Annotated in this window: 96 protein-coding genes, 1 CRISPR repeat array and 1 riboswitch (1 of these 98 running past the window's edge); of the genes, 22 read left to right on the forward strand and 74 right to left on the reverse strand. The window is 48.4% G+C overall.

Annotation, left to right across the window (positions count from 1 at the left end):
* Positions 1-176: 176 nt before the first annotated feature.
* The 40 genes from P364_RS0124580 to P364_RS0124780 all read right to left on the reverse strand — a co-directional run bounded on the left by P364_RS0124580 (position 177) and on the right by P364_RS0124780 (position 42,958).
* Positions 177-935, reverse strand: coding sequence for a WecB/TagA/CpsF family glycosyltransferase (locus P364_RS0124580; RefSeq protein ID WP_024632701.1), 759 nt, complete (start codon positions 933-935; stop codon positions 177-179).
* Between the two features lie 6 nt (positions 936-941).
* A complete protein-coding gene (gene csaB / locus P364_RS0124585; RefSeq protein ID WP_024632702.1) occupies positions 942-2,189 on the reverse strand; it encodes a polysaccharide pyruvyl transferase CsaB in 1,248 nt (415 codons plus the stop codon).
* Positions 2,165-4,186 carry a DUF5693 family protein gene (locus P364_RS0124590; RefSeq protein WP_024632703.1) on the reverse strand — a complete coding sequence of 674 codons (2,022 nt, stop codon included), beginning with the start codon at positions 4,184-4,186 and terminating at the stop codon, positions 2,165-2,167. Before P364_RS0124590 ends, csaB begins: the two co-directional genes overlap by 25 nt.
* A 238-nt stretch (positions 4,187-4,424) precedes the next feature.
* Positions 4,425-6,146, reverse strand: coding sequence for a phospho-sugar mutase (locus tag P364_RS0124595; RefSeq protein WP_024632704.1), 1,722 nt, complete (start codon positions 6,144-6,146; stop codon positions 4,425-4,427).
* A gap of 56 nt (positions 6,147-6,202) precedes the next feature.
* On the reverse strand, positions 6,203-6,634 hold the full coding sequence (gene fabZ, locus P364_RS0124600; protein ID WP_024632705.1) for a 3-hydroxyacyl-ACP dehydratase FabZ: 432 nt from the start codon (positions 6,632-6,634) through the stop codon (positions 6,203-6,205).
* A gap of 484 nt (positions 6,635-7,118) precedes the next feature.
* Positions 7,119-7,343, reverse strand: coding sequence for a DNA-directed RNA polymerase subunit beta (locus P364_RS0124605; protein WP_024632706.1), 225 nt, complete (start codon positions 7,341-7,343; stop codon positions 7,119-7,121).
* Positions 7,344-7,355: 12 nt separating this feature from the next.
* Positions 7,356-8,195, reverse strand: coding sequence for a flagellar hook-basal body protein (locus tag P364_RS0124610; protein WP_024632707.1), 840 nt, complete (start codon positions 8,193-8,195; stop codon positions 7,356-7,358).
* A 593-nt stretch (positions 8,196-8,788) separates the two neighbouring features.
* Complete coding sequence (locus P364_RS0124615) at positions 8,789-9,673, reverse strand: flagellar hook-basal body protein (protein WP_024632708.1); 885 nt, start codon at positions 9,671-9,673, stop codon at positions 8,789-8,791.
* Between the two features lie 102 nt (positions 9,674-9,775).
* Positions 9,776-10,774, reverse strand: coding sequence for a rod shape-determining protein (locus tag P364_RS0124620; protein ID WP_024632709.1), 999 nt, complete (start codon positions 10,772-10,774; stop codon positions 9,776-9,778).
* 219 nt (positions 10,775-10,993) lie between these two features.
* Entirely contained in the window at positions 10,994-11,281 is a 288-nt protein-coding gene (spoIIID, locus tag P364_RS0124625; RefSeq protein WP_024632710.1) for a sporulation transcriptional regulator SpoIIID, read from the reverse strand.
* Positions 11,282-11,452: 171 nt separating this feature from the next.
* Positions 11,453-12,190, reverse strand: coding sequence for a M23 family metallopeptidase (locus tag P364_RS0124630; RefSeq protein WP_024632711.1), 738 nt, complete (start codon positions 12,188-12,190; stop codon positions 11,453-11,455).
* Positions 12,191-13,098: 908 nt separating this feature from the next.
* On the reverse strand, positions 13,099-14,445 hold the full coding sequence (gene spoIID / locus P364_RS0124635; RefSeq protein WP_024632712.1) for a stage II sporulation protein D: 1,347 nt from the start codon (positions 14,443-14,445) through the stop codon (positions 13,099-13,101).
* Between the two features lie 463 nt (positions 14,446-14,908).
* On the reverse strand, positions 14,909-16,255 hold the full coding sequence (gene murA, locus P364_RS0124640; RefSeq protein WP_024632713.1) for a UDP-N-acetylglucosamine 1-carboxyvinyltransferase: 1,347 nt from the start codon (positions 16,253-16,255) through the stop codon (positions 14,909-14,911).
* 519 nt (positions 16,256-16,774) lie between these two features.
* Entirely contained in the window at positions 16,775-17,032 is a 258-nt protein-coding gene (locus P364_RS0124645; RefSeq protein ID WP_024632714.1) for a DUF1146 family protein, read from the reverse strand.
* A gap of 603 nt (positions 17,033-17,635) precedes the next feature.
* Positions 17,636-18,040, reverse strand: a complete 405-nt coding sequence (locus P364_RS0124650) for a F0F1 ATP synthase subunit epsilon (protein WP_024632715.1) — start codon at positions 18,038-18,040, stop codon at positions 17,636-17,638.
* 59 nt (positions 18,041-18,099) lie between these two features.
* On the reverse strand, positions 18,100-19,503 hold the full coding sequence (gene atpD, locus P364_RS0124655; RefSeq protein WP_024632716.1) for a F0F1 ATP synthase subunit beta: 1,404 nt from the start codon (positions 19,501-19,503) through the stop codon (positions 18,100-18,102).
* Between the two features lie 96 nt (positions 19,504-19,599).
* Positions 19,600-20,472 carry an ATP synthase F1 subunit gamma gene (gene atpG / locus P364_RS0124660; RefSeq protein WP_024632717.1) on the reverse strand — a complete coding sequence of 291 codons (873 nt, stop codon included), beginning with the start codon at positions 20,470-20,472 and terminating at the stop codon, positions 19,600-19,602.
* 209 nt (positions 20,473-20,681) lie between these two features.
* Complete coding sequence (atpA, locus tag P364_RS0124665; protein WP_024632718.1) at positions 20,682-22,196, reverse strand: F0F1 ATP synthase subunit alpha; 1,515 nt, start codon at positions 22,194-22,196, stop codon at positions 20,682-20,684.
* A 16-nt stretch (positions 22,197-22,212) separates the two neighbouring features.
* Positions 22,213-22,761: a F0F1 ATP synthase subunit delta gene (locus P364_RS0124670; protein WP_024632719.1), complete on the reverse strand. Its 549-nt coding sequence runs from the start codon at positions 22,759-22,761 to the stop codon at positions 22,213-22,215.
* Positions 22,758-23,246 carry a F0F1 ATP synthase subunit B gene (gene atpF, locus P364_RS0124675; protein WP_024632720.1) on the reverse strand — a complete coding sequence of 163 codons (489 nt, stop codon included), beginning with the start codon at positions 23,244-23,246 and terminating at the stop codon, positions 22,758-22,760. The genes P364_RS0124670 and atpF overlap by 4 nt, the downstream gene beginning before the upstream one ends.
* A 114-nt stretch (positions 23,247-23,360) precedes the next feature.
* On the reverse strand, positions 23,361-23,585 hold the full coding sequence (gene atpE / locus P364_RS0124680; protein ID WP_017691934.1) for a F0F1 ATP synthase subunit C: 225 nt from the start codon (positions 23,583-23,585) through the stop codon (positions 23,361-23,363).
* Between the two features lie 78 nt (positions 23,586-23,663).
* On the reverse strand, positions 23,664-24,482 hold the full coding sequence (gene atpB / locus P364_RS0124685) for a F0F1 ATP synthase subunit A (RefSeq protein ID WP_024632721.1): 819 nt from the start codon (positions 24,480-24,482) through the stop codon (positions 23,664-23,666).
* Between the two features lie 45 nt (positions 24,483-24,527).
* Complete coding sequence (locus P364_RS0124690) at positions 24,528-24,905, reverse strand: ATP synthase subunit I (RefSeq protein ID WP_024632722.1); 378 nt, start codon at positions 24,903-24,905, stop codon at positions 24,528-24,530.
* Entirely contained in the window at positions 24,898-25,152 is a 255-nt protein-coding gene (locus P364_RS0124695) for an AtpZ/AtpI family protein (RefSeq protein ID WP_024632723.1), read from the reverse strand. The genes P364_RS0124690 and P364_RS0124695 overlap by 8 nt, the downstream gene beginning before the upstream one ends.
* Before the next feature lie 186 nt (positions 25,153-25,338).
* Positions 25,339-26,496 (reverse strand): non-hydrolyzing UDP-N-acetylglucosamine 2-epimerase, encoded by a 1,158-nt coding sequence (gene wecB / locus P364_RS0124700; RefSeq protein WP_024632724.1) that lies wholly within the window; start codon positions 26,494-26,496, stop codon positions 25,339-25,341.
* 38 nt (positions 26,497-26,534) lie between these two features.
* The gene (upp, locus tag P364_RS0124705) at positions 26,535-27,164 is read right to left on the reverse strand and encodes a uracil phosphoribosyltransferase (RefSeq protein WP_024632725.1); all 630 of its coding nucleotides are present in this window, start codon (positions 27,162-27,164) and stop codon (positions 26,535-26,537) included.
* Positions 27,165-27,593: 429 nt separating this feature from the next.
* A complete protein-coding gene (gene glyA, locus P364_RS0124710; protein ID WP_024632726.1) occupies positions 27,594-28,841 on the reverse strand; it encodes a serine hydroxymethyltransferase in 1,248 nt (415 codons plus the stop codon).
* A gap of 44 nt (positions 28,842-28,885) precedes the next feature.
* A complete protein-coding gene (locus P364_RS0124715; RefSeq protein WP_024632727.1) occupies positions 28,886-29,479 on the reverse strand; it encodes a TIGR01440 family protein in 594 nt (197 codons plus the stop codon).
* 139 nt (positions 29,480-29,618) lie between these two features.
* Positions 29,619-29,700: riboswitch (ZMP/ZTP riboswitch) on the reverse strand.
* A gap of 84 nt (positions 29,701-29,784) precedes the next feature.
* Positions 29,785-30,357, reverse strand: coding sequence for a low molecular weight protein arginine phosphatase (locus P364_RS0124720; RefSeq protein ID WP_024632728.1), 573 nt, complete (start codon positions 30,355-30,357; stop codon positions 29,785-29,787).
* Positions 30,358-30,480: 123 nt separating this feature from the next.
* The gene (locus P364_RS0124725) at positions 30,481-31,041 is read right to left on the reverse strand and encodes a manganese efflux pump MntP (RefSeq protein WP_024632729.1); all 561 of its coding nucleotides are present in this window, start codon (positions 31,039-31,041) and stop codon (positions 30,481-30,483) included.
* A 170-nt stretch (positions 31,042-31,211) separates the two neighbouring features.
* Entirely contained in the window at positions 31,212-32,405 is a 1,194-nt protein-coding gene (locus P364_RS0124730) for an L-threonylcarbamoyladenylate synthase (protein WP_024632730.1), read from the reverse strand.
* A 239-nt stretch (positions 32,406-32,644) separates the two neighbouring features.
* Positions 32,645-33,304, reverse strand: coding sequence for a stage II sporulation protein R (gene spoIIR / locus P364_RS0124735; RefSeq protein WP_024632731.1), 660 nt, complete (start codon positions 33,302-33,304; stop codon positions 32,645-32,647).
* A 275-nt stretch (positions 33,305-33,579) separates the two neighbouring features.
* Entirely contained in the window at positions 33,580-35,139 is a 1,560-nt protein-coding gene (locus P364_RS36650) for a glycosyl hydrolase family 18 protein (RefSeq protein ID WP_024632732.1), read from the reverse strand.
* Complete coding sequence (locus P364_RS37630; protein WP_161634229.1) at positions 35,129-35,290, reverse strand: hypothetical protein; 162 nt, start codon at positions 35,288-35,290, stop codon at positions 35,129-35,131. The genes P364_RS36650 and P364_RS37630 overlap by 11 nt, the downstream gene beginning before the upstream one ends.
* Before the next feature lie 625 nt (positions 35,291-35,915).
* On the reverse strand, positions 35,916-37,136 hold the full coding sequence (locus P364_RS0124755) for an FtsW/RodA/SpoVE family cell cycle protein (protein ID WP_024632733.1): 1,221 nt from the start codon (positions 37,134-37,136) through the stop codon (positions 35,916-35,918).
* A 217-nt stretch (positions 37,137-37,353) separates the two neighbouring features.
* Positions 37,354-38,574, reverse strand: coding sequence for an FtsW/RodA/SpoVE family cell cycle protein (locus P364_RS0124760; protein WP_024632734.1), 1,221 nt, complete (start codon positions 38,572-38,574; stop codon positions 37,354-37,356).
* A gap of 85 nt (positions 38,575-38,659) precedes the next feature.
* Complete coding sequence (gene prmC / locus P364_RS0124765) at positions 38,660-39,544, reverse strand: peptide chain release factor N(5)-glutamine methyltransferase (RefSeq protein ID WP_029881269.1); 885 nt, start codon at positions 39,542-39,544, stop codon at positions 38,660-38,662.
* 24 nt (positions 39,545-39,568) lie between these two features.
* A complete protein-coding gene (prfA, locus tag P364_RS0124770) occupies positions 39,569-40,636 on the reverse strand; it encodes a peptide chain release factor 1 (RefSeq protein ID WP_024632736.1) in 1,068 nt (355 codons plus the stop codon).
* 558 nt (positions 40,637-41,194) lie between these two features.
* Positions 41,195-42,295: a redox-regulated ATPase YchF gene (ychF, locus tag P364_RS0124775; RefSeq protein WP_024632737.1), complete on the reverse strand. Its 1,101-nt coding sequence runs from the start codon at positions 42,293-42,295 to the stop codon at positions 41,195-41,197.
* A 192-nt stretch (positions 42,296-42,487) separates the two neighbouring features.
* Positions 42,488-42,958, reverse strand: coding sequence for a GNAT family N-acetyltransferase (locus P364_RS0124780; RefSeq protein WP_036663898.1), 471 nt, complete (start codon positions 42,956-42,958; stop codon positions 42,488-42,490).
* A 180-nt stretch (positions 42,959-43,138) separates the two neighbouring features.
* Between P364_RS0124780 and P364_RS38795 the strand changes: the two genes are divergently transcribed.
* Together P364_RS38795 and P364_RS0124785 are read left to right on the forward strand one after the other, a co-directional pair.
* On the forward strand, positions 43,139-43,219 hold the full coding sequence (locus tag P364_RS38795) for a putative holin-like toxin (protein WP_350338859.1): 81 nt from the start codon (positions 43,139-43,141) through the stop codon (positions 43,217-43,219).
* 276 nt (positions 43,220-43,495) lie between these two features.
* On the forward strand, positions 43,496-43,927 hold the full coding sequence (locus P364_RS0124785; protein ID WP_024632739.1) for a hypothetical protein: 432 nt from the start codon (positions 43,496-43,498) through the stop codon (positions 43,925-43,927).
* A gap of 80 nt (positions 43,928-44,007) precedes the next feature.
* Here the strand turns inward: P364_RS0124785 and P364_RS36655 are convergent, their stop codons facing one another.
* The 12 genes from P364_RS36655 to P364_RS0124850 all read right to left on the reverse strand — a co-directional run bounded on the left by P364_RS36655 (position 44,008) and on the right by P364_RS0124850 (position 57,801).
* Entirely contained in the window at positions 44,008-44,181 is a 174-nt protein-coding gene (locus P364_RS36655) for an aspartyl-phosphate phosphatase Spo0E family protein (RefSeq protein WP_094938876.1), read from the reverse strand.
* A gap of 157 nt (positions 44,182-44,338) precedes the next feature.
* Positions 44,339-44,476 carry a hypothetical protein gene (locus P364_RS37635; protein ID WP_161634228.1) on the reverse strand — a complete coding sequence of 46 codons (138 nt, stop codon included), beginning with the start codon at positions 44,474-44,476 and terminating at the stop codon, positions 44,339-44,341.
* 6 nt (positions 44,477-44,482) lie between these two features.
* The gene (locus P364_RS0124800) at positions 44,483-45,826 is read right to left on the reverse strand and encodes a hypothetical protein (RefSeq protein WP_029881271.1); all 1,344 of its coding nucleotides are present in this window, start codon (positions 45,824-45,826) and stop codon (positions 44,483-44,485) included.
* Between the two features lie 752 nt (positions 45,827-46,578).
* A CRISPR array of direct repeats spans positions 46,579-46,954; the repeat unit is 33 nt; unit sequence ATTTCAATCCACGCACTCCATACAGAGTGCGAC.
* Positions 46,955-47,175: 221 nt separating this feature from the next.
* On the reverse strand, positions 47,176-48,243 hold the full coding sequence (gene fni / locus P364_RS0124810) for a type 2 isopentenyl-diphosphate Delta-isomerase (protein ID WP_029881272.1): 1,068 nt from the start codon (positions 48,241-48,243) through the stop codon (positions 47,176-47,178).
* Positions 48,244-48,580: 337 nt separating this feature from the next.
* Positions 48,581-50,062, reverse strand: coding sequence for a phytoene desaturase family protein (locus tag P364_RS0124815; RefSeq protein WP_024632740.1), 1,482 nt, complete (start codon positions 50,060-50,062; stop codon positions 48,581-48,583).
* Positions 50,059-51,207 (reverse strand): glycosyltransferase, encoded by a 1,149-nt coding sequence (locus P364_RS0124820; RefSeq protein WP_029881273.1) that lies wholly within the window; start codon positions 51,205-51,207, stop codon positions 50,059-50,061. Before P364_RS0124820 ends, P364_RS0124815 begins: the two co-directional genes overlap by 4 nt.
* 2 nt (positions 51,208-51,209) lie before the next feature.
* A complete protein-coding gene (locus P364_RS0124825; protein WP_024632742.1) occupies positions 51,210-51,968 on the reverse strand; it encodes a lysophospholipid acyltransferase family protein in 759 nt (252 codons plus the stop codon).
* Positions 51,937-52,704 carry a carotenoid biosynthesis protein gene (locus P364_RS0124830; RefSeq protein ID WP_024632743.1) on the reverse strand — a complete coding sequence of 256 codons (768 nt, stop codon included), beginning with the start codon at positions 52,702-52,704 and terminating at the stop codon, positions 51,937-51,939. Before P364_RS0124830 ends, P364_RS0124825 begins: the two co-directional genes overlap by 32 nt.
* Complete coding sequence (locus tag P364_RS0124835; protein WP_024632744.1) at positions 52,704-53,576, reverse strand: phytoene/squalene synthase family protein; 873 nt, start codon at positions 53,574-53,576, stop codon at positions 52,704-52,706. The genes P364_RS0124830 and P364_RS0124835 overlap by 1 nt, the downstream gene beginning before the upstream one ends.
* On the reverse strand, positions 53,573-55,036 hold the full coding sequence (locus P364_RS0124840) for a phytoene desaturase family protein (RefSeq protein WP_024632745.1): 1,464 nt from the start codon (positions 55,034-55,036) through the stop codon (positions 53,573-53,575). Before P364_RS0124840 ends, P364_RS0124835 begins: the two co-directional genes overlap by 4 nt.
* Complete coding sequence (locus tag P364_RS0124845) at positions 55,033-56,583, reverse strand: phytoene desaturase family protein (RefSeq protein ID WP_024632746.1); 1,551 nt, start codon at positions 56,581-56,583, stop codon at positions 55,033-55,035. Before P364_RS0124845 ends, P364_RS0124840 begins: the two co-directional genes overlap by 4 nt.
* Before the next feature lie 282 nt (positions 56,584-56,865).
* Positions 56,866-57,801: a MerR family transcriptional regulator gene (locus P364_RS0124850; RefSeq protein ID WP_024632747.1), complete on the reverse strand. Its 936-nt coding sequence runs from the start codon at positions 57,799-57,801 to the stop codon at positions 56,866-56,868.
* Between the two features lie 269 nt (positions 57,802-58,070).
* Here P364_RS0124850 and P364_RS0124855 point away from each other — a divergent pair, with 269 nt between their 5' ends.
* From P364_RS0124855 to P364_RS38635, 10 genes are all read left to right on the forward strand, one after another.
* Positions 58,071-59,546, forward strand: coding sequence for a phospholipase D family protein (locus tag P364_RS0124855; protein ID WP_024632748.1), 1,476 nt, complete (start codon positions 58,071-58,073; stop codon positions 59,544-59,546).
* 125 nt (positions 59,547-59,671) lie between these two features.
* Complete coding sequence (locus P364_RS0124860) at positions 59,672-60,295, forward strand: TetR/AcrR family transcriptional regulator (RefSeq protein ID WP_024632749.1); 624 nt, start codon at positions 59,672-59,674, stop codon at positions 60,293-60,295.
* On the forward strand, positions 60,292-60,633 hold the full coding sequence (locus P364_RS0124865; protein WP_024632750.1) for a DMT family transporter: 342 nt from the start codon (positions 60,292-60,294) through the stop codon (positions 60,631-60,633). Before P364_RS0124860 ends, P364_RS0124865 begins: the two co-directional genes overlap by 4 nt.
* Positions 60,633-60,947, forward strand: a complete 315-nt coding sequence (locus tag P364_RS0124870; protein ID WP_024632751.1) for a DMT family transporter — start codon at positions 60,633-60,635, stop codon at positions 60,945-60,947. Before P364_RS0124865 ends, P364_RS0124870 begins: the two co-directional genes overlap by 1 nt.
* Positions 60,948-61,116: 169 nt before the next feature.
* A complete protein-coding gene (locus P364_RS38525; RefSeq protein ID WP_268870906.1) occupies positions 61,117-61,251 on the forward strand; it encodes a hypothetical protein in 135 nt (44 codons plus the stop codon).
* A gap of 277 nt (positions 61,252-61,528) precedes the next feature.
* Positions 61,529-62,476 (forward strand): TetR/AcrR family transcriptional regulator, encoded by a 948-nt coding sequence (locus tag P364_RS36345; RefSeq protein WP_024632752.1) that lies wholly within the window; start codon positions 61,529-61,531, stop codon positions 62,474-62,476.
* Between the two features lie 39 nt (positions 62,477-62,515).
* Positions 62,516-65,731 (forward strand): efflux RND transporter permease subunit, encoded by a 3,216-nt coding sequence (locus P364_RS0124885; RefSeq protein ID WP_024632753.1) that lies wholly within the window; start codon positions 62,516-62,518, stop codon positions 65,729-65,731.
* A gap of 474 nt (positions 65,732-66,205) precedes the next feature.
* Positions 66,206-68,425, forward strand: coding sequence for a methyl-accepting chemotaxis protein (locus P364_RS0124890; RefSeq protein WP_024632754.1), 2,220 nt, complete (start codon positions 66,206-66,208; stop codon positions 68,423-68,425).
* A gap of 119 nt (positions 68,426-68,544) precedes the next feature.
* Positions 68,545-69,546: a GTP 3',8-cyclase MoaA gene (moaA, locus tag P364_RS0124900; protein WP_024632755.1), complete on the forward strand. Its 1,002-nt coding sequence runs from the start codon at positions 68,545-68,547 to the stop codon at positions 69,544-69,546.
* A 431-nt stretch (positions 69,547-69,977) separates the two neighbouring features.
* On the forward strand, positions 69,978-70,814 hold the full coding sequence (locus tag P364_RS38635; RefSeq protein ID WP_024632756.1) for a methyl-accepting chemotaxis protein: 837 nt from the start codon (positions 69,978-69,980) through the stop codon (positions 70,812-70,814).
* 89 nt (positions 70,815-70,903) lie between these two features.
* Here the strand turns inward: P364_RS38635 and P364_RS0124910 are convergent, their stop codons facing one another.
* Positions 70,904-71,512, reverse strand: a complete 609-nt coding sequence (locus P364_RS0124910; RefSeq protein WP_024632757.1) for a LysE/ArgO family amino acid transporter — start codon at positions 71,510-71,512, stop codon at positions 70,904-70,906.
* A 156-nt stretch (positions 71,513-71,668) separates the two neighbouring features.
* Here P364_RS0124910 and P364_RS0124915 point away from each other — a divergent pair, with 156 nt between their 5' ends.
* Entirely contained in the window at positions 71,669-73,153 is a 1,485-nt protein-coding gene (locus P364_RS0124915; protein WP_024632758.1) for an aminotransferase-like domain-containing protein, read from the forward strand.
* Positions 73,154-73,271: 118 nt separating this feature from the next.
* Here P364_RS0124915 and P364_RS0124920 read toward each other — a convergent pair whose 3' ends face one another.
* The 6 genes from P364_RS0124920 to P364_RS0124945 form a co-directional block, all read right to left on the reverse strand.
* Positions 73,272-74,099: a carbohydrate ABC transporter permease gene (locus P364_RS0124920; protein ID WP_024632759.1), complete on the reverse strand. Its 828-nt coding sequence runs from the start codon at positions 74,097-74,099 to the stop codon at positions 73,272-73,274.
* Complete coding sequence (locus P364_RS0124925; RefSeq protein ID WP_024632760.1) at positions 74,096-74,980, reverse strand: carbohydrate ABC transporter permease; 885 nt, start codon at positions 74,978-74,980, stop codon at positions 74,096-74,098. Before P364_RS0124925 ends, P364_RS0124920 begins: the two co-directional genes overlap by 4 nt.
* A gap of 79 nt (positions 74,981-75,059) precedes the next feature.
* Positions 75,060-76,340: an ABC transporter substrate-binding protein gene (locus P364_RS0124930; protein WP_024632761.1), complete on the reverse strand. Its 1,281-nt coding sequence runs from the start codon at positions 76,338-76,340 to the stop codon at positions 75,060-75,062.
* Between the two features lie 144 nt (positions 76,341-76,484).
* The gene (locus P364_RS0124935) at positions 76,485-77,585 is read right to left on the reverse strand and encodes a response regulator (protein WP_024632762.1); all 1,101 of its coding nucleotides are present in this window, start codon (positions 77,583-77,585) and stop codon (positions 76,485-76,487) included.
* On the reverse strand, positions 77,582-79,372 hold the full coding sequence (locus P364_RS0124940) for a sensor histidine kinase (protein WP_024632763.1): 1,791 nt from the start codon (positions 79,370-79,372) through the stop codon (positions 77,582-77,584). The genes P364_RS0124935 and P364_RS0124940 overlap by 4 nt, the downstream gene beginning before the upstream one ends.
* A 130-nt stretch (positions 79,373-79,502) precedes the next feature.
* Positions 79,503-81,506, reverse strand: coding sequence for a beta-galactosidase (locus P364_RS0124945; protein WP_024632764.1), 2,004 nt, complete (start codon positions 81,504-81,506; stop codon positions 79,503-79,505).
* Between the two features lie 247 nt (positions 81,507-81,753).
* Between P364_RS0124945 and P364_RS0124950 the strand changes: the two genes are divergently transcribed.
* Positions 81,754-82,728 carry a helix-turn-helix domain-containing protein gene (locus tag P364_RS0124950; protein ID WP_024632765.1) on the forward strand — a complete coding sequence of 325 codons (975 nt, stop codon included), beginning with the start codon at positions 81,754-81,756 and terminating at the stop codon, positions 82,726-82,728.
* Positions 82,729-82,792: 64 nt separating this feature from the next.
* Here P364_RS0124950 and mobA read toward each other — a convergent pair whose 3' ends face one another.
* Complete coding sequence (mobA, locus tag P364_RS0124955) at positions 82,793-83,398, reverse strand: molybdenum cofactor guanylyltransferase (protein ID WP_024632766.1); 606 nt, start codon at positions 83,396-83,398, stop codon at positions 82,793-82,795.
* 87 nt (positions 83,399-83,485) lie between these two features.
* On the opposite strand from mobA, the gene P364_RS0124960 reads away from it, so the two are divergent.
* Positions 83,486-84,712: an MFS transporter gene (locus tag P364_RS0124960; RefSeq protein ID WP_024632767.1), complete on the forward strand. Its 1,227-nt coding sequence runs from the start codon at positions 83,486-83,488 to the stop codon at positions 84,710-84,712.
* Positions 84,713-85,327: 615 nt separating this feature from the next.
* On the opposite strand, the gene P364_RS0124965 is transcribed toward P364_RS0124960, so the two are convergent.
* Positions 85,328-87,061: a glutamine--tRNA ligase/YqeY domain fusion protein gene (locus P364_RS0124965; RefSeq protein WP_029881276.1), complete on the reverse strand. Its 1,734-nt coding sequence runs from the start codon at positions 87,059-87,061 to the stop codon at positions 85,328-85,330.
* Positions 87,062-87,250: 189 nt separating this feature from the next.
* On the opposite strand from P364_RS0124965, the gene P364_RS0124970 reads away from it, so the two are divergent.
* The 3 genes from P364_RS0124970 (at position 87,251) to P364_RS0124980 (ending at position 89,209) form a co-directional block, all read left to right on the forward strand.
* Positions 87,251-87,508 (forward strand): DUF2164 domain-containing protein, encoded by a 258-nt coding sequence (locus P364_RS0124970; RefSeq protein WP_024632769.1) that lies wholly within the window; start codon positions 87,251-87,253, stop codon positions 87,506-87,508.
* 31 nt (positions 87,509-87,539) lie between these two features.
* On the forward strand, positions 87,540-88,088 hold the full coding sequence (locus P364_RS0124975) for a GNAT family N-acetyltransferase (RefSeq protein WP_024632770.1): 549 nt from the start codon (positions 87,540-87,542) through the stop codon (positions 88,086-88,088).
* A 215-nt stretch (positions 88,089-88,303) separates the two neighbouring features.
* Entirely contained in the window at positions 88,304-89,209 is a 906-nt protein-coding gene (locus tag P364_RS0124980) for a hypothetical protein (RefSeq protein ID WP_024632771.1), read from the forward strand.
* 215 nt (positions 89,210-89,424) lie between these two features.
* On the opposite strand, the gene P364_RS0124985 is transcribed toward P364_RS0124980, so the two are convergent.
* Together P364_RS0124985 and P364_RS0124990 are read right to left on the reverse strand one after the other, a co-directional pair.
* Complete coding sequence (locus P364_RS0124985; RefSeq protein WP_024632772.1) at positions 89,425-90,213, reverse strand: SDR family oxidoreductase; 789 nt, start codon at positions 90,211-90,213, stop codon at positions 89,425-89,427.
* Positions 90,214-90,237: 24 nt separating this feature from the next.
* Positions 90,238-90,741: a GNAT family N-acetyltransferase gene (locus P364_RS0124990; RefSeq protein WP_024632773.1), complete on the reverse strand. Its 504-nt coding sequence runs from the start codon at positions 90,739-90,741 to the stop codon at positions 90,238-90,240.
* Between the two features lie 244 nt (positions 90,742-90,985).
* Here P364_RS0124990 and P364_RS0124995 point away from each other — a divergent pair, with 244 nt between their 5' ends.
* Positions 90,986-92,173, forward strand: coding sequence for a methyltransferase domain-containing protein (locus P364_RS0124995; protein ID WP_024632774.1), 1,188 nt, complete (start codon positions 90,986-90,988; stop codon positions 92,171-92,173).
* 127 nt (positions 92,174-92,300) lie between these two features.
* Here the strand turns inward: P364_RS0124995 and P364_RS0125000 are convergent, their stop codons facing one another.
* Positions 92,301-95,702 (reverse strand): GH36-type glycosyl hydrolase domain-containing protein, encoded by a 3,402-nt coding sequence (locus P364_RS0125000; protein ID WP_024632775.1) that lies wholly within the window; start codon positions 95,700-95,702, stop codon positions 92,301-92,303.
* 191 nt (positions 95,703-95,893) lie between these two features.
* Positions 95,894-96,910 (reverse strand): LacI family DNA-binding transcriptional regulator, encoded by a 1,017-nt coding sequence (locus P364_RS0125005; protein WP_024632776.1) that lies wholly within the window; start codon positions 96,908-96,910, stop codon positions 95,894-95,896.
* A 457-nt stretch (positions 96,911-97,367) separates the two neighbouring features.
* Between P364_RS0125005 and P364_RS0125015 the strand changes: the two genes are divergently transcribed.
* From P364_RS0125015 to P364_RS0125025, 3 genes are all read left to right on the forward strand, one after another.
* Positions 97,368-99,017 (forward strand): ABC transporter substrate-binding protein, encoded by a 1,650-nt coding sequence (locus P364_RS0125015; RefSeq protein WP_024632778.1) that lies wholly within the window; start codon positions 97,368-97,370, stop codon positions 99,015-99,017.
* Positions 99,018-99,112: 95 nt separating this feature from the next.
* Positions 99,113-100,120, forward strand: a complete 1,008-nt coding sequence (locus tag P364_RS0125020; protein WP_024632779.1) for an ABC transporter substrate-binding protein — start codon at positions 99,113-99,115, stop codon at positions 100,118-100,120.
* Between the two features lie 77 nt (positions 100,121-100,197).
* Entirely contained in the window at positions 100,198-101,910 is a 1,713-nt protein-coding gene (locus P364_RS0125025; RefSeq protein ID WP_024632780.1) for an ABC transporter ATP-binding protein, read from the forward strand.
* A gap of 149 nt (positions 101,911-102,059) precedes the next feature.
* Here P364_RS0125025 and P364_RS0125030 read toward each other — a convergent pair whose 3' ends face one another.
* From P364_RS0125030 to P364_RS0125075, 9 genes are all read right to left on the reverse strand, one after another.
* Positions 102,060-103,019 carry a class I SAM-dependent methyltransferase gene (locus P364_RS0125030; protein WP_024632781.1) on the reverse strand — a complete coding sequence of 320 codons (960 nt, stop codon included), beginning with the start codon at positions 103,017-103,019 and terminating at the stop codon, positions 102,060-102,062.
* 212 nt (positions 103,020-103,231) lie between these two features.
* Positions 103,232-104,455 carry an MFS transporter gene (locus tag P364_RS0125035; protein ID WP_024632782.1) on the reverse strand — a complete coding sequence of 408 codons (1,224 nt, stop codon included), beginning with the start codon at positions 104,453-104,455 and terminating at the stop codon, positions 103,232-103,234.
* A 221-nt stretch (positions 104,456-104,676) separates the two neighbouring features.
* Positions 104,677-106,740 carry a molybdopterin-containing oxidoreductase family protein gene (locus tag P364_RS0125040; RefSeq protein ID WP_024632783.1) on the reverse strand — a complete coding sequence of 688 codons (2,064 nt, stop codon included), beginning with the start codon at positions 106,738-106,740 and terminating at the stop codon, positions 104,677-104,679.
* Positions 106,741-107,193: 453 nt separating this feature from the next.
* Positions 107,194-108,048, reverse strand: a complete 855-nt coding sequence (locus tag P364_RS0125045; protein ID WP_024632784.1) for a formate/nitrite transporter family protein — start codon at positions 108,046-108,048, stop codon at positions 107,194-107,196.
* 225 nt (positions 108,049-108,273) lie between these two features.
* A complete protein-coding gene (locus P364_RS0125050) occupies positions 108,274-109,635 on the reverse strand; it encodes an FAD-dependent oxidoreductase (RefSeq protein WP_024632785.1) in 1,362 nt (453 codons plus the stop codon).
* A 305-nt stretch (positions 109,636-109,940) separates the two neighbouring features.
* Positions 109,941-110,423, reverse strand: coding sequence for a glutathione peroxidase (locus P364_RS0125055; protein WP_024632786.1), 483 nt, complete (start codon positions 110,421-110,423; stop codon positions 109,941-109,943).
* Between the two features lie 327 nt (positions 110,424-110,750).
* On the reverse strand, positions 110,751-111,638 hold the full coding sequence (locus P364_RS0125065) for an ABC transporter ATP-binding protein (protein WP_024632787.1): 888 nt from the start codon (positions 111,636-111,638) through the stop codon (positions 110,751-110,753).
* Positions 111,639-112,073: 435 nt separating this feature from the next.
* Complete coding sequence (locus P364_RS0125070) at positions 112,074-115,313, reverse strand: GAP1-N2 domain-containing protein (RefSeq protein WP_024632788.1); 3,240 nt, start codon at positions 115,311-115,313, stop codon at positions 112,074-112,076.
* Positions 115,310-115,343, reverse strand: the 3' portion of a protein-coding gene (locus P364_RS0125075) for a TRAFAC clade GTPase domain-containing protein (protein ID WP_024632789.1). 1,226 nt of this gene lie beyond the right edge of the window; 34 of the gene's 1,260 nt are visible here — the last part of the coding sequence; its start codon lies beyond the right edge, outside the window; the stop codon is at positions 115,310-115,312. Before P364_RS0125075 ends, P364_RS0125070 begins: the two co-directional genes overlap by 4 nt.

The raw sequence follows: 115,343 nt of genomic DNA on the forward strand, positions 1-115,343 counted from the left end.
AAATCTGGGGATAACAGCGATCGAAAGGTTGCCTTGCTATCGTAGTTGCTCAGTGTAACGTTTTAATTCAAGCAGTACGACACATGTAATCCGGAATGAATTATACGCTGATCACAGCTGAAATGCCAACCTCAATTTTTAGCAAAAACGTGCATTTTACGCGTAATAGCCTAATTTTAACGGACTTTAGTCACGTTTTCTTTGTCCCGCATCACTTTGATGGCGAATTTCGGAAGCGCAAGCATTCGACCAGCCCGGCTAGGTTCGCGAAGCAGACGGTAAAACCATTCCAGTCTTAACTTTTGGAACACTTTAGGTGCACGTTTGGTTCTCCCCGATATCACATCAAAGCTGCCTCCAACCCCCATAGTTACGGGAACTTGAAGCACGTCTTTGTACTTATGAATCCACGGTTCCTGCGTATCTGCCCCACGTGCAACAAACAGAAGATCAGGTGCAGCTTCACGGATGGAAGCGACAACCTGCTCGTCCTCAGCCGGACCAAAATAACCGTCACGATAACCTACAATTCGAATCGCCGGATATTGCTCTTGTAACCGAACTGCCGTTTCTTGAATCACCTCGGGTGTAGAACCGAGCAGATACACGCCCCACCGATAGTTTTCTCCAACCCGCAGCAATTCATGTAAAAGCTCAAATCCAGGCACCCGTTCTGCCACAGGCTCCCCACAATAATTGGCAGCCCATACAACGCCTGTTCCATCGGGCACAATCATTTCAGCAGACTGCATAACCTTCATCATTGCCGGATTCTCCAGCGCGGCCATGACCATGATCGGATTGGCTGTGATGACTTGGTGTGGCTGCTTCGTGAGCACTGCTTGGCGTAGAACCTCCACCGTTTCTTTCATCGTTAGTTTGGAAAAAGGAATACCATAGATCGAAACGGTAGGTATTGGTCCGGTCTGATTCATCTTATTTCACCCTTTGCGGCCTAAATATTTAATAATTTGCTGTGCAGGCACTCTGGCCTCCTGCTTCAATTCGGTAATGCTTTCTTCATGTTCCTTCAACCACTGTGAACGCTGATCCAACAGGTGAGCCACCGTTTTCGCCAGTTTATCCGCATCCAGCGCTTCTGTACTGCCCACGGATTCACTATCCAAACGCAGCATGAACTGATCGATCTTCGGATCATACGAGATACCAACGGGTGGGACATACTGTGAAGCTGCATAGATCAGACTGTGCAGACGCATGCCGATAACGACATCACAATTACTGACTTCCTGCAGCATTAGCTGTGGATCAGTGAGATCCTTGGTAATGCTAACTTCGCTGCCCTTGTTACCCAGATCACCGAGCATTTCCATGACAAAACGTGAAGCCTGCTCATCATTAGGCAAGTGAAATGGCATAAAGCGCAAGTGAACGGCCTTTTTGGAGCATAGCTTCTTCAAACCAGCAGCAATGGCTGTAAGCTCTTTACGATCCGATTCCCAGAAACGCACGGAAATGCCGATCACCGGGAGTTTAGTATGAACGCTTGCTCCCTTAGCATTAACCACGATCTTCTCGGTAGAAGTTGTTTGCTCAGTAGATTTTTCAGATGATTCTTCAAAAGGAGTTTCAGCTGAGTTTGAACGTTCGATATTCGGTTTCACAGAACTTGCTTCTTCCGTTTTAGCCTCAGGCAGTGGCAGACCCATCACCGGGTCAGGGACCACATGAATCTGATTCCACTGCAATCCGAGCCCACGCAAATATTCAGCGGATTGTTCATCACGCACAGATACATAATTGCAGGCCTTGAAGACCGAACGAATCATTGGATTAAAAATTTTGCGATTTACAGGTCCAATACCCTGCGCATAGATAAATGTTGGCTTTTTCAACCATTGGGCCAGTTTGATGACACCCAAGTAGTAAGGGATGGATTTCAGTCCGGTTGCATCCTGCAGCAGACTTCCTCCTCCGCTAATTAAACCATCACTTTCCTTGATCGCTTCACGAACCTCCTTCAACTTCATCCGATGTACTGAACGCACACCGTACATTGAAGTGGTCGACTCCGGGTCACCGGAAAGCACAATCGGCTCAATCGTGACGTTCGATCTGTGGCTCTCCTCTTCCAGCGCAGTCAAGATTGACTTAAGTACCGCTTCGTCTCCGCTGTTGTTGAATCCGTAATATCCCGAGATGACTAACTTTTGAGAAGTGGTGACCATTTTTTCCAACATCCTTCCGCTACTTGCCACACACCCACAGCAACGATACCGAAGATTAAGCCAAGTCCCAATCCCATCACTCCACGAATGAGTGACAACACAGCTGGCGTATGGATATGCGCGAACGTATCCACCATGGACAATTGTCCAATTGCTGCAATAATGAGCACAAAGATGACTTTACGATATTTTAAAGCGGCGAACACGCCAACGATAAACAGCGGGTGTCCCAGCATAAATTCTTTGAATCTTGGCCGCACGCCGAATGTATCTTCCAGCGTTGTACGCAGGAACATCTCGAATGGTGTAACCGAACCCGAGTTGCCTGTACGGCTCAAATAATAGTATCCAACCACAGCAGCAACCAGTGCCAATACAACCATTAATACGTTAATCGGTGTACGCAGAATCTCCTTAATTTGTTTAATGGAGAACGTACCCGAACCACGGTAAAACAAAATATAAATCGCAACAAGCCCCATCGGTGCAAAGTGTAACAGACTCACGCCTCGGAACTGGTTGATCACCAGACTGTACGTGATGCTGTTCAGCAATGCGATAACAAAAGGCACCGCCAGGAACGAAAGAATCGACGTTCTTACATATAAGACTATCGTTTGTGCCAATCGACGACCCGCTGAAGCGTCAGGCTGACGCTGTTGCTGATAGTTCACTGTACGAACTGCGAGTACCATCGCAATGGTCGGCGCGCTAATTGCGACCAGCAAGGCAATTCCTTGCTCCAGCAACGTCGGTTTGAGCAAGAACAATCCGGCACTGCCCACCAGAGCCAGAACAAATACCAGCAATGTAAGCAGTGGTACAAAATATGAGACCATAAGCGTAATCATTGCGATTGCACCAATCAGGGCAACCAGCTTGGCATAACGCTGAATGGAAGAATCTTTAACGGTGAACGCTTCAGCTTGTCCCAGTTCAAAGCCGTGTTTCCCCATACGCTCAATCGCATGACCAGGCTCACCCAAACTGTTGATCAGATTATCAATTGGATTGGTGATCATGGCTTTGGCCGTATTCCGACTTGGCGAAGCATTCATATAGAGCATACGAATGTTGCGGTCTTTGGTAGCCAAAACAAAACGGTCAGCAATGGTGTCTACATCCAGATTGGCATCCCCGTCACTTAAGGAATACAGACGAGTTACATTGTAGTCAATTTTATAGGAGAGAGTCTCAAAACCGGATTGTGGTTTCTTCAAATTCTCAATAGCCGCCAGACCAATATGGTGCTTATTCAGCAACTGAGCGAACATATCGAGACTCTTCATCTCTGCATTATCATTGTACCCTTTCACAGCATCGCCATCAAACAAGATGCGCTTTACCCCATTCTCTTCGAAGAAGGTAAGCAGGCGTTCCATGGATTCCTGATTGTAAGGAACGCTGTCTGAAATCCGTGGCAAAATGTAAAACCCTTTATCACGCAGCATCTTCACGGCAACCGGATCTGGCTGCAAGGGCTGCATGTTCGCATTCTCCGGTGGAGTCTGCAATATTAAGCCGCTACGACCTTCATATTCCCATGGAACCACAGGAATCTCCCGATCGGCGAACGTTTGTTCAATGATAGGGGTATACGTTTGTGCATTTTCTTCGTTGGTGAACAGCACATACGTGTAATTATCGTTAGAAGGAATGACATTTTTAGTCATGTTCGCAATATCCTGCCCGTTATACACCATCAGACGGCGGGACTTCTTCAACTCATCCAGTGTACTTTCGAACACCGCCATAGTTGTCACTCCGGCATCTTTCAAACGAGTCAGCTGTTCATTCATGAAGTCTTGCGGATGGGCCTGATAAGCCGAAATATCCAATAGACCCCGATAATTGAAGACAAGCTCCACCTTTTTGGCGGAAGATTCCGTCTGCACCCGATCACTGATAACAGGGATGGAAGCAATCAAACCGATAATGACAACAATCCACAGCCACTTCCGGGAAGCGGTATTCCAATAAAGCCATTTTTGACGCACTACATGTACCTCCTCAAGTGTTGGAACCAAATACACGTTCAGCTCATGATTTTCATTGCAATATAGTGAATAAATACGGATACACACAGCTTGTGTTAACCAACGTGCATCTATCCGCAATTCATCCAAAATAGACGTAGATATTTACCCTTTTTACCTAAAAGAAAAGCCCCTCCGCCAACCAACCTTACGGTGCGGAGAGGCTTTCTCATGTTCTTGCTCAGTACTGCATTCGTATTTATTGTGCATCTACTCGCGTCATCACCGTAGTAGCCAAACGTTCGATACGGCTTTCAGCGTCTTCCAGACTCTCTCCGCGCACGGCGAAATACACTTTAATCTTCGGCTCTGTTCCCGAAGGACGCAGGCAGAACCATGATCCGTCTGCCAAAATATATTTCAGAACGTTCTCTTTAGGCAAGCCATCCAAGCCAAGGGAGTAATCCAGCACATCTTGTACAGCGATACCGGCTACTTCTTGTGGCGGATTGGAACGCCAGTCGGTCATTTTCGCCTGAATTTGAGCTACGCCATCCTTGCCTTTAAGCGTACGAGACTCCAGCTTCTCCAGGAAATATCCGAATTGGCTGTACAGCTCTTGCAGGACATCATAGAGAGTTTTGCCTTGGTTTTTATAATAAGCAGCTGCTTCAGCAATCAGCATCGCCGCCAGGACAGCATCCTTGTCACGTGCGTAGCTGCCTGCCAGGTAGCCATAGCTTTCTTCATAACCGAACAAAAACGTATGACTGCCGGTTGCTTCGAACTGGTTCATTTTTTCACCGATATATTTGAAGCCTGTCAGGGTGTTCATGACTTCTGCACCGTAATGCTCAGCAATGACCGCTCCCATCTCGCTGGTTACAATCGTTTTGACAACCGCGCTGTTTTTCGGCAGTTTACCTGTCTCTTGCAAGCGGCTCAACACGTAATGCACCATGATGGCTCCGGATTGGTTACCTGAGAGTACGAAATACTTGCCATCATTATTTTTAACTACCGCACCCATGCGGTCTGCATCCGGATCTGTACCGATCAGAATGTCCGCACCCACGGATTCACCCAGCTTCATTGCGAGTGTGAACGCTTCGCGTTCTTCCGGGTTAGGGGATTTCACTGTGGAAAATTCAGCGTCAGGCTGTTCTTGTTCTGCCACGATATGAACCTGCTCAAAACCGATCTGTTCCAACACACGACGTACAGGTACATTTCCTGTTCCGTGCAGAGGAGTGAAGACGATTTTGAAATCACGGCCGACGCCGGATTGAATCAGGTCACGACTGAGACTCAGGCTGGCAACTGTATCAACAAATGCCTGATCTTCCTCTTCTCCAAGCCATACGAGCAATCCTTGGGCTTCGGCTTCTTCTTGCGTCAGCTTTTTCACATCCGCGAGGGATGGAACTTCCTGAATGTATTGAATGACTTTCTCCGCTTCGTGCGGTACCAGTTGGCCACCCTCGTGATTGTACACTTTGTAGCCATTGTATTCAGGAGGATTATGACTCGCCGTCACCACAATACCGCCGGTTGCTTGCAGATGACGTACACTGAAGGAAAGCTGAGGCGTAGGACGCAGGGAAGTAAACAGCTTAGCTACAATGCCATTCCCAGCCAGAACCAGGGCAGCATCCAGTGTAAATTCAGGTGAGAAATGACGGGAGTCATGTGCGATCACTACAGAAGGCTTACCTTCTTTGTCGCCATGCTGCTCCAGCAAATAACGCGCAAACCCTTGCGTTGCACGACCCACGGTATAACGGTTCATCCGGTTGCTTCCCGCTCCAATTACACCACGCAATCCACCTGTACCAAACTCCAGATTTCTGTAGAAACGATCTTCCAGCTCTTTCGGCTGATCCTGCAAATCACGAAGCTCCTGTTTCGTCGCTTCATCAATCGAAGCATCCTCCAACCACTGCTGCAATGTTTGTGCTGCTGTTCCGCTTAACTGTTCCATTCCTGCAAACCCCTTCCTTCTATATAATTTCAATCAAGTTCTGAACTATACAATCATTAGCTTGGGTCAGACAGTGCGAACATGATCTCGCCTTCAGCTACCACTTTGTCGCCCACTCTGGCTGTAGCTTTACCTTTACCAATGGAACCTTTAAGACGCGTAATTTCCACTTCCAGCATCAACGTATCTCCAGGCACAACTTGTCCACGGAAACGGAAATTATCCAGTCCCGCCAAAAAGCCGATTTTGCCTTTGTTGCCTTCCAGATTAAGAATGGCTACTGCACCAACTTGTGCCAGTGCTTCTGTAATCAACACACCCGGCATAACCGGATACTCTGGAAAATGACCAATGAAGAAAGGTTCGTTAATGGTTACATTTTTTAATCCAACGGCACGTTTGCCATCCTCTAACTCTACAATTTTGTCCACCAGCAAAAATGGGGGACGGTGCGGAATAATTTCTTGAATCTGTTTGATGTCGAGCACAGTGTAATCTCCTCTCAGGGTCATTTATATGAAGTTCTCCATCATGGATTGACGTTAAGCGCAATAGCGGTCGTTACGGTTACGGATCGTTCTTTCGATCGCTGTTGTCCCCGAATTTTCTGATACATTTTAGAGTGGTCTAAAATTCGGTGACAAAGGCGAGCGCTTCGCTTCTTCTGAACGATTCCGTCCCCTCCACTTACTTTTGTGCGGAAGCCGTCAACCCCAACATGATCAAGTCGAGCCTCATATAAATGTGATTTTCATTTAATTGTGTATGAAAAGCATATTTTCAGTTAACACTAGTTTATATCCTTCATGACTGCAGTAGTGAAGGTTGAGATAAGGGGTCTCTCTTCGCAATGACGAAAGTCTTTCGCAGGGGAGGCCTCTTTTGCTGTGAAACGTCATCCATCATTATACTGTTTTCAACACCAAAAAGAAAACTCCTGCCTGCGCAGGAGTTTTCGCATATATCGTTCATCTACGGAGCGAACACCAAATCATATACATGTTCCCATGTACTCCACTGCAATACGGAACCGATATCCTGTTTGCCCAGTACCACGTAGCCAGCCACCAATCCGCCAGCGAGGGCAAGAACAAGCAGGACCGGAACCAGAAACCATCTTGCGATGCGCCATCCACTCTTCTTCTTCTTGACTTTCGTCTTATCCGGCTTGCTGTTCTGCTGCTGTGTATCTGTCATCACATTCACCTTTTATGCTCTCATATTGTTGGCAAGACCCGCCATGGAATCACTGGATGTCAACGCACGTGCCGCCAGTTGGTAAGTTCGCTGTCCTTGCATCAGCAAAGCCATCTCCTGGGTCAAGTCCACGTTGGATTGTTCAATGTAGCCTGCACGAATCATAGCTGTCGCTTCACGTGTAGCAGCATTGGCTCCAAATACATCATTTTCGGTTAGACCAGCATCCAGACCAAACAAGTTATCTGCATACTGCACAAGCCCTTCCGGGCGCTCGATATCCACGAGTTGCAGTTGGGCACCAATCGTTGCATTGGCTTCATTGCCACGACGGATCAACAGATTGCCTTTTTCATCAAAAGCAACCTTGCTGTTATTCGGTGCCGTAATGCGATTACCTTGTCGATCCAATGCAAAATGGCCTTCCCCATTGACCAATACCATCATATCTGGTGCATTGGGATTCGTTTTGGGTCTTGTATCAGGGACAAAATGGAATGCGCCTTGACGCGTCCACATTTTCTCACCATTTGCTTCAACGGCAAACATCGCATTGCCTTCAATCGCCAGATCGGTAGGGTTGCCTGTCTCATTGAGCGTACCTTGAGTCATATCCTTTGTCACATCCGCTAAACGTACGCCAAACCCGAGATTATATCCCATTGGGGTTGAGCGTCCATCCAGCTTATACTTATCCGGCTGCTGCTGCACTCGGGTCAGTACATCCTCGAAGGCTGCTTGCTTACTCTTATAGCCTGCCGTATTCACGTTGGCAATATTATCGGAAATGACATCCAGACGCTGCTGTATTCCGGTCATCGAGACCATTGCACTAATCATGGAATTATTCATTCGGTGGTTACCCTCCCTGTTTTCACCCTCCCAAACCCTCCCTGGTAGGGAGGGCCCCAGATGGCGCTGCCCTCTGGACTCCCGAAACAGGCGGAGTGGGTGCGTGGGGTACGATCTTGCTAAGTGACGGTGGTATGTGTGCGCCGCGACTGCCCAGGAACGATTCATGCCATGGTTTCACATGACTGAATCGTTCCTGGGCACGCTCTTTGTGCGACGGGTAGCTCCGCGTGGTCTCTCCCTGCTTTGCTTCGCAAAGGACTGTCGAGACCGTCGCTGCGCTAGGGGTACTGCTGCGCAATCCTCGCATAGGCTCGGCTGCGTTTAGGCTTTGCGCTCCGCGTGGTCTCTCCCTGCTTTGCTTCGCAAAGGACTGTCGAGACCGTCGCTGCGCTAAGGGTACTGCTGCGCAATCCTCGCATAGGCTCGGCTGCGTTTAGGCTTTGCGCTCCGCGTGGTCTCTCCCTGCTTTGCTTGGCAAAGGGCTGTCGAGACCTTCGCTGCGCTTGGATTACCGCTTCGCGTGAGCCTCTCTGCTTTGCTACGCAAAGGGCGTTTGGCTCTCCGCTACGCGGTTATATTATATGTTGGCGTTATACACGCCCAACTTCATTAACGGCTTTATCCAGACTGCGGTCGTAGAATTGTACGACCTTCTGGTTCGCTTCATATGCACGGAATGCGGCGTTCATATCTACAGTTGCCTGTGATGCATCCACATTTGAGCCTTCCAGGTAGCCCTGACGGATCTGCACATTATCACCTGCAGCCAGCATACGAGCCGTTGCTCCATTCTGATCATTCAGGCTGAAATTGCCATCACCTTGACGTACGAGTTGGTTGGGTTGATCGATGACGCTGATTCCCAATGTAACTCCTGTCGGTACACCCGTCTCTGCATTGACAAGACGACCTTGCTCATCCACTTTAAATTGGTCTACTGCACCTGTCAACACAACGGGTTGTCCATTATTATCCAACACCTGTGATCCCGTTGAGCTGAGCAGCTGTCCTGTTCCTGTAACCTCGAAGTGACCATCACGTGTATATCTTGTGTTGCCTTCTGCATCCTGCACTGTAAAATACGCTTGAGGCTGGTAGGTTACCGTACCATCAGCCCGTACAAATTTGCCTGAACCGTCAAACGAGATAGGTTGTCCTGTCTGTGGATCATTCACGGCCAGATTGGACGAAATGGCAAAATCGCTTTTTTGCCCAGTTTCCATAATGGCTCCCTGCAAATTCATGGACAAACTTTCTTCCGCGAACACACCCGTGTTCAGCTTGCCCAGCCGCTTCGTCGGAAGATTGGCATCTCCGCCTACCAACGTAATGAGCATTTCCGGAAAAGAACGGCTTACGCTGTTCACTTGTTTATATCCCGTTGTGTTCATATTTACGATATTCTGCGTTGCGGTGTCATGGCGGCGTTGCTGCGTAATCATTCCCGCGGTAGCGGTGTACAGACCTCTTAACATGTATTAACCCCTCTCCTCAAGCGCTTGTCCTGCATAACAGGATAACTGCTTGTCCGTTCTTCTCCCGAGCATGGGTGAACCTTTGCTTTTTATATCGGCAGATTAGAACTTTTTCTTAACCACTTGATCCAAATTATTCAACATAATGCCTGTACCTTTGACGACACAATGCATCGGATCCTCTGCAACCCATACCGGTACATGCAATTCATTGGACAACAGTTCATCCAATCCGTTCAGCAAAGCACCCCCGCCTGTCAACACGACACCTCGATCGATAATATCTGCTGACAATTCTGGTGGCGTCCGCTCCAATACCGACTTGGCTGCAACGATGATGGATTGCACGGAATCCCATAGCGCTTCCTGCACTTCATTTCCCGACACCGTTACGGTAACAGGCAACCCGGATACCATATCCCGTCCGCGAATGTCCATCTCCGTCTGACGTCCACCCGGATGTACGGAACCAATCGCAATCTTGAGATCTTCGGCTGTACGTTCACCGATCATGAGCTTGTATTTGGCTTTGATAAACTTGGTAATCGCTTCGTCGAACTTGTCCCCTGCGACTTTAATAGAAGAGGCGGTGACTACGTCGCCCATAGACAGGACTGCAACGTCAGTCGTTCCGCCGCCGATATCCACGACCATATTGCCGCTCGGCTGAAAAATATCCATTCCCGCACCGATCGCTGCCGCTTTCGGCTCTTCTTCCAGAAATACTTCTTTGGCACCGCTGCGCTCAGCAGCCTCACGGATAGCCTTCTGCTCCACGGAAGTAATGTTGGTTGGTGCACAAATCAAAATACGCGGGCGGCTGTGCCAGCTTCTTGCTCCCACACGATTAATGAAATGTCTAAGCATTGCTTCCGTAATTTCGAAGTCCGCAATAACACCGTCACGCAGCGGTCTAATGGCAACAATGTTACCTGGAGTACGCCCCACCATACGACGCGCTTCTTCCCCAACAGCAAGGACCCGCTTCGTATCGCTTTCAATGGTCACGACGGAAGGTTCATCGAGGACAACCCCACTTCCTTTCACGTGAATAAGCACGTTCGCCGTGCCAAGATCAATACCGATATCCTTGCTAAACATAAAAGAGCCCCCAAAGTGATATTATTTGGTCAGCGTATCCTGTGAAAAAGAGTCCCTTATCACGTCACCGCTCGTTCGACAAAGTGCAACATATATATGTAAAAATCGGGCTGATAAGATGTCATAATTCGATCCTGTACCAGCTTTTAACATATCATACTTCAGGGGAGGGATTCAATGCATGTGTGAGCTTTTTAGCCTACGTCTTTCCGCAGGTCCTTACGATTTAGCCGAAGCCAGCACCTCGCGTTTTTTACCGCTTGTTTTTTTGTATTTAATTTTGGTCGCTTCACCGCCCCGCAAATGACGGATGGACTTGTGATACTCCAGAATGTGTTTCACCTGGTCAGCAAGATCAGGGTTAATTTCCGGCAGACGCTCCGTCAGATCCTTATGCACAGTACTCTTTGACACGCCGAATTCCTTGGCAATGGTACGGACCGTATTCCTCGTCTCAACAATGCAGCGACCAATTTTTATGGTCCGTTCCTTGATGTAATCGTGCACGCTCCCGCCTCCCTACTGTGTGGATAGTTTGGTACATTATATGAGGAGCATGCCTATATATTCGCGGTTTAAAGGTGTGACAAGCTTCGAAGGTCCCATTATTTTCTGAAAAGCACAAAAAGAGCAGAGGAGAATTCCCTCTGCCCGTCATGTTGCTGCGATAAAAATCATTTATTTTTCCGGGAGATATCCTTGCGGGTTAACCGGTTGTCCGTCTTCGTAAACTTCAAAGTGAAGGTGGTTGCCCAGCGTTTTTTCCAGTTCATTAACGCCAGCCGATGCAATTGCATCTCCTTGCTTCACTTCATCATCCTGTTTTACTTTGACGTCAGCCAAGCTTTGGTACACGGTCTTGAGGTTATCACTATGTGTGATTTCCACAACTTGACCTGTCAGCGGATTTTGTTCGACCCGGGTCACTTTTCCGCCGAGTGCTGCTTTGACTTCAAACGTTTTGTTATCCCCGCGTGCCAGATCTACACCCGTGTTCGGAATAAATGTGTCATTGTACTGCACCATCGCTGCTTCATGTTCCTCAGTAGACGCTTCGTTGTCATAGAAAGGTTTAACTACCGAAACTTCTGAAGGAACCGCTACCGGCCATACAAAATTCTCCGACTTTGCAACAACTTCCACACTTTCCTGCTCTCCGTTTACCGCTGTTCCTTCTGTACCCGATGCGCCTGTTTCTACTACCCCACTCGTAGGATCCGAGTTCAGCGTTTTTTCGCCTGTGCCCTGATAGACCCACACTAAGGTTAGTATAATGCCTGCTGCTGCGATGTAGGCTGCCGGGAAGACCCAACGTTTGGACATTGCTCTTCTCCATGAAGAGGGCTGGCTAGCCGGTACTCCTTGAGTTGTTTTAGGAGTTTCTTCTTGGACTGTTTTTTTGTTTTGTTCATTCATCTTGATCACCTCAGTAACAAGTGTTACCGGGTGCAACTCTTTTATACACGCGCGACTCTAATTATTTTCACGAAGCTTTCAAAGAGTGCTATATATGGGGGAATGTGCTCAGTGCGTGCGCCGCTTCGGGGCCAGAAAACCTTTCGACCGGCTGTTACTCCCTGATTTCTTCTATCACCTTCTTCAAAGGTGAAATCTGGTTGTAAAGGCGGACACTTCGTTTCTACAGGTCTTTTCTGTCCCCTCCGCTCCCCGTACGCTCGGCACACTCCTCATATATAGCCAAGTCTTGAAGGCTCCGGAAAGGGGGGCGGTAGAGAAACCTGGATTGGCTGTAATGGCCGATCCTTCTATGAAATGAGTTGGTGAAATCAATTTAACGTGATTATAGGTAGGATGAGATCAGCTATATAGGTGATCTAAGACGTCTGAGATTCGTTAAAGTGTTCCGGTAGAGTAGCAAGAAGCAAAAGAGCAGGGAGGCAGTGGCCGCTCTAATGGTTATTTCTACCGCACAACAATTCGGGAGCAATCTACTACCGAAAAACTTCCTAACAACACTGTGCATTTTATTGACAAAAGAACACTATTCCGGCAAATAAACTTTTGATCATGCCCTTTTACTGAAAGCATCTAACGAACCTGATCAGCGCTATTGCGGCATTTCACGTCTGTTTGGTCATATAACGAATCTCAGAAACGCTATTCTCTGGATTACTTGGATGTTTCGATAAAATTGCGGCTTTTCTGCGGAATTAGCTTCACTGAGATTCGTTAGAATTTCTATCGTTCAACATAAGGCCTAATAAGATGACTAAGATTCGTTAGCCTTCCAAGGGGATGAAGGAGAGCCTATATAGATCACTGTTCACCTGTTGCTTATCTCCTTATCCATTCGTTTCAGTTTCCTACTTCGATGCCAGCATCTTGGATGCCTGTCCGAAGGAGATACCGGTGTAGTAGTGTTTGAGAATCTGGGTCGCGGTGTGACCCTCCTGTGCCATGCCGTTGGCCCCCCACTGGCTCATACCAACCCCGTGACCGTATCCATAGGTTGTAAGCTGAACCTCATCCCCGTCCGTCTTCCAACTGAACTGGCTGGATCTCAGCCCAAGCAGCTTTCGAACCTCTGGCCCGCTAAACGTTTTTCCTGCAATCTGTATCTCCTTAATCCGATGGCCCTTTGTAGTAGATAATACTTCCATCCATGAGCCACTCTGCTGAGCTGTAACCGGGATGGAGCTCGCACCGAGATTCAACTTCTGGAGAATCTCACTGCGCTTCATTGTGATCGTTTCTTCAAAGCCTGGAGCCAGGTTTTTATCCCACGGACTACTTACACTTTGCAGGTAAGGTACAGGGTTGCCCCATACATCCTCTGCATTTTCCGTATATCCATTACTTGTAGAGAAAAAGGAGGCGGTAATCGCCTTGCCCTGATATGTCATGACGGCATCCTTGCTTTCACGAACAGCCTGCTGCAGCTTCTCCCATTCCTTCGCTTTCCCCAGGCGCGTCCAGTCCGCTTTCACTTGTTCTGGTGGTATAAACACCTGATGACTCACCGTATCCGTTACATCGGCTTCTCCTGAAGGTACACCGCTTGTATCGTTTGCCGCCAGCCTTCTTACGATAAATGTCCTGGCTGCAATGGCCTGCGCCTTTAGAGCTTCCAATCTGAACTCAGCTGGCATCTCGGCAGCGACCACTCCTGTAACATAATCTTCAAGTGGCAGGTTCATCGTCGTACCGGTTGCAGACAGGTACACCCTCACCTTAGGTTCTGGGTAGGTTACGGGCACCGCTGGCGAAGGTGCTGGAGTCGTTATACTGCCTGTACCAGGTGGGACAGGGATTGGTTTAACAGGATCATTCGCCCGCGGCCAGACCAAAATGGCGGGGATCAGCAACGCGAGAGCCAGTACTGCAGAAACAGCCGCTGCCGGCTGCCAGCGAGTGTTGTTCTTGCCCCATCTGCGGCCTCGGCCAAACGTACGCATTCGGCGGCGCTTCACACGACGAAACTGGTCCAATTCAATGACGGGCATGTGTACCCGCATTGCAGCTTGCCCGGCTGACTCCTGTTTCGGCCCAGGCCGTCTAGGAGATGTTCGTATCGTTTCTTCTGGGACAGTTCTGATGTTCGTTGAAGCAAGCTTGTCTTTTTCCACACCGAAACCAGCATTCTCTTCAGGTTCCTTCACTTGTGGACGAGGCACAAGAGGTACCTTAACCTGCACACGGGCTTCTTTCATTTTAATATAACCCTCCGTTGTCCATGGCCGGTCAAAGCGCCGGTCCTTTTGTTCAAATCCATAGTTTAGGGTATGAGCCTGCCCGATCTGATAGAACCTGATTTAAGAGAAACGAAGGCATTCCATATGTGGTTACTTCTAACTTACTTCTGTTATGTATTATTCAAAAACGTTGATCTGTCGCGGTATTCCGTTACTTAGGGCACGCCCACTCACTCTAAAAGCATGCTCTTTCATTCTGTTCAGAATTGGTACAGAATATGATGTTATGCTATATAAGTTAGGACCAGCTATTAATAGAATCAGGTACTGATTCAGTGGATCGTAGAACATAAAAAAAAGCCAAGCCAGATGGCTTAGCTTTTGAGTTTAAATTCGTTGACGGGATATGCTCTCGTAACCACAATTCACACTGATGTGTGATTGATCCTACGCAGAGCAACGACCATCGTCCTAGTGGACGTTAAGCCCAGGTCGGTTGTACTTTGAACATCGGTACTTCTTCCCCGACTTTTTCGTTCGATGCTTTAACTGCATCCAGCTTAGGCTCTTCCACCGAAATACGATAAATGTCGGCTCCGAGTCCGTTAAGCTTCTCAGCGAGATGGACGTAGCCACGGTCGATGTGATGAACACCGCCTACTTCTGTTGTACCTTCGGCAACAAGACCCGCAATAATGAGTGCGGCACCCGCACGCAAATCGGTAGCTGTTACTTTGGCACCCTTCAGCTTGGCATTACCCGTGATGATGGACGAACGTCCTTCAACTTTGATCTCCGCATTCATCAACTGGAATTCATCCACATGCATGAAGCGATTTTCAAAAACAGTCTCTGTCACAACACTGGTTCCCTCAGAGGCAAGCAAGAGTGCCATCATCTGGGATTGCATATCGGTAGGGAAGCCTGGGTATGGTAATGTTTTCACATCCACAGCCTTGAGCGGACGATCCGCAATAACGCGAACGCCATTCTCGTCAGGATGAATCGTTACCCCCATCTCTTCCATCTTCGCAATAACAGAACCCAAATGGTCTGAAATCGCACCTTCGATATACACATCGCCACCGGAGATTGCAGCAGCAGCCATGTAGGTACCTGCTTCAACCCGATCCGGAATTACCGTGTGCTTCACACCAGACAGTTTCTCCACACCTTCGATGCGGATGACTCCTGTTCCGGCACCACGCACTTTGGCACCCATTCCATTCAGGAAATTGGCAAGATCCACAATCTCTGGCTCTTTTGCCGCGTTCTCCAGAACAGTTACACCTTCAGCCAATGTTGCAGCCATCATAATATTTTGAGTGGCACCAACGGAAGCCACATCCAGATAAATTTTCGCGCCACGCAACCGTCCTTGGCTGCGAGCTTCTATATAGCCTTGGCCCAAGCTGATCTCAGCGCCCATGGCTTCAAAACCTTTCAAATGCTGATCAATTGGCCGTGTACCGATGGCACATCCACCAGGAAGTGAAATTCTTGTATGACCCATACGCGTCAACAATGGCCCCATGACCAGAAAAGACGCCCGCATTTTACTTACCCATTCATACGGTGCCTCACAGGAAGTAAGTTTCTCCGCATTTACGGTAATCACTTCGTCCCGGTATGTAACACCCGCTCCCAGCGATTCCAACACCTTGTTAATCGTCATCACATCGTCTAGAGGAGGAGCGTCAATAATAACGCTTTGTCCTTCTTCCCCTAAGAGAGAGGCAGCGATGATCGGAAGAACAGAATTTTTAGCGCCGCTAACTTTGACACTTCCGGTCAACCTTTTGCCACCGCGGACGATAAATTTGCTCATCATGGTTCCCTCCGCGCTTTTATTCCCTTTTCTTCATTCCGGAATACGTGAGCCCTTCTGTAATAGAAAAGACTGTTGCTGTGTGTGGAATTTCGACATAACCTGGCAAATAATGCCCTTGATGTCTATTCAGAAAAGAATTGGTTTATAATCCATATCGATGATACCACGTGCATTGCATGATGCCTTCCGACTTGTAAATGTAATGCCTACAGGCCAGCAAGCATCTGAACAGACAGATTGGGATGATTATTAGCCGGATTCAACCGGATATCCCGTTTATAACCACAAAATAAGTGAACAATTGTGAATTCCCTAACTTCCATCATAACATTGTTGAATTGTACGATACAAGCATTTTTAAATAAAACATCTCAAATTCATCCAATTACACGTCACACTTTTTACTTAATTTCTTTGCCGACAGCTCATACTCTAATTGTTAACACAATTAATCGATGTTATTCGACATTGAACTGCTTGAAGAACCTAACAGATGATTAACCAACCATCTCGACATTAAAACAAATTGCGCAACATTTGTGTCCATGACAAATAGTCAATGACAAAACCTGAAACCGCATGCCCAAGTATAATGGCCAACAATAAGTGTAACAGTCTTCCCTGTGCTCCTCGTGGCTGCCTGATAATTAAATCCAGCTTGAGATTCTGCAAAGCCCACCACGCCAACGCTATACATAAAAGAGAGACGATAATTGAGACTAAGCCATTCGTACTTAATGTCTGGTTCAACTGATTCGTCAGGTCAGTATCCATATATTCATTACCTCCACATTTGTTGCAGCGATCAGCATAATTATGCCTGACATTCATAACTTGTTAGAACAATGGAATGACTTGAACACAACATACTGAGCTTACTGTCGGACTTACTCCTGCTATGCAGGAAATCTGGATGCCCAATCATGGAGCAGCAACAATCTGGCTGTGAATGACTATGGAATTCATCAACGCAGCTTCCTGCATCTGCTGACTCTATGGAATATAGGCTCTTTCATCATACATTGTCAATTACATTGATTTCCACTTAGATCATATTTTAAATTCAAAATGCCGGGATTTTGTGACTAAAACGACATAAAAGAGCGTTATTTCGATATCGATCCTGTCATTTCCTCGGAAATAATTTGGAATTTCGTCGTTAAAAATGGTTCCAACAGTGATCATTATCGCCACGACTTTAGTCCTACATTCTATTCAACTGCCCATAGACGGTGAATACAATTAACTTTATTTACCGTTAAATTTCGTGCTTCAGCTGAAGATTTCGTCCATATATTTTACTGTAACTGGAAAAGATGACGCTCTGAAAACTCAAAAAAGCCCGGCAGACTAAGCCGCCAGGCTCCAATGAACAGTTTATTTGCCGTATACGTTGATCCGGTTAACCGCTTTTTGCAGAGCAATCTCTGCCCGGCGGTGATCAAAATGGTCCTGATTGCTTTGGCTGCCAAGACGGCGTTCTGCCCGCTCTTTCGCCGCACGCGCACGGTCCACATCGATATGTTCCGGGAACTCGGCACTTTCTGCGAGGACAACAACCTTATCTTTACGGACTTCGATAAACCCGCCACCAATAGCGACGCGTTTATTCTCTTTTCCGTTTTTGATATAGATTGGTGCGATTTGCAAAGGTGTAACCATAAGGATATGGCCTGGCAGAATGCCCAGCTCCCCTTCAATGCCACGAGCTGTGATACTATCCACTTGTTCTGAATATACCAGACGCTCAGGCGTTACAATTTCCAACAAAAAGGTGCTCAATTCCATCCCTCCTGAAACTATCCGATAGCTCGCTTCATAAGGACAATCCTGGATTCAGATTATACCAGTGTTTTGGCTTTCTCCACTGCCTCTTCAATCGTACCCACGAAGAGGAAAGCTGCTTCCGGAAGATCGTCGTGCTTGCCTTCGAGAATTTCTTTAAAGCTGCGCACCGTTTCTTTAACCGGAACGTATTTACCCGGAATACCGTTAAATGCTTCAGCAACGTGGAATGGCTGGGACAAGAAACGTTGAATCTTACGAGCACGGTAAACGAGCGCTCTGTCTTCTTCACTCAGCTCGTCCATACCCAGAATCGCAATAATGTCCTGCAACTCATTATAACGAGCCAAGATGCGTTTAACGCCTTGAGCTACGTTGTAATGTTCTTCGCCTACAACTTCAGGGGACAAGATCCGGGAGCTGGATGCCAGCGGATCTACCGCAGGGTAGATACCCATCTCGGAAATTTTACGTTCCAGGTTCGTCGTTGCATCCAAGTGGGCAAACGTCGTTGCTGGAGCAGGGTCAGTATAGTCATCCGCAGGCACGTAGATGGCCTGGATGGACGTTACAGAACCTTTTTTAGTCGAAGTGATCCGTTCTTGCAGTTGACCCATTTCCGTTGCCAGCGTTGGTTGGTAACCTACTGCGGAAGGCATACGTCCGAGCAAGGCAGATACTTCTGAACCTGCTTGGGTGAAACGGAAGATGTTATCGATAAAGAGCAACACGTCACGGCCTTCTTCATCACGGAAGTATTCCGCCATGGTCAGACCTGTGAGGGCTACACGAAGACGTGCGCCTGGAGGCTCGTTCATTTGTCCGAAGACCATTGCTGTTTTGTTGATAACGCCGGAATCACTCATCTCGTGATACAAGTCATTACCTTCACGTGTACGCTCACCAACACCTGCGAATACGGAGATACCACCGTGCTCTTGTGCGATGTTGTTGATCAACTCCTGGATCGTTACGGTTTTACCTACACCGGCACCACCGAAGAGACCGATTTTACCACCTTTGGCGTAAGGAGCCAGCAAGTCGATAACTTTAATTCCTGTCTCCAGCATTTCAGCCTGGGTAGTCAGTTCATCAAATGCAGGAGCCGAGCGGTGAATCGGATTTTTATGTGCAGCAGCTACAGTGCCGCCAGTATCAATAGCTTCGCCGAGTACGTTAAATACACGACCCAGTGTCGCTTCCCCGACTGGTACAGAGATTGGAGCTCCTGTGTCTACGGCTTCCATACCACGAACGAGTCCATCCGTGGAGGACATCGCGATACAACGTACCCGGTTGTCACCCAGATGCTTTGAAGCTTCGAGTGTAAGATTCACACTTACGCCGCTTTCGCTTACTGTAGTGATCGTAATGGCATTGAGGATTTCCGGCAGACCGCCGCGATCAAACTCGACGTCAACAACCGGACCCATGATGCTCACAACGCGTCCTTTGTTCATCTTAACGTTCCCCTCCTACAAGCCTGCTAGTTTTGCAGAAATAATGTTCCGTTCTCTCTTATCTCTGCACTGCAAGCCTTCATTAATAAAAAACGGTTAGCCTTGTGCTGCGTTGGCACCTGCCACAATTTCCGTAATCTCCTGCGTAATCGCCGCTTGACGGGCACGGTTATACGTCAATGACAAGTCGTTAATGAGTTTGGATGCATTTTTGGTTGCATTACCCATCGCCGTCATTTTCGCTCCCAGCTCACTCGCCTTACCGTTCAGAAGTGCACCATAGATCAGCGTTTCCGCATAACGAGGTAGCAAAACTTCCAGTACAGCTTCTGCTGAAGGCTCATATTCGTAGCTTGCCGTCGGTCCTTCCGCAGCAGTTACCTCAGGTGTCTCCATCGGAAGAAGGCGCTCTACCGTAGGAATCTGGGTCAACGCATTCACAAAGCGGTTATAACAAATGTACAACTCATCAAATTTAGCCAGCTCAAACCCTTGAACAGCCTCGTGTGCAATGGATTTGATATCTGCAAATGCTGGTGAATCGGATAGATCCGTTGTAACGGATGCCATCGCAATTTCGCGCCGTCTGAAATAATCGCGTCCTTTACGCCCAATGACGAATAATTCGTAGTCATCCTGAGAATTGTGGCGCTCTTTGAGCGTCAGATTGACCTGACGCAAAACGTTGGCATTGTATCCGCCCGCAAGGCCGCGGTCCGATGTAATGATCAGATACGCTGTCTTTTTAACCGGACGGCTCTCCAGCATCGGATGCTGAATACCTTGCGTGCTTGAAGCAATACTAGCCACAACTTCTTTCAGTTTCTCCGAATAAGGACGGGCTGCCTCAGCTTTCTCCTGCGCTTTACGCAGTTTAGCGGCAGCTACCATCTCCATTGCTTTGGTGATCTGCTTGGTGCTTTGTACGCTTTTAATTTGCCGCTTTATTTCGCGCATGCCTTTTGCCATGATTTCACCACCTCAAAACTTTGACAACGTCAAAGTTACTTCGTAAGCATTCACTAGTTTTGACGAAGTCAAAACTACATCGTAAGCACAACCCTACTTTGACAACGTCAAAGTTACTTCGTAAGCCTATCAAAACTTGGACAGCGTCAAAGTTTTGCATGCAGACATGCGGAATCGGTTAGACAACTCCGCAGCTGCATATCATCTATTTAGACGGAGACAGCAAAGCTCTTTCTGAACTTCTCGATAGCACCCTTCAGCGCATTCTCATTGTCTGCAGTCAATTCTTTGGTATCACGGATGGATTGAAGAATCTCAGGATGGCTGCTCTCCATGAACGCGAGGAATTCGTGCTCAAAACGAGTCACATCACCTGTAGGAATTTCATCCAGGAATCCTTTAACCGCTGTGTACAAGCTGACTACCTGTTGTTCTACAGGCAGAGGCTGGTTTACACCCTGCTTCAGGATTTCCATCATACGAGCACCACGATTCAGGCGGGCCTGAGTCGCTTTGTCCAGATCGGAACCGAACTGGGAGAACGCTTGAAGCTCACGATATTGAGCGAGGTCGAGACGCAGGGAACCTGCAACCTTTTTCATCGCTTTGATCTGAGCAGAACCACCAACCCGGGATACGGAAATACCTACGTTGATCGCAGGACGTTGTCCAGCATTGAACAGGTCAGCTTCAAGGAAGATTTGTCCGTCCGTGATGGAGATTACGTTCGTCGGGATGTATGCAGATACGTCGGAAGCTTGTGTTTCAATAAACGGCAGTGCGGTTAAAGAACCACCACCAAGTTCATCATTCAGCTTCGCAGCACGCTCCAGCAAACGGGAGTGCAGATAGAAAACGTCACCTGGGTATGCTTCACGGCCCGGAGGACGACGAAGCAGCAAGGAGAGCTCACGGTATGCGGAAGCTTGTTTGGTCAAGTCATCATAAATGACCAGAACGTGCTCACCTTTGTACATAAAGTACTCACCCATCGAACAACCAGAATACGGTGCGATGTACAAGAGCGGTGATGGGTCGGATGCTGCCGCAGTTACAACAATCGTGTACTCCATAGCGCCTTTACGACGAAGAGTTTCCACAACTTGTGCAACTGTAGATTGTTTTTGTCCGATAGCAACATAGATACATTTCATGCCGCTGCCTTTTTGGTTCAGGATGGCATCAATCGCGATCGATGTTTTACCTGTTTGACGGTCACCGATAATCAACTCACGTTGTCCACGACCGATTGGAACCATGGCATCAATCGCTTTGATTCCTGTTTGCATCGGCTCATGAACCGATTTACGATCCATTACGCCTGGTGCTTTACCTTCAACCGGACGGAATTCCGTTGTTGCGATTGGCCCTTTGCCATCCACTGGAATACCGAGCGGATTAACAACGCGTCCAATCAATGCTTCGCCAACCGGCACTTGCATGATTTGACCGGTACGTTTTACTTGGTCGCCTTCACGAATATCATAGTAAGGTCCCAGGATAACGACACCGACATTGCTCTCTTCCACGTTCATGGCGAGTCCCATAACACCGCTTGGGAATTCAACCAACTCATTGGACATAACGTTCTCAAGTCCGTATACACGAGCGATACCGTCACCGACTTCAATAACCGTCCCGACTTCGACTACATCGATATCGGTCTTGTATTGTTCGATTTGGCTCTTAATTAATGTACTGATTTCTTCTGGTTTGATACTCAAGTGTCCTCACCCCAATCTACTGTACTCGTCTGTTAAAAGACTGCTCAAGACGTTCGAGCTTGCCAGCCAAGCTGCCGTCATAGATCGTATCGCCAATGGCGACCTTCAATCCGCCCAGCAGAGTCGGATCAACAATATTCTCGATACGAATCTTTTTATTCACACGGCCACCGAATTCACGGGCTACCGCTTCTTTTTCTTCATCATTCAATGCATAAGTCGAGTAGACGCGCGCATCAGCTATGCCGAGCGACTCGCCTTGGATCTTCAGATAATCATTCAGCAAAGCTTCCAGCAATTCAACGCGTCCGCGCTCAATCAACAGCAGAACGGTGCGAAGGACAGACTCGGATACCTTGCCATCAAGGCTTGAATGAAGCACATTCTGCTTGGCTTCGTCTGAGATGTTGGGTGATACGATGAACTTCTCGATCTCGACATCCCCAGTCAATGCACTAACAACCGCACGCAGTTCCTGTTCAACTTCAAGTACCTGCTGTTGCTGAAGAGCAACTTCGAACAATGCTTTCGCATAACGCTTGGCAACAATCGTATCGCGGCTCATTGTCGGCCTCCTACCTCATTGAGGTATTGGTTCACAAGTTCCTCTTGTGCTGGACCGTTCTCAACTTCTTTTTTGATCAATTTGGAAGCGATTTGAACGGAAGCTGTACCCAGTTCGCTGCGAAGCGCTGCGACCGCTTTGTTCTTCTCACTCTCGATCTCACGTACAGCATCGTCTTTGAGACGATTAGCTTCTGCTTTCGCATCAGCCAGGATCGATTCGGCTTGTTTGCCGCCCGTTTGTTTGGACTGTTCAATAATGTCGTAAGCATCTTTGCGCGCTTGCTCCAGAGCTTGTTTTTGTTCCTCCACATAGGCAATGGCCTGTTCCCGAGTCTGAGCAGCCTCATTCATCTGCGTCATCACGAGTTCACGACGTTTTTCCATAATGGAGAACAATGGCCCGAAAGCATAACGGCTAAGCAGCCAATATAAAATTGCAAATGCAATAATCGCAAGAAGCGTATTTTCCCATACGAAACTCAATCTGTTCACTCCTTCCTGGAGGTATCCTTGAAACGTCATCCGTTAGAACGGACATTACCTAAAAAGAAGGCGCGGATGGCTATGGCCTTCCCCGCCAAACCTGTATCGATTTAATTAAGCCATACCGTAGAACATGAACGCCAATACCACACCGATGATCGGCAATACCTCGATCAGACCTACACCGATAAACATTGTTGTTTGAAGAGTGGATTTTGCTTCCGGTTGACGGGCAATCCCTTCCACCGTTTTGCTGATTACCATACCGTTACCAATACCTGCGCCAAACGCGCCCAGTCCTGCAACAATTGCTGCTGCGATTAATGCCATTGCTCCCATTTGTATATCCTCCTTAAAATGTTAAATCGAATTTTTTATTGTTCAGCCTGGTGAAGAAATCTTCGTAGGGCTTGAAACTTAATGTTCGTCATGCGTCTCGATGCTTTGTGAAATGTACACCATCATCAAGATTACAAAAACAAATGCCTGGATTGCGCCGATAAAGATACTAAAGCCCTGCCACACCATAAGCAACGGAATCGCTGCAATGGCACCAAACACTTTGAATGTGGTCAGCTTCAGGATCGTTGTAATCAGTACCTCGCCCGCGAAAATATTCGCGAACAAACGCATTCCGTGTGTTAGCAGCTTGGATGCCGTCTCAATCAGGTTGATCGGCAAGAACAAGGCGAACGGTTTAAGATAATGTTGCAGATATCCTCTTGTGTTACGGAACAATCCCAGTCCATGAGACACCAGGAATGCTACAAGTGCCAATCCCATCGTTACAGACAAGTCAGCTGTCGGTGATTTCCACCAGGCCAGCTCAACGTGCGGGTGTGCTTCAGGGTCCTTGGCATGCGCTTCTTCAAACGCGTCCACTGCCGTAACAATCGGTTGACCAAACACCTGCGCATGTTCTGCGCTATCCACCGCGGTTACCGCCTGAAACGGAAGGCCGAGCATGTTGCCTACAAAAATGAACATAATCATGGAAAGAGCGAGAGAGATAAAATGTTTCCCTTTCTTCATGTCCATCGTGCTGGAAATCAGATTGCGGACGAATTCTACTGCCCACTCCATAAAATTTTGCAGCTTGCCGGGATTTTCAACGGATAATCTCCGTGTTGCCAGTACAGCAAAAATAAAAACAAGTGCACCTGTTACAACCAGCATCAACAGAACCGATAGATCCAGTCGAAATCCGCCAAGCATAATAATTGGAGCTTCATGCATATTTTTCTCACCCCTTTCTCGACTTGAAAGCTGCAGCACCTAACATCATTCTGCTTTGCGGGAATAGACGATCCCTATAATCAGTAAGGAAAATTGTGCAAGGACCAGACCGCCTGCAACCGCATATGTATTGAAGTACTGCGGAAAGCGCATCGATATGAAGATACCGAGCACTGCGAGTGCCGCTCTTGTCAAAAATCCCAGGTTCACACGCTTCAAGTTACCTTCTGCCGCATCATCCGACATTTTCCTTACTTTGTAGCCCAGGTAAAATGCATTGATCCAACTAATTCCTGTACCCAGGGCCAGTCCCAAAGCAATTGTCTCCACACGTGGCATAAAGGCCGCAGCGAGAAAACAAATCATAAGAAAGTACATGATGAAAACAGTCATCATTCTGCGGTATCTGGTTAGTTCACTCATCACTTTCCCCCATGAATTTTTTCGCGATAAAGTAGATGCTTACACCGCCCGCCGCCAAGAAAAAGAGAACGCTTACGGCGATCCATATTCCGTTACCTCCGATGGTCTTGTCCAACCAGGAGCCAGCGTAATATCCGGCAACAGCGAGAATGGCAATCTCGATTCCAAAAGCTGTCACGAGCCCCATTGCCTTCCACACATTATCATCATGGTTACGGGATGAATTTGGTTTGTTCGAATCGGCCATTTTCCACGCCACCCTTGCAATCCCAGTTAATTTTACTGAATGATGAGAGCCTTTGTCAATTGAATGATTTTAGTGTTTTAAAGGGGAAAACGACGGGATTACAGGCCCCCAGAGCCCATAAACCCGCGTAAACCGTACAGTTTAACTGTATGCTGTACCCTTTATAAATCCGTCAGAAAAAATGAATTATTTTTTGAATTTTCTGTGAAATGATTCCGGACGTTCACTATTCACACCAAAATGATGCAAAATCGCATTGACAATTCTTTCCGAAGCATGTCCATCACCATAAGGATTGGCAGCTTGACTCATGCTTGCATACAGTGTTTCGTCTGTAAGCAGAGCTCTGGTCCGCTCATATACACGTTCCTCTTCGGTACCCACCAGCTCCAGTGTTCCAGCCTCGATTCCCTCCGGACGCTCCGTTGTATCCCGCAGGACGAGAACAGGCACACCAAACGAAGGTGCTTCTTCCTGCAAACCGCCTGAATCTGTCAGAATCAAGTGCGTATGCGGGTAAAAGTTATGCAAATCCACCACGTCTAGTGGATCAATAAGTTGAATACGGGGGTGATTCCCCAAAATCGCGTGAGCCGGCTCCTTCACAGCAGGACTTGGATGCACCGGGTACACGATGGCAATATCCTCAAACTCGTCGGCAATCCGTTTGACAGCCTGGAAAATGTTACGGTGAGGCTCGCCTTGGGATTCACGGCGGTGAGCTGTCATCAACACAAGACGCTTGCCCTGTGCCCAATCGAGTACCGGATGTGTGTAATCCTGCCGTACTGTATATTGAAACACATCTGTTACCGTATTGCCTGTGACATACGTACTAGACTCCGGTTTATTTTCTTTGGCAAGGTTGGAAGACGACCAGTCCGTAGGCGCAAAATGCAAATCAGCAAGCACCCCGGTTAACTGACGGTTCATTTCTTCCGGGTATGGAGAGAGCTTGTTCCACGTCCGGAGGCCCGCTTCCACATGCCCCACCTGGATCTGTTGCAGGAACGCAGCATAGCTGGCTACAAACGTTGTCAGCGTATCCCCGTGAACCAATACGATATCCGGCTTTGCTTCACGCAAAACCGGCTCCAGACCTCCCAGCACACGAATCGTAATTTCATTCAGCGTCTGGCGGTCTTTCATCACATCGAGATCGTAGTCCGGATGAATATCGAATACCTCAAGAACCTGATCCAGCATCTGACGATGCTGTGCAGTAACGCAAACGATCGATTCAATAGATTCGGGATGTTTCTGCAGTTCCAAAATAAGCGGAGCCATCTTGATGGCTTCCGGGCGTACCCCGAATATCGTCATGACTTTAATTTTCTTGGACATTGAAGCAAAGCCCCTTTTCTATTCAGCATGCAATATGCTTATTTAGTGCCGTACAGACGGTCTCCTGCATCTCCCAGTCCGGGAACGATATAGCCGTGATCATCCAGACGATCATCCAGCGCAGCGACGTAGATGTCTACATCCGGATGAGCTTCCTGAACGGCTTTTACTCCTTCAGGAGCTGCAACCAGATTCATCATTTTGATTTGTGTGCAGCCGCGTTTTTTGAGCACGTCAATAGCAGCAATGGCAGAACCACCCGTTGCCAGCATCGGATCGATGACAATCAGTTGACGCTCAGTTACGTCTGTAGGCAGCTTAGTGTAATATTCTACCGGTTGCAGTGTTTCCGGGTCACGGAACAGACCAACATGTCCAACTTTTGCAGCTGGCAACAATTTTACAACACCATCCAGCATGCCGAGTCCTGCGCGCAGAATTGGTACCAGTCCGAGCATACGTCCAGAAATAACTTTACCTTGTGTTGCAGCTACAGGAGTCTGTACATCGATCGTCTCCAGCTCAACGTCTCTTGTAATCTCGTAAGCCATCAACGTTGCTACTTCATCCACCAATTCACGAAAATCTTTCGTATTCGTACGCATATCGCGTATAAACGTCAGTTTGTGTTGAATCAAAGGGTGATCACATATTACTAATTTTCCCATCTAATTTGTCCCTCCGGTATGTTCTTCATGTTCAGCATTACCAAATATGCCTAATCATCATTCATAGGCCCCGATAAATCCTGTATATTATATCATCACCCACACCGAATTACACCATCAAAGGGCACCTAATCATTACAGAAAACCGAATCCTACAAAAATAGGACCGGAAAAATGAGTCTTCCGGTCCTGTTTGCTCGTGATGTTATGTCGTTGAGATGATCAAATGCATGTAAACACAGCGATGCTCCGCAAACAGAATGACCCTTCGATCGCTGTTATCCCCGGATTTTTTTGGACCCCCTTATTAAGGGGAAAATCCGGGGATAAAGGCGAACGCTACGCTTCTCCGTCTTCATTCTGTCTGCTCCGTCTGAGTGGTGTTTACATTAAGAACACCTCAAATACAAGCAGCACGTGCAAGTTTTTTTAGTATTTAAGGTCAGTGTAGAGTGGGAATTGGTCTGTCAGTGCAGTCACTTCCGCACGGGCTTCGTCCAATTTCGCTGCATCTTTAGGGTTTTTCAATGTTTTGGCAATAATCTTACCAATTGCCACCATCGCTTCTTCGTTCATACCACGGGAAGTCGCCGCAGGTGTACCGATCCGGATACCACTTGTTACAAACGGGCTGGTCGGATCAAACGGAATGGCATTTTTGTTCACGGTAATACCGATGGAATCAAGTACATGCTCAGCTTCCTTACCTGTGATATTCACGCTGCGTGTGTCGATCAGCATCAAGTGGTTGTCTGTACCACCGGATACGATGTTCAATCCTTCAGCAATCAACGTTTCAGCCAGCACCTGTGCATTTTTCACCACATTTTGTGCATATGTTTTGAACGAAGGTTGCAGTGCTTCACCGAAGGCTACCGCTTTGGAAGCAATCACGTGCATCAGAGGTCCGCCTTGGGAACCCGGGAATACCGCTTTATCAATCGCTGCTGCCCATGCTTTGCGGCACAGAATCATACCACCACGAGGTCCACGCAGCGTTTTGTGTGTTGTTGTTGTTACGAAATGCGCATGTGGAACCGGGCTTGGATGCAATCCGGCAGCTACCAGTCCTGCAATATGAGCCATATCCACCATAAACAAAGCCCCTACATCATTGGCGATGGAAGCAAGCTTTTCAAAATCAATGATACGCGGATATGCACTTGCACCTGCAACGATCATGCGAGGACGATGTTTGAATGCGGCTTTGCGCACTTCATCGTAATCAATCAGGAACGTATCTTCTTGTACACCATAAGCCACGAAATTGTACAGCAAGCCGGAAGCATTAACCGGGCTACCATGTGTGAGGTGTCCGCCATGCGCAAGGTTCATGCCCAGTACAGTGTCACCTGGTTTCAAAGCCGCGAGATATACTGCCATGTTCGCTTGTGCACCGGAGTGAGGTTGAACATTGACATGTTCTGCTCCAAACAGTTCTTTGGCACGGTCACGTGCAATGTCCTCAACGATATCGACATGTTCACAACCACCGTAGTAACGTTTGCCTGGATAGCCTTCAGCGTATTTGTTCGTAAGTACAGATCCAAGTGCCTCGATAACTGCTTCGCTTACGATGTTCTCGGATGCGATCAGCTCGATGTTGTTCTGTTGACGTTTCAGTTCAAGATTCATCGCTTCCAGTACTGCCGGGTCATTCTTGCGCAATTGTTCCATGATTAAATTCCTCCCAGTTTATAAGTGAATTGGTTGAATAAAAATTAGTCACAAAATGTCGAATCCGGTTGCTCTTCCATGCGATACACTGCGCGCTCGCCACCAATCAACTTGGGACGGGTCAACGCTGTAGTTACACGGGCATCACCAATGTAGCGGAGGGCTGTACGGAAAGGTACTGCCACATGCCGCAAGTGCATGCCAATCATCGTCTCGCCAATATCCAGTCCCGCATGGGCCTGCACATGTTCAGCCAAGCATGGATCGGTCAGCGAGCGATATGCTGCGGATGCCATGGAACCACCTGCTTTGGGCACAGGTACTGCACCCACTTCAGTCAATCCAAGTCGTGTAAGCAGAGAACGCTCCATAACCAGTGCGCGGTTCAGATGCTCACAGCATTGGAATACAACTTCAAAACCGAACTCCTGCTGCACCTCGCGTATACCCGCAAGAAGCTGCTGCGCCACTTCAACTGCACCGCTTGTACCAATCCGTTTGCCTGCGACTTCACTTGTACTTGTACCGATCACAACAATCTGTCCAGGTCCAAGCTGGCCGGCAAGCGCCAGTTCACGCAGTATGGATGCAGTCTGTTCATGCAATCCGGGTTGTTCCGAATCTAATTCAATAGTCATCCTATCGCCTCCCGATAAAATCATGCCCGGCTTCCTCTTGGCTGCCTTTCGTATTCTTGCATGGCATTTCAGGTACTATTATAGCGAATAATCAGATGAAAGACGAAAAAAAGAGCAGTCTGCGGGTAACGCAGAATTGCTCTTTTGCCCAGGCGACCGGCCGTTTGTTCCGGTGCTCCATTGTGGTTGTGCCCACTTCGTCGCCAGTTACACCGGATCCCTGTTTTCCCATTCATCATAAAACAACCTGCGTTTAAAATCAACGACTAATTTACATCCCATGTCCGTTTTAATAAGGCTTCCAATTACTCCAACTTGTCCAAAAGTCTGTCGAGCGCGGTCCGAATCTCTGCCGCGGCAATGTTGTAATCGTCGCGACTGCCGCCAAACGGGTCCGAAATGTCAAAGCTCGGAATGCGCTGCCTAATCTCGATCGCCCGCTCACGTTCAGATGCCAAAATCTCCTGACCGAGCGCACGTTTCATCTCCAATGTCGCGAACAGGCCGTCCAATTCCTGAAGATCATTCAGGACTTGCTCGTCATTTTCCACGTATTCTTTCAAAGTATATGTCTTGTGAACCGAGTCAGGAAAAACCTGTATGACATGCTGTTTATGACTGCGTGTCAATGTGAGAATCAGATCGGCCCAGCCAACCAGGTTCGCGCTAAGAAGCGTCGAATGAGGTGGTCCCTCCACGTTGTGATCCCTTAATACGGCCTCCGCATGACGGGAAATCGGCATGCCCGTTGTTGCGGCTACACCTGCGGAACGAACGTCCACTTGAATGCCCCGCTCAGACGCCAGTTTACGTAAAAGTCCCTCCGCCATGGGGCTGCGGCAAGTATTCCCTGTACATACAAACAAAATATGTTTCATTGTGGTTAGCCTCCCCATTTTGCAAATGTTGTCGAATCATGTTGAAACTCCATCTGATCCAATGAACCTCATACCTATATATTGAAGACTGCACTAGGCTGTAATTATAGTTAACGTTATATTTTAAAATATAAACAAAAGTCCGAAAGCGAGCAAGATTGCTCCGCCGACCGCTTCTCCATAATCCCCCATGTTCTGGCTCACACGCCGTCCCAACAGCAGACCCATAACGGACATTAATCCACCGCATACGCCAAAAGCCAGCACTGTTAACACCAAATCACTGCTGAACATGCCGAGCGAGACTCCAACGGAGAACGAATCTACACTGACACTCAGAGAGAATAGAATCACACCGAGCAGAGAGCGATGATCCACCAGTTTGGTGTCTCCCTCCCGGAAAGCGTTCAAAATCATATGGGCACCGAGCAGGACCAGCAAACCGCCAGCTGCATACGTCGTAATGTCACCAAGCAGGGAACTGACGTATTTGCCCGTATACATGCCGATGAGCGGCATGATGATGTGAAACAGGGCCGTTACGGTACTGATTCGCAATACGTCTCTCAGACGAATGCCCTTCATGCCAATCCCGATGCCGAGTGAGAACGCGTCGAGTCCGAGTGCGACTGCCATGATCAAAATGGTTACCAACTGCCCTACATGGGCAGACACATCCCACATCCCCATACCCCCAAGTCACGTAAAGGTTCTTGTACACCATATGCGGACAAGGACCTAAACATGACCTGAGGAGATTTTTTGCATTCCTGGCATTCAAAAAAAGAGATTGCTGGTCGTGGTGTGTAGAGGGAGAAGAAAATAAATGCCTGACGAAGCCGTGGAAAAGGGGGCTATCGGTTACCGACCTGTATGAGTCGGTGACCTGCCGCCTTGAGCAGCCGGTTCATGACGGCTGCTCCCAGCCCTTCGCGTGAGCAGGCTTCAGCCACAATATATGTGGCTCCCTGCTCATCGCAGCTGCGCAGCGCGGCGTACAGCCGGCGCGCTGCTTCCTCCAGCTCGCTGGCTTCGCCCAGCGAGAGCACGGCATCGGCGCGGTACTGCTCCGCGTGCTCGGCGAACGCCAGCACTGCGGTGCGCTCCCCGCGCTGCGCCGCCTCTGCGAGAGCGGCGCTGATCCAGGCCGCCACCGCTGCGGGCGGTCCCTCCACCACGCACAGCGCACCTGTGGGCGCGTAGTGCGTGTACTTCATGCCCGGCGAGCGCGGCGCCGGGCTGTCATCGCCACCGGGCCCCTCGGCGAGCAGCGCCGGGTCCGTGGCGACACGGGCGGCAACGGCGGACAGCTGTTCCGCCGTAATGCCGCCAGGGCGCAGGATGGTGACGGTACCGTCGTCACCGACCTGCACCACCGTGGACTCGACGCCCACCCCGGTGGGGCCGCCGTCCACGATGCCGCCGATGCGGCCTGCCAGATCCTCGCTCACATGCGCGGCGAGTGTCGGGCTTGGCCGCCCGGAGCGGTTGGCGCTCGGCGCGGCGACTGGGCATTCCGCCGCCGCGATCAACTGCAAGGCCACCGGATGATCCGGCATACGCACGGCCACCGTATCCAAACCGGCGGTAACCCGCGGGGATACCGCCCCTGGCCTAACCGGCAGCACAAGCGTAAGCGGCCCCGGCCAGAAGGCCGCCATGAGGGCCTCCGCTGTGCCATTCACTTCCGTGACCAGTGAATCCAGCTGGTCACGCTGTGCAATATGCACAATCAGCGGATTGTCTGAAGGCCGCCCCTTGGCCGCAAATACAGCCTCCACCGCTGCTGTGCTGCGAGCGTCTGCGCCCAGACCGTATACCGTCTCGGTCGGGAAGGCTACGGTCTGCCCTTGACGAAGACAGGCTGCGGCATCCTGCAAGTCAGCGAGGGCCTGTTTATATGCACTTCCTTTGGCCGCATCTTCCGTGTTCTCCTTGGTTACCAGTACATTGACGTCCCACATGGTCGTAACCATACTCTCTATACTTCCATCTTTCTCCATGTCATTCATGAAAGACTGATGCAATTGTTCGTTCTCTCTAGTCATATATCCATCATTCCTAAACTTCAGTAGGGTAGTTAATGCAAGAAAACGCGCTTGCGCGCTGCCTTCTTCGCTTAAATTGCTGATTCCTGTAATTATAACATATCTGCTCTGTCCGAGGATGGAGTCAGAATTCTATCTTGCGATTAACATCAAGTGGTTTTTGACTCGAACCATAATAAAGCAAAAGGGCACTTCCCTGAATCGAAGCCCCCCTGATAAAGCCTATGTCTAGCAGCATGTTATGCAAACAATCCCGTTACCCAGTCCCACAATTTGACCGCCATATCCCACAGGAAGAAACGCGCTTCCGGTGTAGCTGCCTGTACAGATGCTTGTGCATCCCCAGGCTCTGCGGCAGCTGCAGATGCTGTTGCAGGCTTTGCAAGTGCATCACCTGTGCCTGCATCTATGAAGCATAACGGTGGAAACAGCACACACCACCAGTTTTGTCCTCCACCTTTACCCAGTGTTATCCGTACCGCTTCGTAATCTCCAGCAGGATATACGGTACCCCCATATAATTTGGTTGGAAACGGAACAACCCCGAGTTCCACCTGATACGAATAGGTTAAGCCACGATTGGCAAGCTCTTCTCCCACACGATCCTCGATTTCAGATAAATGCTGACGAATGACCCCACGTGCTTCATCCAGGCTTTGCGGATTCTCCAGTTCAGTTACCCACTCACCCATCTGAGCAACGACCGCGTCACGAATCTCGCGTTTGACCAGCTGATCCCCCGCTGCATCCGAGTTTGCGAGAATACGCAAGCGAATGGATTGTTCCGGAATTGCTGTGGCCGCCACAGCTGCATCGGTTTTCTGACCTTCCCACATCATTATGATCATCATAAGACATACAATAATAAGTCCAATTTGTTTCACGATTCTTCTGCTCATTCCGTTCTCCCCCTCGGCCCCTGTAACTCTCTCATGTCTATCAGTATGCCCGGAAGAGACAGAAGTAAACCTGCTAGATTACAAATCTACTAAAATTTAAATAGGATGGACAGACTTAAAACGAAAGGACCGTTAGCACACCTTATGTCTGACGAAAATCAAAGAAGCGCCTGCCCATGGAACACTTGTCGGCTGGCACTTCCTTGATCCATCTCAATTCTAGCCTACCCTCTTGTTATCAACTTGGCTTGCTGCATGGAGCTCTTGCTTCTCAGTTACTTATTCACCCGAAAAGCTTCCCATGCCCCGCCAACCGAATTGCGGCTCGCTACAAGCTTACCTTCATTATTCAGATCACAGGTCACATACAAGTTATTGGCGAGGGCTTGCAATGCGATTGTTCCATCACCCAAATCCACACGATTGAACTTCTCCCATTGCTGAATGGTTGTGGCTTTGGCGATCAGAGCACCACCCACGTTAACATCTGCTGTGACATATTTATTATTGATTTTGGACTTGAGGGACACCGTTCCATCGGAGTTCGTGATCCATTCAAAAAGCTCCCAGTCTCCTGCCGTTGTCCGATTGGCGACAAGCTGGTCATTGCCCTGATTCTCGGCAGAGACAATTTGCTGATTCGCTTGTGCAACCAAATACGCGTACCCGCTTGGATTTGGCGGCTGCACCGAACCACCACCTGTAACCTCTGAATATACGGCCTGAAGCAGCGCACCAGATCGGTCATTGCTGTACTCCCAGAACATGATACCACCCAGATTGCTGTTTTTCACATATTGTACCTTCAGGCTAAGCGATTGCGGGTCGTCATAGGAGATAAAGGTATTCCCATTAAACAGATATGGGGCTTGGGCACTGCTGTCCCAATACCGTGTATATCCGTTTTTATTCAAATATTGGCTGACAATGGTGTTGTAATCAGGTTCAAATCCACCGGAACCAGGCCTGTCCAGACCATTATTCGAATTCTGCACACCGGTCCAGGCCCGGCCGTAAAAGGCTCCGCCAATGACCAGCTTGTTCGCGGGAACACCGCTGTTTCTGAACAGATTGACCGCAGACGTTACACTAATATCTCTACCGGACAAGTTCGTATGATGACCTGTCGTTGCGTCCCAGGTTCCATGAAAATCGTAAGTCATCAGATTAATCCAGTCCAGCAATGGCGTGATATTATTGATTTCCACACCGTTCAGATAACTGCTGCTCGCTCCGGCGGCAATGGTCAGCAGATATTGCTTTCCATTAATTTGTCCTTGAGCATTCAGCTTCTCACGAACCTTCGAGAGCAGTTGTGTGAAATTTTGTTTATCTTGTGGTCTTGCAGTTGTACCGGCAGCAGGGTTAGTAGGATATTCCCAATCCAGATCGACGCCATCCAGATTATTGGAGGTTACCAGTTGCACAATACTGTCGGCAAACGTTGTACGTGAGGCATCTGTTAGCGCGGCGTCAGAGAAACCGTTAGCTCCCCAGCCACCGACAGACAATAACACCTTCAGATCAGGGTTTCTGGATTTTAATCCAACCATGAGCTGCAGTTTGGTACGATCTGTATTGGTAATCGTCGCTTTGCCGTTGGAGATTAGCGCGAAGGAGTAATTGATATGAGAGAGCTGCTCTGCCTTGATATCATTCGCGGTCCAATTGGCCCACCCCGCCACATAAGCAATGATTTTCTTCGGGAGTGGAGCAGCCCCTGCCTTCTTGGCAGGACCAATGACAATCGTTGAAGCTATTAATGCAAAAGATAAAAACAAGAGCATGAACACTTTTATGATCGATGGGGCCTTACCAACTCGATTAATATTCATTTTCGAACGCTCCTTCGGGGTTTAAATTTTTATATTCAGCAGCGTGGCCTATGACTGTATCCCACTTCACAGGAGGGCCGCGCCCTGCAATTCTCACCTCTTCCTTCATCAACGCCGCTGTGCTTCCATACCTGTACGTGTTAACGCACATAGCTTCTCATCCTTTCTGCTTCAAATCAGAGAGAACCAAAACGTAAGTAAGCGTTTACATTTAGATTGAAATCGATTTCAATTTTGAAGAATAAAAGAGCCATCGGATGTTCTACACAGAACCAATAGATTTTGTAGAATAGCAAACAAGCTATGATAAGACTGAATTATTGATTGTTGAACATTGACCTGGGAGGTGTAAGGAATATAGGAATCTCCAGTTAAGCTGACTTATTCTGATGATTTAGGGAAGAGTACACCACGAATGACGAATACATTCGACTTAGCATGACTGAGTGCTGGGTGGGGGAGTTGTTTGATACCCATAGTTAACGTATTTATTACTGTCTGTCGTACAGGGTTAAGGGTCTGTTAAAATACGTTTTAAATCTAGTTAAAATTAGGATAATATAGAATTGAAATATTTGTCAATAAAAATTAAATTTGGTATTCATATAAAATTCAAAGATTACCATGCTTTTAAAACAAAAAAAGACCTTCACCTAGCTGCGCAGGCAAAGATCGGATAGCAAACAAATCATATACGGCTCCATAACATACTCCAACAACCTCTGAATGAGATGATGGATATTCATAGCAGAGTTGAACCATACCAAAGTTCAAAGTTACGCTGTTGTCTTTTCCTTTTTGACCAACCTCCATAAGCGTTCCAGTAAGGTAGGTTTCTGTTCTCCCATAAAAAGCTCGTCCTCGTCTTCCTGACCATACAATTTAATGCTCATCACAAGCCCGATACATGCCATATTAATGAGCAATGAGGTTCCTCCGTAGCTTATAAACGGCAGTGTAATGCCCGTAAGCGGCATCAGTCCGAGGAAAGCACCAATATTTTCAAACACCTGATATAACAGCATGCCGATAATACCTACAATCACCACAGGTCCTGCCCGATCTCTACAGTGGAAGGCGATTAACACCATACGATGGATGAGGATAAAATACAGTAAGAGCAGAACAGAGCCGCCTACAAAACCAAACTCCTCAGCAATAACCACAAAAATGGAATCCGAATATGTATACGGTACACGCCCCGATTGGACGGATGTGCCCTGCATGTAACCTTTGCCTGTTATGCCTCCCGATCCTATGGCAAGACCGGCGTTTTTCGTATGCCAGGAGGCCTTCGACGTTGCTTTATCCGGTACAAGCCAGGGATCAATTCGCTCGGCCCAATGCTCCCGGTTCGCCTTTTTCAGAAAGGTGAAAATCTCATCGTGATACGACGTATATGCTTTGACAAATCCAAAAAAGGTTATTCCCACTATGGCAAGAGCAATTAGTGCGTGCGACAGCTTGATATTCCCAATCCATAACACAGCAACCAGAATCACGATGTATCCGAGGGCGTTGCCCAGGTCATTCTGAATCATTACGAGTGCAAAGGGAACGAACGTCCATAAACCAATAGGCACGATGTCTTTCCAGAAACGAAGCGTAGAATTTTTTCTTTTGACCAATACATGCGCCAGAAACAGAATCAGGATCATTTTGAACAACTCTGCCGGTTGAAAAGAAAGATATTCATTAATCTTTATCCAGCCATTCGCATTATTGATAGGTCCGCCAACAAAATTGACAAGAATCAGCAGGATGATCCCCACACCGTAAATATAAAATGCATATTGGATATACAGTTTATAATTGACCAATCCAATACCAATGATGGCTACGAATCCAATCCCGTAAAACAGCAAGGTTTTGATATGATGATTCCCAAGTTTCGGATCGGACTGGATGGCACTGTACACCGTAAATACACTCATAACCATAAGCAGCAGCAACACAAACAAAATAACCCCGTCCATCTTCTTCAGCATTCTCAGCATGTTCGCACCACATATCCCCCTGAGGCTCAACAACCCATTAATTTTTTCCAGTAGTCTTCAATATTACCATTGTATAGAATTGGAAGACAAATTGGAAACCTGCCAAACAAAATAACGAAAAACCCTGAAACCCACAGATCTATCTTGCTCCGATCTGTTGATTCCAGGGTTAACTTATATCGTATTCTCTTGGAAAAGGTTCTTCCTTGGATAAAAATTACTGCTCCTGCTGTGTTGATTTGCGTCTAAATAGCTTCATGACCATTTCTGTAATGCCGGGTTGTTCAGCGGAACCCAGAATATCCTCGTTCTCTTCCGTGTGCACCTTGATACTCATCACAATCCCCATACTAATCATGTTGATCATAATTGAGGTACCACCTGAACTGATAAACGGCAACGTAATCCCTGTCAATGGCATCAGACCAATGAACGGACCGATGTTGACAAAGATCTGGTAGAGCAGCATCGCTATAATGCCGACAATCAGATACGGCCCTGCCCTGTCCTTACATTCCAGCGCAATCAGCACCAGCCTGTGAATAAGAATAAAGTACAGTAGCAGCAACACGGAGGCACCTATAAACCCAAATTCCTCCCCGATCTGTACAAAGATCGAATCGGCATACGCCAATGGCACCCGATTCGACTGAATCGTTGTTCCTTCCAAATACCCTTTGCCTGTAATGCCACCAGAACCGATCGCAAGCTTCGCGTTATACGTCTGCCAGAGCACATCTCTTGAGGTCAGTTCCGGCACGAGCCATGGGTCGAAACGATCCGCCCAGTGCGAACGCCCAACATCCTTCAGAAATTTCACAATCTCATCATGATAATGAATATAAGCCTGTATACCACCGATAAATGCAGCCACAGCAATAATAAAACCGATAAGGGCATGAGTAAATTTAATATTACCAATCCATAATAGTCCCACGAGAATGACCACATAACTTAACGCATTCCCCAAGTCATTTTGGAGTAATACGAGTAGTAATGGCGGCAGTACACAGAGTGAGATTGGAATGACATCACGTCCGAAATAAAGCGGACGATTCTTCTTGCGGGCCAAAAAGGCCGATAAAAACACAATCAGGCATAGCTTGAACAATTCAGCAGGCTGCAAACTGACTCCGAATATGGATAGCCAACCTTTCGCTCCGTAATATTCTTTACCAAAGAACATAACGAAAATGAGAAGCAGCATACCCACGCCATAGATATACAAATAATTTTTGATAATGAATTTGTAATTGATCATCGTCATCCCAAAAAAGACCACGAAGCCTAAAATATAATACAACACTGCACTTTTCGTGAGTCCCTCCAGCTTCGGTCTGCCAAAGGTGGTACTATAGATCGACAAAATACTGATGACCATCAGAATGAGCAATATAAAAACAATTGAATAGTCTATTTTTTTGAATTTATGCAGCATGTAGTTATGTTCCTCCAAGCATTCAGCAATCTTCGGTATATCTCATTGTAGAGGATTTCACGGCAAAAAGAAAACCTGTGGAACCTTACATTTTCGTCACCTGTTCCGAAGTGCGAACACCCAATACATGCCGTTCAATGCCTGCAAGGTCTGGCACGACGATAATTTCCGGCCAATATCCAGCTGATTCAAGCAGAGCTGCGATGTCCCCGGCCTGTCCCTGACCCAGCTCAAAACCAATGATCTGCGGCGGCGCAGGCAGCAGCGCAAGCTGCTCCAGCATGATGCGGTACGGCCCCAGTCCATCCGGGCCGCCGTCCAGTGCCTTGCGCGGCTCATGATCGCGCACCTCGGGCTGCAACCCGGCGATATCTGCCGCCGGGATGTAAGGCGGGTTGGACACCAGGATGTCCACCCGTGCCCCGGCGAACGGGGCCAGCAGATCGCCTTCGCGGAAGTCGATCTGTACCCCGTTCGCGGCCGCGTTCCGCGCGGCCACTTGCAGGGCTGCCGCCGAGATATCTCCGGCGCCTACCTGCCAGCGCGGGCGCTGCGAAGCCATCGTCACTGCGATGGCGCCGCTGCCCGTGCCAATGTCGACGGCGAGCGGAGCGCCGCCAGGAAACACGCGGTCGGCTTCGCGCAGCACAGCCTCGACCAGCAGCTCGGTCTCCGGCCGCGGGATCAGCACGGCCGGCGTGACCTCGAACGGCAGCCCGTAGAATTCCTGGCTGCCGATAATGTACTGCGCCGGCTCACCCGCAGCCTTGCGTGTGACGGCGTCTTCCCAGCGGCTGCGAAGCTCGCTGGGAAAGGGCTCCGGCTGCATCATGTAATACTCGGCCCCTTCGCGGCCGAGTACATGTTCCAGCAGCAGCCGGGCATTGTTGTGCGGCTCGTACACGCCGCACTTCTCCAAAAAAGAGGAAGCCTCCACGAAGGCTTCCCGACAGCTCTGTTCCGGCGTCATGACAAACTGCGCGCGGGTCACAGATTATTCTCCTCTATCCATCATATCCGTCTGCTCGGCAATCGTCAGTGCAGACACGATATCCGCAATCTCACCATTCATAATTTGATCCAGCTTGTGCATCGTCAATCCGATCCGGTGATCCGTAACACGGCTCTGTGGGAAGTTATAGGTACGAATCCGCTCACTGCGGTCACCTGTACCTACTTTGCTCTTCCGCTCACTCGAAATTTTTGCTTCTTCTTCCTGACGCATCATATCGAAGATACGCGTACGCAGAACCTGCAATGCTTTTTCCTTATTCGAGTTCTGGGATTTACCATCCTGACACGTCGCCACAATACCTGTTGGAACGTGAGTTACCCGTACAGCCGATTTCGTCGTATTAACCGATTGTCCACCAGCTCCACTGGAACAGAACGTATCTACACGGATATCTTTATCGTGAATTTCAATATCAAAATCTTCGGCTTCAGGCATAACCGCTACTGTCGAAGTAGACGTATGAATCCGTCCGCCCGATTCGGTTGTAGGAATACGTTGCACACGGTGTGCACCACTTTCGTATTTCAGTTTGCTGTATGCACCGCGTCCATTGATGAGGAAAACAACCTCTTTAAAGCCACCCAAGTCGTTCGTATTCACGTCCATCAGCTCTACACGCCAGCCTTGCGTATCAGCAAAACGTGTGTACATCCGGTATAAATCCGCTGCAAACAGCGCCGCTTCATCTCCACCAGCCGCTCCGCGAATTTCAACGATGACGTTTTTATCATCATTTGGGTCTTTTGGCAGCATGAGAACACGAATCAGATCGTCCAGTTCTTTCTGGCGAGTGCTCAGTTCATCAATTTCCATTTTGACCATTTCACGCATCTCGTCGTCCAGCTTCTCGCCCTGCATTTCTTTTGCAGCTTCGAGATCCTGGCTTACCTGTTTGTACTCATTGTACGCTTCATAGGTAGGCTGGAGATCCGATTGTTCTTTGGAATATTCCCGCAGCTTCTTGTTGTCACTTGCTACATCCGGGTCACACAGCAATTCGCTGAGTTTCTCGTAACGGTCGGCTAACGCCTGTAATTTATCAAACATATATAGTCACCTCACGCATTATTTTCGTTCAAGCATTCATCATTCATTCGATCCTGATAGGCATTCATTTCATGCATCATCAGACCATTTATATTTCACAAGGCACGGAATTCACAGAAATCCCTGACTGAAAGATTCATTTTATGATCGACGTATAACATCGCTACAACGTCATCAAATCCTTTACTTTTAAGTTATATAAAAGAAATCGCGTACCCGGTTGAAAACCCGCTTCAACTCATTAAGCCGAGCGTGAAATTTAACATAGGTATACGACTCTTAATTATAGCATATTCTTATGCTTCTGGATAGCAATAGTTCACCGGGCAGACAACCATATTACTTTTATCACCAAGGCGAAACATGATGAATTCCCACTATAATGTCTCATTTCCGCCTCCCTGGCTTCCCACATTTTTATTATATCCACCAATGGCAAACAATCCAGCATAAGTAACGATCTGCAGCAGGATTAGAATATAAAAAAGCCCTGCGATCTTCACGGGAAGACAACAGGGCTTTTGTTAACGTTATATCTAGTTGTAGATTGAATATGAACTAAACGTTGAAGCGGAAGTGCATAACATCGCCGTCGTTGACAACATACTCTTTACCTTCAAGACGAAGTTGTCCACGCTCTTTGGCACCGTTCATGGAACCAGCTGCAACCAGATCGTCGTAGGAAACGACTTCTGCCCGGATGAATCCGCGCTCAAAGTCTGTGTGAATAACACCCGCTGCGCCTGGTGCTTTCGTACCCTTGCGAATCGTCCATGCACGAACTTCCTGTACGCCTGCTGTGAAGTACGTGTACAGACCAAGCAATTTGTAAGCGGCTTTGATCAACAGGTTCAGACCGGAATCCTCGATACCGAGTTCTTCCAGGAACATTTGTTTATCTTCGCCTTCCAGCTCGGAGATCTCTTCTTCCACTTTTGCACTGATCGGCACAACTTCTGCATTTTCAGCAGCTGCAAATTCTCTTACTTTTTGCACATAGGCATTGTTCGCCACATCGCCGATTTCGTCCTCAGCTACATTGGCTGCGTACAGAACAGGCTTCAGGGTAAGCAGGTGCAGATCGCGCACGATCAGACGCTCGTCATCCGTAAGCTCCATGCTGCGTGCTGGCTTGTCTTCGTACAGAACAGCCTTCACTTTCTCCAGTACTTCCACTTCCTGAGCAGCTGATTTGTTGCCGCCCTTCATGTTTTTCTTGGAGCGATCGATTTTTTTCTCGACACTCTCGATATCGGCCAGGATCAGCTCCAGATTGATCGTCTGGATGTCGCTTACCGGATCAATTTTTCCATCGACGTGTGTGATGTTCTCGTCTACAAAGCAGCGTACCACGTGTACAATCGCGTCTACTTCACGAATGTGGGCAAGGAACTTGTTACCAAGACCTTCGCCTTTGCTCGCACCACGAACAAGACCTGCAATATCTACAAATTCAAACGCCGTCGGTACCGTTTTTTTCGGTACAACGAGTTCTGTCAATTTGTCCAAACGCTCATCCGGTACTTCAACGATCCCCACGTTAGGGTCAATCGTACAGAACGGATAGTTTGCCGATTCGGCACCAGCTTGTGTAATTGCGTTAAACAGTGTGGATTTACCAACGTTAGGCAGGCCCACGATTCCAGCTTTCAAAGCCATGTATATGACAACTCCTCATTGATTACTTGTTCGGTATGGATAATCCTATACATTATATATGACAAACCCCAAGGCATCAAGGAACTTCGCCAATTCGACCAGAGCACCATCCGCTTCCCAAAATCCCCGGTTACTGCGGGTGATTCGTTTTGCGTAGATCATACGTCTGGCTTAGATTATCCGTTTTTAGGTTTACCCTTTGATTTCCTTATACATCGTCAGATCGGTTACCTCATACCCCATCTTGCGATACAGGCTGCTTGCCCGCACATTATGTCCAAACACATGCAGACCAATGCGATCCACGCCCAGACTCAAGGCTTCCCTCTCAAGTGCCTCCATCGTCTCTGTACCATATCCCTTGCCCCGATAAGCTTCTTCGACCACAATGTCCAGCAAAAACGCGTCCTTGCCACGGCGGTTATCCGTAACGTTAAACCAGATATAACCCACATTCCCGTCCACTTCATGCACCAAATTATAGAGATAAGCACCCGGTGTATTCAGCCCTTCAGGCAAATATTTGTCGTAGGATGCCTCCGCAAGTCCCTGCGCCTCTTCTGCAGCCCAAGTACCCGCTTCCACTTTCTCTTCTGCAAAATCTTTAATCGAACGAATACGGAAATTAGCATATTCTTCTTGATTCATTGGGTTTAGCTTCATCAGGATATCCCTCCAAATTAATAGATATGTATACAATTATGGTGATGTATTCACTGACCAACCCTATCTAACATTTGTTATCCTATTCAACAAAAAGAAGATTATGGTATAATCACTGAAGCAACAGAAAGGCTAATATGGGCGGTCTCGGCTAACCTCTCGGAAGGGAGGTGATGCCCCGTGGAAGTATACCAAGCGATGACGCTAATGATTTCATTTGCGACTCTTGTTGTCTTGATACTTACAAACAAACGGAAATAGACCGCCCTCGGCAAAAGGAAGCGGTCTATTTTTAGGCTTTCATTCTAAATCCGGAGCCGAACCGCCCTTAAAAGCGGCTGTTGCAGCGGGGAGTCGTGTTGGTATCACGGCTCTCTTTGCATTTTATACATCTTCTGCCCTTATTATAACACGCATTTTAATGTGCAGTCCATAATTGAGGCCCCCTCTTCCCACGTTCACAGCTAAATTTCTATACAACTGGCTTACCTCAGTCTGTTTATACCTATATATATATAAGAGAGGAGCAGATTACTTATGAATACACGTCGTCCCTTTTCAAAATGGAAAATAATCATCTTATCTGCAGCGATTCTCTTTATTGGTTTAGTTATTTCTATGGGTTATCAGGCGCTGGACCCGTTTAGACATCTAAGGATCACGATTCACAATCAGTCAGACTATGATCTTTCAAATATTACAGCACGCGTGAACAGCGGCATGGACTCGTTCAATACAAACAATGAGGGTACTATACACACCTTAAAGAAAGGTGTAGCCAGCGGTGAAAAAATGAAGTTCGCTCCGCAGCTGCGACTTTCCGGTGAAGCATCCATCTATCTGGAGTTCACGGACAGCCGTGGTAAAATCTATACCGAAACGGTATGCAGTTATACCGAATACTTGTCTGGCAACTCCTATGTGACTATAACCAACCAAAAGATTACTGTAAAAGAAGAATGCATGTAATAACGTACTTCGCTCCATGAACTTATGTTAAAATATAGGGGCGAGCACCCGCCAAAGTTTCTCGCCCAAAGTCGATTGAATTAACCCATCGGCTTTTTTATTTTAACTTGATTGTATTGATTAATGAGATCATCCAGGACCATAGATTGCTTTATAACATGAGGATGAAGCAGATATCCATTATAGTCCATCTTTAGTTGATAAAGCTTTTGTCTCGCAGCTTCGATCTGCAACTTGAGTTTACCACAATCCATATTCACCCCTCCCTGTTGTAACATTTTAGTCCGTTCTGCTAATTAGTAGGAAATCAGGCGAACTCCAACACGAAAAAGCTCCCTTCAAAGTAGGCAATTCACCATTCTACTTGAGGGAGCAGCTCATATTAAAAAAGCGTATTTTCAGAAATGTTGGTTAGCTTCCCATGCCGTGACCATTAGTTGTCATGATTGCTGGATGGTCTATTTCAGCAAGGATAGGTTGAGTAGTAGGAATAATTACTCCTACCGCGATACTACATGTAAATATCAATAGCGCCAATTTCATCTTCATTTTTATTCAAACCTCCCGAATCAATTTTTTGTATCGCAATTTATCTTCTTCAACTGCCCAATACCGAAATTCTTCAAATAATTTTATACACTCCAGAATGCTGTCTTTATTCTTAATTTTAATGGCAAAATCCAAACCTCTAAGGGTCAACTCAAACCCTCTGTTATAATCTTGATGTTTTAGATAATATGTACCCAGGCCCACAAGCAAAGTACCATATTGATCATTCGTGTATTGCTCGCTGATTTTTCCAATACGGCTACTCTGTTCTTGGTACATGAAAAAAGAGTCATACGCTTCAAGAATCGAATCAATATTGATATCAAATCGATTCGCTGCATTGACAATTGCACATAAAGCAGGGAAGATCTCATTCTCTCTCTCAGAGATGTATTTCATATAATTTTGGATAACCTCTGTTTTACCTGACATTAACTCATATAGATAACGGTTGCCTTCTGCCCATTCCTCGAACTGACGAATAACAGCGGTTTCCTCGTCGCTCGGATCATTTACCCAGCTATAATCGGTGTACAAAGAGACATATTGAAGTGCTTTTTCATATTCTTCATAATAGAAACAAGCCTCTCCAAGCGCCAAATATGCGTACAAAACGTAAAAAACATACTGCTTTTTAGGTTTATCCTCCGCTGCTCTCACTGATTCATACAACTCATAATGGATCATTGCTTTTAGCTTTAACTTGTCAGCAAGGTTCTTCACCTTGTCCCATCGGCGCAATGAAGCATACACATTAATCAGATCGTTCAATCCATCAAGCTGGTAAGGCTCGTCAAGGCGCTCTACAAAAAACTCAAACTGCGTAGCAAGTGTAAGATTGCTCATCTGATCCTTGGAAAGTCCGATCGTGAACAAACGATACTGACTTAGAGCCAACCGTTCAGAATGTTGCATTTTCTCACCCTCAGCTACACAAAGATACAGGGGCTTGGCCGCTTCCCACTTCCCTTCACGGTATAACTGCTCAGCCAACTCAAACAAAAGAGGTGCATAGGAAAGATTATCCATAATTAGATTAACTGCTTCTTCCATATAATCGACCATACCGAGTTCGGCACAACGGTATAGAAAAGGCCCAAGTCTTCGCCAATCCGGACTTGTATGTACAAAACATTCATTTATGTATAATTCATAGAAGTAACCCTCAGTTAAACCCATCCCTGCAGTAAGTCGATCCAGCTGTTGCATGCCTATGGGACGCAGGCCGTTCAGCGTACCACTCAACGTTCCTGAGTTAATTCCCGATATCTCAGAGAATTGATTGAGTGTCATATGGTTAGTTTTTAAATAGTCTGCTAAATGATCACGTATTGTGGCTACTGATTTCAAAGGTACACCACCTTTCCAAGCAAAATTAAGCATTGGTCAATAAAATAATACTATATTTTTGAATTTAATATCAATATTTTACTTGTAAATAATTTACTTTTAATATAAAAATACTTATTTTCATTGCCTAACTGCTGTAAAGTATGGTCCCAAAGGGGATAGCGAGACTTTATCATTGAAATCGATCAAGCTTCAAGTTCATATCGACACGGTCTGGAGTCCACAATAAGATATTCGTAAGAAATGTCAAAACATCCATTCCACTCAATGTATCCACAATTAACTCCAACATCTCTTTTGCATTTCCTGTAATATGCTCAGTCAGGATTAACCCTAGGCTATGATTAAAGTGAAAGGTGGAATTAGCTATGTCTATAAAAATATGATTAGGCTACATATGATTTGTGCGAAGGAAAAACAAAAAGGCTTGATTTAGATACCTTAAATAATATCGTGAACACTCTTCGGGGCAATGACAGGGAATGACTATACTCTTTCAGATGTGTTAACGTACATACCGGATGACGATAAGGGGAAAAAAACAGACTGGGCTATATAGTTCACCTTCTACTTTCAAAGAGAAACCAAAAAACCGTCCATTATTACTTTGGACGGTTTTTTGGTGTTACTACTGACTTTTGATTACGTAAAAAAAAGCATGAGAAATGTATAGCGCTTTAAGAGTTTAATTATATTGGTGCACCATACGGATTGCGACTGCGATAATATTCGATGATATCGTCGATTGTTTCATTTCAATCCAAGCACTCCATACGGAGTGCGACCCTCGATCTTCGTAAACGGATCGTTTCGGCTTAGCCATTTCAATCCACGCACTCCATACGGAGTGCGACTGGTGTCTCCAGACCGTTGAGAATTAATCTTCCGGAAATTTCAATCCACGCACTCCATACAGAGTGCGACATGATCCGGCTATTTTTGCTGCCTACACCAAAGCGATTTCAATCCACGCACTCCATACAGAGTGCGACTCAGGCACCACTTGAGGTGTCTCAGCAGGCGATGAATTTCAATCCACGCACTCCATACAGAGTGCGACGGATTGAGAGAGTGGTCAAGCGACTGCCGAAGAAGATTTCAATCCACGCACTCCATACAGAGTGCGACAGCGAAAACACACGTAATAAAGTCGCAAAATTTAGACATTATTACGTGTATCCAATAATTACAACAAATCTTATTTACATTTATGATAAAAAACAGCCTAAATTGAACATTGGTGTTGCCAAAAGGGCACAAAAAAAGTCATTTACGACAAACTTCGAGGTGCGAATCCCCCAGGGAAATCGTGTGAGCTTAGGGTTCGCACCTCTATTTCAACCCTCAATCTAAGGCCGTTGCACCAGACGTGGCGTACCCTGCAAATCCTCGATCCGCCCTGCGCCAATCCCGAACATGACCGTACGTAGCTCGAACTCAACCTGTTCCAGCCGCTGATCCAGCGCTTCTTCCGAAGCTACTGCGGATTCGAGCAAAGAGCGCCCAAACCCGGCCAGATCCGCACCAAGCGCAAGTGCTTTGGCTGCATCCACACCGTTATATAGTCCACCGCTGCCAATCAGAACACCATCCGGGTTCAGCGCTCTCACTTCCTGAATGCATTCTGCTGTCGGAATTCCCCAGTCTGCAAAAGCTTCTGCTGCCGCACGACGTACCGGATTGGAATTCCGAAACTTCTCGACCTGCACCCAACTGGTGCCACCTGCTCCAGCTACATCGATAAAGGCTACACCTGCTTCGTATAATCGCTGCGCCGTCACTCCATCAATGCCAAAGCCCACTTCTTTCACGCCAACAGGCACATCCAATTGACGGCATAACTCCTCGATTCGATGAAGTAATCCGCTAAAATCCGTATTGCCTTCAGGCTGGAAGATCTCCTGCAAACTGTTCAGATGAAGCACGAGCATGTCCGCACCAGCAATATCCACTGCCCGCTGGAAATCTGCAGTGCTGAAGCCGTAATTCAGCTGCACCGCACCGAGGTTCGCAATGACCGGAATGTCCGGTGCCCAGCGCCGCACATCAAAGGTAGTGGCAAGTTCGGGCTGTTCCACTGCAGCCCGGATCGAACCTACGCCAAGCGCCCAGCCTCTGGCGTTCGCTACACGCGCCAGCCGTTCGTTGATGGCGCCCGTGGTTTTGCTTCCGCCCGTCATCGAGCTGATGAGCAGGGGCGTACGCACATTTTTGCCCATAAAAAAAGTGTCCAGACTTACTTCGTCAAAATTCAGTTCAGGTAACGGGTTATGACGAAAAGCATACCGCTCCATTCCACTGGTTACTCCTTCTCCTGCAACATTCTCCTCAAGACAGAGGCGCACATGCTCCAGCTTCCGTTCTCCCGTAGCCACCTCGGGAAGCAGCCGTTCGCCGGCTCGCTCTTGTTCATTCATGATGAGACCTCCTTATGTGAGAATAGTGCTGATGGACAGGATTAGTGCCAGTTCCGGTGATGTTCCGTTAAGGGTTTCGCCCCATGCAGCAGTGAGATTCTCGGAAATAGTTCTTACTTCGATATGTAACGTGCAAATGATATGAATTGGATCTATATTGTAAATCATTTTCATGCATGACGCGTCAACTCTACCCAGTATAACGTTCTGACCACGCTATGGAAAGGGCACCCCAAAACCCGATAATATCTTGAATTTCGAGGGTCCACCTTATGTTTACTATGAAGATATATGGAGGCTAAATCAGCCATTCTGTTATATGAATCCTCACCATATCTTATCGTCCGATTTCAGATGCAAGCTGCGCCCCTACAAGCTGCCCGGATAACGTCACAATCGGTGTCCCGCCGCCCGGATGCGTCGTTCCGCCTACGTACCATAGCCCTTGCACATCCTTGCTTTTGTTACCGGGACGCATGAAGGTCTGCTTCACCGAGTTGGATGAAATACCGTAGATTGATCCTTGATGAGCGAGTGTATCCCGTTCTATATGCTGTGGAGTGTACCGGATCAGCACATCCGACTGCTTCAACCCCGTAATGCCCCGCTCGGCCAGCTTCTCCAACACCAGTTCGCCATAACGGTCCATCTGCTCCTCCCAATTCCATGAGTCTGACAAATACGGAGCGTTTACCAGAATGAACAGATTACTGGCCCCGGCTGGAGCCATGCCCGCTTCCGAATAACCGGAATAACAGATGTAGATTGTCGGATCGGCAGGCATTTTCAGGTCCCGGAAAATATGGTCGAACTCCGGTTCATACCGTTCCGGGAAAAAGACGGTATGGTGCAGCAGGGAATCATACTGTCTCCGCACACCAGCCAATGTTACAAACCCCGATATCGAAGGCTCATACCTGCGAATCCGTGTATCGCTCATCTGTTTACGATATTCTGGCGCAAGCAGCTTCCGATTGACGGTGAGCACATCTCCATTGGCAACAACCTGATCGGCCTCCCGGAAGCCCTGATCCGTATCCACGCCTGCCACTTGACCATTCCTGACCACGATTTGCCGGACATGGGTGCCAGTAATGATTTGTACCCCTTTTTCCTGTGCAAGTCGTGTCATCGCTTCAATTAATTGATAGGTTCCACCCTTGACCCCATAGATGCCCACCTCGGCTTCCACATGTCCCATCATGGCAAAGATTGAAGGCGCCTGATAGGGCGATGATCCAACATAGGTTGCGTACCGGCCGAACATCGCAAGGGTATGCGGGTGTTGAAAATATGATCGCAGCAGCTTGTCCAGCCTCACTGTTGGCCGTACACGCAGCAAACTGCGCAGCATTCGAAGATTATATTTATCCTTGGGCGACAACAGCAGCTTTCCAAGAAAATGACGATTGGCTTCTGCATACAGCGCGGCAGATTCATCCATAAATGCATCATAACGGGTCGCATCCTCCGGGCTATACGCAGCAATCTGCTCCTTCATCCACTCTCGATTGCCCGACAAATCAACCACAGTACCATCTGCAAAACGATTACGTGTGCGCGGTTCCAGCTCATATAGCTGCACATAATCTTCCATCTCTACACCTGCGTGATCGAAGACGGAACGGAAGCTTGCGGGCATCGTAATTGTACTCGGCCCCCGGTCAAAATGATATCCATCCTGCTCAATCTGCTGCAGCTTTCCACCGACTCGCTCCTGCCGCTCCAGAATGGTTACCCGTATGCCCTGCGAAGCTAACCGAATGGCACACGATAGACCTCCAAATCCTGCGCCGATAATGATGACGTTCCCCTTCAATTGTACCGCCTACCTTTCCATACATAGCCCTTGCCGGAACGACCTGCCTTCCATGAGGCTATGCCGATCGCAATGACACAGGCCATGCTAATCGGTTGCAAGAAGGCAAGCCACCAGGGTTTTCCTCCAGCGTGATCCGATACCCTTTTGACAGCCATGCCAAGCACGGTTCCCGCAAGACTATAGATAACGGACGTAGCATTGCCCGACAACAAACCGATGATCAGACCGAGCGGAGGCACAATATACATCAGGGTATACATCAGCATCGTGCCTAACAGCAGCACATCTTTGCGCCCCATACCTTCGTACATGTTCTTCTTATAGCCGTTCCACACTTCTGCACCATTCTGGTACATTCGCGTATTTGTCACGTCATGAACATCGGCCAGCATGACGGGATGTCCTGCACGCTTAACAGCCTTTGCGAGGCTCATGTCATCGACCAGATCTGCCTGGATCGCAGCATGTCCACCAGAGGCCTTATAACTGGAACGATGAATGAGCAAAAACGCCCCTGTAGCGGCTACAAACATCGGATGGGATGATCTGCGTATCATGAAAATGGGAAGATGGCTGATGATGGTGAACACCATCATGGGCACAACGAGCTTCTCCATCCAGGTCTTCGTCACCTGATAGGGGAATCCCGTTACGAGGCCGCCGCCCTGTGCACACCCTGCAGCAAGGGACTGACGAATCGCCGCAGGCTCCAAGCGCACATCTGCATCCACGAACATAAACCATTCACCCTTGGCCTTCTGCACCAGTCGGTGGCAGGCATGAGACTTACCCATCCAACCTGCGGGAAGCTCCACACCATGTATTAGACGCACACGTGGATCACGGTCTGCAATGGCCTGGATCAAGGCTGCTGTCTCATCTTCGGAACGATCATCGAGCACCAATACTTCCATCCAAAATCCGGTTGTATCGCTGGCAAGCACACTCTCCAGACACCCTTGGATATGCAGTTTCTCGTTACGGGCAGGAATCAGCACAGAGACCAGCATGTCCTTGTCTTTCCATCCGCTTGCGTTGAATGAACGCACTTTTGGCAGACAGGAGACGTTCCAAATGGCAAACACCAATTGAATGCCCAATACACAAGTCAGTATGATCCATCCTATTTCAGACGCACTCATCACTAACGGTTCACCCGCTTCCGTGCCGCATCATATTTTTCACTCGTGGAACGCACAGGGCGAATCAGTGGAAAGGCCCCCGGCAAACTCCCCTGCCCAATGCGTACCAGCTCTGATTTATGGTCATTCAACTGCTGCTCCAGCACCTTGCTCAATCTGGTCGCAATCTCTTCACTCTTCCACGCTTTCCAATCTTCGATCACAGGTGTACCCACCTGCATCGATACTTCCGGCAAATCATGCTGAACCATGCCATGACACAAAGTCACAGGTACCGCTACGGCGCGCGGAGAGCGGCGGAGCAGCAACCCAATGCCTGGACGAAACTCAATTGGCCTGGCATCCTGATGCAGAATTTCCCCTTGGGGAAAGATCCAGACCCTTTTGCCGGAGTGAAGCAGCTCGGTCGTATATTGCAAGGAGGTTCGAATACTGGATGCATTCTCCTTATTGATTGAATACGCGCCAAGTTTGCGAAAAAAAGCATATTGTCGCAGCTGTTCTTCTTCCATCATGACATAATGATCTCCCAGGGAAGTCTGCTGCGATGCATGATAGAGCAGCAGACCATCCCACCAGGAGCTATGGTTCATGAAATAAATGACAGGCTGATCCGGGTCTATGGGTGAGCCATTATTCGAGAGCCGGGGGTCCAATGACCCCGATAACGTAAATGAGCGAAAACGTCTCCGCAGCAAGTAATAATGATTGTATAAGGAAAAAATCCGGTTAAACGGTTTTGATTTTACGGCGCGAATCATATCGCCAGCTCCCCTCAGCAAGAAGCACGCCCACAATAGCAATGATGAAGCTGCCTGTAATTCCTTCTTTGAGAGCTAACAACCCAAACAAAAGAATAAACAGCTGATATAACCATTTTGCACGCAGCAATGAGCTTCGATCCGAAGGCATTGCCGGAAGAAACAAGGAGAGGAACGCTCCCATCACAAACCAGCTTATGTAATTGGTCCAGGGTACACCGTAGAATCCACCCGGGGCCTGCCATTGCCAGAATCCTCTGGCATGAGCGACCGGATCCAGCACCAGGTCAAGCACGATGGCCCAGAATCCGGTCTTGACCGCCCTTATCAGTTTTCCGGTCCACGAGGAGCCGCCACCACTGAGCAGAGCCGAGTTTCCAACTACTGCAATCCAGGCGAAGCCTAATGTAACGGGTACACTGAACAGGTGGATTCCGAAGAAATCCGAATACGAATATTCGCCAAAGGGCCAATGTGTATGCACACCGACCCATTCCACGCCCATGCCTCCCAGCCATATAATAGCCGAAGCCAGCCAGAGTCCGGGTTTTATCCAAATGACTGACTGGTCGGACAGCCGCGTCCGTTTCCGTCCTTGATAGATCAGAGCCAGCACATACAGCGCATAGAAGATTAGAAACAAACCGTTGGAGAAGGACAGTACATCTGGCACACCAATCGTCAGCATCAGTGTTGCTCCGATGATATACCACGCCCAGTACAGGCCCTGAATCATCAGGATACCGCCGTGCGGGAAACTTGATAAGCCAGCCTTGGATAACGTTTCACAATGGCACCCAGCATCTCCAGTTTGAGTTCATCGCTAACGAACGCACGCTTCGTATACACGTCATAGTCGTTGCGCTCAACGGCATGCAGAATGGTAGAATAAAAGGCTGCCGCCAGCTCAATGGCAAATGCACTTTCGTCTGGATACGTATCCAGATGGTCCATACCGATACGAAACCAGCTCAGCGAAGCTGCTTGTAATTCATGCACAATGGCTATGAACCTCTCGTCCACGATACCGTCAACCCAATCCTGTTCCGAATACCCATGCTTCTCCATCATCTCCAGTGGAACATAGCGACGCGCTCGTGTCCGGTCCTCGCCCACATCACGGATAATATTTACGATCTGCATGCCTTTGCCCAGCGCAATGCCGTTCATCGCGACTTCTGTACCGTTGTCATCGCGCAATACAGGCAGCAACATCTCGCCGACGGTCCCGGCAACCAGATAACAATATTGCTCCAGTTCCTCCATCGTTGTATAATGCGTCACTTGAAGATCGGTTAATTGTCCTTCGATCTGACGCAAGAAGGGCCCTTTGTCCAAATGGGGGAAGCTCGTAAACAGCCATCGTAATGCCGGCCAAATAAAATGGCCTTCCGCTTCTTCCAGCTGAATGAACAGATTGCGGATTTCATGAATCGTATAGGGCGACTGCTCCGGCTCATCCACACTGTCATCGATCATGCGGCAGAAAGCATAGATAACGTAAACAGCTTCACGGCGCGGACTTGGCAGCCCTCTAAAGGCCAGATAAAAAGATGACGAGCCCTTTTGCATTAATTCTTCACACCTGTTCAAAATCGCTTCATTCATGTTTCCATCTCCTTTATGAGTTGATTGACTGCCATGCGTGCACTTTGCATCACAATAGGAACCCCGCCTCCCGGATGTACCGAAGCCCCTGCGGCATATAGTCCCCGAATCGCCGGGAACGGCTTCGGTTGCGGCCGATATACACCGGATTGGAACAGCACGGGTGCGATGCCAAAGCTGCCCCCACCATACAGCCCATCGCGCTCAGCGTCAGCTGGAGTACGTATTTTTTGCCACTGGATTGCTGCACGAAGTCCCGGAAATCCACGTTGTTCTGCTTCTTCCAGCACTCGTTCTGCCAGCGCCTCGCTCTCCTGAGACCAGTTGACACCATCGGCATCCGGCACCGGAATGAGGAAGTACAATACACTCTGACCTGGAGGAGCTGCCGTTTCGTCCAATGCAGCCGGATTAAATATATAAAATGAGGACTTCGCCGGAATGCGGCGCTGGTCGAACACTTCCCGCAAACTGCCGTCCAGACTTGGAGGCAGAAAAAATTGATGCGTCGTTGCATCCTCCCAGGTTTTGTCTACGCCCACATAGATCAACACACATCCCGATGAGGGACGATATGGCTTTCGTTTGCGTGAACCTTCAGGGGACTGACCAAGCAGACTCGACAGGTGGGGGAAATCGCCATTGTAGATAACTGCATCCACATTTTCTGCGCCTGCGGCGGTTTCTATACCTTTGCATATTCCCTTTTCGATATTCAGCCCGGTCACTTCCGAATTCAGCACGACACGGCCACCACGTGATATCAGTTCCTGTTCCAGTATGGCAGGTAATGCAGCATAGCCACCTTTCACCATCCAGATGCCATATTCGTGTTCTGCATAAGGGAGCAGGGAGTAAATGCCCGGCGTACCAAAGGGAGATCCCCCAATATAAAGACTTTGCAGCGAATAAGCATCCAGCAGTTCCTCGTGTTGAAAATAATCACCTACAGCCTTACGCACACTTTTATGAGCGCGCAATCGGCCCATCAGGGACATCAGAGAAGGAGTGAAGAAATCCCTTTTCCGAGGGAAAGCCCGTTCCAGAAACGCAGCCCGTCCCGCCGGAAACAACGTGTCCATATCGTTCATAAATTTTGAGAATCCCTGACTTTCTCCCGGGAAGAGACGTTCAATCTCTTCGGCCTGCTGTTTACGTTCCGTCATTTTGGTCATTACACGTCCGCTGCTATAGTGCACTCTGTACAAGGGATCACAACGCAGCAGCTCAACCTTGGAACGATCCACACCCGCTTCCTCCAAAATACCAAGCAGCATCTCGGGCAGAAGAACGATCGTAGGGCCTTGGTCAATCCGGTAATCGCCTTCCTGTTCGTAACCAATACGACCACCAACTCTGGAACCCCGTTCATATACGGTGACGTCCCAACCCTGTTTATTCAGCAACAAGGCTGAAGTAAGGCCGCCAATACCTGCACCTACAATAGCTGCCCGTTTCATGAATGGCCTCCCGCTTCCGCCGTTTTCACATACGAGGATCGTTTCGAGCGCTTGCGAGCATCCTCTTCCTGAATGAGTTTTACGCTAATCCGAGCCGATTCAAAGATGGTTGGCAGCCCACTGCCCGGATGGGTTCCGCCGCCCACCAGCCACACCCTTTTTAACTCTTCAAACTGGTTATGGGGCCGCAGATACATCATCTGGCCGAGATTGTGAGCCATGTTGAACGTCGCTCCGCGGTACACATCCAGTTCATTTTCCCAGTCCAGCGGTGTAAACATCATCGATTCTTCAATACGGCTGCGGATGTCTGACAACTCAGTAATCGATTCCATCCGCTTCAACATTGCCTCCCGCACATTCTCTCGCTCTGTCTCCCAGTCGATGTCTCCGGTTAGGTTGGGCGTGGGCATCAGCACATATAAAGCAGATTTCCCTTCCGGTGCGAGCGTCGAATCGAGTCTGGAAGGGTTATGAATATAGAGGGACGGATCCGCAGACAACACTTTGTGCTTCGTAATCTCATCCACGTTCAGTCGATAGTCCTCGGGGAAATAGATGGAATGATGCGGTAAATCCACTTCACCGTCCACGCCCAGATACAGCATGGCTGTGGAGCAGGAGAACTTCTTGCGTTTCATTTTCTCCGGTGTATATTTCTTAAGCACGCCTGGTTCAAACAGATGATTCACGGCATGTGCGAAGTCTGCATTGACGACGACATGATCTGCTTCGATGCGTTCACCGTTTTCAAGCAAAACACCTTCTGCTCGCCCATTGCGAACCATGACCTGTTTAACCGGACAGGATGTATGTATTCGTCCTCCATATTCTTCAACTACATCAGCCATGGCCTGAAATACCCGATTGACGCCGCCCGTAGGGTGAAACAATCCGTAGTTGTGCTCAATGAACGATAGAATCGTAAACGTACCCGGACAATCCCAGGCAGACATGCCCAGGTATTTGGATTGGAACGTAAATGCCCAGCGCAGACGCTCGTCGGTAAAATAGCGGGACAGGATACCATAGACCGTATTGTTGATGTCCAGTTTCGGCAGAGCTGTCATGGCATCTCTTCGCAAATAATCGGCCAGCTTGCCGAAAGGTCGGCGCAGCAAAGGCATGACTTTGCCAAACTTCACTTCTTCTTCCTGCATGAACCGAAGGTAATTGTCCTCGTTGCCGGGGAAAAGCTCCTTGATCTGTGCAGCAGTATCTTCACGGTTGCGGGAGGGCGTAAACACCTTATCACCGAAATTCAGAGCGTACAGCGGAGTCAGCTCTTTCATCTCCACATAATCGGATAATTTGCGTCCCACCACGTCGAACATCTCTTCAATCAACTGAGGCATCATCAAAAATGTTGCCCCCCGGTCGAATCGGTAGTCTCCCAGTTCCAGTCTAGAAGAACGCCCACCAATCACAGGCTGCTTCTCATACACGTCTACTTCATACCCCTGGCCGGACAATAACATGGCCGCTGCAAGTCCACCCGGACCTGCACCAATGACAGCTGCACGTTTGCGTTGCTGATTCGGTATCATGCCACTCACCTTTCCTATGTTAGGAACTACCTCTAGTACTATAGTCTCTAACTTACTATTAAACCGCCCATAAGCAGTTCAAGCGGGTAAACGCAAAAACATTATACAAATATAATACAAATATTATACGACCGTGTAAATCAAAAAATGACCCATTGGTCAAAATACGTAAATAAGAATTGAAATGCAAAAAAAACACCCCTCGCGCTCTTGCGTCAAAGGATGTCCTGTATACACTAACCTATACAATTTATTTTTAGACTCATTTCAGAAGCATGGCATTCAATAGCTTAATCCGGACGGCCGCTCTGTGAAATACTCACGTTCCATCCACGATTGCCAATCCGCTGAATCTTCGGGCATAATCCATTGTGGGTAACGGGCGTTCTCTGCACGCTCATACCCTTTACCTCCAAGTACAAAGCGCATATGCGGGAACTCGTCCGCAATTCGACCCACAAGCTGATCGCACTGCTCAAGGAGTTCGGAGCTGGTAACCGAAAGGCAGACCAATCTAATTTTCTGCTCCCGAATGATTGGGAATATCCCCTCTTCCGGCGTGTTGGCTCCGAGATAGAGCACTTCAGCACCATTTTTGCGCATAAATAGCGAGAACAGCAATAATCCAACCTGATGATGCTCCCCTTCCGGGCATAACGCCAGAACTTTAGGCAGATGCGGATAGATCGGGAACAGATGGAAAAACTGATAGAAGCGCTGTGAGATCAGCTGTGTCATGAAATGCTCTTGAGCAACCGAAGCTCTGCCCTGTTCCCATGCATCTCCTACCCGAACGAGTATGGGGACCAGCACATGATAAAACATCGAATCATATCCGTACATGGTGAAGCCAAAATCAATCAGCCCATTGGCCCGTTCCCCTTGGAAGTTGTATAACGAATCATAGATCTGATCGGCTATACGTACATATGCCTCTTCCAACGTGGGTACGGGGGCCGTTAACGACGTAGGCACAGCAGCTTCAGGAGGTGGGTTGGTTTTGTTCACCTTAAGCATACGAACCGCTTCGGAGATATTGGTCTGATGCTGTTCTACCTGTTCTTTCAACCAGCGCAGATCCGCAACATTCTCATCCGTGTATAAGCGATAACCCGATTCCGTTCGCTCAGGGGTGACCGCACTATATCGATTCTCCCAAGCCCGGAGGGTTACCGTTGGAATACCCAGCATGGCAGCGACTTGTTTGATGGAATACACCTTATTACCCACTTTCTTTCCTGAAATAGCCCCAATTCACAGGTTAAAAACGAAGCCTTGTCCCGTCATTGTCAGGTATATGAAAATCCGAACATTCTACAAAAACAATACGCTTATTATACACAACAGTCATATTACTGTCGATGCATCCGTCCTATTCTTGGATCTCCATCTACCTATATAAATGAAATATTGCTTCAAGCTCTCTGCGTCAAGGTTGTCATCCGGGTGGTAATAGAAGTCAGCAAGTTCAGAAAGGGGAGTTATTGTTGTTTTCTAATCGCCGCAAGACATCAGACCGCAAGTCTTCACGCGGCAAATTTCCATACATACGAACAGGTCTCGTACTATTGGTGCTATGGCTCATCGCCGTCATGCTCTACCAGACCTATAAACCGTTACCATCCGGCATTTCTTATGAAAGTCCGGAATACCGTGTGGATCAGGTACAATTTCTGCATGATCTGACCTATCCCTCCGCTGATGGGCAGATGGAGCATGAACAGCAGATCTTCCAGCGCATGCTGCAGGTTGTCGAGGACGCGGAACAGTTCGTGGTGGTTGATATGTTTTTATTCAATAACTACCAGCACAAGGGTCAGCAATTTCCACCCATCAGCACCGAGTTTACGGAAACACTGGTTGCCAAAAAACTTCAGAAACCGAATATGGACATCTGGTTCATTACGGATGAAGTGAACACCAACTATAACTCTGCACCCAACCCGTTACTGGAGCAGATGAAACAGGCCGGAATTCACGTGGTCATTACAGATGTGGATCCTTTACGCGACTCCACCCCTGTCTACTCCGCTGTGTGGCGCACCTTCTTCCAGTGGTTTGGACAATCCGGGAAAGGCTGGATTCCGAACCTGATGGCATCCGATGGCCCGGATGTCACTGTACGTTCCTACCTTAAATTGCTCAATGTGAAGGCCAACCATCGCAAAGTTGTGGTCAACGAGAAGACGGCTATTGTCTCCTCAGGCAATATTCATGACGCCAGTGCCTACCACTCCAACATTGCTTATGAAATAACCGGACCGATTATTGGAGATATCCTTGAGTCGGAGCAGGCTGTGCTGAATTTCTCGGGCGGAGGAAAGCTCCCATCCTATACAGCTCCTTCCACAGATCCGAATAAAGGGGATTTGCGAATTCGCTATCTGACCGAGGGCAAAGTGAATGACGCCGTGCTAAACGAGATTAATCAAACGGTAAAAGGTGATACCCTGTGGATGGGCATGTTCTACATCGCTTCACCCAAAGTATTGGACGCCCTGCTTGAAGCCTCGAAACGGGGAACCGAAATAAGGCTAGTGCTCGATCCGAACGAAAATGCCTTTGGTCAAGAGAAGACCGGCATTCCCAATCGCCCTGTAGCTGCGGAGTTGCATGATAAATCGGATGGCAAAATCAAGATTCGCTGGTACAACACAACCAAGGAGCAATATCATACCAAGATGATGTACATTGCCAAAGCGACCGGAGATCATATCGTTCTTGGAGGATCGACCAACTTCACTCCCAGAAACATGAATGATTATAATCTGGAAAATGATCTATGGGTTGCTGCGCCACCAGATAACTCATTTACTCGAGATATCGCCGCTTATTTTGACCGTATATGGAATAATGAAGATGCCGAGTTCACCCTGAACCTGGATGAATTTCAGGAAAAGACTACATTTTTGAAAGAAATCGTATATAAGCTGCAGCTGATTTTAGGTTTAACAACCTTCTAATTGAAAACGAAATTCCAAGCATAAACCCGCCTGTACACTATCGTGCAGGCGTTTTTTGTGCCTTGACAGCGAATGTAAAATGTGAAAATATAGGTTACCTAACGACCGTTAGGAAGGTGATATTAATGACTGCACATTCGATTCGGGATGCAGCCCTGTTCCATTTTGCAAGAGATGGATATGAAGGGGCCTCCTTAAGAGCTATTGCTGACGAAGTCGGGATTAAAAAACCGTCCATATATGCACATTTCAGCGGCAAGGATGACCTGTTTTTGCACACCCTTGCGCATGCGTTCAAGGATGTTCAGCGTCGAACGCTGGAATACTTCCGTGATCACGCCGATCTCCCTCTGGAGCAAAGGTTGAAGGGTTTGCTGATATGGTTTGAGCAAGAGTATAACTGTAACGCTTCTGCCCGCTTTATGCTGCGTATGTGCTACTTCCCGCCGCTTTCGCTATACAGTGAAGTCATGGATATGGTGTACCCGTTTCTGGACGGTATGGAGAGGTCACTGTCACGGCTGCTGCAAAGGGCGACGCGCAAAGGAGAACTACAGGCTGTTCCGGCGGAACAAGCTGCGATTGCTTTTATGACTTTTCTCGATGGCATCACAGTTGAGATTATCTATGGAAGTTCACGTCGATACAGAAGACGGATTGAAGCTTCCTGGCCTGTCTACTGGCATGGCATTCATCATCTGATACAAGAGGCACGGTCCGTTGTGCCGAAAGGAGATTCATCATCATGAACCGCAACTGGTTATATGTATTTATCGGAGGACTCATTGAGATTGTATGGGTAAGTGGGCTGAAACACGCCTCCAATGTGTGGGAATGGGCTTTGACGGCCCTGGCCATCATCCTCAGCTTTGGATTAATCATTGCTGCTTCCAAAAGATTGCCTGTGGGCACAGTGTATGCCGTATTTACGGGGATTGGTACCGCAGGTACGGTACTCACCGAAATGCTGCTATTTGGTGAAGCATTCTCGCTTGCCAAGGTTTTGCTCATCGGCCTGTTGCTATGTGGTGTGGTCGGACTGAAACTGGTCACAGATCAACAATCGGCAAAAGGAGGTGAAGCATAATGGCTTGGATAGCAATTGTGGGTGCAGGCATATGTGAAATTTTTGGTGTCATCGGCATTAATGGTGCTTCTTCCCGGAAGGGCTGGCCTTATATCGTGCTCATGCTCGTATCCTTCGTGATCAGCTTCTCTCTGTTATCCTATGCGATGACTTCTATTCCCATGGGCACAGCGTATGCGGTATGGACTGGAATCGGCACGGTGGGCAGTACGCTAACAGGTATGTTCCTGTTCGGTGAGCGGAAGGAAGCCAAGCGACTGCTGTTTATAGCCATGATTTTGGTAGCGGCAATTGGATTGAAACTGATTACGTAAAAGTTATCGACTTCGCACTCTCCGTTATCAGCGATTGTTAACTTCACTTCAATAATCTCATATAAATTAATGATTAAAAAAGACGACTTCATTCAGGAAGTCGTCTTTTTGGGATATGATGTAAATAGGAAACCACCCTACACTCTGTTACGTATGAAAGGATGTCTTGATGATGAAGAAATGGTTCGCGCGCATGGGTTCTTTTACCGGATACATATTCTTGGTCGCTGTGGGAGCCTTTTATCTGATTGCTCTTGTAGCCATTATTCTTCTAGCTATTTATGTTTTTAAGGGCGGAGCCTGAAATAGATCACTTGCAACTCATCATACTTATTCTGCTCGTCCAACCTTGATACTCGTGATTATCATACCTATTGCAATGAACATATCGTCGCTCGTTATCAGCTACTACCTTGTCTATGTGACGCGGGAAATATGCTCCAGACCCCTTATGTTATCCCCTCTTCTTTTTCCATTTCTCTCCCATTTGAATTCCATTGTCCATATCGTTTATACTTGGTTTGACTCTAAAGTCAATTCAAGAACTCGTAAGTTCCGCAGGTGAGGTGAATGTATCGTTAATGAACCCTATCCATGAAATGAATGAGAAGAAAAAGCTCATTATTACCACAGCACTCAAGCTGTTCTCAGCCAAAGGCAGTGCTGCAACTTCGATGCAGGAGATTGCAGAGATATGCGGGATGTCGAAAGGCAGCCTCTACCTTATGTTCAAATCCAAAGAGGAATTAGAGGCCAGTACGATGGAGTACTGCATATTCACACTCATGGATGAAATGTCCCAGATTGAACATGAAACTGGGCTCACTTCAAGAGAACGTCTGCATAAGCAGATTGAAACACTGCTTGTCCATGTATCCGAGCTGAAGGAATTTTTACGCGTGCAAATGCGCAGCATGATGATGGATGAAGAGCAGCATCGCAAGGAAAAGTGCAACCCGCAGCACAAGGATTTGAAGATCCGTACCCTGCACTGGTTCAAGGACAAACTGGAGGATCTGTACGGACCGGAGATTGAACCCTATACCATAGACCTTATTTTGCTTACACATGGTCTGTTCCTCTCCTACGTCAAAATCTGGTTTACGGAAATGCCTTCCCTTACCGTATCCAAGATGGCAAGCAACATGCTGCAAACGATCGATTATGCAGCTCGCGGATTGCTAAATCAACGCCCTGCTCCTTTGGTTCCTTTGGAACATTGGCACGCATGGAGCAGCGATTCAGATACAGATTCCACAGTGATGCGTCATCCCATTCACATCATCAAACAGATGAAGGATATCATCACTTCGGATATGCCTCCAGGGCAGGTGCGCAACGATGCGCTGGAGACCATCGCCATCCTGAGACAGGAAATGATGGAATTCACACCGCGACGTGCCATTATTCTGGGCATGATGCACAATCTGGATCATATTCCTATCATCCAGCCATTGCACTCCGAGCTTCAGCACATTATGGATGCCATGTATAGCCGGTTTATCCAGGCTGACTCGTCACAACAATAAAGAAATACAGGGAGAACAGAGAGGAGAAGAAACCACCGTATGAAAGGGATTATCAATTTTTCACTGAACAACAAGTTTGCGATCTGGATTCTGACCATCATCGTTTCCTTCGCCGGTTTGTACAGCGGACTGACGATGAAACAGGAGACCATTCCAAACATCAATGTGCCATTCCTGAATGTTACGGCCATTGACCCAGGGGCTGCTCCGGAAGGTATTGTGGAGGATGTCACCAAGCCATTGGAACAGACCTTAAGAAATGTAGAGGGAATTAAGACACTCACCTCCACCTCCATGGAGAATGCCTCTTCCATTACTCTCGAATTTGATTATGGTACCGATCTGAACAACGCTACCGCAGCGGTACGCGAAGCACTGAATGAGGTGCAGCTGCCTGACGGCGTACAGAAACCAACCATCTCCAAATTCAGTATCAACTCCTTCCCGGTTGTCTCGCTCAGCTTGTCCGACAAGGACGGCGGCGATCTGGAACAACTGACTCGACTGGTTGAAACGGATATCCAGCCTGCACTCGAAGATATTGACGGTGTAGCTCAAGTTCAAGTATCCGGTCAGTATGTCAAGGAAGTTCAACTGAAGTTTGACCAGAAAAAAATGAATGAACTAGGCTTGACTGAAGACACAGTCAACGGCATCGTTCAAGGTTCTTCTGTCCGTGTACCACTGGGACTGTTCGAACTGGATAAAGCACAGAAAGCTGTTGTTGTTGACGGCAATATCATCGATCTGGATGATCTGAAAAATCTCGCCATTCCGGTTATACCAAGCGGTGCGGGAGCAGGCAGTGGTTCGGCCACAGCACCACAAGGCGCCGACGCACAAGCTGGCGGAGCAGCTCAAGGTTCTGCACAAGGTTCTGACCAGGCTGCAGGACAAACCGCTGGCGGAAATGCCAGTGTGGGTAGCACTGCTGCCGCTAACGCACCTGGAATTCCAACGGTTAAATTAAGCGAGATCGCCAAAATTGAAGTCATTGGTCAGGCGGAATCCATTTCCCGGACAGACGGTAAGGAATCCATCGGGATTTCCATCGTCAAGTCCAATGATGCCAACACGGTTGATGTCGTCAAAGCGGTTAAAGACAAAGCGGAAGAGTTGCAGACGCAGTTCAAAAACGCCGAGTTGACTGTTTTGCTAGACCAAGGTAAACCGATCCAGGACTCCGTAAACACGATGTTGTTCAAAGCGATGTTTGGTGCTTTGTTCGCCATTTTGATCATTCTGTTGTTCCTGCGTGATATTCGTTCCACCATTATTTCTATTATTTCCATCCCGCTCTCCTTGCTCATTGCATTGACAGCACTGAATATGATGGACATTACACTGAACATGATGACACTGGGTGCCATGACGGTTGCGATTGGACGGGTTGTCGATGACTCCATTGTCGTTATCGAGAATATCTATCGCAGACTGACACTCCAGGGAGAAAAACTCAAAGGCCGTGATTTGATCCGGGAAGCCACCCGGGAAATGTTCATTCCGATCCTTTCTTCCACGATCGTAACCATTGCGGTATTCCTGCCGCTCGCACTGGTGAGTGGTATGGTCGGTGAGCTGTTCATGCCATTTGCCCTGACCATGGTCTTTGCCTTGCTGGCATCCCTGATTGTGGCTGTTACGATTGTACCTATGCTGGCACACACGTTGTTCCGTAAAGGTCTGAAGAACAAAAAGAATCATGATGAAAAACCAGGCAAGATGGCAGAAGGTTACAAACGCCTTCTGAACTGGACATTGTCACACAAACTCATTACGGTCGGCGTCGCTGTATTGCTGCTGGTCGGCAGTTTGTTCCTGTACCCGTTCATCGGTGCAAGTTTCCTGCCGGAACAACAGGATAAATATGTGACCATTACGTACAGCCCGGAAACTGGAGCTTTGCGTGAAGACGTTGAGAAAGAAGCGCTTGTAGCTGAGAAGTGGTTGCTGACACAGCCGGGTCTGGAGAAAATGCAATATTCTATCGGCGGAAGTAATCCACTGAGCAGCATGGGTGGCGGAAGCTCCAACTCTGCCCTGTTCTATATTGAATACAACGAAGATACGAAAGATTTCACCCAAGTGAAAGAACAGCTTGTGGAAGGTCTGAAGAAGGAAGTTACTGTAGGAACCTGGAGCGAGCTTGACATGTCCGGGGGTCTGGGAGGCAGCAGCTTGAGCCTTTCTATCTATGGTGACAATGTAGATCAGATCAAACCTGTTTCGGATGAAATCCTGAAACTGGTTGAAGCAGATACCGAATCCTTTGAAAAAGCGGACACTACACTCTCCGATACCTACGGGCAGTACACGCTCGTCGCGGATCAGGAGAAACTGAGCTCGCTGGGTCTGACTGCAGGCCAACTGGCCATGGCGCTTAGCCCTGCGCGGGAACGTCCTGTGCTCACGGAAGTGGATATCGACAACAAAACGTATAAAGTATATGTAGAGACAGACAAAAAGTCATTCAACAGCATTGCTGATATTGAAAACGAAAAAGTGACTTCGCCGCTCGGCATCGAAGTACCTATCAAAGATGTAGCCAAAGTGGAAGAAGGCACCTCGCCGAACTCCATCATGCGTATTGACGGCAAAGTTGTCGTTCAAGTGTCAGCCAACATTTTGGCATCCGATGTGCAGAAAGCTTCATCCAACTTGCAGGCGAACATCGATAAGCTCGATCTGCCTGATGGTGTTGAAGTGAAGTTTGGCGGTACAACTGAACAAATCAATGACACGTTTACCCAACTTGGACTTGCGATGGTAGCAGCCATTGCGATTGTATACTTTGTGCTCGTTGTTACATTCGGCGGCGGACTGGCGCCATTCGCCATCCTGTTCTCCCTGCCGTTTACCGTCATTGGTATTATGGTCGGCCTGTTCGTGGCTGGCGGTACGCTTGATGTATCTGCCATGATGGGTGGACTAATGCTTATCGGGATCGTGGTCACCAATGCCATCGTCCTGATCGACCGTGTTATTCACAAGGAAAAAGAGGGCATGCCAACCCGTGAAGCCTTGCTGGAAGCCGGTGCAACACGTCTGCGTCCAATTCTGATGACAGCTCTGGCTACCATTGGTGCCTTGCTGCCACTGGTTACAGGACTCGAAGAAAGCGCAGGGATCATCTCGAAAGGTCTCGGCATTACCGTAATCGGCGGTCTGATCAGCTCCACGCTGCTGACGCTGGTTATCGTGCCAATCGTGTATGAGTTCCTGATGAAGTTCAAAAAGAAAAGAATCGAAGATTAATCGACACCTTCTGTTGATCGAATTAGATCACCATTCAGAATTAAGATGAGCTTCTAACTTAGAACACCCCTTAGTCCACATTAGAATGATTTGTACATTCTGATATCCGGCTAAGGGGTGTTTTACATTTACCTTGGTAACACATGAACACAGAAAAACCCTCTCCAAACAAAGACGCATAATCATTTGCATTTATTGGATAAATATTCGGAAAATATGACATATACCCTCGTATTCTTGTTGATTTTCTTGTATAAACATTGATAACAGCTTTTTGTATCATTCCATTCAACTCTTTGGATTGATACAAAATGCTTATATAGAAGGACGTGAAATCCCGTTCGATACGGTGTCTGGCTTCGGAATATGAAGGCGGTCTCATCCATTCCGGTCCATCGCCCATACTGGCTGGAAAATCGCGTTTCCGCACAGTTTCGCAAAGGAATTTTAAAATCAGAAAGCGGGGTGGTCCGTATGTTTGATTGGTTGGGATGGAGAAAAGGGTGGCCGCTGTGGCGGTCGTATCGATTGAATGCAGCTATTCAGCAGGATGTGGAGGAAATCTTTGAAGGGATCGCGGAGACTAGGCGGCAGCTTTTGATGGATTGGGCTGAGGAGCAATGGAATCATCTGGACCGATTGCTTCAGCAAGTACGGTCCGTTCAGCCGCAGGGTGTGCTGCAAGGCACGGAAGATCTAAAGGCATTGGACGTATGGTTCGCAGCAAGCTATACTCGCGCTTCTGATAGTACTGAGCTTTTTATGCTGAACGAGCAAAACCAGGTTGTATTTTCTACATACAAGAAACATATTGGACAAGTCTACGAAGATTGGGCTTTGATGGGTCCCGGGCTGCGTTATACCCAAGCAAATGGCAGCGGTCAGAAGTGTCTGTATGGCCCCTATTCTGATCCACTCACACTAGAAATCGGACCCCGTTCTTCCACTTTTCACGATGATGTAACCTTGATGTTTATCGTACCCATCATGGAAAATGGCCGCTGCATCGGCTCCCTGTGCAATCGTGTGCCAAATGATGTATTGGGAGATCTGATCCAGCGAGAATCAGGCCACATCTACCCCGATTCCGGGGACAATTATCTCTTCATGGCCGAATCAAGATTGCGCCCGGAACTACAGCCCGGAACCGCCTTGTCCCGCAGCCGCTTCGAGGATCATACGTTCACCCATGGGGAGAATCTGAAAGACGGTGTAACCACCGAATGGGGCGTTGTATCCGTTAATGAACATACCGAATTGGAGCTCATGTTTACTGATCCTTCCACCAACGATCTGCATCCCGGTGTAGCAAATACCATTCGCAATGGCTCCAATCTGTTTGTAGCTTACCCGGGCTATTCGGATTATCGACATATTTCGGTTATTGGCAAAGGCATCACGTTCCAGCTTCCCCACTGTCCAGATCTGTGGGGCATGATGTGTGAGGGCGATCTGGAGGAAGTGTATCGGATACGCAGCATAGGGTGGCGTCAATTCAAGCAGCACAGCCTGTACATCCTGTTGTCAGGCATTGCGGGAGCGGCACTTGTATATGCGCTAACTGGAAGCGCATGGAGCGCAGCAGCTATCGCTGCCTTCAATGTCATTTATGGATTCCTGACTGCAAACCAACTGCAACGAAAACAAGTTCGACGGGTTCATGAGGATTTGCGCCGCATTAGCCGATTTATTCGAATCAACGCCGAAGGCAAGGGGGATTTGACCCAGCGTCTGGATACATCCGCTTTTGCCCAGGATGAATCAGGTGAACTGGCAAAATGGATCAACAACATGATCGACTCTCTTGAAGGAATCATGCTCAAGGTACAGCTTGCCACCGTGGATGTAATGAACAACCAGCACCAAATGCGGGCATCAACGGAGACTACACAGGGGACGACCGAACGTGTAAATCTCAAACTTGGCTCCATGATTCAGGGGATACGCAAACAGCTTGAGGATCTGGATCAGGCCAAAGTAGCTGCCGACGAAATGCGCCTCACCCTGCAGCAGCTTGAAGTGTCTGCCACAGAGCAAATTGACGTTGCTCGCCAGGAAGTGGAACGCATCGGTGATAAAATGACCCAGATCTCGGGAGCCGTATCCGACACCAATCATACGATTCTGTCCTTTATGGCGACCATGCAGGACATCTACCGCGCACTTGCTGTCATTGATGAAATTTCGGCACAGACGAACCTGCTCGCACTGAATGCTTCCATTGAAGCAGCCCATGTCGGCGAACATGGACGCGGATTCGCCGTGGTTGCCGGTGAAATTCGCAAGCTGGCCGAACTATCCCGTTCCTCCACCGAAGATATTCATCAGATTCTGGATAATATCTCTGTAGCGGCAAGAGCAGCCTCGCAATCCATTAAGGAAGGTGATCAGGTGCTTGCTGAGGGAACCACGCTCGTTCAGGCCGCTTCACGTTTACTCCAAAGTGCTACAGCTGATGAACCCCAACGGACACAGGTTGTGGATCAGGTAGTGGTGTTGATGGAGAATATCGCCGCGATCAGCCACAATAACCGTTCCACATCTTCCGAGGTAGAAGCCGAGATGATTGAACTAATTAACGACATGCTCCACGTTCAGCACTCATCGCACAATGTAGAAGCCATCACGGTCTTTTTGCAACAACTTGTTGGACAATTCCAGCTGACTCATCCCGATAAAAACGCGATTACCTGACGTCATCATTGACGCGGATTGGAGAAATAGCTAAAATTTGATGCAACTGTTCGTTTAGACCTTGTCGGTTCATTTTATATAGAAGCTTTCCAATCTGAATCAATGAAAGGATGGTCTGCATGGAAATGCTCCAGGATTCTTTTGGCAGAATACATGACTACATCCGTATTTCGGTTACGGACCGCTGTAATTTGCGTTGTGTGTACTGTATGCCCGAGGAAGGCATGGAATTTGCCCCGCATGACCAAATTATGAGTTATGAGGAAATCGCCCAGGTGCTCAAAGTGTTAGCTCCTATGGGAATGCGCAAAGTCCGCCTGACCGGAGGCGAACCGCTGGTACGGAAAGATCTGCATAGACTCGTAAGTATGATCTCGGCCATTGACGGGATTGAAGATATTGCTTTGACGACCAATGCATTGTTGCTGGACAAACAGGCGCGAGCTCTGAAAGACGCCGGACTGAACCGGATTAACATCAGTCTGGATTCCCTGCAGGCGAGCCGTTTCTCCATGATTACTCGCGGCGGGGATGTAAACAAGGTGCTGAAAGGCATTGAAGCTGCCAAGGCCGTTGGACTTGCTCCGATCAAGCTGAATGTCGTCTTAATGAAAGGCATCAATGATGATGAGATTAAGGATTTCATTGCCATGACCATAGATCAGCCACTGCATGTGCGCTTCATTGAATACATGCCGATTGGGCAGGCTTCCGATTCATGGCGCAAATCGTACTTGCCGCTGGAGGCTGTTACGGATGTATGTGCAGAAGCAGGTTGGACGGTGGAAAGTACAGCGGGTCCGGCAGGGAATGGTCCATCTCGGAATATGAAAATTGCCGGTTCACAAGGTACATTCGGATTAATTCATCCGGTGAGTGACCACTTCTGTGACAACTGCAACCGTCTCCGCCTTACAGCAGACGGGCATATCAAAGCTTGTTTGTACTGGTCGGATGAATACAATGTTCGCCGCTTCGTAGATGATCCCGATGCCATGGCAGCACTCTTTCTCAAGGCTCTTGGCACTAAACCGAAGAACCATGAAATGGCACTGGCATTGGAGCAAAAAATGCAAAGTCATACGCCGACGGTACGACGCATGTCCCAAATCGGCGGATAAACAAGCGTTATCTGGCGGGCAACACATCCATATTTATGTGCATCAGAGCGATTTAATTCATGATTGTAACAATCACCGTTGAACCAAAAGCTGCTGAGGACGTTCTGTCTTCAGCAGCTTTTTGGATTATGTATTTATCTTTTTTCTATATATGTCCAACTAGACATTACACTATAACGGAGAGGACAGAAATAACCTGAAGAAGCGAAGCGTTCGCCTAAAAGCTTTCTGAAAGAAAGCTGCATCGGAAGCATAGTGAAATATTCAATAATTGAACTTATATAGCATTATCCATCCAATCTAGCTGATTCCAACATTAAAATAAAATTAATCTCTCCATGCCCTGCCGGGCCTTCAGGAATGCTGCAATTGAGACGATGTATATACCATACATCAAGATTACACGTACTCATAAATAGGAGTTGATTCGATTGAATATTGTTGAAGCACTTGTGGCAGCAAGCCCGTATTTTAAAATCATGCTTAAGGAAAATGATTTGATGATTGCTGTTACCGATATGGAGCAGTTCCGGTATTATGTACGAAGCGAAGATCTCGATCTGGGCATTCAGGCCGGAGATCCCATCTCGCTGGACGATCCTACTCTGCGCCGGGCACTCATAGAGGGTGAGACTTCAGCCAATCGTATCGATGCCAAGTTTTATGGTACACCTATCAATTCGGCGGCCACCCCGCTTCGCGATGAAACAGGCCATATTGTCGGTGCCCTCGCAATTGGATTTTCACTCAAAAACGAGGAACAACTGGAGCATCTCACTGAACTGATTGGCGGCATCAGTGGCAGATTGACGGAAATGGTACAGACCGTAGCTGCCCAATCCCAGCAGCTGACCGCATCATCTTCGCAAATTTTGGACAACACACGGATAGCTGTGCAAAACTCCAGTGAAGTCACCAAGGTCGCTTCCTTCATTCGTGAAATTTCGGAGCAGACGAACCTGCTGGGTCTGAATGCTGCCATTGAGGCGGCACGAGCAGGAGAAGCTGGAGCCGGATTTGGCGTCGTTGCTACCGAGGTACGCAAATTATCGACCGGTATCAAAGAGGCAACAGTGAACATTGAACATTCCTTAAAAGAAGTACAGCATTCCATTCGTCAGATGGAACAGGAGATTACATCCATCGCTCAATCCAGCAACCAGCAAGCCGAGCTCGTCACCGAGTTCAGCGAGGTGATTGATCAACTGAACAATGCATCCAAGGATCTCAAAGCATTCATTGAATCCATGCTGTTAAAGGCGGAATAATATAGAAGACTCTTTTTTTGGCGCATTAAATATAAGGCCAGCATACGACAATCCCCACACGTGCAACGTATGGGGTTTCTTTTCTATTTTTACGAGAAGGCCAGCTTCCACAGCATCATGCCCGCCATGCCGACCATGACCACAGCGGACAACCGATTGAAGAAAACACTGACCTGCCCCGTACGATCTGTTCTCCCAATAAGTCTGCCTGCACCTGCAAGCCCCAGAAACCAAACCCATGATACCGCGGCCGCCGTTATGGCAAAATAAATGCGTGCCTGTCCATCATACTGAAGTGAACTGGTGCCGATCACGGCCACCGTGTCCAGCAAGGCATGCGGATTAAGCAAGGAAACGGAAGCAGCAAAGGCAATTTGGCGTCCCGCAGACAGCACTGCTGCTGAACCATTCGCAGGCCCGGATGACCTCCAAATGCTCCATGCCATATAGAGCAAAAATAGACTCCCTCCTGCATACAATACAGTCGCCAGCAGCGGCCATTGCAGCAAGATGAGGGATACCCCTCCGACCGCTGCACCAATTAACAACGTATCACTGAATCCTGCAGTTAGTATCGCTGGCAGCGCCCGCGCATAACTTCGCTGACTCATGCCCTGATTAAAAATAAATACATTTTGTACACCGAGTGGCAAGATCAGGCCAAACGCCAGCACCACCGCGTGAATAATTACACCCATCGTTCACCCCCCTCATATATGTCTCCATATTAAATGGGATAACGCCAGACGTAACCAACCACTTGGATGGCATTGAACCCAACCAAATGATATAGTGTTCAAAATAAGAGTAAACGGAATAACATCACTCATTCCCTAAAGGAGGCCAACCTGCACATGAATCGCTCCGATACTCGACTTGGAGGTGGCTGGAAGCCGGACCCCTCCCATTCCTTACCTCTTTACCGACAGATTGAGCTCTACATCCGCGAGAAAATTACGGCCGGGGAATGGACAGCAGGCTACCGGCTTCCTTCACAACGGACATTGGCTCAATCCATGGGTGTGAACCGCAGCACGCTGGTCACTGCATTGGAAAATCTGGCCGCCGCAGGCATGATTGAAGGCAGACATGGCGGCGGAACCTATGTCTCCGGCTCCGGCTGGCATGCGCTGGCTCACGGAGCCCTGCCCAACTGGGAGGAAGCCATCGAAGAGGGCTGGTATTACCCCAATCTGCCAGAGGTACAGCAGATTAACCGGGCTGAGTTCCAGCCAGGCATTATCAGGCTTGGAACAGGTGAGCTTGCCCCTGAGCTGATGCCCCAGCAGGCTTTTAACGACATCCTCCATGCTCTATCCCGTCGTTCTCGTACACTAAACTACCTTGAACCTCAGGGTAGTCTGGAGCTCCGACAGGCTTTGTCCGTTTACTTGCAAGCAAGTGGCGTGCAAGCCTCCCCTGACTCCATTCTGATCGTATCCGGCTCTCTCCAGGCGCTGCACCTTATTTCAGTTGGACTCCTGCCCCGCGGATCGGCGGTCCTGCTGGAGAAGCCATCCTATCTGTACTCCATTCATGCCTTTCAATCGGCCGGGTTGAAAATGAGCGGCATTCCGATGGATGCCGAGGGATTGCACATTCCACGTCTGGAAGATGCCGTCCAGAATGCAACCAACAAAGACCGCATCTCGCTGCTCTATACGATTCCGAGCTTCCACAATCCTACCGGCTCTGTCATGAGTGACAGCCGCCGGGAAGAGCTGCTCGCCACAGCGCGGAACACCGGCATCTCCATATTGGAGGATGCCGCCTACAGCGACCTGTGGCTGGACGAACCCCCGCCGCCATCGCTGAAGGCGCGCGACAAGGAAGGACGGGTGCTTCATATGGGCACCCTGTCCAAAGCGGTCAGCCCCGGTCTGCGCCTCGGCTGGCTGGTTGGTCCGGAGCCGGTCATCCGTCGCCTCGCAGACATCAAGATGCAGACGGATTATGGCACCAGCTCCCTCGCTCAAGAGGCTGCTGCGCTCTGGTTTGCCGATGGATACCATGCGCAGCATATGGATCGTCTACGACCAGAACTTGGTAGACGCAGAGAGTTCATGCTTGATCTTCTGCAACGCCATTTCAGTGCACTTGCCGAGTGGAGCATACCAGCCGGGGGCTTTTATATCTGGCTCCGATTTACGGTTGACCCACTCTCCATTCGCGAACTGTTCCATGCCTGTCTGGACAAGCAAGTGCTGATTCATCCGGGTTATCTCTATGACCGCCTGGATGCAGACCACATCCGTCTGTCCTACGCCTATGCTTCACCGGATGAGATGGAGCAAGGTCTTTACTTGCTGGCACAGGCAGTCAAAAAACAGATAACATGATGAAATGAATGCAATGAAAAAACCGCCTTGACCCGAAGGAATGACATCCCTCAGATCAAGGCGGTTTGTTTGAGTTTTAGTATAAATGAGACAGATAAGTCCAGGTCGCAGGTTGTCCTTATCCTTTTACCGCACCCTCTGCAATACCCTCCATGATGAACTTTTGGAAGAACGCATAAATGAGAACCACCGGGATCGCGGTAAGTACCAGAGAAGACAGAATTAGCGGCCATTCCTTGTTGTATTCGCCAAACAGCATGTTGGTGGACAGAATCAGCGTATAACGATTCACATCCGTCAGCATGAGCAGTGGCAGCAGGAAGTCATTCCAGATCCACAGGAAGTCCAAGATGGCGATGGTGACTGTAATTGGCAGCAACAGTGGAAAAATAATCTGAAAGAACGTCTGGAACTCATTACATCCATCCATCTGTGCCGACTCTTCCAATTCACGCGGGATGGACTTAACAAACCCGTGATACAGGAAGATCGCCATGTTCACACCAAGTCCGATATAGATCAGGGCCAGGCCGTATGTGCTTCCTTGGACGTGAAGTCCTTTGGCAACCCGTGTCAGCGGAATCATGATCGAGTGAAAAGGTACGAGCATGGAAGCCACGAACAGGAAGAAAATCAGGTTGCTCAATCTGCCCGAGGTACGCGACAGCTTGTATCCGGCCAATGAAGCGCAGAATACGATACCGCCGATGCCCAGGAAGGATACGATTGCCGAATTCAAGGAGCTGCCCAGCAGGTTGATTTTGTTAAACGCATCCGAATAGTTTTCCCAGTGAAATGTCGTAGGGAGCGCAATAAAGGACTGAAACATTTCGCCTTGTGTTTTGAATGAGTTCACAATCGCCATGTAGATTGGCAGCATTGCGACGAGGGAGCCTAGCACCAGCAGCAGTCGAATCAGATAGCTGTTAATTCGTTGCATCCTCATGCTTCCACCTCTTTCTTCTTCATCACCGTAATCTGAATGAGCGTGAAGATGAGCACGATGACGAATAACACAACCGACTTGGCACTGGCATATCCGTATCTAAAATTGTTGGAGAATGCCTCTTCATAGATATTCATCGTAATGACCTGAGTGGCTCTTCCCGGACCGCCACCTGTCAGACCGTAAACGACTTCAAATACTTTGAAGGCTCCGTTCAGTGTCAGGAAGAAACAGATCGTCACGGCATGCGTAATCATCGGCAATACGACATTACGTAGTACCTGGAACGCGTTGGCTCCATCGATAACTGCCGCTTCCTTCAGACTTTTCGGTACACCCTGGAGTGCTGCCAGATAGATGATCATCATATACCCCACACCATTCCAGAGCGATACGATTAGGATGGAGTAGAATGAAAATTTAGGATCACCCAGCCACTGCTGATCCAGAAAGGACACGGTCAGTTTCTCAGCCAGCTGCGGCAGCACCTGGGAGAAGATGAATGTCCACATAAAAGCGCTGATGATCGTACTGATCATGTTCGGCATGAAGAACAGGGTCCGGAATAACCCCTTGCTGCGCGTCCGTGTTTCAATGAACACGGCGAGCAGCAAGGCAATCCCGTTTTGCAGAATAAGCATAAACACCACATATTTCAGCGTGAACCACAGGGAATTCAGAAAGTCGGGATCTTCCTTGAACAGTTCCACGAAGTTCCCCAGACCGATAAAGCTGTAATCCCGGTTTAGACCATTCCAGTCCGTCAAGCTGTAGAACAAACCGCTAAATGTGGGATACAGCAGGAAAATGGCATAGATGACAAAGGCAGGCGCAGTGAACGCGAGCAGCGACAGATACTTCTTGAACACATTCGTAGCCATTGGTTCTCCCCCTTTTCACTCTAAGCAGACTCGTGTAAACGGGGGAACGATGACCGTTCTGCCCAGCCGTTTCATCTGCTTACTTGTTGACTTTGTTGTAGGATTTCCACGCCTTGTCTAGCGCATCAATCACCTGCTGCTGATCCAGTTGTCCGGAGTAGTAACCTTGCAGTGCTTTGCCTGATTCATCCTTAACCGCTTGAGGAATGGATGGATCCTGATACGCTTTGCCTTCGTTAACATATTTCAGGGCATCGTCTACCCATGGGAAGCTTTTGAAGTCATGAATTTTGGCAACCGGATTGAATTTCAGTGCTTCATAGAATGCACTTGAATCCTTGTCATCGAGAACATAGTTTACGAAGTCGAGTGCCACTTCCTTGTTTTTGCTGGAGGAAGATACGGCCAGTGACGTCGATGTGCTCAGATTGATTTTGGTATCATCCGGATTGTCATTGATCGGCAGTGGAGCTACGCCGAAGTTGATGTCCGGGTTGGACTTCAGGATGGTCTCTGCGAACCATGGTCCCTGAATCCACATTGCTGCTTTGCCTGTTGCGAAGGCTGCCGAACCATCATCGCCGCCCACTTCAAGCGCTTTCTCTGTTCCATTGGCATTGACGAGATCGAAGATGTCGAACAATGCTTTCATATCCGAGAAGGAACCTTGATCCTGATTCATCTTATCCAAGAAGTCCTTGTGTTCTGACTGAGTCAGTGCACCTACGGTAAGTGGCAGGAAGAGTTGTGGAATCCAGGCTTCTTTGTACGACAGTTCAAACGGTGTGATGTTGGCTGCTTTCAGCTTCTCCACGACCGCTTTCATTTCCGTCAAAGTCGTAGGTACCTCTATCCCCTGCTCTTTGAAAATATCCTTATTGTACAGGTATCCCCAGGATAACGTTTCCAAAGGAACAGCCACGACTTTACCCGACGCATCCGTTACGGAAGGTTTAACAGAATCAAGTAATTTATCGACAAAAGGCTGACCCGAAAGGTCTTCCAGATAACCCGCTTTGCTAAACGGTGGAATCTCATTCACCGCATGAAGGGCGAACACGTCCGGCGCATCATTGGAGGCCAGTCGTGTTTTCAGAATCTGCGGCGCATTATCTGCTGGCGGCATCTCCAGCTGCACGTTGACTTCAATATTTTTTTCGGCTTTCTCCTTGGCTTTGAACTGTTCTATATATTTATCGTAATGTTCTTTCAGCCGCGGCTGTGCAATGAATACTTTGAGGGATACCGTACTGCCTGATGCAGCTCCCTCCGTCGAACCATCCGTACCCGCATTGGAGCCGCAGCCTGCGAGCAGAACACTCACAAGTACCGCACTTGCTACGCTTTTCCATACTTTCATCTCTTATGACCTCCCGGTGTAACTGGTTTGTCTTTCATAGGATCATTATATATCACGAAATGAAAGCGCTTCATTGGACAAAATTAGACTCGTTTATTGGATTATTTTAAACCTTAATCCAGTAACCAACTCTCTGGGAATGAATTATTCGGGGCTGTTACCTGACATACGAGGCTGTCCCTTCCGCATCTCGCCAGGGGAAACGCCGAAGTGTTTCTTGAATACCCGGTAAAAGTACGATACATCCTCATAACCTGTCATCTCGGCAATATGTTTGAATGGAATCTGATCATCCAGCACCCATTCCTTCGCTCTTGCCATGCGTAACTGTACGATATAATCGGTCACATTCACGCCGTATTCTTTTTTGAACACCTTGCTGAGATATTCTTTGCTGACAAAAAAGATCTGAGCCAGCTGCTCCAGCGTAATCATCTCCATGCAGTGCTGCTCAATATATTGCTTCACCTCATCCAGGTTGAGCTTGTTCTTGAATTTGCGCTGCGCAATCAGCTGCTCCAACGAAGTATAGTAAGGCGCGGATACCCACTCCACAGCTGATCCGATGGACGCCAGAGCAGCCGGCGGCGGAAGCACAGCCGCGACAGGTTGCTCGCATAAACCATTGGAAACACACAGCTCACCCAACAGGGTCTGTAATTCATATGCGATCCGTCCAAGCTGTTGGGGTCTTTGAATGCCACTGGTATCGAGCCGTTGCCCCAGCTGTTGAAACAGCTCCCGTAATCCCTGAACGTTCAAGTCGTTAAAACGCAGGCGTGCCTGATGCTGGAACAGCGAGAATTCCCCGGAAAAAGCCGAAGGATACGGTTCCCAGGATTCCGGTCCGGATTCGGTCTTTTCCAATTCCCGTTTACATTTAGCCAGAACGTTATTCAATTCATCGGGATTCACCGGCTTGAGCAGATAATCAGCGGCACGGTGATGAATCGCATGCTTCGCATAATTGAAATCATCATATCCACTGACCACAATCACTTTGATATGCGGATATTGTGCGCTCAGCGTCTGGAGCAGCTCCACGCCGTCTCTACCCGGCATACGCATATCTGTAATAATAATATGGGGTTGGTGCTGCTCTACTAGCTGTATCGCCTCTCCGCCATCCTCGGCTTCACCTACAACCACCATGCCAAGCTCATCCCACGTGCCCAAATTGCGCAAAATATCTCTGTTCCATGGCTCGTCGTCCACTAAAACCACTCGATAATAATCCTTGTTCATGAGATCTCGCCTCCTGTATGGCAAGGAATTCGAACAGTGACACTGGTCCCCTGTCCTTCCCCACTCTCCATGTTCATGCCGTATTCAGGCCCAAAGTGCATCACGATGCGTGATGCGGCATTGACCAGTCCAATGCTTGTCCCCGAGCTCCATACTCTGTCCCCTTGCTGGGACAGCTTGGACAATCTGGATTGCATCTCGGCCAACCTCTCTTGATCCATACCCAACCCATTATCGGAAATGCGGATGGTTACTTCATAATCCCGTCGGACAACTTCAATGTTCAATTTCCACTCTCCCTGCTTTCTCTCCAGACCATGGACAAATGCATTCTCCACAATCGGCTGCAGGGACAACTTGGGAATGTAGCAGTCACCCAGCCCGCCTTCAATCTCCAGTTTATATTCAAGTCTGCTGGCAAAACGCTGCTTCTGGATGAGCATATAATGCTCCAGTTGATCCAATTCGGACTGCAATGGCACGAGACCATCCGGCGCTCTGACAATATAACGGAACATCTCACTTAATGCACGAATCACTTTGTAGCTGTCTGCCGGCTTCTGTGAGTACACCATGCCTCCAATCATCTGCAACGTATTTTGCAGGAAATGCGGGTGAATCTGGGACTGAAGCGCTTTGAGCTCAGCAGTCTGTTTCTCCAGATTCATCAGATAGTTGTCCCGGATATGTTCCCGGATGCGACTTGCCATACCATGCAGATTTTTCTCCAGCAGGCCAATCTCATCCACCCGACCACTGCGCACCACTTCCTTGTCCTTGATCAGTTGGATGCCCTTCATGGAATTCGCCAGTGTAACAATCGGTTTGGATGTTCGCCATGCCACGAATGCTGCCAACAACACCGAAACTACGGTAGCCAACCCGCCCACAACAAGACCATACTTCATCGTTTCCAATGCACTCTCATTGATGACATGGGAAGGAACAATTTTGATCAGCCGCATTCCTGACGGGTCAATGGCATGATAAAATACATATTCCTTGGCTGTTCGAATGAAACCGGAACTGTCCTTCGTAGCTGCAAGTCTTTCCAGCGCTTCTGCTGAAGGCCGTATCTCCTTGTTGGGCTGATAGACCGGACTTCCCGTACTATCCGCGATGTACACCGCATAATCGCCCCGGCTGTCCAGCAATTCCAGCGTCTGATTGAATTCGGCCCACTTGACTTCCAGACTGATCGCGCCGATCTGCGCCTGATCCTCGAAACGGTTCATGCTGCGGGTCATATGAAACTTCTCCGCATCATTCGGATCATTAATAATCGTAAAGTCCTTATGCTGCTCAAAAAGCTCATGATATGCCGAAGGAATGTCCGGGACCGATCGGATTCGGCTTTCCATCGAGTTGAAGGTGAACAGCGTATCCAATTCCTTCAGGTATAATTCCACACCAAATACATAGTTGCCAGCCGAATAATAGACACTGTTCAGCATGTTGAACACCGCCTTCTGTTCATCGAATCGACTGGCAGCCGGAGCATCCTGATTCAATGCCAAGTATTGATGCAGCTCATCACTGATCTGAATGGAATAGATGAGATTGTTCATCCGCGCGAATTGTTCACCCAAATAGATAGAGGCCCAATTCATATTCGCACGGTTGGTTTCCATAATCTCTTCTTCCATGGAAGAGCGGGTATTCTCGGCCGCTACAACCGTCATGGCGATGACGGGCAGAATGGCCAGAAACGTCATGGTGAGGATTAATTTGTTGCGAATGCTGCGTTTGAACGGATCAATAAGCTTCCGATATAATTCGGTAAACACGAGGCATCCACTCCTGAGCTATGAGCTAAAATAAGATAAACGCCCCAGCATGAAGCCGAGGGCGCTTTGGTCTTGGTATTCTTTTTATAATCATTGAAAACAGACTTGTCAATTCATTTATGATTTCCCATTATTGCTCAATAATGCAGAACCCCCACGGTTCCAGTTCAATGTTGTGCCCTCCGGACACCGCTGTTCCTGCCAGAAGTTCCGTTCCGTCTCCGTAGGCATTCACGAACGAAGTCGCCTGATCGGAGTAGTTAAAGAAGTACCGAATCGTATTGCCTTGCTCATTCACTCCGCTCTTCACGATGATTGGAAAAGCCAATTCCTGATCAGTTACCCATAGCCCGGCTTCCTTCATAACACGCTCCAGCACTTTGCGGATCACCGCGGAGCTGGTATAACATCCAACGTACGTTGCTTTGCCCTTGCCATAGGCATTCTGGGTGATTGCCGCATATTCACCCCAGTGTGGATGTTCGTACCAGGCCAGTACTTCAGCGGTTGTTGGTGTAATGAGCTCCATCCAAGTGTGAATCTGATTCTGTTCCTCTCCAACCTCGAACGGATCATCTCGCAGCGACACATTTTTCGGCTCAACGAACAGGTTGTAAGTGATGCCACAAGCCTCACTGATCAGTCCAGGCTGGCGGGTAGAGCGGACCTTAATGTGTTCATTGGCGAACCCGCTCTTAAAGGAGTAAACGACATGCCCACCATCCTGTACAAATTGATTCAGCCTCTCTAGCAAGGCATCGGAAGCTGCGTACAAAGCAGGCACAACAATCACATCATAACCTTCATAACTCTCAACAGACGGATCAATCAGATCACAGCCTATGTTCATTTTGTATAATTCGTCATACATCCAGCGCACAACGTCATTGTATTTTTTGTCACTGGTAAAATTAAACCCGAACCACTTGATCGACGTCAATGCCTCATTGCTGAACAGCACTGCTACCCGATTTGTTTTCTTCAAATTCACCAGCTGTGGGCTGAGTCTGGCAAAATCCCGGCCAATCGTCTTGGCCTCGTTGTATACTGGATTCGGCTCAAAATCATGGCTTAGCAATCCTTTCCAATACGTCTCGAACGAATTATGCAAGGAATGCCAGTGCCAATAGGCGACCATGTTGGCTCCAGAGGCCAGGTGGCTAAATGCCTGAAGGCGCAGCTGTCCCGGATAGGGAACCCAGTGCCAGAATGCCTGTGCTTCCGTTTCCAATACGAGGTAGTTCGATTGTTTGGTGGAGCGCGCGACGTCACCGCCGAATGAAATCTCAATGCCTGTCAGCTCATCCTGCGACGGATGATAGATGTCCACACTGGTGATGTCAAAAGGTTTAGATGCGGCAAAATGATCCACATCCCCCTGAATGCCGTACGAATATCCACGCCAATCGAAGTCAAAGTTCTGAGTAACAAACTGCCCTTCCTGTTTATACTCATTTACAATCCCGACCTGCCACGCTAGAAAATCGGTTACCAGCTGGCGCTGGAATTTGGCAAATTCCGCTCCGAGACTGCCATTGATCGTCCCGACAACTGAAGGGAAGTCCTCCCAGCTATTGATTCGGTTACTCCAATAATCCAGGCCAAATTCCTTGTTCAGATCATCCAGTGAGCTGAACTTGTTACGCATATATTTGACGAATTGCAATTGTACATTATCCCCAGCGGTGTTGTAATGCTTCGTTTCGTTATCCGTCTGATAGCCAATCACGGCAGGGTGTTTGCTGACACGGGATATCAGCTTGCGAATGATGCGTTCCGCATAGAACAGGTATGTTGGATGTGTAATGTCCATAATTTGCCGCGCACCATATTTCCCGGGTCCCTGCACGGTCGTTGCCAGAACCTCCGGGTGCTCCTTGACCATCCACGTCGGAACAGCATACGTAGGGGTTCCTACGATGACCTGAATGCCCGCTGCGTGCATGGCATCCAGTACACGATCTACGGAGGAGAAGTCGAAGACGCCACTCTGCGGTTCATGCGTACTCCAGGTGGATTCCGCAATCCGTACAACATTAATGCCCGCATCCTTCATCATCTGAATATCCTTGTCCAATCGCTCGTAAGGCATATATTCATCATAATAGGCTACCCCGTATAATAACTTGTCCATGTTAAAATCCCCTTTTCATCTGGAAGTATGGAGCTCTTGGCATTTATACAAAATGAAATAATTCAATTGATAAATGATAACGTTTACATTAATATCTATTGAAGTACATTAGATGCTTAGCCATCAGTTCAAACGCTCACCCGTCCTACGATTTCCAACGTTGCCGTTAAACTGATTATAATGAAGTATACTATGGGTGCCGATTGTACAAAGCGAGTAGTTTTTACCCTTTTCCGAGGTGAATCTCATGGATATCCGATCACAGCTTCGAGAAATGCCACATCATACAATGGCTCACTGGCTGCCTATTATCGACTGTAACATTAAATTCTATGGAGCGCACAGCCAACAAGTTCCATACGGTTGGGCGATGCCTGAGGAGTCCCATCCGGGCTTTGAAATGATGCTGATTATAAAGGGTACTCAGGAGAGCGTGATTCACGGGTATACCTATACGGTTGAGGAAGGTTCCATTCTGCTCATTCCACCAGGATTCAAGCATACAAACCAATGTGTATCACCGGAGGGTATGACGTATTTCAGCGCTCATTTTAATGTGGATGATCCTGTATTTACTCTGAAGCTGATGTCCCATCACAGCCGAATCTATGAGGCAGGCACTACAGATAACATGCAAATGCGTCCCGTCCTGGAGAACTGGATGAACATGATCAGGACATCGGAGGCATACACTTCCACAGACAAATTTATAATGCAGGCACGCATGTTTGAACTATTTGCCCTGCTGTCCCAGGCTGCGGATCGTGAACCGTTGTCCAACCCGTCTGAAGCTTCGCCTAATGCCCCAGCTCCAGCAGCCATGCATTATGCAGGGGCCATCGCAGAAGCCATCAAACAAGCATTCCATACGCAGCTGCGAATCAAGGAGGGCAATGTATCCACCGTCAAAGTGGAGCAGATCATATCCTCGTTTGGCATCAGTCCAGGATATGGGCTGCAGATCTTCCGCAAGGTGTACGGACAATCTCCACGGGCCTATCTGTCCAGCCTGAAGCTGCAGGAAGCCAAAGTATTAATTGAACAGCCGAAGCTCTCTTTGAGTGAAATTGCATGGAAGCTGGGCTATACTCATCTGTCGCACTTCAGTCGGCAGTTCAAGCGATGGACTGGCCAGAGCCCACTTCAGTATCGCAACGCGGTTCAGGATATATCTAACGAATCGGGTCCAGTGCACCAGAGTTCGGGGACCACTTTGGAATGAGATAGGTATAAGAGATTGGCTAGATGTTAAATGTGATGATGAATGAACTCATGGTCAGGCCGTCCTATCGATTACGAATAAACTCATAGTCTTCCGGGGTATTCATATTGCTCAGCTGAATTGCCACATCATGGACGCCAGCGCTTTCCAGCTCGTCCACGTCGACATATCGGCAGCCCATCTTTTCAAGCCACTCAGTTACTCTTAGTCTGTCACCTATTAAGCGCTGTTCAAGTTCGGGAAGAACACGTTTATGGTAAGCACCCGCAAGCGGATGAACCCGCTCTGCTAATCGCGGAACGATCGCATGATGCTCTTGAGAAGACTCAGTGAGCCTCTTCATGCCTTTGAAAAAGGATAGCTCTAACAGCGGCATATCACAGGCACAAACGAGGTTCCAGTCCGTCTCTGAGGCTTCCAGCGCGGCATGTAGTCCTGCGAGCGGCCCTTTCCCCGGGTAATCATCCTGAACGCAGTCGTAAGGCAATGCGTTGTATGCTGTCGTGTTGTTTCCTGAGGAAACAATAATACGATTCACAGCCGGTGTCATCGCTTGGATGACCTGTTCCAGCACGCTGGAACCATTCCATTCCAATAATGCTTTATTGGAACCCATACGGCGGGATAAGCCGCCTGCCAATATAATACCTGTCCATTCTATTGTGCTCACAGTCATCCTCCTCGTTCTATAAACGTATTCTATACATTGAATACCCTTTCAACAAATGATACATTGAAGAATATGATTCTGAAAGGAATGGCTCTATTGGACAGATCTGCACCCGGAAGAGGCAACCCCTCTTTGGTTTCGCTGAAACTATATAACTTTTTCATTTATGGAGCCATTTCAATCTTCGCCGGTTTTCTTCAGTTGTATTTGCAGGAAATCGGCATGACCAAATTGGAGATTGGCAGTCTGATGGCGATTGGTCCGTTTGTATCCTTGTTCGCTAATCCGTTCTGGGGCTTCTGGAGCGATAAATCACGCAATATTCGTATTATATTGATGATGATGATGGGCGGCACCTTTGTGCTTGCTCAGACCGTATTCTATGCGCCTACGTATGCTTGGATCTATACAGCCATGATCTTTTTTTATTTTTTTCAAAGTCCTTTGTTTGCTCAAACCAACAGCCTGATTCTCGGTTATATTGATGGAACTACTCAGAAATTTGGTACGTTTCGGCTTTGGGGATCGCTGGGCTGGGCTCTGACTGCTGCAGCTGCCGGGCCGCTCATCGACCGCCTGGGTGCGGGCAGTGTATCAATTGTCTTTGCCTTCATGATCGTCATTGCCTTTATCTTTGCCTTGCTCTTACCCAGACAGCCGATCGCTTCAGATACACCTGTAGTGAGCTTTCGACGTTTCGGTAGAGTCATGTTTAATCCGTACTTTATGATCTTTATCGGGCTTGGTGTGCTAGTTTCCGTACCCAACGCCATGAACAGTACATTCATGTCATTGTACATCGTTGAGATGGGTGGCGATAAACAGATGGTTGGCTGGGCCATCTTCTCATCATCCATACTTGAAGTCGGTGTGTTCCTGCTCCTGGACCGTTTTCTCAAGCGTAAAATGAGCATGCTTCTCGCATCGCTGATATGGATCAGTCTGCTGTTCGCCATCCGCTGGCAGCTCATGGCCCTGGCGAACAATCCGTTAGAGATTGTATTCATCCAGCTCATGCATTCCATTACATTCGGCGGATATTTCTATGTCGGGACCCAGCTGACGATGCTGTTCATTCCAAGGCCGTACCGCTCGTCTGGTCAGGCCGTGTATACGATGGCCTGGGGCGGCATATCCGGTGTCATTGCCGGCCTGTTCGGCGGTTGGCTGTTCCAGAGCTTCGGTGCTGAAGTGATGTATAAGATCGGAGTATTCTTCTCCCTGATTGGTGCTGTTGGTTTTGGCATCATGTGGTTCTGGAACCGCCGCAACGGCTATCAGCCAACGGTGCTGACGGAAATGGGTGAGAGGTAATCTTTTGTTGCAGGCTATTTGCACGTTCAAAGTCACACTCGAGCACTCCGATGGCAGAACAACCTTCCGATCGCTGTTATCTCCGAATTTTTTTGATTCCCTTCTATAAGGGTAAAATTCGGAGATAAAGGCGAACGCTACGCTTCTTCAGGTTATTTCTGCCCTCTCCGTTATGGTGTAACATCAACGTTTAAAAAACCGGAACAAAAGATTAAGAAATAGTAGTAATGAGGTAATCTTTTGTTGGAAAAGGTTGAACCTTTCAAGATTTACACTGGAGCACTACGAGGACAGAACAATCTTTCGATCGCTGTTATCCCCGGATTTTTTTGATTCACTTTATCAAAGGGTAAAATCACGGTGATAAAGGCGAACGCTACGCTTCTCCAGCTTTATTCTGTCCTCTCCGTTATGGTGTAAATAACAAAGTTCAAACAATCAAACAAAAGATTAAGAATAGTAGTAATAAAGAGAAAGGCGTCTCCAGGCTTATTGCCCTGGAGACGCCTTTTTACGTTTATAGATTTAAGTTTACAGTCTGGGTTTATAACCTAACTTGTAGCATTGACCTTAAATCTTATACTCTACCTTTTTATTCTATCGCTATGCTTTATCTTATGCTTTTGGCAGTTGGAACGAGCTCTTCAGGGATACAACCCGGTTAAATACGGGACGGCCTGGCTCGGAATGTTTCGGATCCACGCTGAAGTAACCATGACGGAAGAACTGGAATTTATCCTGTGCTTTCGCTTCCTTCATCTCTTGCTCCACAAACCCTTGAACCACTTCAAGAGAGTTTGGATTCAATTGATCCAGGAACGTTTTCTCCGGTTGTTCTTCCAAAACTTCATTATCAGCCCCTGCTATTTCCACTTCCACTTCTGCTTCCGGCGCTTCTGCCAAGATTAACGGCTCATACAGACGGAACTCCGCAGGTACCGCTTGGCTCGCTTCTACCCAGTGGATCGTTCCTTTGACTTTACGACCTGTGAAGCCGCTGCCGCTCTTCGTCTCCACATCGTAAGTACAATGGATTTCGATCACATTGCCTTCCGCATCCTTGATCACATCATTACATTTGATGAAGTACGCATGCTTCAGACGAACTTCGTTGCCAGGGAACAAACGGAAATATTTGTTCGGCGGGTTTTCCATGAAATCGTCTTGTTCAATGTAAATCTCGCGGGAGAATGGAATCTGACGATTACCCATCTCTGGATTCTCCACATTGTTCTCTGCTTCGAGCCATTCGACTTGCCCTTCAGGGTAATTCGTAATGACCACTTTGAGCGGATGCAGGACAGCCATCGTACGCGGAGCTTTCAGTTTCAGATCTTCACGGACAAAGTGCTCCAGCGTTTGCAGATCAATGACGCCATAGTTTTTGGAAATGCCTGTCTCGTATATAAAATCACGAATGGCTTCCGGTGTATATCCCCGGCGGCGCAGACCCGAAATCGTTGGCATACGCGGATCATCCCATCCATCCACATGGCCTTCGTCCACGAGCAGTTTCAGCTTCCGTTTACTTGTCACCATTTGCGACAGGTTCAGGCGGCCAAACTCATATTGATGCGGTTGATTCTCCATCTCACATTCGGTAATAACCCAATCATAGAATGGACGTTGGTCCTCAAACTCCAGGGAGCAGAGGGAATGCGTTACCCCTTCAATGGCGTCCTCGAGCGGATGTGCGAATGCATACATCGGATAGATGCACCATTTGTCCCCTGTATTGTGATGATGTGCATGAGAAATTCGGTAAATGACCGGATCACGCAGGTTGATGTTCGGTGAAGCCATATCAATCTTGGCACGCAGCACTTTCTCACCGTTCTGGAACTCGCCTGCACGCATCCGGGTGAACAGGTCCAGATTCTCTTCTACCGTGCGGTCACGGTATGGGCTGTTTTTGCCCGGCTCGGTTAGCGTTCCACGCATGGCACGGATTTCGTCGGCGCTTTGGTCGTCGATGTAGGCTTTGCCTTTTTGGATCAGCAAGACCGCGCGGTTGTACATTTCATCAAAATAATCGGAAGCAAATCGTTTCTCGCTCCACTCGTATCCAAGCCATTTTACGTCTTCCTGAATCGATTGTACGTATTCCACATCTTCCTTGACCGGATTCGTGTCATCGAAGCGCAGATTCGTCTTGCCGCCAAACTCGCCACCCAGTGCAAAGTTAATCCAGATCGCTTTGGCATGGCCGATATGCAGATAACCGTTCGGTTCCGGAGGAAAACGGGTAATGACTTCCTGGACTTTCCCTGACCGGAGATCTTCGGTAATAATATTTTTGATAAAGTTAGGTGGGGTTGTACGATTGTCCACAGGTATCAAACCTTTCATGAATTGATTGGAACTTTCAGCATTTACAATGCGTTTCATCTAAATATACCTTTAACGAGGGACGAGTTCAATAAATAACGGCACCAAAGTCATGACAGGCTGACACAAGATAGGCCCAAAACCATTTTGACGGGTTCGCGCGAATCATGTAGCATGATAGAAAAACAGAATTTAAGGGAGGGTTTCCCATTGAACGCGCTAAAACTGTCCAAAGAACAACAGGATGAAGCCATACGTACCATCCAGTCGTATTTCGAAGAGGAACGCGGCGAAGAACTGGGCGATCTGGCAGCTTGGGGTGTGCTGGATCTTTTCATGACCCAGTTGGCTCCCTTCATATATAATCAGGCACTGGGTGACGCCCGTACTACGGTGAACCAACGCATGGCCTCGATGGAAGAAGACCTGTTTGCACTGGAGCGCAAGCTACCGAAGACTTCCCGATAAACCATTATTTCAAAGAAAGAAGGTTGCACTCATGTTTACCTATTCATTGGATGAATATACCGAACTCCGCCCACTTGCGATGGAGCACACCAAACCGTTGTTCGAACTCACGGACCGCTCGCGGGATCAGCTGAGACATTGGTTACCGTGGGTGGACCACGTTACTGAGATTGAGCATACTTCGAATTTTATCAGCAATGCATTGAAACAGGGAGCTGACAACGGTGGTTTCACCGCAGGTGTCTGGCTGAAAGGCGACCTTGCAGGCATCATCGGTTTTCATGAAATTAACTGGACCAACCGTTCGGTAAGCATCGGATACTGGCTTGGCAAAGGCTTTGAAGGTCAAGGCTTGATGACCAGCGCATGCCGCGTTCTGGTGGATTACGCTCTGGTCACTCTGGATCTGAACCGTGTCGAGATTCGCTCTGCTACCAACAACAAGCGAAGCCGGGCCATCCCTGAACGACTTGGATTTGTCCTTGAAGGCGTTATCCGTCAGGCCGAGAAGCTGCCTAAGGGCTATGTTAACCATGCAGTGTATGGCATGCTGCAGCATGAATGGGAACTTTTGCGCTAAATAGACTTACATAATCTAATTACATCATTCGGAGAACATTAATATGCCTCTTGCCTGTGAGATTTTCAAACATGGGTGAGGGGCATTTCTGGTTAGAGGACCAATTTTTAACGCGAATTAAGGTTACGTTCAGCCTCTCTTCATGGTTATTGCCTATGATAACGTTGTGGATTCACTCCCACATCAACCTATTGAAGAAAGAAGGATGATCACGCATGAAGAGAACGAAAACATCAAGAACAGTGATGGTAACCAGCACGATGGCTTTGACAATAGCACTGGGCGGAGGGTTGTTTGCACATTCAGTGGCTAATGCAGATCCGGCGGCAAGTGCTTCCGGTCAAACAAAGACCGACAGTGCCTCCTCATCGAATTCACATACATTTAAATCGGCAGATGGGAAGAGAGCTCATGGACAAGGATTTGGCCGCTACTCGGATGAACTGGCCTCCGTCCTTGGAATGACAGCCGACGAGCTAAAAGAAGCCCGTAAAGCAGGCAGCACCATTGCTGAGGTTGCAGCATCCAAAAATGTGGACGTACAGACCGTCATTGATACACTTGTTGCCGCACAAAAAACGGAACTGCAGCAGCGTCTCACCGACGGAAAACTTACGCAAACCCAGTTCGATGAGCGTTTGGCTACGCTCACTCAGCGCGTAACGGAGCTTGTTAATGGCAATTTGTCGGAAGTTGGTGCAGGCGGACGCGGACGCGGCGGTTTCGGCGGACCGGGAGCAGAACTTTATACCGAAGAGCTGGCCTCTGTCCTTGGGATTACAACGGACGAGCTGAAGGAAGCTCGCGAAGCGGGCAGCACCATTGCCGAGATTGCAGCTGCCAAAAATGTGGACGTGCAGACCGTTATCGATAAACTTGTTGCAGCACAGAAAGCCAATCTGCAACAAAAGCTGACCGATGGAAAACTTACACATGCTCAGTACGATGAACGCGCTTCCGACATCACTCAACGGGTTACCGACCTTATCAACGGCAAACTGTCCGAAGACCGGGAAGGTCATGGTCATGGGGCAAAACGTGACGGAGAATCCAAAACAACGACGGCTCCCGATTCCGGTAAATCCGATACATCAGCCAGTAGCAGCAAAGACCCGGCTTAACCATTCGGTCCGGACCTGATAAGTTAGATATTCACAACCCCTCTGTGCACCTGGTTAAATGTGGTCGACGTGGTGAGGGAAGCCGTTCCCACACAATGCATACATCAAATAAAAGCCCCTCCTTCTACACAACACGTAGAGAATAAGGAGGGGCTTTACCTTATTTTTAAATTTTTTACTTACGTATAACTTGAGATCCTCTGATCATTCTTTTCTTAGAGTGCACGTACCATACCACCATCCACCACAAGGGATGTACCTGTAATGTACGTATTCGCTCCTGATAAGAGGAACACGACCGCCTTGGCAAACTCCTCAGGTTGACCATAACGTCCCAATGGAATTTCTTTACGGAATTGTTCGGCAACCTCTTCCTCACTTATTCCGTTCTGTTCTGCACGCACAGCGTCCAATTCATGTATCCGATCCGTTCCGATTCGACCCGGCGCAACCGTATTGATCAGAATGCCATATGGCGCAAGCTCCTGTGACAAGGTCTTGGCCAATCCGAACACACCCGTACGGAACGTATTGGACAGAATCAGACCGGGAATGGGCTGCTTCACAGAGGTTGAGGCAATGTTCACGATATGTCCGCCATTCTCCTTCATGTAAGGAAGCGCACCGCGAATCAATCTGACATAGCTAAGTACATTTAATTCAAATGCGCGTTCCCAGTCTTCATCGGTCAGTGACTCAAATGTTCCGGAAGGCGGGCCGCCTGAATTGTTCACCAAAATATCAATCTGACCGAACAATTCACCTGTCTTGCGAATCAGGGTATCAATATCTTCCTTACTTGTCACATCCGTTGCACAATATTCGACACGTCCGCCACCACCAAGCGCCAGCAGCTCCTGCTTCACCCCTGCAAGCTTTTCTTCGCTTCGGCTGGCGAGCATAACGTCAGCACCTTCGGCCGCCAATTGAGCGGCTACAGCTTTGCCCAGTCCTCGACTGGATGCAAGCACCAGTGCCTTTTTACCCCGAAGTCCCATGTCCATTGTTGTTCCTCCTCCTACGCTGTTCTATCCTTTGGCCTGGATGAAATAACTCATAAGAATATCGTCCACATACTTGCCTGCGATATAAAATTCCGATATCAGTCTGCCCTCCGTCACGAATCCGCACTGTGTATAAAAGGCAATGGCTCCTGGATTGCTGGATAACACACGCAGCCTGAGCTTGGTGATCCCTTGTTCAAGGGCATACTGCTTCATGGCATCCATCAGGGCCGTAGCCATACCACAGCGACGATCATGGGGATGAACGGCGATATTAATCTCGTATACATGACGGTTAACAGGCATGCCTGTTGCCGGATGAAAGCCTACATAACCACATACCCGCTCTCCCTGAACGGCAATCAACTGACTGCCTGGAGGGCAATGCTGCAGGTATTGTTGTCTTGATCGCCAGTTGAGCGGCTCAGGAGAGGTATATTTATCCCATACCAGAGCATCCAGCTCCATCAGCTGCGCCGCATCCTTAAGCTCAGACGGTCGAATCATATACGTATGGCTGGTAAGCATAAAAGTTCAACCTTTCGTACATTAGTGATAACACTGCGAGAAGCAGCGTTCAAAAATAGGGCTGTTCGGTTCTTATTGAACATTTTGCAGGGTATATCGATGCTAATGCTCCATTGCTATATATTGTAGCATAGCCTCAGGCTTGACTAAAATTTCAATCCGTTGAATGAAATTTTCACTTAACCTTTCCGTAACGTCATCGTTTATACTAATTCGATAATATACTTGATTAGAGGTGTACGTGATGAACATCAAGGAAGCCGCTGACAGACTCGGCATATCGGCGAGAGCCATTCGCTTTTATGAGGAAAAAGGACTGATTCAGCCCGCCAAACAGACGAATAACAGGTATCGCACATATACCGAGAATGATATCTGGCGGCTGCAAACCATTGCAGCCCTGCGTGAAATCGGGATGTCGCTTCAGGATATCACCCAAGCGCTCGGAGAGATTGACCAGGGCAATCAGCAGCGGCTGGAAGAATATCTGGAGCTGCAGCAGGCGGTCATGTATGCCCAGTGGGTCGAGCTAAAGCGCATGCTCGATACGACCCAGCGCATGATTGACCTGAACCGTCAGGATGGGCCGCTGGACGTCACCCATCTGCATGATCTTGCAGACAGTGCACGCCGCCTCAGAGAAGCACGGCAGAACTGGCATGACCGCTGGAATTATGATAGGCAAGCAGCCATCCATGATCAGCGGGTACAGGCGTCGAATGACCGTATGCCAGAACCTAATGATGATGAAGTTCGCAGCCAGAAGAATAGCTGGACAGCACACAAGCCAAACAGCGTTATAACGTATCCAGACGATGCAGAATCAAGATTGGAAGAATTGGGAGTAGGTGCAGGATCGTTCAATATCTATGACAACTATGACGAAGCACTGGAGCAGACAGCAAGCTGGATATTTCCTGTACCCGGCGAGAAAGGTCTCGATATTGGGACTGGCACGGGCAATCTGGCAGGCAAATTGTTAGAACGAGGCGCAACGATGACCGCCATTGATCAATCCCGGGAGATGCTGCGTACATGCCGCACCAAGCATCCAGAGATGCATGTGAAGCTTGGCAACTTTCTGGCTTTGCCTTTTGCCGACCAGTCCTTCGATTTTGTCGTATCCAGCTTCGCCTTCCATCATCTGAGCCCAGATCAGCAGCAGTTGGCATTACAGGAGATACAGCGAGTGTTAACCAGACGAGGACGGATTTGCCTGACAGACCTGATGTTTGCGAATACAGCTCACCGCCAGACGTATATCGAACAGGCTGTGGCAGCAGGTCATGAGGAGCCACTGCAAACGATAAAAGAACGTCATTTCCCGCTGCTGGACGGGCTGTGCGGTTCGCTGGAGGACGCAGGCTATGTGACGAAGCATGTACGCCATAATACGCTGCTGCACACGTTGCTGGCCGTTCCTTTGCGTTAGAGTGATCATCGTATCGTAGCGGGTTCCTCGGACCCGCCAATGAATCCTTCTCAAATAAAAAAAGGTCACCCTGCCTGTTAAGGAGGATGACCTTCCACTCTAGTGAAGCTTCGAGCTTGTATTGAATTTACATATAAATTTCAACAATCGTGCGCTCCGAAGCATTACGCGCTTGTTTGAACTCATCCAGCGAGATGCGAGCCCCACCTTGACGGTAACGGTTCGCCGTTTGCTCGGTGCGGATATCTTTGCCGTTTACTGTTACACGGTTAACCGAACCTTCGTTCAGATGGTAGACAAACGTTACTGGCTCTCCTGCATATTCGAATTCGAATTGCATACCGTCCAGTTCAGCTGGCAATACCGGGTCAATAACCAGATCTCCGCCTTCCTGACGAATGCCGAGTGCGTTCGAGATCAGTTGGTTCATGTAGATTCCAGGACCGCTAGAGTAGATTCTCCATCCACCCTTCACCTGTACCGTTCCTTTGCGAAGCTGGTCAAAATGCTCCTGCGCCTCGTACCGCGTGTTGAACTTGCCGTCGGAACTGCTGAAATACGCGTTCGCCTGACGAATCTCCGCATTAGGTACAACTTCACCGATACCAACCGGGTTAATCATGGCAAGGCCATTCCATACCTGATCCGTCTTGCCAAGCTTCGCCATCGCTTCCACGTTACGGATATGGGCGTGTACATACTGCAAACCAACCTCACGTCCGAAGTTGGACGCTTGTTCTGCCCGTTTGAAGTGACTGCTCACACCGCCAGCATATTGAGCTGGACGATTCATCAGGCGTACACCATCCGGGCACAGGAACTGCTCACGAATCAACGCATAATGTGATTCAGCCTGTTCTGCATTCAGCAATTCACCGATCATGCTGCGTGTCATCGGCAGAAGGCGGTATTGAATGCCTGTCTCCGTATCTGTTGGGTGAAGCATCAGCTTCGCCTGATCGGCTTCTTCCATGTATACGAAGCCTGGAATCACATCCGTACCCAGCATGTACCGATTAAAGTCTTCACGGATGCCTTGAGCCAGAACGTCCAGCTCCTGTGCAAATGCAGCATCCTTATGCTGCAGTGCCTGTGCAAGCACATTGACAGACTGATACGTCAATGCAACGGTCCAGCTGCTCACCATGTATTGTTTGAGCTGTGCATTGGCTGGCTGGAGCGTATCATCCCAGTCCCCATCCCCATAGGAAGACAGGAATGTGTCGTGCAGGAAGTGTGAGCGGATGTATTCGATCTCTTTTTTCGCGTGATCCAATACAGTTGCCGTTTCTTCCGTGAATCCAAAGCTGTGCTTAACGGTATACGGCACTTTCTCATCCAGAATCGCATAGTCACGAGTCGCTGTAAGGTAGTCCGCGAGCACTTTCAGCGGCCATACGATGATGTCACCATGGCTCTCTTCCTGCTGAATTGCAAAGTACTTGTCAAACATGAACCATTGCGGCCAGTTGCCATCATCTTCATATTGGTGGGTATACACCATTTTGATGATATCGCGAACCTGCTCATATTTTTGCGTGGCCATAAAGTATTCAACCGGACCTTGGCATACATCCCGAGTACCCCAAGCCGCGCCGCCGTACTGCTCCAATCCGTGAGGCACGGAGTAGTGAACCAGCATGTTGTGTGTGTACCACCAAGCCAGCGCGTTCACTTTGAACAGATCCTCTGCACTTTGGCCTTCACCACGAGACAAACGGAATCCGTTCATTACGCCTGCGAAGAATTCGCGGTACGCCTGTACTTCCTCTTCAAAAGTAAGGCTGGAGCCTGCTGCCACGGAACCGTCTGCTTCGTTTGCTTGACCTTCCAATACGCCTTGTACCTTCAGCGTCCATTCTGCACTCTCTCCCAGACTAAGTGTAACCAGCGATGCAGACCCACTGCGGATACCACTAGCCAGCAACGTTTCGTCTCCCACATTTACGGCTGCGCCATCCACCGACATGCGGTATTGCAGGTCAGGATACGTTCCTGCACTAATCGCTTGCGGGTCAGCCTTGAAGATCAGTGTACTGCCATCCTGCGTCATATGCAGCGGATACTCGTATTCATTTACATTCATCGTGATTTGGTTGGTTACCAGGTAGCGATAAGCTTTGCCACTTGTCGAGCGTACGTTCATGCTCACTTCAGTGGTGTGTGCCCCGGTGTAGTTCGTCACGATAATGGTATCGGATTCGGTTTTGTAGATCCAACGCACGTAGTTGAATCCAATCTCGAACAGGGAAGGCATGGTCAGCAGACGATACTGTCCGTCCATTTCCACATAAATGCGTTGTCCAGCCGTCTTCGGCACGTTCAATGCGTTGCGGGCATTACTGATCATTTTATTAAAATTGGTGTTACCAATAACGAGTTGTGAGTTGAAAATACCGTACATATACGACGTCGTTGTAATAACCTGAGCACCAAGCTGCACGTTGCCACCACTCATTAGGATATGGCCGTGCGGACGCTCTACGAGCAATTCTTTCGCTTTCAGGACGATATGTTCATAGCTGCCTGTAAAGAAGGACAACAGCGAGTCACCGCTATGCTCTTCCTGATGACGGTCAGGGAACAGTTCATTAATCTCATCTTGTGTCAAATCAAGCGCAGCAAGCGGTTCACCCAAGAAGGATGACAGTTTCACCTGTTCCAACGTCTCGCCTTGCTGAACAGTCAATGCTTGTACTTCGTTCCATGCGGCAGTTACTTCATCCCCGAATTCCAGTGCGGAGATTCCGGCAGGATGATCTGCTTTGGCCAGTCCGTAGAATACCATCTGGGCTTCCCCGTCCAAGTTAACGCGCTCCGATTGCAACGCTGTGTAGGCAAATTCATATTGGTACGTCTCATTTGCCAGGGTATTACGGCTCAGGCTCTCAGGCTGATTGGTCTCTTTGTAGGAAAGACCGAAGAATTGGAATCCGTCTGTGGAGTAGCCAATTGCCTTAGTCAGCGAACCTTGCTGCATGTATGGGAAAGCACCGCCCTGAGGCTGGTTTTGACGGGAACATACCACATATCCCTTCGCTTCATCCTCGAACACCGTATGGTCAATATACTGCGACAGATAGGCCTCATTGCTGCGTACTGCACCTGGATCAGCAAGCCCTACATCCTGTCCATATACCACGTCAACGTTATGTTGTTGTCCTGTGAGCTTCACATCCCAGAACCAGACGCCTTGCGTTGTAGCTGTAAACACGACCTGATAGCCAATGCCTTGTTCTTTGCCTTCAAGCTGCACTGTACCTTCCCAGATCAGTTGATTGCCGGATTGCGCCTGGCTTGTGATCACTTTGCTGTTCGAACGCACACCCAGCAGTGGGAACGAGCTGATTTTTTCTCCCTCGTGTACGCGCAGGTACAGATTATTCAAAGATCCATCGATCTGGTTGCTGAGCAGCTGATTCAACATAGTTGTACCGGACTGGGCCTGATACAGATCCCCACTGTTCAAAAAGGTAAAGGATAAATCCCCGGCAGTCAACCGGATTGGTTCATTAATCATCGTTGTCATACTCTTCACTCCTTCAATTAGTATAAAATCGAAACGTTTCGATAAATCTGAAAAAGAATAGGGGGCCTCTGCGAAGTGACCTTTGACTGGCCCCTTCGGACGATGATCCCCCTCATTCAACTCTCAATAGAAAAGATTCAAACTACTACAAAGCAGCATTTTAGCAGATTCAGCCTCGGACAGTTCACTTCCTATGCTGGCTGGTTTCCCGACTGCACCTCTACCGATCGTACAGACTCTCGCTCCACCAGATCAATGGTTAACGTATACGATGGATTCACAGCTTCGCCATTCAGCATCTGGAAGAGCAAATGTCCTGCCAATGAACCCGCTTCATGCTTGGGCTGTCGCACCGTTGTAAGCGGAGGGTGAACATATTCGGACAGTTGAATATCATCAAATCCGATGACTGAAATATCATTCGGTACCGATATGCCGCTCTCTTCAAATGCTTTCAGTCCACCAATTGCCATCTCGTCATTCCCGTAAAATACGGCAGACGGAAGCTCGCCCTGCATAACCATCATCTTGGTTGCACTATATCCGCCCTCACGTACAAAGTTACCGCTTAGACGCCATTTGGACTTTTCTTCAAGACCCGCTTCCTGCATTGCTCGCAAATACCCTTGATAACGCAGTGCATTATCATAAGAATTGGATGGCCCGCTAATATAGGCGATGGTCTTATGCCCCTTCTGAATGAGGTGCCGTGTAGCCAGGTAACCGCCTTGCTCCCCATCCACCAAAACGTTGACCAGATGGTTACTCGTCAGCTGCCGATCCATCACAATGATAGGGAAACGATCTCCCGCAGATTCCACCAGGATATCATCATGGATGTTATGAGCCAGGATAATAGCGCCGTCCACTCTTTTTTCTCGCAAGAAACGAACCGCTGTGGAGTCACGTCCTCCCATAGAGCTGCAAGCAATCAGATCATATCCGTTAGCCAGCGCTACATCCTGAACGCTGCGAATCAATTCGGAGTAATACGGACCCGACAGATCTGTAAGAATCAACGCAATCGTATTCGTCCGGCTCCGCTTCAGGTCCATGGCAAAGCCGTTTTTGCGATAATTCAGTTCTCGTGCTGCATCCAGCACCTTGGCCTTGGTCTTGGCACTGACCTTGCTATCTCCGTTCAGCGCATAAGAGGCGGTCGAGAGCGCCACACCTGCCAGCTTTGCCACATCCTTAATCGTTGCCATTCCACGTTCGCTCCTTCTAACTTCTTGTTACCTATCATTTTATACTGTAAATGGTTGCAACAACCACTCATTCCTATTCATTATCCATTAGGAGTTATATCCATTTCCCGTTTATCGAAACGTTTCGAAGTGTTTTCAAAAAAAATCTCTCTTCGCGTCTTTTAAGCATCCCTGCTGTAAAATGTACCCTTTAATCGTAGATATATCTTGATCGATTGTCAGCATTTCAATAATGGACTAAAGGGAGAAATTCATTATAAATCACAATGAATATGCCTGTAAACCATAAATTGAAACGTTTCGACATTTTTATTATAGTCGGTGTTGATAGCGATTTCAACCTCTTTATCTATTTTTCACAGAAATATGTGAAGGGAATGATTCGGGGGTCCCTATTACACCTTTGTGGTATTATACTGCATATTAGTCCAATCCTCTATAAGGAGTTCGTTATGTTATGAGCAACCTGGATCTAAGCTTTCAAAAATTATCTCTGAACACCCCTGGCCGCTTGCAGCAAATTACAACCGTCCCTCCAGCACTGTTCAGGCTATGTCATCTGGTGCAGCTCCATGATCGAGAAGCCTTCTCCGGTATCGATGAACTGTGGAGCAGCAAGCATGTTCTTTATGTCATCACCTCCGGTCAGGCAAGATTGATCAGTTCGAATGGTCAAGTGATGGTAAATACCGGCTCCGCTGTCGTACGCCAAGCGGGAACCCAGCTTCAGCATGAAAGCAAGCGTGGTTCTCTGTCCCCGGTTCAGGGTATTGCAGTGGCCTTTGATTTTGCAGATAGCGAACAAAAGCACTGGCCGTTCGGACATCCTGTTCCCATTACGAGCCGCCTTATTGCCGAGCTGATCTCCGAGTTGGTTCTGTCCAGCTCGAAACGCAATGAATCCGGACCATTCAAACCTCATATGCTGTTCTATCAGTTACTGGATACTTTACATGATCACGCTGAACGTCTGGCTCATGAGGATCATTCCTGGCTGGACATCGTCATTGCGCACATCCATGAAAAGGTTACTCACTCCTTTACACGGGAGCAATTAGCGAGAGAAGTTAATGTGAGCCCGGAGCATTTTTCACGAGAATTCAAGAAGTACACCGGACTTACGTTTGTGGAGTATGTTACCCGGCTAAGAATCCGAATCGCTCAGGAACAGCTGCTTTTTGCTAATCCGACATTACAGGAACTTGCGCAGTTGACGGGATACAGAGACACCTTTTATCTAAGTCGAAAATTTAAACAAACGGTAGGTTGCGCACCGACCCTCTATCGGAAAACACCCAAAAAAATCGTAAGTCTTACTTACAACTATACTGCGTCCTTACTCGCACTGGGCCATATCCCTCATATGGGTGCCGTCGCGGAATGGATGGAAGCAAAAATAGTTGAATACGGGTCAGAACCATTCATACAGTATTCTGAGCATGAACTTATTAATCATACCGATCTAATCGCAGACACTCATCCCGATGTGATTCTTGGTTATGCACCTCATTCAGGCCTGGATGATCTACGGCAGATTGCACCTACCATTCTGATGCCCTTTGAAGAACTCGACTGGCAGGAGCAATTCATTCATTTGGGACGTATCACGGGCCTGGAAGCGAGAGCTCGTACGCTGTTAGAACGCTATGATACACTTCAGCAAGAGGCCAATCGTACACTTGATCAGATGATGGGCGTACGTGGATCAGCAGTATGTATATTCATGATTGGTGAGAGCGGAGCGTACATCTATGGCCACGGGTGGGGCCGAGCTTCTCATATTTTGTATCATTCGCTGGGCTTCGTCCCTCCTGCACGGATGGAGAAGGATGGCCAGCTGCTCACAGGTTACATCCATGTTCCGTTAACAGAGATTCATTTATATGCCGCAGATTATATTTTTATTGATTATGCCAGGGAATCGTCGGAGCAGAATGCTGTGGACAACCTGTTCGCTCAGGAGTCCTGGAACACCTTGAGTGCCGTTCGTGAAGGGCGACTGTACGAGATTAATGCGGATATGTTTTATGGATTCGACCCGATCTCCGTTATAGAGCAATTACAGCACATCATGCACAAACTCACATCACAATTGTCCATGCATTAGTCATCATAGATGTCCATGTACAAATGTCACGTCATCCTCTATGTTATTAATGAGAATAATAATCATTATTGATTATACATAGGGGGAACAAGGATATGTTTGCTGCAAAAAAACGATTTTCCGTCTTGCTGCTCATGCTCGCCATCATCATGATTCTGGCTGCCTGTAACAGTGGTACGGGTTCGGGCACAACGGAACCAACAGCGGCGGGCTCAGAATCGACCACAGGTTCGAATGAAACAAACACCAGTTCTTCGGATACTACAAGGATTTATAAGTCATTAAGTGGAGATGTGGAAATTCCGGCTGAACCGAAACGGATTGTTACAGATATGTACGTAAGTGACCTGCTTGCACTGGGTGTGAAACCCGTTGGTGCTGTTCAATATTATCTGGAAAATCCATTCTACGCAGATCAGGTGGAGGGCATAGAGAACATTGGTGATCGGGGTGCTGTATCCCTGGAGAAGGTCGTTGCGTTGGACCCGGATCTGATCATTACCTACTCTGATAAAGCTGAAGAAATTGAGAGTTATCAAAAAATCGCACCTACCGTGGTCATTCCCTACGGCACGTTTACCAATGTAGAGGATGAAATTCGGGGCTTCGGAGAACTCATGAACAAATCCGAAGAAGCCGAAGCCTGGCTGAAAACGTACGACGAACGTATTGAAGCCGCTCGCGCCAAAGTAAAAGCAGTCATTAAACCGGAGGAAACCTTCTCCATCCTCGAAGTATCAGACAAGAGCTATTATGGCTATGGAGATAACTTCGGTCGGGGTGGACAGGCCGTATATCGTGCTTTGCAACTTGCACCACTCGAAATCACCAAGAAAGAGCTGATGGGCGATACCCAATGGAAAGAGATTTCCCGGGAAGTCGTTGGTGATTATGCCGGAGACCATATCTTCCTAACCGTAGGGGAGAACAATAAAAATTACCAAGGTGACTCTATCTGGCAATCGCTCCCGGCTGTGAAAAACAATCAAGTGTACGAGCTGGAAGAAGATCGCTACTGGTACTTCGACCCGATTGCAATACAGGCTCAGGCTGAAGAATTTGCCGATATGATTGTAGAACGTGCACAGCAAAATCGTAAATAACATATGAAGGGTGTAAGTGTCTGGTCAGGCTATGGAGTCTGTCCGGGCATTTGCGTTATATGGAGGAGGATTTACATATGCTTCGCCGTTTCATGGCCTATTATCGTCCTTATCGGGGACTCTTTATATTGGATTTCTCCTGTGCCATTCTGGCTGCACTGCTGGAGCTTGCGTTTCCCCTGGCTGTAAACAAAGTTGTCGATCAGCTGCTTCCCGCAGGCAACTGGTCCATGATATTAGCAGCCTGTGCCGGATTGCTGGGCATCTATCTGCTTAGTTCCTTTTTCCATTATGCAGTTACCTACTGGGGACATAAGCTTGGCATTAACATCGAATCTGATATGCGGCGGGAACTGTTCCAGCGTGTGCAGAAGCAATCATTTCGCTTCTTCGATAACAATAAGACTGGGCACCTCGTCTCTCGCATGACCAACGATCTGATGGATATTGGTGAGATTGCGCACCATGGACCAGAGGATCTGTTCATTGCCCTCATGACGTTGGCTGGGGCCTTCGGCATTATGCTGGGCATCAACTGGCAGTTGGCTGTCATGACCTTCATTATTGTGCCGCTGATGATCTTCCTGTCCCTCTATTTCAGCCGCAAAATGTCCAAAGCGTTCAAACGTATGTTTGCGGATATCGCAGACTATAACGCACGCGTAGAGAACAATGTGAGCGGAATTCGTGTAGTTCAGGCTTTTGCCAATGAAAAACATGAAGTGAAACGTTTTGTCGAAAATAATGAACGCTTTCGCCTTACCAAACTGATCACCTACCGAATTATGGCGTGGAATTCCTCGCTCAGCTTCATTCTGATGAAATTCGTATCACTGTTTGTACTGGTGTGCGGTACGTGGTTTGTCATTCAAGACAGGATGACCTACGGTCAATTCATCGCCTTTGTCATGTTATCCAATGTGTTTCTTGGACCGATTCAACAGATCAATTCCGTCATCGAGACCTATCCCAAAGGCATTGCCGGATTCAGACGTTACCTGGAACTGCTGGAGGCCGAGCCCGATGTAGATGATACACCTCAAGCCAAACCAATTTCACATGTGAAAGGCGACATCGCCTTCCATAACGTCACATTTGCTTACGGCGAACACAAACCTACGTTGGATCAGATCAATCTGGAGATTCAGGCAGGACAAACGGTTGCGCTGGTCGGACCTTCGGGTGCAGGCAAATCTACGCTATGCAGCCTCATTCCACGCTTTTACGATGTGGATGCGGGGCATATCTCTATTGATGGAATTCCGGTAAAAGATATGACGCTGGAGTCGCTGCGCTCCCATATCGGGATTGTGCAGCAGGATATTTTCCTGTTTGACGGATCGATCCGCGAGAATATTGCTTACGGCAAACTGGATGCGCCTGATGAGGAAATCTGGCAAGCCATCAGCCGTGCCCAACTGGAAGAGCTCGTCCAATCCCAACCGGAAGGACTCGATACCCTGATCGGTGAGCGAGGCGTCAAATTATCCGGTGGACAGAAGCAGCGTCTATCCATTGCTCGCATGATCTTGAAAAATCCGCCGATCCTCATTCTGGACGAAGCGACCTCCGCACTGGATACTGAAACGGAAGCCGCCATTCAGCTGGCTTTATCCGAGCTGGCACAGGGGCGTACAACGCTGATCATCGCCCATCGACTGGCCACCATCAGACACGCGGATCGCATTGTCGTTGTGGAGAACGGCGGCGTAGCCGAACAAGGCAGCCATGATGAACTTTTGGCACGCCAGGGCTCATATAGTCGATTGCATCAAGCCCAATTTGGATAGGTTGCGGAAATAACGTCTCTTGGATTCGTTAAACCGCAGACCTGTGGAAATTGGCAATAATAACACGTGCTCGGTTCGTTAGACAGACAGCACTAAAGCTAAAAAAGGGATGTCCCCGTCATGTTCATGACTTATGGGACTTCCCTTTCTTATTCAGATCCTAATCTGTAATAATCACAGCAGGAATAGGTTTTTATTTTTTTGACCGCATGGATAAAATGGTTTGTTTCGAAGGCGGACAAGTCATCTGTACGATTGCTGAAATATCGATCCTGGATGTCCTCCGGCGATAGATGCTCATATATGAGTAGTCCTGCATCCGCCAACAACCGCTCCATCTCCTCATACGTGAAGCAGGATTGCATCGGCTCGCCCCCCATTGCAGCCATCTTCACCATATTTTCAACCCGGTTAAACCTTCCTTTTTCCTCAAAGAGATGCTCATCTGCATAATCCAGTACAATGGAGCTCCCCGTTGGAAGATCCGAAAATACATGTCGGAGCAAGTTGGATAGATTTTCTTTGGTCAAATAATACGATACACCCAGCAGAGTAACCAGCGTCTTCAGCTTCTCCAAACCTCCATTAGTCAAACTTTCATACGAAGGCTCACGGGTAAAATCCATTGGCACAAAATGAAGATTGCCCGGAATGTTCAGCTTGGCCTGATGCAGCCGCTCCCTCTTGAATTGCTGAGTGGCTGGATAATCCACTTCAAATAGTTCCAGCGTGTCCTCCAGTTCCGGATGCCTCAAAGCAAATGTATCCATCCCTGCGCCAAGAATAACAACCTGCTTCAATCCCAAAGCGACTTCATGCAGCAGTACCTGCTCACAGTAGGCAGCCCGAGCCAATGTGATTGGAGATATCTGTACCTGCGTAATCCATTTTAGGATCTTATCCGGGTCATTCTTGCACTGGTGGGCCATCTCCGGGTTGAAAAAATGGATGCCTTGAATCATATTCTCGCGGATATCCGAAAACTCTTGAGGATTGATAAGCTCTTTGGCTATATAATCATCGAAAATAAGAGGTGTATCGTATTGGCAGTGGTAGGCTCGGCCAAAAGCCGAAATCAGGGATGTAATACTGGACTCATTTTGCTTCATGTTTTATCCTCCCGTACAAACAAAAATAAGATTCCCCCTGGCCAGGAGAATCTTAGTATATACGGAATATATTTATATGTAAATTATAGCATAAAAAGATTTTTTTGTCAATCTAAATTTACGGAATGAGAAGACAGATTAAAGTGGCCTTGCGGCTTTTCCCTCCACTTCCACCTGTCTTCTCTCTTCCTTACACCACCTAGCCTAAGAGGCTAAGCGTCCAATCCATACTCCTTCACTTCACGATTGCGGTTCAGCACCGCATGCAGTACAAAGCCAAGCACTGCAATACCCGCCGTGACAGTCGCCAGCCATGCTACAGGAATCAATCCCTGTTTGTCGTACATGACGCCCATGGCATACGGCCCGATAACCCGGCCGACCGCACCGATTCCACCGGATATCCCAATGTAGAAGGGTGCCGATCTTCCCGCATGCTCTGAGATAAATGCCGGCGTAGCAGGTGAGATCAGCATTTCCCCAAAGGTAGCCAGTACCATTGCAAGCACCATACCCGGATAGCTGTACATCGTGATCATGACAATGTAGGCCATGCCATAGAACACTGCACTTGCCGTCATCTGAGCAGTCGATGTACGGGCCATCGTACGCTTGACCCAGCTGGTGAAGGGTTGTCCCACGAAGATGAGCACCCCGTTCAGCGTCCAGAGCAGACCGTACATTCTTTTCTCCATACCCTCGGAAATAATATACGGAGACACACCAGTATTCCAGATGGAATTACCAAATAGCAGGAACAGCACGCCCAGGCTCATAAATAGATATAATCTGGTGTTGCCCAGCAGCGCCCAGACGCCCGGCCCATCGGGAACCGTTTTGCGCTTGGTCAGATGCACTTCGCCCTGATCCGGTTCTGCCCGCGACAGATAATACCAGAAAAAGATCGCGAACCCGGCCGAAGTCACCCCGTTCAGTACAAAGCTGAGATGATAGGAAAAATCAGCCAGGAAACCACTGAGTGCCGTACCAATCGCCACACCGATATTGTTGGCGACATAGATCACATTAAACAATTCCCCGCGTCGCTCCGCAAACCGGAAGCCGATAAAGGCTTGAATCGCTGGCAGCGATAATGAACTAAATAGGCCGATCCAGCCCATCGCACATATAAATATAACCCAATACGCGCTGATCCACGGCAGAGCAAACAACCCCACAGCGTTTAACGCCAGTGATCCGATGATCAGCTTCTTGACCCCCACCCGGTGGTACAGTGCACCTCCGAGCAATTGACCGAAGATACCGCCCAGCGACTGAATCAGAATGACAAACCCCGCGTTCGCCATCGTGCGCCCAAGCTCATCAAATACATACATTGTGGTCAGCGGCCACATCAAGGCACTGCCTGTCGCATTGACCAGACTAGCCAGCAAAAATATTTTCACTTCTTTTGGATACGTATCCAGCCATCTCATCATCTTGTTTATTCTCCTTAGTACCTTCAAAAAGCAAATTGCCATAAAAAATAGACCCTCGCCAGACGGCATGATTAGCCAGAGCGAAGGCCATTTGAATTCTAAATTTTGAATCTTGCTCTACATTCTGCTTTCGATCTACTCATTGCTTTCGGTCTATTCATTGCTTACAATCTATCCATTGTTCATCTTACCTGAAAAGATCCGATCTGCAAGCACATTCATTGACGCTTCACTTCGACAGTGGCCGAGAAGAATGTAGCCCCGTTGCCCATGTCAGACAGTCGATTAGACGTGAGCGAGTTCGCCCGCTGTTTTTTGCCATTGCCATCCCACCATAAGCCTTGACTAATCACTGTTCCTGGCAGCATGGATTCACTCACCTTGGCGGTTAATTCGATTCGGCCGCGGTCATTCCATACGACCACCGTATCCCCATCCTCCACCTGTCTGCGAGCGGCGTCCTCCGGGTGCATTTGCAATAGTGGCATCTTCTCCAAGCGTTGATGTTTGGCCGAATTGGCAAAGGTGGAGTTCAGGAAATTATGATTTGGTGGCGACAGAAACATCAGCGGATAGACGTCCGCAGGTCCAGCCGGTTTCTCCCCATCATACCCTTCAACCAGTGCACTGTACGTAGGTAACGGAGGCAATCCTCGCTGAGCCATCGTTTCCGAATACAGCTCGATTTTCCCCGAAGGTGTGGGCAGCTGATCCAAATATGAATCATGTGGAGACATATCCAGCTTGACGAAATGATGCTGCTTCAGCCCTTCTAATGTTACTCCGTTCATGTAGGGATTGCCCGTACCCTGGAGTGCTTCCTCAATCATCTGTTCCGGTGTCTCACCGAAAATCTCAGGGTCGTATCCCATCGCCTGCCCAAGCAAAGAGAACAGTTCCACATTGCTCTTGCTCTCACCCAAAGGCGCAATGACCGGCTCTTGCAAATGGACATACTGATGCCAGTAGGATGTATACAGATCTGTCGTTTCAAATGAAGACGTCGCAGGCAGTACAATATCCGCGTACTTCGCCGTATCTGTCAGGAACAGATCATGGACAACCGTGAACAGATCCTCCCGTGCAAAACCTCGCTCCACCCGCTCGGTATCCGGTGCCACCACCAAAGGATTGCTGCAATAAACCATCAACGCCCGAATCGGCTGCTCCGCTTCCAGCAGTGCTTCGCCAATCCGGTTCATGTTCACCACGCGCGGCTCCGGGTTCTGGCGCAGCTCTGGACGCTCCAACGCATCGCTATTGGTGCTCGCGTAGCTATTGGTACGAATGGCGCCACCGCCGCGCTTCAGCCACTGGCCTGTAATGGCAGGCAGACAGGCTACGCTGCGCACGTTCATGCCACCGTTGTCGTGATGCTGCAGGCCATTGCCGATATGAATGTGGGCGGCCTGTGCGTTGCCATACAGCTCAGCCAGCTTCACGATGTCCGCTTCCGGTACGCCTGTAATACGTGCAACGCGCTCAGGGGTGTAGCTGCGGACATGATCACGCAGTGCCACATGGCCGACGGTATACTTTTGCATAAAGTCCTCATCCGTCAGTCCCTGCTCGAACAGTACATGCATTAATCCGAGTGCCAGTGCGCTGTCTGTACCCGGGTAGAGTGGAATGAACCAGTCTCCCCATTGGGCGGTCCGATTGCGATGAACGTCAATGACGACGATTTGGGCTCCCTTTTTGCGGGCTTTCTCGGCCAGAACGACCTGATGCATATTGGTGCTGACAATGTTGCCTCCCCACACCAGAATGACATCTGCATGCTCCGTATCTTCGGGAAGTGTTCCCCGGTTCGCACCCATCGTATATTTCCACCCGGTATTTCCGGCCGCATTACATATCGTCTGTTCCAGCTTGCTCGCGCCTAGCGCATTGAAGAAACGACGATCCATGCCATCGACACCAAGAATGCCCATGTTTCCATAGAAGCTGTATGGCAGGATGCTCTCCGGTCCGTAGGTATCTGACAGTGAACTGAATTTCGCCGTAATCTCGCGGATGGCCTCATCCCAGCTGATTCGCTCGAACTGGCCTTCCCCCTTGGCTCCGATGCGTCGCATCGGATATTGCAGCCGCTCCGGGTGATACACCCGCTCCGTCATATTTCGGACCTTGTTACAGATGGCGCCTTTGGTAATCGGATGGTCCGGATTGCCTGCTACCTTCACGATTTTGCCGTTCTCCTTATGAAGCAGCAGGCCGCAAGTATCCGGACAATCGAGCGGGCAAACCGCCGGGAATACGCCATTCTCCTGATCGATCATATACAAGTCCCTCCCCCTTCAAAGCTATCTTCATATCATATCTTCTTCATGGTAATCGCGTAAAGAGAACAGTCTTTTTTCACCGCCACAGCTGCTCGAAATTATTTTAAAAAAATCTTATTTCCCCTTGATTCAATCTCGAAATTCAGGGGTAAATTAAAAATAAGGCATTAGGCTAGTGTTTCCCCACTTCCTCCTCATGCCATATCATGGACCACTCCCGAAATTCGCCATGAACAGGTTTCGTTCCCCCGAACCTTGTCATGGCGAATTTATTTTGTGTGGATATTTTTACATTAAAAAAAACGACTCCTTTCCCGCTCATCACAGCCGACAGCCATGACTTGAACGAGATCAGAATCGCCTCTCCTGTTTACTTTGCATTCGCCTTTTCACTCGTTTTCGCACTTGTACCACGGTTACAACGCTACTCGATTACTCGGAAAAATGCCGCTACGCCTGCTTGCTCCACATCGTTCTGGCTTCCGTCTCTACAGGTTGGGCCACCGCCATTGCCACCTCAGGCTGCACTTCCGGCTCATGTTTGCGTAGATACACCATCCAGTAAGCAGCCGCCACAAACAGCGCCCCTCCCGTCAGATTACCAAGCCATACCGGAATGAAATTCATGACGTATTGCCCCCACGAATAATGCCCTTCGAAGATCGCCGCAGGAATCAGGAACATGTTGGCGACAACGTGCTGGAATCCAATAGCCACAAAAGCCATCGTTGGGAACCAAATGCCCAGTACTTTTCCGCTCATCGTATCCGATGCATAGGACAACCACACCGCAAGAGCTACCAGCCAGTTACACCCGATCCCGGATATAAAAGCCTGAAGAAAGCTGTCATCCAGCTTGTGTCCAGCCATATCGACTACTTTGGTCAAATAGGCACCTTCTGCCGTAAGACCGAGCACATGCCCAAACGCATAGGCCACAAAGATCGCCCCAAGGAAATTACCTATCGTTACTAAGGTGAGATTCTTCAACATGCTGCCTGCGGACAGTTTGCGCGCAATCGTCGCGAGTGGAACGGCCATCATATTGCCTGTCAGCAGTTCCCCGCCGCCAATCAGCACTAATATCAAACCTACCGGGAACACTGCTGCACCGATCAAATTAACCAAGCTGCCCCACTCGGCCGGAGCAGAGGCAATGACCCGAATATCCAGCAGAAATCCGAGCGCAATAAAAGCGCCTGCCAAAAAACTGAGTATCAATACGGAGGACACCGGATTTTGAGCTTTCTTCATCCCCGTATGCGCCGTATATTGTGCAACCTCAAGAGGTGTTTTTGCTGCCATAACGATCCTCTCCTTCACAGTTCATGAACATCATAAATCAACTTCTATTGTTGATATGTTCATTGTATCGCGAAGGTTTCGAGAGGTTTGTTACTTTTATCACAAAGTCTGAAAACTACATTTTTTAATGCTTCCGTTCTATCTTGTTCGGTCGATCTCAGAAAAAACAAAAAGAAAAGAACTGCCGCAGGATGCGGCAGCTCTCCTATAACTCAGCAATATCCGTTATACCATTGCTGGTGTTTTTACATCTACTGGAGGCAGCGCCTGAAGACCAGCCGAGTTCAGGAAGTTCCACGGTTTGTTGTAATGTGGCTGGAAGAAGAAGTCGATGAAGGCCAACTCATCTACCGTCATGTTGTTCTGGATGCAGACAGAGATCGTATTGATCGACTGTGTCAGATCAGCCTGTGACATAATCTGTGCACCAACAATGCGGCGGGTAGCCTGTTCATAGATCACTTTGAGCAGTAGCTTCTCTGCTGTTGGCATGAACTCCGGACGGTAAGCATCTTCAAGCGTTACCGCTTCAACGACCAGACCTTCGTCAGCAGCAGACGTTTCCGTCATACCTGTGCCTGCAATATTTTGCTCATATATTTTGATACCTGATGTGCCTTGTGTACCCATGTACGGTGTCGTAGGACGAACCAAGTTTCGGGCTACAAGTGTACCCATCCGCACCGCGTTGGTTGCCAGTGGGATGTAAGCTGCTTTGCCCGTTGGGTTGTAATGAACCGCACAGCTGTCTCCAGCAGCAAAGACGTCTTTCTGGCTGGTTTGCATATATTTATCCACGATGATTGCGTCGTTCGGCAGCATATCCACTTGGCCTTTGAGCAGTTCGGTATTTGGACGGAAACCAATGCACAGAATAACGAGGTCTGTTTCAAATTCTCCCTTGGATGTAATAACCTTGTTCACTTTGCCATTCTCTCCGGTGAATTTCTGCACCGTTTGGCCCAAAGCCAGCTTGATACCACGTCCAGTCAACGTTTCTTCAATGGCATCTGTAAACTCGGGGTCCAGATATTTGTTCAGAATCCGGTCCACGCTATCGATCAGCGTAACTTCCTTGCCGTTCATTTGGAAAGCCTCCACCAGCTCGATGCCGATGTATCCTGCGCCCACCACGGTAATGCGTTTGGCGTCCTTCGCTTTTTCGATGATTGTATTCGAATGGTTGTAGTTTTTGCAAAGTAAAATGTTATCCATATCGATGCCTTCCAGCTTCGGTACAACAGGCCATGAACCTGTGGTTACGATCAGCTTGTCGAACGTATCTTCGAATTCTTCCCCGGTTGTCAGGTTTTTAGCCTGAAGTTTATGACCTGCAGCATCTACTGACGTCACTTCATGAAGCATTTTGGTAACGACACCGAGTTCGGCCAGTTGGTTAGGCGAAGAATAGAACAGTCCGTCTGGATCTTTCACCACACCACCCACATACAGCGCAATACCACATGATAAAAAGGAGATATTGTCATTGCGCTCATACACGGTAATGGTAGCATCCGGGTACAATTTGGCGGTGTTAACGATGGCTGCGGTTCCTGCATGTGTACATCCGATAACTGCGATTTTCATGATAAGGTTCCCCCTTGGGTATATAAATATGAAATTGAATATGAACGTCATTGTGGTTGTGAAATATTTCACTTCTTAGTGAATACCTTGTATGTGATTTATTTCACTTTATACACTTATTATAATGTGATCTTTTTCACATTGCAAGGGGTTAATCAAAATAAATTTGTAGAATGGTTTTTTTGACGAATCAGCCAGACGCTAATTCATCTTCAATTAACTTCAGTTTCTCCTTTTTGAAGCTTGTTTATGCTACAAAAAAAAGCCTGTCCTCCAATTCTGGAGGCAGGCTTCTTCGTTATATTTTATACGCCAAGCAGCTTTTCAATCTCTGCAGTCATGGATTCCGGGGATTCTTTTGGTTCAACACGCCCCACAACCTCACCTTCACGATTCACGAGGAACTTGGTGAAATTCCATTGGATACTGTTGTCTTCACCAACACCAGGTTGCTGCTCACGCAGATACTTGAACAATGGATGAGCATCTTCACCATTTACGTCAACTTTGGCAAATACCGGGAAATTAACGCCGTAGTTGATTTGGCAGAATGATTCTGCTTCTTCACTTGACCCCGGCTCCTGACCGCCAAACTGGTTACAAGGGAACCCAAGCACAACCAAACCTTGATCACGATAGCGATCGTAGAGCTTCTGCAATTCACCGTATTGTGGAGTCAGTCCACACTTGCTGGCTGTATTGGCGATGACCAACACTTTGCCTTGATACAGATCGAGTGGAACTTCCTGATTTGCGGTCGTTACCGCCTGATACGAATATACGGACATGACTGATTCCTCCCATGAGTATGATGTAGGTTGGGCTGCTGTATGTACTGTACCGAATAATAATACGGCACACAGCCTGTCTCCATATTATAGACCCGAGACGAACAATTACCAAATCTGCGGTTAAACCGATCCCAGTTCATACGTGAAGCCTACTTCCACCACCAATGTGGTCAAGGGCTTTTTGAGTCGAATTTTGCAGCCAAAATAATCATACCGCTCTTGCGGCTCCACCTTGGTCAATCTCCCCTAGAATGCGAATAAGCCGCTGTGCATAATGCACAGCGGCTTCATTCTATCGTTGAGGACCACCTATGGCCCGTTTCATTAAATTCCTGTCGCGTGACGAACACGTTGCTCTGTCCGTCCTCCAGCATGAACCATTGCACTGTTCATGACCACTTGTTCTGGAGGTGCGGATTGCTGGCGTTCACCCGCAAGGGCGTATGGCAAGCAGAGCGGCACACCTGAACGTGGATCAATCACGATATCCGCTTCAATGTTGAATACTTCGCGAAGTACATCGGAGTTCATAACTTCTACGGGTGAACCTGTAGCGATGGCTTTACCTTTTTTAATACCAATCATGTGATGCGCATAACGGGAAGCATGGTTCAAGTCATGCACAACCATAACAATCGTACGATTTGCTGTAGCATTCAGCTGCTCCAGCAATTGCAGTACTTCAAGCTGGTGAGCCATATCCAGGAACGTTGTCGGCTCGTCCAGGAACAGAATATCTGTCTCCTGTGCCAGAGCCATCGCGATCCAGGCACGTTGCCGCTGTCCACCGGACAGTTGATCGATTGGACGATCATGGAACTCCGTCATGCCTGTCACTTCGATGGCCCATTCAATCATGCGTTTGTCTTCAGCACGCATCGACCCAAAACCTTTTTGATAAGGGAACCGTCCGTAAGACACCAGTTCGGTTACAGTAAGTCCTTCAGGCGCTGTTGGATTCTGTGGCAAAATCGCAAGCTGCTTGGCTACTTCACGCGTGGACTGCTTATGGATGGACTTCCCGTCGAGCAATACGCTACCTGCTTTTGGATTCATGATCCGTGCCATCGTTTTCAGGATGGTGGACTTCCCTGAACCGTTGGCTCCAACAAGTGCTGTAATTTTTCCTTGGGGAATTTGAATATTCAGATTATCAACAATCAGTCTTTCCTCATAAGCGATATCCAACTTGGACGTCTCCAGACGAAACATGCGATCATCCCTCTCTCATTTATCCCGGTTATGTATTCCGGCTATGACAACGAAAACGAAATTATAGTTCAGCGTATTTCCGGCGCAACAAGATCTTATACACTAAAGATACTGATAATCATTATCATTTGTCAACACTAAATACCAAATTCCTTGATGTTTGTGTGCTATTTTTGAAGTGTTTTACTGGAAATGAGTCGGATTGTCCACCATTCATGTGAGAGCTTTTCTCATCGTGTACATGCATTACATCGCTTTGCGCAAGGTCATTCATGCCCAACATTTTAATAATGTGTCTGAATTGTGAAAAATAGACCTATATCGCTTCAATTTGTACATGTTTTTCTCCATTGCTTGAACAAAACAAAAATACAGCCCCTACGAATTTACGAGGTGGCTGTATTCTGCATGAATCACCTATTCAAGTAATCTCGCTCAGAGCTTAGGTTCCGGGACGAGGTTGATGACGGTCGTTCCACTCTGAACACTCCCGATGCCCTCCAGATTGATATCGGCCGGAAGCTCTACCTGGTGCCCATAAGGATACAGTCGGTCTGCTTCGGCAACAGTCAGATTTTCCAAAGAAGACGAACCTGCTCCTGTAGACTGAGACGAATCTGAAGGCGTTTCGCCTGCTGCTCCCTCCGCTGTGCCTTTATCCGTGGAGTCCGTAGCTGCACCAGTCCCCGTATCCGTTCCTGTGCTCCCTGCTGCTGGATCTGAAGTGGTGCCCTCCGTTGTGGCTGAATCTACCCCCTGCTCGGTTTCTCCGCTCTGCTGAGTGTCATCCGCAGTATGGGTAGAAGAATCCGCGGAGCTTCCTTCAGACGTGCCCTCTGTGCTCTTTCCGGCTGCACCTTCCCCATCCGGCTCCTCGTTACGGTTGAAACTCTCCCATTCTCCCTCAGCATTGAGCTTCTGCGTAGTACCATCTTTCAAGTTCCATTGGAGAGTGTCCGTTTGCAAAGCGTTGCTGTCGGTTTCGTTTCTGTAACGGATAACCAACCGTGCAGGCGTCTGTGTACCGTCGTCCGCTTGGGATGCCGGAACGAGGTAGGCGATCTGTTCTGCGAGCTGCACCTCCGGTTCAGCAGGAACAAATGGCTCCTGTGTTGGTGGAGGTGATGCCGCTGGCGTCTCCGCCTTATTCCCCATCAAAGCATACGTACCTCCGGCAATACCAAGAATCAGGATGACGATGACCGATCCTAGAAAAAGGTTTTTCCTTTTACCTGTCAGCATGCGTACCAGCGGAGACGACAACTCTGTTCTGGCGCGGTCGTAGGCAGGCTTCATCGTCTTGCTTGCTCTGGCATAATAGGGCTTGAAAGCTGACTTGGACTTAAAGGCTTCGCGATCGTGGGCCTTGAAATAGGCCACGATTGCATCCGCGTATCCCTTGTGTGCGTTAGAGCCACGAATAAACAAGCGTTGATTCCCCGACCACTCCATAAATTGATACAACACTTCTGTACTTCCTGAATTACTGTAGATAAATTCAATAAGGCCTGGATAATCGAGCTTGTTGCTGCCGCTACCACCCCGATAGAAAGCCAGCGGCAGCGCTTCAAACGCAGCCGTACCTGGATGATCTCGAAGCTCCAAGACAAGCCAGCGGCGCGTCCAGCGCTGGAGTTCATTACGCTCAGCCAAGGAGAGTGCTTCCAGCTCCTCTTCGCTGCGCCCCTCACCGCTTAGCCATGCTCTCGCTGCCAGCATCATGTTTGTACGCGCAGATACATCTGAGCCCTGACGAGCAGCCCAGTCCCGAACCTCGTTTCCATGCAACAAAATATCAATGCTTAACAGCTGTTCACGATTAACCCGCTCCAGATCGAGATCCTGGATCATAAACAAATTAATGACGTAAGCCAGCTTATCGGCAAGTCGGGTTAAATCCTCCTGAAATGCCGGTGGTTGGACAGCGGACTCAGGTCCACCTTTCCGGTTAGCACGGACTGCAGCTCCAGATTGCCCAATCCGGGCGGTAATCCCTGTGTCTACTGAACCTGCAACTGATACACGATCCAACACACTAACCCGCTTAAGTGCCTCATTGGCAGATTGAACAGGGTTGGGCGCTGAGCACAAACGTTCACGCAGCTCGGTTGCAGTCCGTTCCAGCAAGAAGCTATTGTGGATGGCAGACGAGTGAGAAGTAATCCATCTCTGGATCACTTCCACGACGTCGGCAGCAGATTCCGTCCGTTTCAGCTGATTATCCAGATAGGGCTCGAACAACAGCTTGGTCAGTGATTCGTTCGCCAGCACTTTGTCGAAGAAAGCACGGCTTAACAGGCTGTCCCGATCCAGAAAGCCATACAGTTCCTGTACAGCACGCATCCGTTTCTGCGAACGGGCGTTATTAACACCATAGATGAAATATTCCACGATTCGGGACTGTACGACTGGCGCAGCGACCCGGAAATACTCTCCGATGCGTGCAGCAACCGAGTCCTCAGGCACATTCTCCCGTTTTACACTGTCCAGCTCACGACTGAGCAATGTAAGGAACAACTCGTTCAAACGTGAACGTTGCCGCGCTCCGCCTTCGGGTTTCAAGTAGGTGAGCAAGCCACTCAGGACATCGCTTTTGTTATTCAAATATATATCTTCTCTGCCTTGCTCCAGACGATAGAACATCGAAAGTTCCCCGTATGCTTCAATGGAGAGTTCTCGTCCCGGTTCCATCCCGAACAGCATCTCATCCGCAAAAGCATAAAATGGATCGGCAGCCGCTGGCTCATGCAGCAGAGACCAGGCAAATTCCGCGTAAGGAAGCTTTGCCACAGATGCATCTGCATGGGTAACTCTGCCCGATACCAGATCAAAGGTGAAATCCTTCTCCGTATTCCGGTCCTTCGGACGCAGTGTGCCTCGCTCCACAAACTGGAGGTGGATGCCTTTCTTCGCCTGCGGCTCCTTGGCAAATGTCATGAAGCCGAGCTGCCGCCGGAACGCGTAAGGCAGCGCCGTAAACAACAAACGCAGCAACCCCTTGGCTCCGGCTGTAACTTCTTCAGCGGGCACATCCAGCGCAATATATACCTTCCGACGTGTCGCTACAGCCTGCATGACGGCGTAGAGCAGACGTTTGAACACCACTTCGTCCATTTTTAAAGCGCCTAGGATCTGGCTTGGAGAGGAACCTGGGCCGAGGTCACCAGCCGGACTTGTGCCGAAGCCCAAGCCTGTCCCTCTGGCAAACCCCTGTCCCACTCCAGCTGTACGCGGCAATTCAGTAAGCGCAGGCAGTACTGTTCCTTGTTCGATGTCATATGACGTGGCGAACACAGCATCCAGCCAGCCGCCCTGCTTCATTTGCTCTTCCGAGCGTTCAGGAGACAAGACATAGTTATGAGCGAAAAAAGCACTGCGCAGCCCGGTGAAATCAGCGGACTGGTACACATTTTGCCCAAGGATCGTCTCCCCGCTCTCCAGGTGAAGCAGATGAATGGACGGTGGGAACTTCGTTTCATCCTTCTCACTCCGGCCCGTCAGTTCTGCTGGAGCGTCATAGACGCAGTAGGGATGAAGCACTTTTTTGATAAAAGAAGGGTCCAGTCCCGGCGATGCGGCAACCGTATCGAACCCCTCCGTTGTGCGAAACACCCCGCGCCGCTCTCTGGTGTACATCTGTTGTTCAATCGGCGGGGTTATGGAAGAACGCATCATCCCACTCTCCCCTCAATGTACTTCAGCTTG

The organism is Paenibacillus sp. MAEPY2 (assembly GCF_000499205.1).
GTDB classification, from domain to species: Bacteria; Bacillota; Bacilli; order Paenibacillales; family Paenibacillaceae; genus Paenibacillus; species Paenibacillus vandeheii.

Coding starts and splice junctions, on each gene's coding strand:
- glyA (WP_024632726.1), bottom strand. CDS start 28,841: ATGGAACAATTGCGCAAGAATGACCCGGCAGTACTGGAAGCGATGAAT.
- P364_RS0125020 (WP_024632779.1), top strand. CDS start 99,113: ATGTTTGCTGCAAAAAAACGATTTTCCGTCTTGCTGCTCATGCTCGCC.
- P364_RS0124780 (WP_036663898.1), bottom strand. CDS start 42,958: ATGAAGCTAAACCCAATGAATCAAGAAGAATATGCTAATTTCCGTATT.
- P364_RS37635 (WP_161634228.1), bottom strand. CDS start 44,476: ATGAAGATGAAATTGGCGCTATTGATATTTACATGTAGTATCGCGGTA.
- P364_RS0124630 (WP_024632711.1), bottom strand. CDS start 12,190: ATGAATGAACAAAACAAAAAAACAGTCCAAGAAGAAACTCCTAAAACA.
- P364_RS36345 (WP_024632752.1), top strand. CDS start 61,529: ATGAACCCTATCCATGAAATGAATGAGAAGAAAAAGCTCATTATTACC.
- P364_RS0124930 (WP_024632761.1), bottom strand. CDS start 76,340: ATGAAAGTATGGAAAAGCGTAGCAAGTGCGGTACTTGTGAGTGTTCTG.
- P364_RS0125030 (WP_024632781.1), bottom strand. CDS start 103,019: ATGAAGCAAAATGAGTCCAGTATTACATCCCTGATTTCGGCTTTTGGC.
- P364_RS0124990 (WP_024632773.1), bottom strand. CDS start 90,741: ATGCTTACCAGCCATACGTATATGATTCGACCGTCTGAGCTTAAGGAT.
- P364_RS0125035 (WP_024632782.1), bottom strand. CDS start 104,455: ATGAGATGGCTGGATACGTATCCAAAAGAAGTGAAAATATTTTTGCTG.
- P364_RS0124620 (WP_024632709.1), bottom strand. CDS start 10,774: ATGTTTAGCAAGGATATCGGTATTGATCTTGGCACGGCGAACGTGCTT.
- P364_RS0125070 (WP_024632788.1), bottom strand. CDS start 115,313: ATGATGCGTTCTTCCATAACCCCGCCGATTGAACAACAGATGTACACC.
- P364_RS0124945 (WP_024632764.1), bottom strand. CDS start 81,506: ATGGACAAGTTATTATACGGGGTAGCCTATTATGATGAATATATGCCT.
- P364_RS0124840 (WP_024632745.1), bottom strand. CDS start 55,036: ATGAAACGGGCAGCTATTGTAGGTGCAGGTATTGGCGGCCTTACTTCA.
- P364_RS0124920 (WP_024632759.1), bottom strand. CDS start 74,099: ATGAGGATGCAACGAATTAACAGCTATCTGATTCGACTGCTGCTGGTG.
- P364_RS0124645 (WP_024632714.1), bottom strand. CDS start 17,032: ATGGATACTGACCTGACGAATCAGTTGAACCAGACATTAAGTACGAAT.
- spoIID (WP_024632712.1), bottom strand. CDS start 14,445: ATGAAAGAAGCCCGTGTGCAGGTTAAGGTACCTCTTGTGCCTCGTCCA.
- P364_RS0124950 (WP_024632765.1), top strand. CDS start 81,754: ATGGATATCCGATCACAGCTTCGAGAAATGCCACATCATACAATGGCT.
- P364_RS0124755 (WP_024632733.1), bottom strand. CDS start 37,136: ATGCTGAGAATGCTGAAGAAGATGGACGGGGTTATTTTGTTTGTGTTG.
- P364_RS0125025 (WP_024632780.1), top strand. CDS start 100,198: ATGCTTCGCCGTTTCATGGCCTATTATCGTCCTTATCGGGGACTCTTT.
- atpB (WP_024632721.1), bottom strand. CDS start 24,482: ATGCATGAAGCTCCAATTATTATGCTTGGCGGATTTCGACTGGATCTA.
- P364_RS0124980 (WP_024632771.1), top strand. CDS start 88,304: ATGAAGAGAACGAAAACATCAAGAACAGTGATGGTAACCAGCACGATG.
- wecB (WP_024632724.1), bottom strand. CDS start 26,496: ATGTCCAAGAAAATTAAAGTCATGACGATATTCGGGGTACGCCCGGAA.
- atpE (WP_017691934.1), bottom strand. CDS start 23,585: ATGGGAGCAATGGCATTAATCGCAGCAGCAATTGTTGCAGGACTGGGC.
- P364_RS0125000 (WP_024632775.1), bottom strand. CDS start 95,702: ATGACAACGATGATTAATGAACCAATCCGGTTGACTGCCGGGGATTTA.
- P364_RS0124825 (WP_024632742.1), bottom strand. CDS start 51,968: ATGATTCGCGCCGTAAAATCAAAACCGTTTAACCGGATTTTTTCCTTA.
- P364_RS0124960 (WP_024632767.1), top strand. CDS start 83,486: ATGGCTCTATTGGACAGATCTGCACCCGGAAGAGGCAACCCCTCTTTG.
- P364_RS38525 (WP_268870906.1), top strand. CDS start 61,117: ATGATGAAGAAATGGTTCGCGCGCATGGGTTCTTTTACCGGATACATA.
- prmC (WP_029881269.1), bottom strand. CDS start 39,544: ATGACGCCGGAACAGAGCTGTCGGGAAGCCTTCGTGGAGGCTTCCTCT.
- P364_RS0124820 (WP_029881273.1), bottom strand. CDS start 51,207: ATGAGTGCGTCTGAAATAGGATGGATCATACTGACTTGTGTATTGGGC.
- P364_RS0124965 (WP_029881276.1), bottom strand. CDS start 87,061: ATGAAAGGTTTGATACCTGTGGACAATCGTACAACCCCACCTAACTTT.
- P364_RS0124690 (WP_024632722.1), bottom strand. CDS start 24,905: ATGAGTGAACTAACCAGATACCGCAGAATGATGACTGTTTTCATCATG.
- prfA (WP_024632736.1), bottom strand. CDS start 40,636: ATGTTTGATAAATTACAGGCGTTAGCCGACCGTTACGAGAAACTCAGC.
- murA (WP_024632713.1), bottom strand. CDS start 16,255: ATGAGCAAATTTATCGTCCGCGGTGGCAAAAGGTTGACCGGAAGTGTC.
- csaB (WP_024632702.1), bottom strand. CDS start 2,189: ATGGTCACCACTTCTCAAAAGTTAGTCATCTCGGGATATTACGGATTC.
- P364_RS0124915 (WP_024632758.1), top strand. CDS start 71,669: ATGAATCGCTCCGATACTCGACTTGGAGGTGGCTGGAAGCCGGACCCC.
- P364_RS0125065 (WP_024632787.1), bottom strand. CDS start 111,638: ATGTTTCGTCTGGAGACGTCCAAGTTGGATATCGCTTATGAGGAAAGA.
- P364_RS0124670 (WP_024632719.1), bottom strand. CDS start 22,761: ATGAGCCGCGATACGATTGTTGCCAAGCGTTATGCGAAAGCATTGTTC.
- P364_RS0124910 (WP_024632757.1), bottom strand. CDS start 71,512: ATGGGTGTAATTATTCACGCGGTGGTGCTGGCGTTTGGCCTGATCTTG.
- fni (WP_029881272.1), bottom strand. CDS start 48,243: ATGAATGAACAAGAGCGAGCCGGCGAACGGCTGCTTCCCGAGGTGGCT.
- P364_RS0124925 (WP_024632760.1), bottom strand. CDS start 74,980: ATGGCTACGAATGTGTTCAAGAAGTATCTGTCGCTGCTCGCGTTCACT.
- moaA (WP_024632755.1), top strand. CDS start 68,545: ATGGAAATGCTCCAGGATTCTTTTGGCAGAATACATGACTACATCCGT.
- P364_RS0125055 (WP_024632786.1), bottom strand. CDS start 110,423: ATGTCCGTATATTCGTATCAGGCGGTAACGACCGCAAATCAGGAAGTT.
- P364_RS0125050 (WP_024632785.1), bottom strand. CDS start 109,635: ATGAAAATCGCAGTTATCGGATGTACACATGCAGGAACCGCAGCCATC.
- P364_RS0124995 (WP_024632774.1), top strand. CDS start 90,986: ATGAACATCAAGGAAGCCGCTGACAGACTCGGCATATCGGCGAGAGCC.
- P364_RS0124760 (WP_024632734.1), bottom strand. CDS start 38,574: ATGCTGCATAAATTCAAAAAAATAGACTATTCAATTGTTTTTATATTG.
- spoIIR (WP_024632731.1), bottom strand. CDS start 33,304: ATGAGCAGAAGAATCGTGAAACAAATTGGACTTATTATTGTATGTCTT.
- P364_RS36650 (WP_024632732.1), bottom strand. CDS start 35,139: ATGAATATTAATCGAGTTGGTAAGGCCCCATCGATCATAAAAGTGTTC.
- P364_RS0124580 (WP_024632701.1), bottom strand. CDS start 935: ATGAATCAGACCGGACCAATACCTACCGTTTCGATCTATGGTATTCCT.
- P364_RS0124695 (WP_024632723.1), bottom strand. CDS start 25,152: ATGGCCGATTCGAACAAACCAAATTCATCCCGTAACCATGATGATAAT.
- P364_RS0125040 (WP_024632783.1), bottom strand. CDS start 106,740: ATGATCGATCAGGAGAATGGCGTATTCCCGGCGGTTTGCCCGCTCGAT.
- P364_RS0124730 (WP_024632730.1), bottom strand. CDS start 32,405: ATGACTAGAGAGAACGAACAATTGCATCAGTCTTTCATGAATGACATG.
- P364_RS0125005 (WP_024632776.1), bottom strand. CDS start 96,910: ATGGCAACGATTAAGGATGTGGCAAAGCTGGCAGGTGTGGCGCTCTCG.
- upp (WP_024632725.1), bottom strand. CDS start 27,164: ATGGGAAAATTAGTAATATGTGATCACCCTTTGATTCAACACAAACTG.
- P364_RS0124975 (WP_024632770.1), top strand. CDS start 87,540: ATGTTTACCTATTCATTGGATGAATATACCGAACTCCGCCCACTTGCG.
- atpG (WP_024632717.1), bottom strand. CDS start 20,472: ATGGCAAAAGGCATGCGCGAAATAAAGCGGCAAATTAAAAGCGTACAA.
- P364_RS0124720 (WP_024632728.1), bottom strand. CDS start 30,357: ATGAAACATATTTTGTTTGTATGTACAGGGAATACTTGCCGCAGCCCC.
- P364_RS0124860 (WP_024632749.1), top strand. CDS start 59,672: ATGACTGCACATTCGATTCGGGATGCAGCCCTGTTCCATTTTGCAAGA.
- P364_RS0124845 (WP_024632746.1), bottom strand. CDS start 56,583: ATGATACCGAATCAGCAACGCAAACGTGCAGCTGTCATTGGTGCAGGT.
- P364_RS0124715 (WP_024632727.1), bottom strand. CDS start 29,479: ATGACTATTGAATTAGATTCGGAACAACCCGGATTGCATGAACAGACT.
- ychF (WP_024632737.1), bottom strand. CDS start 42,295: ATGGCTTTGAAAGCTGGAATCGTGGGCCTGCCTAACGTTGGTAAATCC.
- P364_RS0124935 (WP_024632762.1), bottom strand. CDS start 77,585: ATGAACAAGGATTATTATCGAGTGGTTTTAGTGGACGACGAGCCATGG.
- P364_RS0125045 (WP_024632784.1), bottom strand. CDS start 108,048: ATGGCAGCAAAAACACCTCTTGAGGTTGCACAATATACGGCGCATACG.
- P364_RS0124870 (WP_024632751.1), top strand. CDS start 60,633: ATGGCTTGGATAGCAATTGTGGGTGCAGGCATATGTGAAATTTTTGGT.
- P364_RS37630 (WP_161634229.1), bottom strand. CDS start 35,290: ATGTGCGTTAACACGTACAGGTATGGAAGCACAGCGGCGTTGATGAAG.
- P364_RS0124890 (WP_024632754.1), top strand. CDS start 66,206: ATGTTTGATTGGTTGGGATGGAGAAAAGGGTGGCCGCTGTGGCGGTCG.
- P364_RS0124785 (WP_024632739.1), top strand. CDS start 43,496: ATGAATACACGTCGTCCCTTTTCAAAATGGAAAATAATCATCTTATCT.
- P364_RS36655 (WP_094938876.1), bottom strand. CDS start 44,181: ATGGATTGTGGTAAACTCAAGTTGCAGATCGAAGCTGCGAGACAAAAG.
- atpD (WP_024632716.1), bottom strand. CDS start 19,503: ATGAACAAAGGACGCGTTGTGAGCATCATGGGTCCGGTTGTTGACGTC.
- P364_RS0125015 (WP_024632778.1), top strand. CDS start 97,368: ATGAGCAACCTGGATCTAAGCTTTCAAAAATTATCTCTGAACACCCCT.
- P364_RS0124725 (WP_024632729.1), bottom strand. CDS start 31,041: ATGTGGGATGTGTCTGCCCATGTAGGGCAGTTGGTAACCATTTTGATC.
- P364_RS0124835 (WP_024632744.1), bottom strand. CDS start 53,576: ATGAATGAAGCGATTTTGAACAGGTGTGAAGAATTAATGCAAAAGGGC.
- P364_RS0124610 (WP_024632707.1), bottom strand. CDS start 8,195: ATGAATAATTCCATGATTAGTGCAATGGTCTCGATGACCGGAATACAG.
- P364_RS0124615 (WP_024632708.1), bottom strand. CDS start 9,673: ATGTTAAGAGGTCTGTACACCGCTACCGCGGGAATGATTACGCAGCAA.
- P364_RS0124605 (WP_024632706.1), bottom strand. CDS start 7,343: ATGACAGATACACAGCAGCAGAACAGCAAGCCGGATAAGACGAAAGTC.
- P364_RS0124885 (WP_024632753.1), top strand. CDS start 62,516: ATGAAAGGGATTATCAATTTTTCACTGAACAACAAGTTTGCGATCTGG.
- P364_RS0124595 (WP_024632704.1), bottom strand. CDS start 6,146: ATGGAACAGTTAAGCGGAACAGCAGCACAAACATTGCAGCAGTGGTTG.
- P364_RS0124830 (WP_024632743.1), bottom strand. CDS start 52,704: ATGATTCAGGGCCTGTACTGGGCGTGGTATATCATCGGAGCAACACTG.
- P364_RS0124865 (WP_024632750.1), top strand. CDS start 60,292: ATGAACCGCAACTGGTTATATGTATTTATCGGAGGACTCATTGAGATT.
- P364_RS0124985 (WP_024632772.1), bottom strand. CDS start 90,213: ATGGACATGGGACTTCGGGGTAAAAAGGCACTGGTGCTTGCATCCAGT.